Annotated in this window: 99 protein-coding genes and 1 tRNA gene (2 of these 100 cut by a window edge); 36 read left to right on the forward strand and 64 right to left on the reverse strand. The window is 68.2% G+C overall.

What is annotated here, in order from left to right:
* The 3 genes from ACP699_RS04920 to manA all read right to left on the reverse strand — a co-directional run.
* Positions 1-295, reverse strand: partial view of a glycosyltransferase gene (locus ACP699_RS04920; protein WP_426169650.1) — the start only. It extends 2,720 nt beyond the left edge of the window; 295 of the gene's 3,015 nt are visible here — the first part of the coding sequence; the start codon lies at positions 293-295; its stop codon lies off the left edge, out of view.
* A gap of 103 nt (positions 296-398) precedes the next feature.
* Complete coding sequence (locus ACP699_RS04925) at positions 399-719, reverse strand: WhiB family transcriptional regulator (RefSeq protein ID WP_081603945.1); 321 nt, start codon at positions 717-719, stop codon at positions 399-401.
* Between the two features lie 164 nt (positions 720-883).
* Positions 884-2,014 carry a mannose-6-phosphate isomerase, class I gene (gene manA / locus ACP699_RS04930; protein WP_426169654.1) on the reverse strand — a complete coding sequence of 377 codons (1,131 nt, stop codon included), beginning with the start codon at positions 2,012-2,014 and terminating at the stop codon, positions 884-886.
* A gap of 68 nt (positions 2,015-2,082) precedes the next feature.
* Here manA and ACP699_RS04935 point away from each other — a divergent pair, with 68 nt between their 5' ends.
* From ACP699_RS04935 to ACP699_RS04950, 4 genes are all read left to right on the forward strand, one after another.
* On the forward strand, positions 2,083-3,498 hold the full coding sequence (locus ACP699_RS04935; protein ID WP_288968151.1) for an O-antigen ligase family protein: 1,416 nt from the start codon (positions 2,083-2,085) through the stop codon (positions 3,496-3,498).
* Positions 3,495-4,793, forward strand: a complete 1,299-nt coding sequence (locus ACP699_RS04940) for an O-antigen ligase family protein (RefSeq protein ID WP_426169658.1) — start codon at positions 3,495-3,497, stop codon at positions 4,791-4,793. The genes ACP699_RS04935 and ACP699_RS04940 overlap by 4 nt, the downstream gene beginning before the upstream one ends.
* Positions 4,794-4,974: 181 nt before the next feature.
* On the forward strand, positions 4,975-5,940 hold the full coding sequence (locus tag ACP699_RS04945; RefSeq protein ID WP_055869102.1) for a glycosyltransferase family 2 protein: 966 nt from the start codon (positions 4,975-4,977) through the stop codon (positions 5,938-5,940).
* Positions 5,940-6,515, forward strand: a complete 576-nt coding sequence (locus tag ACP699_RS04950) for a hypothetical protein (RefSeq protein ID WP_426169661.1) — start codon at positions 5,940-5,942, stop codon at positions 6,513-6,515. Before ACP699_RS04945 ends, ACP699_RS04950 begins: the two co-directional genes overlap by 1 nt.
* Positions 6,516-6,542: 27 nt before the next feature.
* Here ACP699_RS04950 and ACP699_RS04955 read toward each other — a convergent pair whose 3' ends face one another.
* The 6 genes from ACP699_RS04955 to ACP699_RS04980 form a co-directional block, all read right to left on the reverse strand.
* On the reverse strand, positions 6,543-7,277 hold the full coding sequence (locus ACP699_RS04955; RefSeq protein WP_017831125.1) for an ABC transporter ATP-binding protein: 735 nt from the start codon (positions 7,275-7,277) through the stop codon (positions 6,543-6,545).
* Positions 7,277-8,095, reverse strand: a complete 819-nt coding sequence (locus ACP699_RS04960; RefSeq protein WP_055869104.1) for an ABC transporter permease — start codon at positions 8,093-8,095, stop codon at positions 7,277-7,279. Before ACP699_RS04960 ends, ACP699_RS04955 begins: the two co-directional genes overlap by 1 nt.
* A gap of 10 nt (positions 8,096-8,105) precedes the next feature.
* Positions 8,106-9,242 (reverse strand): UDP-galactopyranose mutase, encoded by a 1,137-nt coding sequence (gene glf, locus ACP699_RS04965; RefSeq protein WP_127482581.1) that lies wholly within the window; start codon positions 9,240-9,242, stop codon positions 8,106-8,108.
* Positions 9,242-9,595 carry a DUF2304 domain-containing protein gene (locus ACP699_RS04970; RefSeq protein WP_055869106.1) on the reverse strand — a complete coding sequence of 118 codons (354 nt, stop codon included), beginning with the start codon at positions 9,593-9,595 and terminating at the stop codon, positions 9,242-9,244. Before ACP699_RS04970 ends, glf begins: the two co-directional genes overlap by 1 nt.
* Positions 9,596-9,602: 7 nt before the next feature.
* Entirely contained in the window at positions 9,603-10,286 is a 684-nt protein-coding gene (locus tag ACP699_RS04975) for a glycosyltransferase family 2 protein (RefSeq protein ID WP_017831129.1), read from the reverse strand.
* 66 nt (positions 10,287-10,352) lie between these two features.
* Positions 10,353-11,444, reverse strand: a complete 1,092-nt coding sequence (locus ACP699_RS04980; RefSeq protein WP_288968156.1) for a glycosyltransferase family 4 protein — start codon at positions 11,442-11,444, stop codon at positions 10,353-10,355.
* Positions 11,445-11,565: 121 nt separating this feature from the next.
* On the opposite strand from ACP699_RS04980, the gene ACP699_RS04985 reads away from it, so the two are divergent.
* Genes ACP699_RS04985 through ACP699_RS04995 form a run of 3 tightly spaced genes read left to right on the forward strand, consistent with a single transcriptional unit; the run spans position 11,566 to position 15,409 of the window.
* Entirely contained in the window at positions 11,566-12,675 is a 1,110-nt protein-coding gene (locus ACP699_RS04985) for a glycosyltransferase (RefSeq protein WP_055873027.1), read from the forward strand.
* Positions 12,672-13,895, forward strand: a complete 1,224-nt coding sequence (locus ACP699_RS04990; protein WP_426169670.1) for a lipopolysaccharide biosynthesis protein — start codon at positions 12,672-12,674, stop codon at positions 13,893-13,895. Before ACP699_RS04985 ends, ACP699_RS04990 begins: the two co-directional genes overlap by 4 nt.
* The gene (locus ACP699_RS04995) at positions 13,892-15,409 is read left to right on the forward strand and encodes a DUF2142 domain-containing protein (protein ID WP_288968161.1); all 1,518 of its coding nucleotides are present in this window, start codon (positions 13,892-13,894) and stop codon (positions 15,407-15,409) included. The genes ACP699_RS04990 and ACP699_RS04995 overlap by 4 nt, the downstream gene beginning before the upstream one ends.
* Positions 15,410-15,434: 25 nt before the next feature.
* On the opposite strand, the gene ACP699_RS05000 is transcribed toward ACP699_RS04995, so the two are convergent.
* A complete protein-coding gene (locus tag ACP699_RS05000; RefSeq protein WP_426169674.1) occupies positions 15,435-17,243 on the reverse strand; it encodes a glycosyltransferase in 1,809 nt (602 codons plus the stop codon).
* Positions 17,240-18,136 (reverse strand): glycosyltransferase family 2 protein, encoded by an 897-nt coding sequence (locus ACP699_RS05005; protein WP_235562536.1) that lies wholly within the window; start codon positions 18,134-18,136, stop codon positions 17,240-17,242. The genes ACP699_RS05000 and ACP699_RS05005 overlap by 4 nt, the downstream gene beginning before the upstream one ends.
* Before the next feature lie 92 nt (positions 18,137-18,228).
* On the opposite strand from ACP699_RS05005, the gene ACP699_RS05010 reads away from it, so the two are divergent.
* Together ACP699_RS05010 and galE are read left to right on the forward strand one after the other, a co-directional pair.
* Positions 18,229-20,358, forward strand: a complete 2,130-nt coding sequence (locus ACP699_RS05010) for a glycosyltransferase family protein (RefSeq protein WP_426169678.1) — start codon at positions 18,229-18,231, stop codon at positions 20,356-20,358.
* 71 nt (positions 20,359-20,429) lie between these two features.
* Complete coding sequence (galE, locus tag ACP699_RS05015; protein WP_055869113.1) at positions 20,430-21,446, forward strand: UDP-glucose 4-epimerase GalE; 1,017 nt, start codon at positions 20,430-20,432, stop codon at positions 21,444-21,446.
* A 1-nt stretch (position 21,447) separates the two neighbouring features.
* Here the strand turns inward: galE and ACP699_RS05020 are convergent, their stop codons facing one another.
* From ACP699_RS05020 to rfbA, 5 genes are all read right to left on the reverse strand, one after another.
* Positions 21,448-22,659, reverse strand: coding sequence for an ABC transporter ATP-binding protein (locus tag ACP699_RS05020; RefSeq protein WP_017831138.1), 1,212 nt, complete (start codon positions 22,657-22,659; stop codon positions 21,448-21,450).
* Positions 22,659-23,564, reverse strand: coding sequence for an ABC transporter permease (locus ACP699_RS05025; protein WP_235562537.1), 906 nt, complete (start codon positions 23,562-23,564; stop codon positions 22,659-22,661). The genes ACP699_RS05020 and ACP699_RS05025 overlap by 1 nt, the downstream gene beginning before the upstream one ends.
* A gap of 52 nt (positions 23,565-23,616) precedes the next feature.
* Positions 23,617-25,539, reverse strand: coding sequence for a rhamnan synthesis F family protein (locus tag ACP699_RS05030; RefSeq protein ID WP_426169683.1), 1,923 nt, complete (start codon positions 25,537-25,539; stop codon positions 23,617-23,619).
* The gene (locus ACP699_RS05035) at positions 25,536-27,479 is read right to left on the reverse strand and encodes a rhamnan synthesis F family protein (RefSeq protein ID WP_426169686.1); all 1,944 of its coding nucleotides are present in this window, start codon (positions 27,477-27,479) and stop codon (positions 25,536-25,538) included. Before ACP699_RS05035 ends, ACP699_RS05030 begins: the two co-directional genes overlap by 4 nt.
* A gap of 88 nt (positions 27,480-27,567) precedes the next feature.
* Positions 27,568-28,440 (reverse strand): glucose-1-phosphate thymidylyltransferase RfbA, encoded by an 873-nt coding sequence (rfbA, locus tag ACP699_RS05040; RefSeq protein ID WP_055864306.1) that lies wholly within the window; start codon positions 28,438-28,440, stop codon positions 27,568-27,570.
* Positions 28,441-28,519: 79 nt separating this feature from the next.
* On the opposite strand from rfbA, the gene rfbB reads away from it, so the two are divergent.
* On the forward strand, positions 28,520-29,518 hold the full coding sequence (rfbB, locus tag ACP699_RS05045) for a dTDP-glucose 4,6-dehydratase (protein WP_055864309.1): 999 nt from the start codon (positions 28,520-28,522) through the stop codon (positions 29,516-29,518).
* A complete protein-coding gene (locus tag ACP699_RS05050; RefSeq protein ID WP_288969814.1) occupies positions 29,518-30,927 on the forward strand; it encodes a bifunctional dTDP-4-dehydrorhamnose 3,5-epimerase family protein/NAD(P)-dependent oxidoreductase in 1,410 nt (469 codons plus the stop codon). Before rfbB ends, ACP699_RS05050 begins: the two co-directional genes overlap by 1 nt.
* 60 nt (positions 30,928-30,987) lie before the next feature.
* On the opposite strand, the gene ACP699_RS05055 is transcribed toward ACP699_RS05050, so the two are convergent.
* Both ACP699_RS05055 and ACP699_RS05060 read right to left on the reverse strand, forming a co-directional pair.
* A complete protein-coding gene (locus ACP699_RS05055; RefSeq protein ID WP_055864312.1) occupies positions 30,988-33,804 on the reverse strand; it encodes a hypothetical protein in 2,817 nt (938 codons plus the stop codon).
* Between the two features lie 134 nt (positions 33,805-33,938).
* On the reverse strand, positions 33,939-35,012 hold the full coding sequence (locus ACP699_RS05060; RefSeq protein WP_055873218.1) for a glycosyltransferase: 1,074 nt from the start codon (positions 35,010-35,012) through the stop codon (positions 33,939-33,941).
* Between the two features lie 122 nt (positions 35,013-35,134).
* Here ACP699_RS05060 and ACP699_RS05065 point away from each other — a divergent pair, with 122 nt between their 5' ends.
* Both ACP699_RS05065 and ACP699_RS05070 read left to right on the forward strand, forming a co-directional pair.
* Complete coding sequence (locus ACP699_RS05065; protein WP_426169694.1) at positions 35,135-36,898, forward strand: DUF4012 domain-containing protein; 1,764 nt, start codon at positions 35,135-35,137, stop codon at positions 36,896-36,898.
* 144 nt (positions 36,899-37,042) lie between these two features.
* Positions 37,043-37,627, forward strand: a complete 585-nt coding sequence (locus ACP699_RS05070; RefSeq protein ID WP_426169697.1) for a hypothetical protein — start codon at positions 37,043-37,045, stop codon at positions 37,625-37,627.
* Positions 37,628-37,837: 210 nt separating this feature from the next.
* Here ACP699_RS05070 and ACP699_RS05075 read toward each other — a convergent pair whose 3' ends face one another.
* From ACP699_RS05075 to ACP699_RS05100, 6 genes are all read right to left on the reverse strand, one after another.
* Positions 37,838-39,208: an LCP family protein gene (locus tag ACP699_RS05075; RefSeq protein ID WP_426169700.1), complete on the reverse strand. Its 1,371-nt coding sequence runs from the start codon at positions 39,206-39,208 to the stop codon at positions 37,838-37,840.
* A gap of 80 nt (positions 39,209-39,288) precedes the next feature.
* Positions 39,289-39,756 carry a 5-(carboxyamino)imidazole ribonucleotide mutase gene (purE, locus tag ACP699_RS05080; protein ID WP_055866727.1) on the reverse strand — a complete coding sequence of 156 codons (468 nt, stop codon included), beginning with the start codon at positions 39,754-39,756 and terminating at the stop codon, positions 39,289-39,291.
* A gap of 140 nt (positions 39,757-39,896) precedes the next feature.
* Positions 39,897-41,021, reverse strand: coding sequence for a 5-(carboxyamino)imidazole ribonucleotide synthase (locus ACP699_RS05085; protein WP_426169703.1), 1,125 nt, complete (start codon positions 41,019-41,021; stop codon positions 39,897-39,899).
* Positions 41,022-41,133: 112 nt separating this feature from the next.
* A complete protein-coding gene (locus ACP699_RS05090; protein WP_127483427.1) occupies positions 41,134-41,637 on the reverse strand; it encodes a PH domain-containing protein in 504 nt (167 codons plus the stop codon).
* An 86-nt stretch (positions 41,638-41,723) separates the two neighbouring features.
* The gene (locus ACP699_RS05095; protein WP_426169706.1) at positions 41,724-42,494 is read right to left on the reverse strand and encodes a biotin--[acetyl-CoA-carboxylase] ligase; all 771 of its coding nucleotides are present in this window, start codon (positions 42,492-42,494) and stop codon (positions 41,724-41,726) included.
* 2 nt (positions 42,495-42,496) lie between these two features.
* Positions 42,497-43,780 carry a CDP-glycerol glycerophosphotransferase family protein gene (locus tag ACP699_RS05100; RefSeq protein WP_055873235.1) on the reverse strand — a complete coding sequence of 428 codons (1,284 nt, stop codon included), beginning with the start codon at positions 43,778-43,780 and terminating at the stop codon, positions 42,497-42,499.
* A 119-nt stretch (positions 43,781-43,899) separates the two neighbouring features.
* On the opposite strand from ACP699_RS05100, the gene ACP699_RS05105 reads away from it, so the two are divergent.
* Complete coding sequence (locus tag ACP699_RS05105; RefSeq protein ID WP_426169710.1) at positions 43,900-44,973, forward strand: glycosyltransferase family 2 protein; 1,074 nt, start codon at positions 43,900-43,902, stop codon at positions 44,971-44,973.
* 15 nt (positions 44,974-44,988) lie between these two features.
* Here the strand turns inward: ACP699_RS05105 and ACP699_RS05110 are convergent, their stop codons facing one another.
* From ACP699_RS05110 to ACP699_RS05120, 3 genes are read right to left on the reverse strand one after another with little or no spacing between them, the layout of a single operon-like run.
* Positions 44,989-46,425, reverse strand: a complete 1,437-nt coding sequence (locus ACP699_RS05110) for a CDP-glycerol glycerophosphotransferase family protein (RefSeq protein WP_426169713.1) — start codon at positions 46,423-46,425, stop codon at positions 44,989-44,991.
* Entirely contained in the window at positions 46,422-47,675 is a 1,254-nt protein-coding gene (locus tag ACP699_RS05115; RefSeq protein WP_055864340.1) for a CDP-glycerol glycerophosphotransferase family protein, read from the reverse strand. Before ACP699_RS05115 ends, ACP699_RS05110 begins: the two co-directional genes overlap by 4 nt.
* A 48-nt stretch (positions 47,676-47,723) precedes the next feature.
* Positions 47,724-49,358 carry a S1C family serine protease gene (locus tag ACP699_RS05120; RefSeq protein ID WP_426169717.1) on the reverse strand — a complete coding sequence of 545 codons (1,635 nt, stop codon included), beginning with the start codon at positions 49,356-49,358 and terminating at the stop codon, positions 47,724-47,726.
* A gap of 98 nt (positions 49,359-49,456) precedes the next feature.
* Here ACP699_RS05120 and ACP699_RS05125 point away from each other — a divergent pair, with 98 nt between their 5' ends.
* Positions 49,457-50,659 (forward strand): aminotransferase class I/II-fold pyridoxal phosphate-dependent enzyme, encoded by a 1,203-nt coding sequence (locus ACP699_RS05125; protein ID WP_426169720.1) that lies wholly within the window; start codon positions 49,457-49,459, stop codon positions 50,657-50,659.
* 37 nt (positions 50,660-50,696) lie between these two features.
* On the opposite strand, the gene ACP699_RS05130 is transcribed toward ACP699_RS05125, so the two are convergent.
* The gene (locus tag ACP699_RS05130) at positions 50,697-51,527 is read right to left on the reverse strand and encodes a carbon-nitrogen hydrolase family protein (protein WP_270409625.1); all 831 of its coding nucleotides are present in this window, start codon (positions 51,525-51,527) and stop codon (positions 50,697-50,699) included.
* A 95-nt stretch (positions 51,528-51,622) separates the two neighbouring features.
* Between ACP699_RS05130 and ACP699_RS05135 the strand changes: the two genes are divergently transcribed.
* Positions 51,623-51,696 (forward strand) — tRNA-Met (locus ACP699_RS05135).
* A 352-nt stretch (positions 51,697-52,048) separates the two neighbouring features.
* Here ACP699_RS05135 and ACP699_RS05140 read toward each other — a convergent pair.
* The 4 genes from ACP699_RS05140 to ACP699_RS05155 form a co-directional block, all read right to left on the reverse strand.
* Positions 52,049-52,915, reverse strand: coding sequence for a virginiamycin B lyase family protein (locus ACP699_RS05140; protein WP_127482602.1), 867 nt, complete (start codon positions 52,913-52,915; stop codon positions 52,049-52,051).
* Positions 52,912-53,337: an ArsR/SmtB family transcription factor gene (locus ACP699_RS05145; protein WP_426169725.1), complete on the reverse strand. Its 426-nt coding sequence runs from the start codon at positions 53,335-53,337 to the stop codon at positions 52,912-52,914. Before ACP699_RS05145 ends, ACP699_RS05140 begins: the two co-directional genes overlap by 4 nt.
* A gap of 99 nt (positions 53,338-53,436) precedes the next feature.
* Entirely contained in the window at positions 53,437-54,282 is an 846-nt protein-coding gene (locus ACP699_RS05150) for an alpha/beta fold hydrolase (RefSeq protein ID WP_127482603.1), read from the reverse strand.
* 33 nt (positions 54,283-54,315) lie between these two features.
* Positions 54,316-54,795, reverse strand: a complete 480-nt coding sequence (locus ACP699_RS05155; RefSeq protein WP_127482604.1) for a hypothetical protein — start codon at positions 54,793-54,795, stop codon at positions 54,316-54,318.
* 208 nt (positions 54,796-55,003) lie between these two features.
* On the opposite strand from ACP699_RS05155, the gene ACP699_RS05160 reads away from it, so the two are divergent.
* Genes ACP699_RS05160 through ACP699_RS05170 form a run of 3 tightly spaced genes read left to right on the forward strand, consistent with a single transcriptional unit; the run spans position 55,004 to position 57,342 of the window.
* Positions 55,004-55,678 (forward strand): DUF998 domain-containing protein, encoded by a 675-nt coding sequence (locus tag ACP699_RS05160; RefSeq protein ID WP_241244555.1) that lies wholly within the window; start codon positions 55,004-55,006, stop codon positions 55,676-55,678.
* 33 nt (positions 55,679-55,711) lie between these two features.
* The gene (locus ACP699_RS05165; protein ID WP_127482605.1) at positions 55,712-56,080 is read left to right on the forward strand and encodes a YciI family protein; all 369 of its coding nucleotides are present in this window, start codon (positions 55,712-55,714) and stop codon (positions 56,078-56,080) included.
* Positions 56,077-57,342: an RNA polymerase sigma factor gene (locus ACP699_RS05170; RefSeq protein WP_127482606.1), complete on the forward strand. Its 1,266-nt coding sequence runs from the start codon at positions 56,077-56,079 to the stop codon at positions 57,340-57,342. Before ACP699_RS05165 ends, ACP699_RS05170 begins: the two co-directional genes overlap by 4 nt.
* Positions 57,343-57,460: 118 nt before the next feature.
* Here the strand turns inward: ACP699_RS05170 and ACP699_RS05175 are convergent, their stop codons facing one another.
* Both ACP699_RS05175 and ACP699_RS05180 read right to left on the reverse strand, forming a co-directional pair.
* A complete protein-coding gene (locus ACP699_RS05175; RefSeq protein WP_055873250.1) occupies positions 57,461-60,373 on the reverse strand; it encodes a UPF0182 family protein in 2,913 nt (970 codons plus the stop codon).
* Positions 60,374-60,448: 75 nt separating this feature from the next.
* Complete coding sequence (locus ACP699_RS05180) at positions 60,449-61,540, reverse strand: YlbL family protein (RefSeq protein ID WP_082531355.1); 1,092 nt, start codon at positions 61,538-61,540, stop codon at positions 60,449-60,451.
* Positions 61,541-61,658: 118 nt separating this feature from the next.
* On the opposite strand from ACP699_RS05180, the gene ACP699_RS05185 reads away from it, so the two are divergent.
* A complete protein-coding gene (locus ACP699_RS05185; RefSeq protein ID WP_426169734.1) occupies positions 61,659-63,068 on the forward strand; it encodes a zinc-dependent metalloprotease in 1,410 nt (469 codons plus the stop codon).
* Positions 63,069-63,907: 839 nt separating this feature from the next.
* Here the strand turns inward: ACP699_RS05185 and ACP699_RS05190 are convergent.
* Both ACP699_RS05190 and nudC read right to left on the reverse strand, forming a co-directional pair.
* Complete coding sequence (locus ACP699_RS05190) at positions 63,908-65,629, reverse strand: ATP-dependent helicase (RefSeq protein WP_055873256.1); 1,722 nt, start codon at positions 65,627-65,629, stop codon at positions 63,908-63,910.
* Positions 65,626-66,507 carry an NAD(+) diphosphatase gene (gene nudC / locus ACP699_RS05195; RefSeq protein WP_151486113.1) on the reverse strand — a complete coding sequence of 294 codons (882 nt, stop codon included), beginning with the start codon at positions 66,505-66,507 and terminating at the stop codon, positions 65,626-65,628. The genes ACP699_RS05190 and nudC overlap by 4 nt, the downstream gene beginning before the upstream one ends.
* 64 nt (positions 66,508-66,571) lie before the next feature.
* Between nudC and ACP699_RS05200 the strand changes: the two genes are divergently transcribed.
* Complete coding sequence (locus tag ACP699_RS05200; protein ID WP_426169739.1) at positions 66,572-67,933, forward strand: hypothetical protein; 1,362 nt, start codon at positions 66,572-66,574, stop codon at positions 67,931-67,933.
* Here ACP699_RS05200 and ACP699_RS05205 read toward each other — a convergent pair.
* Entirely contained in the window at positions 67,879-71,400 is a 3,522-nt protein-coding gene (locus ACP699_RS05205; RefSeq protein ID WP_426171529.1) for an ATP-dependent DNA helicase, read from the reverse strand. The genes ACP699_RS05200 and ACP699_RS05205 overlap by 55 nt on opposite strands.
* Positions 71,397-74,615 carry an ATP-dependent helicase gene (locus tag ACP699_RS05210; protein ID WP_426169742.1) on the reverse strand — a complete coding sequence of 1,073 codons (3,219 nt, stop codon included), beginning with the start codon at positions 74,613-74,615 and terminating at the stop codon, positions 71,397-71,399. Before ACP699_RS05210 ends, ACP699_RS05205 begins: the two co-directional genes overlap by 4 nt.
* A gap of 171 nt (positions 74,616-74,786) precedes the next feature.
* On the opposite strand from ACP699_RS05210, the gene ACP699_RS05215 reads away from it, so the two are divergent.
* Together ACP699_RS05215 and ACP699_RS05220 are read left to right on the forward strand one after the other, a co-directional pair.
* Entirely contained in the window at positions 74,787-75,011 is a 225-nt protein-coding gene (locus ACP699_RS05215; protein WP_017828623.1) for a DUF3107 domain-containing protein, read from the forward strand.
* 7 nt (positions 75,012-75,018) lie between these two features.
* Positions 75,019-75,306, forward strand: a complete 288-nt coding sequence (locus ACP699_RS05220) for a hypothetical protein (RefSeq protein ID WP_426169746.1) — start codon at positions 75,019-75,021, stop codon at positions 75,304-75,306.
* 51 nt (positions 75,307-75,357) lie between these two features.
* Here ACP699_RS05220 and ACP699_RS05225 read toward each other — a convergent pair whose 3' ends face one another.
* The gene (locus tag ACP699_RS05225) at positions 75,358-76,071 is read right to left on the reverse strand and encodes a ferritin-like fold-containing protein (protein WP_017828625.1); all 714 of its coding nucleotides are present in this window, start codon (positions 76,069-76,071) and stop codon (positions 75,358-75,360) included.
* 196 nt (positions 76,072-76,267) lie between these two features.
* Here ACP699_RS05225 and ACP699_RS05230 point away from each other — a divergent pair, with 196 nt between their 5' ends.
* Positions 76,268-77,788: a DEAD/DEAH box helicase gene (locus ACP699_RS05230; RefSeq protein WP_055873273.1), complete on the forward strand. Its 1,521-nt coding sequence runs from the start codon at positions 76,268-76,270 to the stop codon at positions 77,786-77,788.
* Between the two features lie 81 nt (positions 77,789-77,869).
* Here ACP699_RS05230 and ACP699_RS05235 read toward each other — a convergent pair whose 3' ends face one another.
* Positions 77,870-78,742: a PHP domain-containing protein gene (locus tag ACP699_RS05235; protein WP_151486111.1), complete on the reverse strand. Its 873-nt coding sequence runs from the start codon at positions 78,740-78,742 to the stop codon at positions 77,870-77,872.
* Between the two features lie 100 nt (positions 78,743-78,842).
* On the opposite strand from ACP699_RS05235, the gene ACP699_RS05240 reads away from it, so the two are divergent.
* From ACP699_RS05240 to ACP699_RS05250, 3 genes are read left to right on the forward strand one after another with little or no spacing between them, the layout of a single operon-like run.
* Positions 78,843-79,865 (forward strand): endonuclease/exonuclease/phosphatase family protein, encoded by a 1,023-nt coding sequence (locus tag ACP699_RS05240; RefSeq protein WP_055864385.1) that lies wholly within the window; start codon positions 78,843-78,845, stop codon positions 79,863-79,865.
* Between the two features lie 36 nt (positions 79,866-79,901).
* Positions 79,902-81,323 (forward strand): aminopeptidase P family protein, encoded by a 1,422-nt coding sequence (locus ACP699_RS05245; RefSeq protein WP_055864388.1) that lies wholly within the window; start codon positions 79,902-79,904, stop codon positions 81,321-81,323.
* A gap of 40 nt (positions 81,324-81,363) precedes the next feature.
* Positions 81,364-82,272, forward strand: coding sequence for a phosphotransferase (locus ACP699_RS05250; protein ID WP_288969354.1), 909 nt, complete (start codon positions 81,364-81,366; stop codon positions 82,270-82,272).
* A gap of 19 nt (positions 82,273-82,291) precedes the next feature.
* Here the strand turns inward: ACP699_RS05250 and ACP699_RS05255 are convergent, their stop codons facing one another.
* Positions 82,292-82,942, reverse strand: a complete 651-nt coding sequence (locus tag ACP699_RS05255) for an alpha/beta hydrolase family protein (RefSeq protein ID WP_400647564.1) — start codon at positions 82,940-82,942, stop codon at positions 82,292-82,294.
* A 25-nt stretch (positions 82,943-82,967) separates the two neighbouring features.
* Positions 82,968-83,693, reverse strand: coding sequence for a general stress protein (locus ACP699_RS05260; RefSeq protein WP_055873282.1), 726 nt, complete (start codon positions 83,691-83,693; stop codon positions 82,968-82,970).
* A gap of 85 nt (positions 83,694-83,778) precedes the next feature.
* On the opposite strand from ACP699_RS05260, the gene ACP699_RS05265 reads away from it, so the two are divergent.
* From ACP699_RS05265 to ACP699_RS05280, 4 genes are read left to right on the forward strand one after another with little or no spacing between them, the layout of a single operon-like run.
* Positions 83,779-85,044 (forward strand): magnesium transporter MgtE N-terminal domain-containing protein, encoded by a 1,266-nt coding sequence (locus tag ACP699_RS05265; RefSeq protein WP_017828633.1) that lies wholly within the window; start codon positions 83,779-83,781, stop codon positions 85,042-85,044.
* Positions 85,044-85,556 (forward strand): DUF1003 domain-containing protein, encoded by a 513-nt coding sequence (locus ACP699_RS05270; protein ID WP_055864400.1) that lies wholly within the window; start codon positions 85,044-85,046, stop codon positions 85,554-85,556. Before ACP699_RS05265 ends, ACP699_RS05270 begins: the two co-directional genes overlap by 1 nt.
* A complete protein-coding gene (locus ACP699_RS05275; RefSeq protein WP_314476851.1) occupies positions 85,553-86,674 on the forward strand; it encodes an Mrp/NBP35 family ATP-binding protein in 1,122 nt (373 codons plus the stop codon). Before ACP699_RS05270 ends, ACP699_RS05275 begins: the two co-directional genes overlap by 4 nt.
* Positions 86,675-86,694: 20 nt before the next feature.
* Complete coding sequence (locus tag ACP699_RS05280) at positions 86,695-87,189, forward strand: YcxB family protein (RefSeq protein WP_426169757.1); 495 nt, start codon at positions 86,695-86,697, stop codon at positions 87,187-87,189.
* On the opposite strand, the gene ACP699_RS05285 is transcribed toward ACP699_RS05280, so the two are convergent.
* The gene (locus tag ACP699_RS05285; RefSeq protein WP_127482617.1) at positions 87,186-87,824 is read right to left on the reverse strand and encodes a hypothetical protein; all 639 of its coding nucleotides are present in this window, start codon (positions 87,822-87,824) and stop codon (positions 87,186-87,188) included. The genes ACP699_RS05280 and ACP699_RS05285 overlap by 4 nt on opposite strands.
* On the reverse strand, positions 87,821-88,210 hold the full coding sequence (locus ACP699_RS05290) for a twin-arginine translocase TatA/TatE family subunit (RefSeq protein ID WP_055864411.1): 390 nt from the start codon (positions 88,208-88,210) through the stop codon (positions 87,821-87,823). Before ACP699_RS05290 ends, ACP699_RS05285 begins: the two co-directional genes overlap by 4 nt.
* Positions 88,211-88,300: 90 nt before the next feature.
* Between ACP699_RS05290 and ACP699_RS05295 the strand changes: the two genes are divergently transcribed.
* On the forward strand, positions 88,301-88,939 hold the full coding sequence (locus tag ACP699_RS05295) for an O-methyltransferase (RefSeq protein WP_055873296.1): 639 nt from the start codon (positions 88,301-88,303) through the stop codon (positions 88,937-88,939).
* A gap of 103 nt (positions 88,940-89,042) precedes the next feature.
* On the opposite strand, the gene ACP699_RS05300 is transcribed toward ACP699_RS05295, so the two are convergent.
* The 3 genes from ACP699_RS05300 to dapE form a co-directional block, all read right to left on the reverse strand.
* The gene (locus tag ACP699_RS05300) at positions 89,043-89,216 is read right to left on the reverse strand and encodes a DUF3117 domain-containing protein (protein ID WP_017203323.1); all 174 of its coding nucleotides are present in this window, start codon (positions 89,214-89,216) and stop codon (positions 89,043-89,045) included.
* 94 nt (positions 89,217-89,310) lie between these two features.
* Positions 89,311-90,528 (reverse strand): hypothetical protein, encoded by a 1,218-nt coding sequence (locus ACP699_RS05305; RefSeq protein ID WP_426169764.1) that lies wholly within the window; start codon positions 90,526-90,528, stop codon positions 89,311-89,313.
* Positions 90,510-91,583, reverse strand: a complete 1,074-nt coding sequence (dapE, locus tag ACP699_RS05310; RefSeq protein WP_055873311.1) for a succinyl-diaminopimelate desuccinylase — start codon at positions 91,581-91,583, stop codon at positions 90,510-90,512. The genes ACP699_RS05305 and dapE overlap by 19 nt, the downstream gene beginning before the upstream one ends.
* Before the next feature lie 65 nt (positions 91,584-91,648).
* On the opposite strand from dapE, the gene dapD reads away from it, so the two are divergent.
* Positions 91,649-92,602, forward strand: coding sequence for a 2,3,4,5-tetrahydropyridine-2,6-dicarboxylate N-succinyltransferase (gene dapD, locus ACP699_RS05315; protein WP_426169767.1), 954 nt, complete (start codon positions 91,649-91,651; stop codon positions 92,600-92,602).
* A gap of 295 nt (positions 92,603-92,897) precedes the next feature.
* Positions 92,898-94,277 (forward strand): DEAD/DEAH box helicase, encoded by a 1,380-nt coding sequence (locus ACP699_RS05320; RefSeq protein ID WP_127482621.1) that lies wholly within the window; start codon positions 92,898-92,900, stop codon positions 94,275-94,277.
* Positions 94,278-94,445: 168 nt separating this feature from the next.
* Here ACP699_RS05320 and ACP699_RS05325 read toward each other — a convergent pair whose 3' ends face one another.
* From ACP699_RS05325 to ACP699_RS05350, 6 genes are all read right to left on the reverse strand, one after another.
* Entirely contained in the window at positions 94,446-95,735 is a 1,290-nt protein-coding gene (locus ACP699_RS05325; protein WP_055866746.1) for a citrate synthase, read from the reverse strand.
* Between the two features lie 191 nt (positions 95,736-95,926).
* Positions 95,927-97,051 (reverse strand): succinyldiaminopimelate transaminase, encoded by a 1,125-nt coding sequence (dapC, locus tag ACP699_RS05330; RefSeq protein WP_055864434.1) that lies wholly within the window; start codon positions 97,049-97,051, stop codon positions 95,927-95,929.
* A gap of 9 nt (positions 97,052-97,060) precedes the next feature.
* Positions 97,061-97,381 carry a ferredoxin gene (fdxA, locus tag ACP699_RS05335; RefSeq protein WP_055873321.1) on the reverse strand — a complete coding sequence of 107 codons (321 nt, stop codon included), beginning with the start codon at positions 97,379-97,381 and terminating at the stop codon, positions 97,061-97,063.
* A gap of 9 nt (positions 97,382-97,390) precedes the next feature.
* On the reverse strand, positions 97,391-97,801 hold the full coding sequence (locus tag ACP699_RS05340; RefSeq protein ID WP_055873324.1) for a hypothetical protein: 411 nt from the start codon (positions 97,799-97,801) through the stop codon (positions 97,391-97,393).
* A gap of 52 nt (positions 97,802-97,853) precedes the next feature.
* Positions 97,854-98,168 (reverse strand): AzlD domain-containing protein, encoded by a 315-nt coding sequence (locus ACP699_RS05345; RefSeq protein ID WP_055864439.1) that lies wholly within the window; start codon positions 98,166-98,168, stop codon positions 97,854-97,856.
* Positions 98,165-98,884 (reverse strand): AzlC family ABC transporter permease, encoded by a 720-nt coding sequence (locus tag ACP699_RS05350; protein WP_426169775.1) that lies wholly within the window; start codon positions 98,882-98,884, stop codon positions 98,165-98,167. The genes ACP699_RS05345 and ACP699_RS05350 overlap by 4 nt, the downstream gene beginning before the upstream one ends.
* A gap of 104 nt (positions 98,885-98,988) precedes the next feature.
* Here ACP699_RS05350 and ACP699_RS05355 point away from each other — a divergent pair, with 104 nt between their 5' ends.
* Positions 98,989-99,537 carry a helix-turn-helix domain-containing protein gene (locus ACP699_RS05355; RefSeq protein ID WP_288969773.1) on the forward strand — a complete coding sequence of 183 codons (549 nt, stop codon included), beginning with the start codon at positions 98,989-98,991 and terminating at the stop codon, positions 99,535-99,537.
* Positions 99,538-99,540: 3 nt separating this feature from the next.
* Here the strand turns inward: ACP699_RS05355 and ACP699_RS05360 are convergent, their stop codons facing one another.
* The 4 genes from ACP699_RS05360 to typA form a co-directional block, all read right to left on the reverse strand.
* Positions 99,541-101,166 carry an MFS transporter gene (locus ACP699_RS05360; RefSeq protein ID WP_055864448.1) on the reverse strand — a complete coding sequence of 542 codons (1,626 nt, stop codon included), beginning with the start codon at positions 101,164-101,166 and terminating at the stop codon, positions 99,541-99,543.
* Complete coding sequence (gene glsA, locus ACP699_RS05365) at positions 101,163-102,209, reverse strand: glutaminase A (protein WP_055873336.1); 1,047 nt, start codon at positions 102,207-102,209, stop codon at positions 101,163-101,165. Before glsA ends, ACP699_RS05360 begins: the two co-directional genes overlap by 4 nt.
* A 99-nt stretch (positions 102,210-102,308) precedes the next feature.
* On the reverse strand, positions 102,309-103,205 hold the full coding sequence (locus ACP699_RS05370; RefSeq protein ID WP_426169781.1) for a phospholipase: 897 nt from the start codon (positions 103,203-103,205) through the stop codon (positions 102,309-102,311).
* A gap of 195 nt (positions 103,206-103,400) precedes the next feature.
* Positions 103,401-105,314: a translational GTPase TypA gene (gene typA, locus ACP699_RS05375; protein WP_053095568.1), complete on the reverse strand. Its 1,914-nt coding sequence runs from the start codon at positions 105,312-105,314 to the stop codon at positions 103,401-103,403.
* Positions 105,315-105,416: 102 nt separating this feature from the next.
* Here typA and ACP699_RS05380 point away from each other — a divergent pair, with 102 nt between their 5' ends.
* Positions 105,417-106,223, forward strand: coding sequence for a CPBP family intramembrane glutamic endopeptidase (locus ACP699_RS05380; RefSeq protein WP_055873342.1), 807 nt, complete (start codon positions 105,417-105,419; stop codon positions 106,221-106,223).
* Between the two features lie 5 nt (positions 106,224-106,228).
* Here the strand turns inward: ACP699_RS05380 and ACP699_RS05385 are convergent, their stop codons facing one another.
* The 7 genes from ACP699_RS05385 to gcvH all read right to left on the reverse strand — a co-directional run.
* Entirely contained in the window at positions 106,229-106,816 is a 588-nt protein-coding gene (locus ACP699_RS05385) for a PH domain-containing protein (RefSeq protein WP_426169786.1), read from the reverse strand.
* A gap of 2 nt (positions 106,817-106,818) precedes the next feature.
* A complete protein-coding gene (locus tag ACP699_RS05390; protein WP_017828658.1) occupies positions 106,819-108,492 on the reverse strand; it encodes a dipeptide ABC transporter ATP-binding protein in 1,674 nt (557 codons plus the stop codon).
* The gene (locus ACP699_RS05395; protein WP_017828659.1) at positions 108,489-109,430 is read right to left on the reverse strand and encodes an ABC transporter permease; all 942 of its coding nucleotides are present in this window, start codon (positions 109,428-109,430) and stop codon (positions 108,489-108,491) included. The genes ACP699_RS05390 and ACP699_RS05395 overlap by 4 nt, the downstream gene beginning before the upstream one ends.
* Positions 109,423-110,349: an ABC transporter permease gene (locus ACP699_RS05400; RefSeq protein WP_055864468.1), complete on the reverse strand. Its 927-nt coding sequence runs from the start codon at positions 110,347-110,349 to the stop codon at positions 109,423-109,425. Before ACP699_RS05400 ends, ACP699_RS05395 begins: the two co-directional genes overlap by 8 nt.
* 104 nt (positions 110,350-110,453) lie before the next feature.
* On the reverse strand, positions 110,454-112,085 hold the full coding sequence (locus tag ACP699_RS05405) for a peptide ABC transporter substrate-binding protein (RefSeq protein WP_017828661.1): 1,632 nt from the start codon (positions 112,083-112,085) through the stop codon (positions 110,454-110,456).
* A 219-nt stretch (positions 112,086-112,304) separates the two neighbouring features.
* Positions 112,305-115,238, reverse strand: a complete 2,934-nt coding sequence (gene gcvP / locus ACP699_RS05410) for an aminomethyl-transferring glycine dehydrogenase (RefSeq protein ID WP_426169792.1) — start codon at positions 115,236-115,238, stop codon at positions 112,305-112,307.
* On the reverse strand, positions 115,216-115,343 hold the end of the coding sequence (gcvH, locus tag ACP699_RS05415; RefSeq protein ID WP_017828663.1) for a glycine cleavage system protein GcvH. Its footprint extends 250 nt past the window's final position; 128 of the gene's 378 nt are visible here — the last part of the coding sequence; its start codon lies off the right edge, out of view; the stop codon is at positions 115,216-115,218. The genes gcvP and gcvH overlap by 23 nt, the downstream gene beginning before the upstream one ends.

A 115,343-nucleotide genomic window follows, 5' to 3' on the forward strand; every position in this document is an offset into this window, starting at 1 on the left:
GATGCGGCGCCGTGTCCTGCGCGAGCAGCCAGATCGCCGATCCTTCGGCGACACGCGGTCGCGCCAGTTCCACGGCTTCCGCGAAGGACGTGGTGGCGCGCGCCTCGATGATCCCCTCGACGGTGCTCGCCACTGCCTCGCTCTCGCGCACGGACGACGCATCGCCGCAGACGACGAGGGTCACAGCGGTTGCGGGCGTGGTCTGTGCGCGGAGGGCTTCGAGAGTGCGGAGGAGTTGCGCTCGGGAAGAGGATCCAGTGCGCGCGACGATGATGGCGTGAACTCGGGCTGGCATGACGTCGTCAGCCTATGCGCGCGACGGTCGACGTCGGCGTACCCGACGCGGCGCGCCCGCGAAGCCATGAGGCCTCATCGTCCGCGGTTCGGCAGCGGGCGATTCAGCTCGCGCGGCGCTTGAGCTTGCGGCGCTCGCGCTCGGAGAGTCCACCCCAGATGCCGAATCGCTCATCGTTGTTGAGAGCGTATTCGAGGCACTCGCCGCGGACGTCGCACGATGTGCAGATCCGCTTGGCGTCTCGGGTGGATCCGCCCTTCTCGGGGAAGAACGCCTCGGGGTCCGTCTGCGAGCAGAGCGCATCGCTCTGCCAGGCGAGGGCGTTGTCGTCGTCGGCGGCGTCGGTGCGCCGCACCCCGGGAACGCCGAGGTTGATCGGATCGACGAACCAGTTCTCCGGTACGTCTGAACGGTAACCCGTCATCTCGATCTCCAACCCTGTCTCCGCCCCCCGGCGGGCCGTGCGCATGACTAATTACACCCGTGTCATTCGCTCCGGTCAAGTCGCGGATGGTAAACCCTCAAGCAACTCTTTAAGGTTCTTGGGCCGTCATCGGCGTGTCGGAATCCGGAGCGTCGGCGTGCGGGTCAGCGCCCGGGGCCCGCGATGAACACCTCTCCGACGCCGGAGACGGTGAGGGACCCCTCCGCGGAATCGGCGAACGCGACGGTGCCGACCTGGAGCGCGACCTCGTTCCCCGTGTTCGAGGCCACAGCGACCTCGCCGGCGGTCGCGAGCACCATGGTCGGTCCCGAGATCTCGAGCCCGATCGGCGCGCCGTCGAGGACGACCCGCTCGAGAGCGAAGTCGGGCACGGGAACGGGATAGGACGTGATCGGCCCCTCACCCTCCCCTCGCAGCACGGGCACCTCGCCGGGCGTGGTGTCGAGGATCGAGAGGAGTTCGGGGACGTCGATACGTTTGGGGGTGAGGCCGCCGCGCAGAACGTTGTCGCTCGCGGCCATGATCTCCACGCCGAGGCCGGAGAGGTACGCGTGCAGCAGACCGGCGCGCAGGAAGACTCCCTCCCCTCGCTTCAGCACGACGTGGTTCATCAGAAGCGCCACGACGACGCCCGGGTCGCCCGGATAGGTCCGCGCCACACCCGCGATCGCGCGGAGCGTGGTGCCCCAGTCCCCCGCGTCGGCGCGCGTCGAGGCCGCGACGATCGCGGCGATGATCTCCTCCACCTCGGTGCGCGCCTCGCCGCCGAGCACCCACGCGATCACGTCGCGCAGCGCATCGCCCTCGGCGCTCAGGCGTGCCCGCAGCTCCCGGACGCCGTCGCTGTCGTCGAGCGCCTCCAGCAGGGAGAGCGTGTCGGAGACCGGTCGCAGCCCGCTCAGCGACTCGAACCGCTCGCTGAGCGCGACGAGGAGCTCCGGCTTGTGGTTGTCGTCCCGATAGTTGCGCCGCGGGTCGTCCGAGGCGAGGGCGCTCTCCTTGGCCCAGCCGTCGCGAGCCTGCTCGATCGTCGGGTGCACCTGGATCGAGAGCGGGCGCCCCGCCGCGAGCAGCTTGAGCAGGTACGGGAGCGTGCCCCCTGTGACCTGATCGAGCGTGCCGCCGTCGGCCACATCGGCGGGGTCGCCGGGGTGGTCTCCGAACCAGACCTCGGCCTCCGGTGCGCCGGTCGGCGTGCGGCCTTCGAGGTCGGCGAGAAGCGAGTCCGATCCCCAGGCGTAGTCGCGGGGCGTGTTCGTGAGGCTCAGCAGCATGCCACCAGCGTAGAGCCGCGCTGCGGCGTTCAGCGACGCTCGGAGCACGGCGCGGTAGCCTGAACGCGATGGCCCAGTACACGAAGCATCCGGTGTCTGCCCCACCCACCGCGCCGGAGCGCGAGTCGACGGGGCATCTGCTGCTGCGCGGCTATGCGATCCTCGTCCTCTTCGTCACGTTCGCCCACTCGGCCGTGTACAACCTGCTCGGACGGGACGGCGCCGCGATCACGCTCGCCGTCTTCACCCTCGCGACCCTCGCCATCGGCGTCCCGATGCTCGCCCGGAACCGTCCGCAGCCGTTCCGCTGGCGCCGCCTGCCCTGGACCGCGCTCGGATACACGACCCTGGCCCTCGTCTCCGTCGCCTGGTCGCAGTGGCGCGGGCCGACGATCATCACCTGGGTGCTGCTCGCGGCCGTCACCGTGAACGGGCTCTTCCTCGCTCACGTGCTCACCTGGCATGAGATCGTCCGGGCCCTGTCCTCGGCGTTCAAGTGGATCCTGGGCCTCTCGCTGGCGATCGAGCTCTGGGTCTCGCTGGTGCTGCACGGCCCGCTGCTTCCGAACTTCCTCACGCTGCCGGACGGCAAGATCGACCCGCAGTGGTACTGGGTGCGCGACAACCTGTTCGACGGCGGGCGGATCCAGGGCATCGTGGGCAACGCCAACCTCCTGGCGATCATCTCGCTCTTCGCGCTCATCACGTTCGGTGTCCTGTTCGCGGCGCGGGCCCGGTGGCGCACCACCCTCGCCCTGTGGATGCTGCTCGCGGCCTACTTCCTCCTGCGCACGGCATCAGCCACCGCTCTGGTGTGCGCAGCCGCGGTCGCGCTGGTCCTCGTCGTCGCACTGGCGATGCGGCGTGCGCGCACGCCCGGCGCCCGCACCCGGATCTACGTGGTCGCCATCGGCGGCACGGCGATCGCAGGGCTGGGAGCCTGGCTGCTTCGGGAGCCGCTGCTGGGTCTTCTCGGCCGGAGTGCGGATCTCACCGGCCGCTCCGACAAGATCTGGACGAAGGTGCTGCAGCGCGCGGGCGAGCACCCGGTCTTCGGCAACGGGTTCTCGAGTCCCTGGATCCCCGAAGACCCGGCCTTCGACGAGTGGATCACCGACCACGGCATCACCGTCTTCCATGCCCACAACATGTGGCTGGACGTGCTCCTCCAGCTCGGCGTCGTCGGTGTCATCCTGATGGCCGTCGCGTACGGCACGCTGCTGTGGCGCTCCTGGTTCTTCGCCGTCGACCGACCCCGCTGGGACCTCGACGGCGAGCGCCCCTTCTCCCCGCTCACCCTCCTGCCCAACCTGTTCACGGTGGTGCTGCTCGTGCAGGGCTTCTCCGAGTCGACGCCGATCATGCTGTGGGGCTGGCTGCTCCTGGTGCTGCTGTCATTCAAGCTCAAGTCGGTGCCGCTGGTAGGGGTCGGCGAACGCGACCTCCTGTTCGAACGCGGCGCTCGGCAGCGGCGGGTGCCGTGACGCCGGTGCGCCCGTTCGTCCGCCTGCTCGGATCGGTGGAGCTGGCCCGTGCGTTCACGCTCGCGGCGCTGACGGCGGTGTTCGGGTCGTACGCGATCCGGCAGATGACATCGGCCGTCACACTGGGGACGATCATCGCCGTGCTGTGCGTGCTGGGCGCGTCGATCCTCTGGGTACGCCGGGAGGAGCTCTCGCTGCTGCGCATCGCGCCGTCCTCTCTGCTGGCGTTCCTCGCATGGGCACTCGTGAGCGTCTTCTGGACGACCGACAAATCCGACACGCTCTTCGGCTGGATGTCGCTGTTCGGCTACGCGTTCCTGGCCATCACGATCGGACACGTCCGCGACACCCTCCAGACCGTCCGGGCGATCGGAGACACTCTCCGCGTGCTGCTGGCCGCCTCCCTCGCCGTGGAGATCCTCTCCGGCGTCCTGCTCGACCTGCCGTTCACATTCCTCGGCATCCAGGGCGATCTCGCGGCGGGGGGCCCGATCCAGGGCCTGTTCGGCAGCCGCAACATGCTCGGTTTCATCGCGGTCATCGCGCTGATCACGTTCGTCATCGAGTGGCGCACGCAGTCGGTGAACGCACCGCTCGCCGTGGTCTCGATCGGGCTGGCCGGGTTCCTGGCGTTGCTCTCCTCCTCGCCGACGGTCCTGGTCCTCGCCTGCGCCGTCGGCGTCGTCACCGTGGCGCTCACGATCGTCCGCCACGCCCCACCGGAGCGACGAGCGATCGTGCAGTGGATGCTCGCCGCGGTCGTGGCGCTCGCTCTCGCCGCGGCCTTCGCACTGCGCCACCAGATCATCGCCCTGCTCGACGCGGGGTCCGACTTCTCCCTGCGCGGCTCGCTCTGGAACACGATCCTCGACTTCGTCGCGGTCAAGCCGATCCAGGGCTGGGGCTGGTTCGGCGACTGGGCCCGCGGCGAGTACCCGTTCACTTACATCAACTTCCAGCTCGACGACCGCCATCAGAGTGCGCTGAACGCCTTCTTCGATGTGCTCCTGCAGCTCGGTGCGGCCGGCCTGGTGGTCTTCCTTCTCCTGGGCGGTGTCGCCCTGATCCGCTCCTGGCTCGTCGCGAGCACGCGCCGTTCGGTGGTCTACGCCTGGACCCCGATCATCATCGTCACGCTCGCGGTCGACTCGATGTTCGAGAGCTTCACCCTGGTGGGTGCGGGATGGTTCATGCTGGTGCTGTGCGCCCTGCGCGCCGGACAATCGCGGTCCTGGCGCGAGAACATCGATGCGGCGCACACGGGCGCGATCCCGACGCTGCGGCCTCAGAAGTAGCCGACGAGCCCGGTCTTGCCGGGTGGCGGTCGTCGCGCCGAGGTGAGCCTCTCCGCGGATACGAAGGTGGCGGACGGTAGGCTACTCACTGCTCGTCATGTCCCGCATCGTCCCCGACGGTGGCCCGAGGCGCCGCAGCCCTCACACCCCTGAACTGCCCACCGATCTTCGAGGAGAAGGTATGACCGCGGCGCCCGCTGCATTCGATCCGAAAGCGGCGACGATCGTCGTCGTCACCTTCAACAGATCGCATCTGCTCACCGGACTCCTCACCAGCATCACGGCGATGGACCCGAAGCCCGGACGCGTCGTGATCATCGACAACGCCTCCTCCGACGACACGACCGACGTCGTCGAGTCGTTCCGCGACAGCATCGGCACCGAGATCGTCTACCGGCGCCTGGAGACGAACACGGGTGGCTCCGGCGGGTTCAGCGAGGGCATGCGCACCGCCTACGAGCTCGGCTCCGAATGGATCTGGATGATGGACGACGACGTCGAGGTGCTCCCCGACGGACTCGCGAAGATGGGCAAGTGGGCCCCGCGCTTCAAGAGCATCCAGGGCCGGCGCTACGACTACGACGGCAGCGAGTTCTACTGGCAGTACCGCATCGCGGAGCGCATGGGTATTCCGATCCCGTTCGCCCCGTCCGGCTTCGACGACTCCGGATACAAGGAGATGAACAGCGGCTGCTTCGAGGGCATGTTCATCCACCGCTCGATCGTGAAGCAGATCGGCCTGCCTGACCACCGCTTCTTCATCTACTGGGATGACCAGATGTACGGCTGGCTCGCCTCGCGCAAGACGACGGCCGTCATCGTCGACGAGTTCGTGCTGCGACGCACGCGCGAGATCAAGCAGTGGGACATGGGCATCCGCCACATGAATGCCTCCAGCAACGCCTACCGCTTCTACATCATGCGCAACCGCGCCTACATCAAGCACTACTACCGCGTGCATGACAACTACAACCCCGTGCTCTTCGGCCTCGGCACCGCGATGACGTTCGCGAAGGAGCTCATCCGGCTGCTCTTCGTCGAGCGCACGGTGCGGGGCACGAGCAACCTGTTCCGCGGGCTCAAGGAAGGCGGCCGGATCAGCCGAGACCGCTCCTGGCAGCCCATGGCCCCGCTGGAAGACGCATGATGAGCGAGCCGACTCCCGAGCTCCGTTGGGCGCCCATCGAGCCGAAGCCGAAGAACACGGGCCGGGTGTGGCTGATCATCGGGATCGTCGTCGCCGCGTTGGCGATCGTCGGCGCCCTGCTGTTCTTCCTGCTGCCCCGGGGCGAGGAACCCGCACCCGGCGCGAGCGGCTCCCCCAGCCCGACCGGAACGACGGCCCCTTCCGCCTCCCCCTCACCCACGGAGACGCGCACGCCGCAGACCACGCCGCCTGCACCGGTCGACCCGACCTTCGACGTGTTCCGCGAGCAGGTGGGCGGCTGGCTGACGGATGCTCCCCGCGGCCTCGGCATCATCGCCGGGGCGACCGGAGATGATGCGCTGGCCGTCATGGACTCCCTGGAGCAGGACGCACGCCGCCTGTCCGACGCGCAGCCGCCCTCGTCGATCGCGCAGCAGTGGCGCGACGGTGTCGACGCCTATTCGAAGCGCCTCGCCGAACTGCACGCTGCCATCACCGATGGCTCCGACACCGCGGCTTCCATCGATGCCGCTCGCGCTGCCGTCACAGACCTGCAGACTCTCGTGGGGCTCTGACCCCGAGCCCTCGCCTTCCGGCCGCGGCTACGAGTTGTAGTCGGCGTTGTATCTGTCGAGGACCTCGGCGATCGGTGCGTCGAGAACCAGCGCCCCCTTGTCGAGGTAGAGCCCCCGCGTGCAGAACCGACGGAGATCGCGCTCGTTGTGACTCACGAAGAACAGCGTGCGGCCCTCGGCGAGCAGTTCGTCGATGCGCGTGTAGCACTTCTCGCGGAACGCCTTGTCCCCCACCGCCAGCACCTCGTCGACGAGGAGGATCGGTTCGTCGAGCTGAGAGACGACCGCGAAGGCGAGTCGGACCTTCATCCCGTTGGAGAGGTGCTTGTACGGGGTGTCCTCGAATCCCGCGAGTTCAGCGAACTCGATGATGCCGTCGTAGCGGCGCGTGACCTCGTCGCGGGACATCCCGTGCAGGCCGGAGGTCAGACGGACGTTCTCGCGCACCGTGAGATCTCCGACGAAGCCTCCGGTGATCTCGATGAGGGGCGCGACTCCGCCGTTGACGGCGACGGTGCCCTCATCGGGCAGGAGCACCTTGGCGACGAGCCGGAGAAGTGTCGACTTCCCCTGACCGTTGCGCCCGACGACGCCGATGGACTCGCCCGGCTCCACCGAGAACGAGACGTCACGCAGTGCCCAGAACTCACCCGGACGAGAACGACGAGACGCTCCGGCGAAGAGATCCTTGAAGCTGCGGCTCCCGCGCCGGTTCCGACGGAAGTGGACGCCGAGACCCTGGACTTCGATGGCCGAGCGCATCACAGCTCCTTCAACACGGGGCGTTCCAGGCTCCGGAAGGTCCAGATGCCGAGTCCGAGGATCAGCAGGCTCATGATGACGCTGATCGTCAGCGTGAACGGATTCCACTGATCGGGGAAGAAGGGCATGCGGTAGAGCATCATGATTCCCGCGAGGGGGTTGAACGCCCCGAGGGTCTGGAAGATGCCGGGGAGGTCGGTGACGTTGTAGATGATGGGCGTCGCGTAGAACATCGCGCGCAGGATCAGCGCCGTCGTGCGCTCGAGGTCGACGAAGAGGACGCAGAGCGGGGCGACGAGCAGTCCGAGCCCGACCAGGAGCACCGTCTGCAGCAGCATCGCCACCGGCATCCACAGCACTCCCCAGCCGACGTGCACGGTCCGGCCGGGATCGAGCTCGACGAAGAGGTTCACCACGATGAACAGCACCAGGACGGGCAGCGAGAACAGATACTCGATGCCCTTGCTGAGCACGATGCGGTTCACCCAGATCGAGCGCGGGATCGCGGTCGACCTCACCAACCGGGCGTCCTTCTTGAAGGCGCGGGTGAAGTCCGACACCGAGGCGTTGAACCACACCCAGGGCAGCAGCGCGCTGATCAGGAAGATGATGTACGGCTCTTCGCCGACATCGCGGTTGAACACCTGCGTGAACACGAACCAGTAGATCGCGCTCATGACGAGCGGATCGAGCACCGACCAGAGATAGCCGAGGATGCTGGTCGAGTAGCGGACCTTCAGGTCTCGGGCCGACAGCAGCCACAGCGAATGCAGATATCGCCGGGGCGTCCCGGGCGCCCCGACAGCAGCGTGACTCACGATGTCGAGTCTACGAGAGACTGTTGTTCCACATCGACAGCGCCGAGCCGATGGCCATGTGCATGTCGAGGTACTGGTAGGTGCCCAGACGCCCGCCGAAGTGGACGTCCCGCTCCCCCTTGGCCAGTTCCCGATACGCAAGGAGGCCCCCGCGGTCAGCCGGAGTGTTCACCGGGTAGTAAGGCTCGTCGTCCCGCTCGGCGAAACGCGAGAACTCCCGCATGATCACCGTTCGATCGGCGTCGTAGACATCCTTGCGCTCGGGGTGGAAGTGCTTGAACTCGTGGATGCGCGTGTACGGCACATCCATGTCGGGGTAGTTCATCACGCTCGTACCCTGGAAGTCGCCGATGTCGAGGACCTCCTGCTCGAAGTCCAGCGTCCGCCAGCTGAGCGCGCCCTCCGCGTAGTCGAAGTAGCGGTCGACGGGGCCCGTGTACACAAGGGGAACCTGCCCGACCGTCGCGTTCTTGTTGAGGGGCTGCGTCTCATCGAAGAAGTCCACATCGAGCTGCACGTCGATGTTCGGGTGATCCGCCATCCGCTCCAGCCACGCCGTGTAGCCGTCGGTGGGAAGACCCTCCCACGTGTCGTTGAAGTAGCGGTTGTCGTAGGTGTACCGCACGGGCAGACGGCTGATGATGTCGCCGGAGAGCTTCTGCGGATCGGTCTGCCACTGCTTCGCGGTGTAGTCGCGGAAGAAGGCCTCGAACAGCGGGCGTCCGACGAGGGCGATGCCCTTCTCCTCGAAGTTGGCAGCGGTCTTCGCGTCGAACTCCCCCGCCTGCTCCCGCACCAGCGCGCGGGCCTGGTCAGGGGTGTACGCGGACTGGAAGAACTGGTTGATCGTGCCGAGGTTCACCGGCATCGGGAACACGGTGCCCTTGTGCGTGGTGTACACACGGTGCACGTAGTTCGTGAACGACGTGAAGCGGTTGACGTACTCCCACACCGTCGGGTTCGACGTGTGGAAGAGGTGGGCACCGTAGCGGTGCACCTCGATACCGGTCTGCGACTCGCGCTCACTGTAAGCGTTGCCGCCGATGTGGGGACGACGGTCGATGACGGTCACCTTGCGTCCGGCGTTCGCGGCGCGCTCTGCGATCGTCAGACCGAAGAACCCTGATCCTACGACGAGGAGATCCATCACTCTCCCTGCTTCGGGAACTCGGGGTTTCGCACCGCGATCTCACGAGCGAGTTGAGTGATCTGCTCATCCTGAGCGCGACGCTTGCGCACGATCGACAGCGAGTTCGCGACGAAGACGATCAGGAACGCGTACAGCAGGAGATCGGTGCCGCGACCGACGCCGACCGTCCGGGCGAGGTCATCGATCACCCCGGGGAACATCACCGCGTAGATGCCGGCGGCGAGCAGCAACACCAAGGTGACGGTGCGGATCGCCTGGGTGCGGGCCGATCCGCCCGGCCTGAGGAGGATGAGCCCGAAGACGAGGAAGGCGCCGATGAGGACGGCCTTGATGATGATCTGATCAGACATGACCGTCCTACTTGATGAAGAGTTCGCTGAGGATGTTCACCGAGTTCCACAGCGACTGCCCCTTCGCACGCGAGTACTCGGTGTAGACGATGTGCACGGGCTGCTCCGCATACCGGAGCTTGAGCGAGCCGATCTGCGCGACGATCTCGCTGGCGTGCGCCATGCGGTTCTGGCGGATGTTCAGGGCGAGTGCGGCCCGGCGATTGAACGCCCGAAGACCGTTGTGGGCGTCGGTCAGGCGCACTCCGGTCGACAGCCGCTCGAACAGGACAGCCGTTCGCAGGACCAGCTTCTTCAGCGCACTCGCATTCGTGCGCCCGTCGAGGAACCTCGACCCCACGATGATGTCGAGCGGCTCCGTGCGCAACCGCTCGACCATGTCGAGCGCGTCGGCGACCTGATGCTGCCCGTCGGAGTCGAAGGTCACGAAGTACTCGGCTCCGGGCTGCTCGCGCGCGAACGCGATTCCGGTCTGAAGCGCAGCTCCCTGACCGAGATTGATGGGGTGGCGCAGCACGATGGCGCCTCCCGCGAGAGCCTCTGCGACCGAGTCGTCCTTGCTGCCGTCGTCGACGCACACGATGTGGGGGAAAGTCCTCCGCGCCTCAGCGATCACGTCGCGGACGACGGTCGCCTCGTTGTACAGGGGAATGACGAGCCACGTGTCGCTGTTGGGAGCTGAGTTGATCATCTGCGTTCTCGATGGGAGTCAGGAAAAGCCAATCTTACCCGGTCGGCTCGAAGCTCCCTGTGCTCTTCAGCGCTTCACACCCTCGACGATCCGCTCGTACTCTTCCGCGCGATCCTTCCAGTACCAGCCGTCGAGCGCAGTGACGGGCCATTCCTGCGCAAGCATCTCCGACACCGCCGAGGCGAGTGCCTCCGGGTCGTGCTGCTGCACGATGACCACAGGATGACCCTGCTCACGGAGCACACCGGCACCCGGAACCTCGTACGTGACGATGCTCCCGCGCTCGGCGAGGGCTTCCAGGAGTGTCGTCTGGAATCCCTCGGCGAGAACCGTCGGATTCACCAGCACCGCGCCGGCGAGGGTCGAGCGCACGGCGGACGCGGGAACCCGACCGCGCATCTCCACGACCTCGGCGAGTCCGTGCCGATCGATGCGACTGCGGATCGATGCCCGCTCGGGGCCGTCGCCGAGCATCGTCGCGGCGACGTCGATCCCGCGGCGACGCAGGGCGGCGACGGTATCGACGAAGTCCTCGGCACCCTTGCCAGGTACGAGACGACCCACGAAGACGACGTGGCTCTTGTCGCCGTGCCGTCTGCCGTCGGTCGATGCCGGTTCGATCGCGTTGTAGAAGACCCGCGCGCGTCGTCCCGACAGCCGCTGCACGAAACCGACGACGCTCTCGGAGACACCGACGACCTCGTCGGCGCGGCGAAGCACGAATCGTCCGATCGTCCGATCGACCAGCCGGCTCGCCAGCGTGATCACCGGCGACGACGACACGACGTGACCGCTGCCGTGCTCGGTGTGCACGACCGGGACGCTCGCCCTGCTCGCTGCGCGGAGACCGATCCACGTCATCGGGAAGAACCGCGTGTGCACCGACACCACGTCGACGCGCTCCTCGGCCAGCAGCCGCCGCAGGCGACGAGTCGTGCCCAGCGGCGGGAACCCGAGCACGTCGCCCACGCGGAACCGCTCTGGCAGACGGATCACCCGCACGCCTTCTTCGATGTGCGTGCCCACGGGGCCACCGCCCACCGTGATGACGACGGCCGTATGCCCCGCGCTCTGCAACGCGACGACGAGACTGTGGACGTGCGTCTCGACCCCTCCGACGCGCGGTGGGAAGTTGTTGACGGCGAAGGCGAATCTCACCTCAGCAATCTTATGCACCCCCGGCGGAGCCCTCCGCCCGATCAGGGTTCACGCGGGCAGCGTGGATAGTATCGATCTGTTCGCCGTGTGATCGCCCACGGCTCGAGAAGGAAGCGGACACATGCGCGTTCTGTTCGTCGTCACGGACGCCGACATCGGCGGTGCCGAGCGTCTGCTCGCCACTCTCGCGAGGTCGTGGGACGAGGGCGACGTGCTCCGCCTCGTCGTCGTCATGGGGCCCGGCACGCTCAGCACCGAGCTGGAGGATGCATTCGAGAGCGTGCACTATCTCGGCTACTCGGGGTCGTCCCGGAACATCATCGGCATGGTCCGCTCGCTCGAGCGCGAGATCGTCGACTTCGGTCCCGATGTGATCACCTCGCACCTGTTCCATGCCGACCTCCTCACCGCTCTCGCCCGGAGCAGCGCGGTGAAGACGACGACCATGCACACCCAGCGCCTCACCAAGGCCGACCACCCCCTCACCCGCGCGATCGCCCGAGCGGTCGGGATCCTCTCGTTCCGGTTCGATGGCGTGATCCCTTCCGGCGACAGCGCCAGCATGCAGGATTTCATCCGGCAGCTGGGGATGCGCAAGGTCCTCCCTCCGATCCTGAACGGCGCCGATGTCCCCGACGCGGCATCGTTCGACCCGTCCAGCAGGACGTTCCTCTCCCTCGCACGCAACCACCCGGTGAAGGGGCATGACGTCCTGTTCGCCGCCTTCGCCCGCATCGCGGATCAGGCTCCACAGTGGAGCCTGCGCGCCTACGGTCCCGGTGTCGACGACGACGACGAACGGATGCGCAGCCTCGTGGCCGATGCGGGAGCGGAGCAGCTCCTCGCGGAGGGCCGGATCCAGCTGGCCGGGCCCACCGCCCGTCCCGCGGAGGTGCTCCAGCACGGCGCCGCCCTCGTGATCTCCAGCAAGTACGGCGAGAGCTCGCCGCTGGTCGGTGCTGAGGCCTCCGGCGCCGGGGTTCCCGTGATTTCGACCGACGTCGGCAGCTGTGCCCACTTCGTCGACGACGACCGCCTGCTGGTGAAGCCCGATGATGTCGACGATCTCGCCCGGGCGCTCGAGTGCTACACCCGCCTCTCGGACGACGAACGTCAGAGCCTCTCCGTCCTCGCGCGCACACGCGCAGAAGCACGATACGACCCCGCTGCGGTCGCGCGCAGGTATCGGGAGGCCTTCGTCGGCCTGCTCGCTGACGCCGGGAAGCCGTGAAACAGCACTCCGTCGCCGGACAGCTGATCCTGTCGACCTATGGGATGGGCATCCAGGGCGTCGCGCGACTCTTCTACACCTTGGTGATCGGTCGCACCCTCAGCCCTGAAGCGCTCAGCGACACCACGGCGATCCTCTCGCTCGCCGTGTACCTCGCCCTGGTCTGGCCTGCGGGAGCGGCGATCGCCGCCACCCGCTACCTCGCGAACCCCGAGACGGCGGCCGACAGCATCCGTGCGCTTCGCACGTCGTTCTGGGTGTCGACGATCCCCCTCTCGCTGATCGCGATCCCGATCGCCTGGTGGATGACCGGCGACCTTCCCATCGGACTCGCGAGCGCCGTGCTGGTCTTCAGCTACAACGCCTACGTCTTCTCCCGCGGAGTGCTCACCGGCGAGAACCGCCTGCTGCGCGCGGCGGTTCTGGACACGGTGTCGTCGCTGCTCGCCATCACGGTCCTCCTGCTCGTCCTCACCGCGCATTCGAGCTGGGTGCTGCTCCTGCCGCTGTCGGCGGGCTACCTGCTGTTCGCGCTGTTCGCACGAAGCCGCACGGTCGCTGCGCCCGGCCCGTCGAGTCTTCAGCGCGAGACGCTCGCCTTCACGCGCGAGGCCACGTTCGGAGCGCTGGTGATGGGTGGCATGCTGCCGGCGACCATGATCTTCGTGCGCGCATTCGACACCCCGACGGCAGCCGGGATGTTCGCGGCGGCTCTGACCCTGGCGACCCCCGCGAACATCGTCGCGCAGGCGGTGAGCCAGGTGCTCCTCCCCCACTTCGCGCGACTGCGCGCGGACCCGAGCGCGATGCGCGCCTCCCATCGGCGGCTGTTCGCCCTGACGGCCGCCGGCTTCGGCCTCATCTTCGGCGCTCTGATCGTCTTCGCCCCCTGGATTCTCGATCTGTTCTACGGAACGAGGTACGCCGACGGCGTGCCGGCGATGCAGGTGCTTCTCGGCATCGTGCTGCTGCTCTCGCTGACGTCGGCGCCTTCCGCTCTCCTCCTCGCCTCCGGACGCGAGCGTCTCGCCGCCCGGATCTGGATGTTCGCCTTCGTCATCGGCACCGCCACGATGCTCCTGCTCGCCCCCGTCTGGGGGCAGTGGGGAGCGCTCGTCGGCTACGCTCTCGGAGGCGGCGGCGGTTCCATCGTCATCATTCTGTGCGCGTTCCTCGCGCCGACCACGTCTACTCACGTTCGAAGGGACATCACCACATGACGAGGCCTGCCAGACGGATCATCGGCACGATCGCGGCCGCCCTGATGCTCATGACATCCCTGAGCATGTGGGCCCTGGCCTCACCGGTCGGGGCGGGACCCGATGACGACTTCCACCTCGCCAGCATCTGGTGCGGCAACGGAGCGCGCGAAGACCTCTGCGGTCCCGGCGACGACGACCGCTCGAGGGAGATCCCCGACAAGATCGCGGAGTCCGCGTGCTACGCGTTCCACCCGGAGCAGGACGCGTCCTGTCAGGGCAGCGACTACCTGGACGAGGGCTACGAGCTCGGCGAGTCCACGCGCGTGAACACCGGAAACCAGTATCCGTCCGGGTTCTATTTCGTGTCGTCGTTCCTGGCGAGTGACAACGTGGCCGTCTCCACGATCCTGATCCGGCTTCTCCACTCCGCGATCTTCACGGCGATGATGATCGCGACGTGGCTCTTCCTGCCTCGGGCGCTGCGCCTGACACTCGTGGCGAGCATCGCCCTCACCTTCGTCCCGCTCGGCGTCTTCCTCATCGCCTCGGTCAATCCGAGCAGCTGGGCGCTGCTCTCCACCGCCGTGCTGTTCCCCGCTCTGCTGGGCTTCTTCGCGACCACGGGACGCCAACGCATCGCGCTCGGCGTGATCTCCGCGGTGGCCGCTCTCCTCGGTCTCAGCGCCCGCGGCGACGCTGCCGCGTACACGATCGTCGCCGTCGCAGCGGCAGCGGTGCTCGCGTTCCGCCCGACGAAGCGCTTCGCGCTCACTGCGCTCCTCCCCCTCCTTCTCGTCGTTCTCGCAGCCGTCGCCTTCCTCACCGCGGGCCAGACCGGTCTCGCGCTCGGTGGGGCCGCCGAACCGGTTCCGGGCGGACCGTCGAAGCTGACCCTGCTGGGCATGAACCTGCTGTCGCTGCCGGCGCTCTGGGCCGGGATCTTCGGCCTCAACTGGGGCCTGGGGTGGCTGGACACCACGCTGCATGCCGTCGTCTGGGGGGCGACGATGTTCGCCTTCTCTGGCGCGCTCTTCGCCGCTTTGCGCTGGCAGGGCTGGCGCAAGCTCCTCGCCCTGGCCGGCACGGGTGCGGCTGCCGTCGTCGTTCCGGTCTACATCCTCGTCTCCATGCGCACCACGGTCGGCTACGAGGTTCAGCCGCGATACGTCCTCCCCCTCATCACCCTCTTCCTGGCCACCGCCATCGCTCCGGCGATCCACTCGGGATTGCGTGGCTCCGCGGAGGAGAGCGCTGCGCGTGCGGCACTGCGGTTCTCGCCCGTCCAGATCTGGGTCATGGCCGTGCTTCTCGGCGCTGCACAGAGCGTGGCACTGTACGACAACCTCCGCCGCTACACCGGCCCGGGCACGCTCAGCCCCTCCGGAGACGTCGCCTGGTGGTGGGCCGCAGGTCCCACACCTCTGGTCGTCTGGCTTCTGGGCTCCGCAGCATTCGCGGGCCTCATGGCGCTCCTCGCGGTCATCGGCTCGCGATACATGCGATCGCTCGACGCACAGCCCGCTGCCGTCTGAGACGTCTGCGGCCTGGGAGCGCCCCCTACTCGCTGTAGGCGCGCTCCCAGGCCGCAGGCCTCGCGAGCTCCGGCGCCGCTCGACGATAGCGGCGTGCGAGTGCGGGCCAGGCGACCAGAAGTCGAAGGCGAAGCCATCCCGACCTCACCAGAAGTCGTGCGGCGGTGCGGCGGTCCCGCTGGAGGAGGAACACGCCATCTCCCGCGGCGCTCTCCAGGGCGACACGGTCGAGCATGCCGATGCTCCACCACTTCCCGTCCGTCCTGCGCACACGAGTCGGCGGGGCCGTTTCGTCGACCGATCCGAGCTGTGCGAGAAGAACACGCACGAGCCGGACGATGCGTCCTCGCAGCCCGTCGGGAGCGGCGGGCCGATGCGCCTTGTCCGGTATCTCGGCAGAGTCGCCGAACGCGGTGATCGTCTGGCCGCGCGAGGCCAGCAGCCGCTGCATGTCGCTCCGACGAGTGCCCAGCGTCGCCCACAGGTGCGCCGGTCCGTCGAGGACGTCTCGGAGCGCGACGGATCTGACGTCGGCTGAGCCGTATTGCTGGCAGAGCACGTGGTTCACGTCCTGCGCCCATGAGCTCACGAGGAGCCGGAGAGGATTCGAGGAGTGCAGGAGAGCGGTCACGACACGATTGCGCAGCTGATGGTAGGCCTGCCAGTCGAGGCCGTCGTCCTTCGCCGTCCAGGGCATGTGCCACAGCGCGGCCCCGGGAAGAGTGAGGGTACGGTGTCCTGCTGCGCTCGCGCGGAGACCGTACTCCGCGTCATCCCATTTGATGAAGTACGGGAGCGAGACACCGATCTCCCGGATGACCGCCGCGGGGATGAGACACATCCACCATCCGTTGAAGTCGACATCCTTCGGGCGGAGGAATCCGGCCGTCTTCACGATCGGGTGCTCACGCAGATCTGCCGCGACGAGATCCGGCTCTGTGGCGTGCCACCACATCGAACGCCGATCGACGACCTCGCCCATCGAGTGCAGGACGGTCGGCTCGCGCAGGCTGAGCATCTGGGCGCCGATCAACGGCGTCGCCCTGGCGACGGAGGCGAGGGCGCACATCTTCCGCACCGACTCGGTCTCCAGCATGACGTCGTCATCGAGCAACAGCACATGGGTCGCCTCGGTTCCGAGCGCCTCGATCATCCCTCGGCTGAAGCCGCCCGATCCTCCGAGGTTGGCCTGTTCGATCAGCTTCACATCGACAGCTGCCCGCTCCAGGACGGGGGCGATGGCCTCGCGGATGCGGGTACTCCCCTGGTCGACGACGACCACCCGCTCGATGAGATCCGGCAGCCCGTCAGAGGAGAGGGCGTCGACCAGGCGGACGCAGTCGTCGACGCGGTTCATCGTCGTGATCGCGATCGAGGGACGGACTTCCCGTCGCTCCGACGCCTCGATGACCCATTCTCCGTCGCGGACGACGGTCTCCGTCGAGGCCGAGACGACCAACCAGACCCAGGCGTACTCACGACCGGCGTTCGGCACTTCGATCAGGAGCTGCGACGTCGAGGCATCGACCGCGTGGAGTTCGACGTGCGTCCCGTCGGCGTGCGCGCCCCGGAGCACCACGCGACACTCTCCCTCGACGTCCAGGCGCAGGAGGAGCCGCGTCATCGTGGAATGGGTTCGCCAGAATCCGGACGGGAAGGCGTTGAAGTACGTATCGAACGACGCGTCCGCACCAGCTGCGATACGCAGCGCGCGGCGATCGATCACGTCCGCCGCACCGTTCACGTAGAGGGGCATCGCATCCGCGCGGTCGACATGCGGCAGGACGATCCGCTGCGCCGTGATCTGCTCGGCGATGCCGGCTGCTGTCGTCATGAGGTGAACCGGCGTCGCCACGCGCGCAGCGCCGTGTTGATCCGTCGCGAGATCGGACGCCTCTCATCCAGCTGTCGCGCGACCTCGTCCTGGATGTAGCGCGAGAGGTAGAGCATGATCCCGTCGCCGTGCTTCTGCGCGAACTCGCGCAGAGCCTCGTCTCGGATGAGCTTGTCGTAGTACTCGTGCTCCGAGGCGAGCACGAACATGCTGTTGCCCAGCGCGCCGGTCGAAGCGCGGCGCTGCATCCAGTAGGCCTTCGGCTCGCCGTCGATGAACCCGATGGAGTGGTAGCGCAGCACCCGGAGGTTGAACTCCCAGTCCTCGGCGGCGTGGACGTCTTCTCGGTAGAGCCCGACCTCGTCGTGCACCGCACGCCGATACACGTAGGCGATCGGGACGAAGCGGTTGACCTGGAGCATGTCGGCGTAGGTGATCTGCGCCAGGTCTGCCCAGAACGGTGCCCGTGACGTCTCGACGAAGGTCGTCCCCTCGACGCGCTCGTAGACGATCTCGGTTCTGGAGACGACACCTATATCCGATGGATGCGAATCGAGCCATTCGACGGAGCCGGCGAGGAACTCGGGATGCCAGAGGTCGTCATCGTCGTGGAGCACGACGAACTCGCAGCTCAGCGCTCGCACACCGACATTCGCAGACGCCGATCGTCCGAGCGACTCGGTGTGGTGGATGACCTCGACCTTGCGTCTGACCCCTTCGGGCAACGCGTCGATGACCGCATCGACGGGGCCTCGGGGGCCCCCGTCGTTGACGACCACAGCGGCCCACGACGGGAAGCTCTGCGCCGCGACGTCGTGGAGTGCCCTCGCGAGGAGGATCGGGCGGTCCTTGGTGCGGATGACGATGCCGACGCGGACAGTCGAATCAGGCACGAGATCTCCTGTCGAGCTGCGGGATGGCCGGTTCATCGAACCTATCATCCCGGACGGCGGAGGCCGCGGGGAACCTCACCAAATAGACTCTGATGGTGTTCGCAGCTCTGAGGCGTATCTGGCGGGTTTCGCGGGGGATCCCGGGTGTGCGCGGGGTCCTCGCCGCCGTCGACCGCGTCTGGTGGGCTCGCACCATTCGTCGCGCAGAGCTCGTCGACCTCGATCACGTGCAGCTGCAGGTCGGCCGGCGGCTCCGCGCGAACGCAGCCATCAGGGCTTACGTCCGCGGGCGTCACCGGGACGGCCTGTCGCTCAATCCCCTCTTCTTCGACGGCAGAGTCGGATCGCAGCTCCCCGACGCCGGCCGGGTGCCCGCGCTGTACGCGTATCTGATCAACGATCAGGCCAAGATCCACACCAGCGAGACGTGGGATGCCCCCGCCTACGCCGCTGCCCATCCCGACGCGCTGCGCGCACCCGGAGGGCCCGTCGGCGCGGCGTGGCGCTCATCGCTGGACGGCGGACGACTGGACATCGGCATCGGCTCGTCCACGGTCGCCGTGACGCGTGCCGAACTCCTTCACGCAGAGCGGTTGCCTCCGGTTCCGCACGACGCGCTGGGGCCGGTGACTCGGCCGCGTCTGCTCATCTGGCGCTTCGGCCCCGGTGACGACGACGGGACGGCGTTGCGCACCGCCCTCACAGTCTCGTCCGTCTCGGACTCCGCGCTCTGGCTCGTCGTCGATGAGAAGACCCCTGCAGCGCTGCGCCTCGCCTGCGCCCAGGTGCCGCTCTGGCAGGGGAACGCGGTCGTCGTCGACAGTGCTCCCGATGTGAATCCCACGGATACCACCGTGCCAGCCGGCACGCTGCTCCTGGTGCGGGACGCTGATTCCGAGATCTCCGCTGAAGACGCGCTCACCCTGCTCGAGAGCGCGACTCGTGCGCCCGCTGCGCCGCTGTGGCTGCGTATGGACGGGACGATCGCTTCGGCAGGTGTCGTCGTGCGTGATGGCGAAGGGCGTCATCTCCTCGCCGGCCACCCGGCACAAGACGTGAGCGGGCTCGGAGACCACCTGGACTCCGCTGTCCTCGACAGCCCTGTCCGCGCCTTCCGCGTGGGGTCGACGGAGGGCCCGCGGACGCTGCTGGGCGTCGCCGTCCGCTCCGCCGCCGTGCCCGCGGCGATGAGCCTGCCCTCCGGTGACACTCGGATGGACGCGCTCAGCGTGGGGCGCGGTCTGCAGGTCGACGACGCACGCTGGCCCCTCATGAAGCGCACGGCCGTGGAGACCGCGACGCTTCCCGACGGCTCGATCGTGCCGCGGCTGCGCTGGTCGGTGAAGACAGCGGCTCCCGCCGGACCCACCGGGGAGGCCTGGGGCGACACGCACTTCGCCCGCGGCCTCGCAGCGGCCCTGGAACGCCTGGGCCAGTATGCGGCGGTCGATGCCCGACCGGCCGCCCAGCGCTCCTCCGATGTGCTCGACGATGTGAGTGTCGTCCTTCGAGGACCCCATCCGCTCCGGCCGTCGCGCAGCCGTGTGAATCTGCTGTGGATCATCAGTCATCCCGACGAGATCCACGCGGAGGAGCTCTCCGCCTTCGATCGATGCTTCGCCGCGTCGACGGCGTGGGCGGCGGCCGCGACGACCCGGTTCTCCACCCCCGTCACCCCCCTGCTGCAGTGCACGGACCCGCACCGGTTCACCCCGCAGGGCCTGACACGTTCGCGCGATCTCGTCTTCGTCGGGACGGCGCGCGGGATCGCGCGACCCTCCGTCGTGGAGCCGCTGCGCGTCGGAGCACCTGTCCGTGTGTACGGGCCGGACTGGCGGGGCTACATCCCCGCCGGAGCGATCGCCGGCACCCACGTGCCGAATGATCGGCTCCCCGCGGTGTACGAGGCCGCCGGTGCGGTTCTCAACGACCACTGGCCCGCGATGCAGCGCAACGGCTTCGTATCCAACCGCCTCTACGATGTCGTCGCTTCCGGAGGCCGCGCCATCAGCGACGGCGTGGCAGGCATCTCCGAGATCTTCGGACCGGCCGTGCGGACGTACCGTGACATTCCCGAGCTCCACGAGCTCACCCTCTCTGACCTCGATGCCCTCTTCCCCTCGGACGACGAGCTCGCAGCGATCGCGCGACGCATTCGGGAAGAGGACTCGTTCGACGCCCGTGCCAGACATCTGCTCGACGCGGCACAGGAACTCCTCTGACCCCCGCAGCCTCACCGGGCTCGCGGCGAACGCCCGCTACCATCGAAGAACAGTCGACCGAAGGAGAAACATTGCGCGTGCTCGTCACCGGTGGAGCCGGGTACATCGGATCCCACACTCTGGTCGCCCTGCTGGAGCGAGGCCACGAGGTCTTCGTCATCGACAGTTTCGCGAACAGTTCGCCGCGGGCTCTCGAGCGGGTCGAACAGATCACCGGCCGCGCGCCCGCGTACTTCGACCTCGACCTGCGAGACGATGCCGGGGTCGATGAGGTGTTCTCGTCGGTCTCCCCCGATGCGGTGATCCACTTCGCGGGTCTGAAGGCCGTCGGCGAGAGCGTCGCCGAGCCGCTGCGCTACTACGCCCACAACCTCGACAGCACGTTCTCGCTCTTGCGGGCGATGTCGACGCACGGTGTGCGGCGACTCGTGTTCTCCTCCTCGGCCACCGTCTACGGAGACACGAGAGACTCGCCCTACGAAGAGGACGGCGGCCCGCTTGACGCCACCAACCCGTACGGGCAGACCAAGGTCATGCTCGAGCGGATCCTCACCGACGTCGCCCAGGCGGATCCCTCGTGGAGCATCGCGCTCCTTCGCTACTTCAACCCGATCGGCGCGCACGAGAGCGGACTCATCGGAGAAGACCCGAACGGCATCCCGAACAACCTCGCTCCCTACATCTCGCAGGTCGCTGTGGGCCGGCTTCCGCATGTGAACGTCTTCGGTGCGGACTACCAGACGGCGGACGGAACCGGAGAGCGCGACTACATCCACGTGGTCGACCTCGCAGAGGGCCACGTCGCCGCCCTCGAGAAGCTCAACGGAAGCCAGGGCGTCCGCGCGTGGAACCTCGGCACGGGACGCGCGACCTCCGTGCTCGCACTGATCAAGGCTTTCGAGGCGGCCACGGGAACCGAGATCCCCTACCGGATCGCCGACCGTCGGGAAGGCGACCTCGCGCAGGCGTGGGCGGACACCCGTCGCGCCGCCGAGGAGCTGGGGTGGACCGCGTCACGAGACGTCGAGACCATGGCGGTCGACGCCTGGCGGTGGCAGTCTCGCAACCCTCGCGGCTACGCCGACTGAGTCAGGGCCGCGCCTCTTCCGCGCCCGCCCCGGCACCCGCGACGGTCACGCGGGCGGCGGAGGAACCCATGGTGTCTTCCGCGCCCTCCACGTTGAGCATCACGGCCTGCATGAGCGCGTGCGTGCTGACCTCGCTGACGCCGGCGACGTTGGCGTTGACGAAGTACTGACCGTGCCCGAGCTGGAGGCTCTCGATCCGCAGGTCGACGAAGGTGGTGCCGTCGAGGGGGGCGAGGCGCTGCTGAAGGATGTCGGTGTTGGATGCGATCACCATGTGCCCGAACGGGGTGTCGATGCTGAAACCGACCTCCCACCTGTCGAACAGGTGCTCGGAGGCGACGTGGATCCGGATCGTCACGGCGTCGCCGGAGACGATCGTGTTCCCCACGACGCCATCCCGGTCGAGCAGCTCGACCTTCGTGACGCTGATCGGCTGCGCGTCGGAGGCGCTGGTGGAGTCGCGGCGACGCTGATCGAGCGACTCACGCAGGACACGGATCGCCTCGTTCGTGTCGCCGTCGTGGATCACGGCGCCGTCACGCAGCACGATGCCGCGGTCGCACAGCTCCGCCACCTGCTGCGCCGAGTGGCTGACCAGGATGATCGTGCGGCCTTCGGCACGGAACTGGGTGATGCGATCCATGCACTTTCGCTGGAAGGTCTCGTCGCCGACAGCGAGCACCTCGTCGACGAGGAGGATGTCGGGGTCGGTGTGCACGGCGACCGCGAACGCGAGACGCACGTACATCCCGGAGGAGTAGAACTTCACGGCGGTGTCGATGAAGGACCCGATGCCGCTGAACTCGACGATGTCGTCGAACTGCCGATCCGTCTCCGCCTTCGACAGGCCCAGGATGGAGGCGTTGAGGTAGACGTTCTCGCGACCGCTCAGGTCGGGGTGGAATCCGGCCCCGAGTTCCAGCAGCGCAGCCATGCGTCCGCGCGTCTGCACTGTTCCGGTCGTCGGGGAGATGATGCCGCCGATGAGCTTGAGCAGGGTCGACTTGCCGGAGCCGTTCGCCCCGAGCAGACCGACCGTGGTGCCCGCCTGGATGCGCAGGCTCACGTCGTCGACGGCGACGAAGTCCTCGCGGAGATCCCTGCCGAGGCGTCCGAAGTGGACGATCCGGTCCTTGAGGCTGTTGTCCTTGCGGACGGTGAAGTGCTTGCTGACCTCATCGAGACGAACGATGTCCGGTCCTGTGATCGACATCAAAGCTCCTGTGCGAAGTTGCCCTGGACGCGGACGAAGAATCGGTGCGCGAGCCAGAGAAGGACGATACCGACCAGGGTCGCGATCAGCATGCGCAATCCGAGCTCGGGCGGGTAGTCGGCGCTGCCACCGGCGCCCCAGAACGCCCGGTGGAAGCCGAGCACGCCGATGGTCAGAGGATTCGCGGCGTAGATCTCGATGACCCACTCTGGCAGCGAGAACCGCACGAGGACGTCCTTGACCATCGACCACGAGTAGACGATCGGCGAAGCCCACATCGCGAGCATGAGGACGACCTCGGTGAGGTACTGCACGTCGCGGAGGTAGACGTTCATGGCGGCGAGCAGGAGCCCCAGGGCCAAGCCGTACACCACGACCAGCAGCAGCGACGGGAAGAACCAGAGCATCTGCACCGGCGCCGGGAGCGCACCGAAGGCGATCGCGGCGACGAGGAGAACGGCGAGCTGCACCGCTCCCATGAAGGCGGCGGCTCCGACGCTCGCGAGGGGGAAGACCTCACGAGGGAGATAGATCTTCTTCACCAGCGCGGCGTTGTTGATGATGGACCCGGTCGATCCGGCGATCATGTCGTTGAAGAAGACGTAGAGCGTCAACCCCGAGAACAGATAGATCGCGAAGTCCGGGATACCCTCGGCAGCGCGGAGGAACTGCCCCAGCACGATGTAGTACATGAGGAACTGGATGAGCGGCTTGATCATCGTCCAGAGGAACCCGAGGAAGCTGTCGCGGTAGCGCGCCTGAAGATCGCGCCGGATGAGGAGCGCCAGCAGTTCACGGCGACCGAAGATCTCCCTGAGCTTCCCACCGCGCACTCGAAGTCCCCGAGCGTCGATGGTGGAGAACGACTCCTTCTCGAGCCGAGCAAACCTATCGATCGTTTCCAAGATCCTCACTCACTTCTGGGATTGCCGCTACGGCCACGCGAACCTCGCACCGTCATCGGCCGAGAATGCGTCGTATCGCTGCTCGAGGCCGTCGCACAGCACGAGCGACCTTACCCGCCAGGGTGTCTGAGGCCATGATCTCGCGCACCCGCGCACCGGTTCCGGGAAAATTGACGCGCATGTACATTCTTGCAAAGTCCGAGCGCGAGCCCGTACCCACGAAGCCCGCGAGTCTGATCAGCTCGATCTGCTCGTATGCGTATCCCGGCGTCGTGACAGACATCTCGTCGAGTTTGAACTCGAGCGAGGAATGGCTGATCGACATGTACTCGGTGGTCGAGACGGTTCGCACGTGGTACCCGAGCTCCCCGGCCGCATACGCCGGGATGCGCTCCAGGATGTGTGCGAGCCCCCCATCCTTGTAGGCCTCCGCACCGCCGAACTGCTCGTACGTCCACGGATGCGAGATCAAAAGCCGCAGCGCCTGGGGACGAGCGACGTACATCGATCCGAACGGAGCGAGCGGGGAGATATCGTCCAGGGGCACGAAGATCCCCAGCTGCTCGGCGATGTCCGCGGCGCCCTCCTTGTTGACCGACCAGCCGCGCCCGAGGGTGGGGTAGCCGATGTGGATCATGGGCGGGAAGACCATCCCGAGGCCGGGCTCCTTCTGGAACAGCGACACCAGATTGGCGGTGTAGCCCTGGCTGTTCAGCAGGTTGTCGAACTGCTGCTCCTTGAAGTGCCGTCCGACGTTGAAGCCGTCCTGCGGCGTCTTCTTCGAGTGGATCTTGACGACCAGGTCATAGTCGTCACCGAGCAGGACATCGCGGCATTCGATGAGGAATGCGCTCTGGTCGCGCCCGTCGTTCGAGGAGACCACGCGGATGTCGACGGCACCCCTCCGGTGGCCACGGCGGGTGAGGGTCTCCGCGATCGCACTGGCGCGTTCAGGGTCGGGAGTCGTGACGACCAGGTCGTAGGCCCCCGGGAGAGTGTCGGCGCGATCGAGCATCTCATCGGTCATCTCCACATAGAAGATGTGCGCGATGACCACCGTGCGCAGCGGTGCCTCCGGATCGTAGCCGCGGTCGTAGTCCGGCAGCACCTCCAGCATGGCGGCATCGGTGTTGAGGTCCTTCGGGGGGATCGTGCGGGCCGCGTTCTCCCAGAAGAGCTCCATCGGATAGCCGTACTGGGCCGCCTTCTCCAGGGTCCATCGGCCGACGACCGCATGGCGATCGAGATACGGCGGCCACTGCATGAAGGGGCGGCGCTTCATCACCGGGCATCCTGCGTCCAGCAGGGCCTCCGCCCGGTAGAGCGAGGGATTCTTGGTACCGATCTCGGCAGCGGGATAGGCGACGTCGTGGGTGAAGCCGAGCTGCGCGAAATGATCCGTGAAGATCGTCTCGTGCTTGAGCACCGCATCGAAATACGACGGCATCTCCGGCAACTCACGCCAATACCGCGCCCACTCCTCCGACAAGAACATCTCACGACGAACCGCGATCCAGAACGACTGCAGATGATACGGAAGAACACCCTTACCCGTGAACGGATTCGGATCCTCCCGCGCATGATCGGTCATCCCCCAGAAGTGCGTCGCACGCTCCCCCATCCGATCGAACACCGGAGCATACGGACGCACCGGCCCGAACCACGTGTCATTCGTCAGCAGCACCTCATCGAACTCCGACAGCCGCGACCCCACATGATCCAGAGCATCCTTATGCGCCCAGATATCGAAACCGACGTTCTCCCGAACCAGGATCTCGTCCGACACCGCCTCCAGCTTGCCGCGACCCTCATCCGACAGAGAACCGTTCACGACCACCAGCACATGAGCCGCATGCTCACGCAAACCCGCCAACGCGTACGGAACGTAATCGTCCACACCACCACGCCGGTCGAACACCACATACACGACGAGCCGACGACCACCCACCGGAAAAACACCCGGCACCCGACTCATCGCCGACCTCCCTTGAGAAGCCCCGCGCCGGATCGCAGCACCTGGCGGAGCCCGCCGACGCTGACGCGAGCGACGCGCATGAGCGGAGCGAGCACGGGCCGCATCCGCTCCATCACCTCGGGATGGTTGAGATTCATGTGCATCCGGATCATCGCGACAGCGCCGCCCTTGCCCATCCATCCGGATCGCTGCAGGAACTGGATCTGGTCGATCGGGTATCCAGGGGTCGTCGATGCGAGCTGATCCAGCTTGTACTCCATCGAGACGTGGCTGATCCCCGCATGCTCCAGGCTCAGAACGGTTCGTGTGTGGTAGCCGGCCTCCCCCGCACCGTAAGTGACCAGACGCTCGAGCACGCGCGCCATGTCCGCCTTCCGATGGGTGGCCGGTTTGCCGAAGTCCTCGACCTTCCAGTCGGCCTGGAGAAGAGGAGCCAACGCCTGCGGACGGCAGATCCACATGCCGCCGAGGGGTGCCAGCGGAGAGACGCCGTCGAACGGCACCTGGATTCCGAGACGCTTCGCGACCTCGGTCGCCCTGGGCAGGTAGTGCGCCCACCCCTTGCCGGGCGTGGCGTATCCGATGTGGATCATCGGTGGCATGACGATGCCCAGACCCGGCTCGCGCTGGAAGAGCGCGAGCACATTCGCGAAGTACCCGGCCGTGCCGAGGAGGTTCTCGGTCTGGTACCGATGGAAGTAGCGCACCACATTCGCGGAGCGTGTCTTCGGTCGCCTCGCGTGCACCTTGACCACGAGATCGAAGTCGTCGCTGAGGAGTACGTCGCGCATGCCGACCAGGAGCGCACTCATGTCACGTCCGCGTCGCGGAACCACGCGGACGACGGCGGAGAGCCGATCGGCAGAAGGATTCTGGTCGAGGATGTCCTCGATCACGCGCGCGCTGTCCTCGTCGTTGGTCGTGACGAACAGGGACGAGGGCTGCCCGATCTCTGCGATCGCGCCCAGCAGATCCGGAGCCAGCGACGCGTCCGGAATGTGAGCGATCACGGCGATTCGAAACGGCCTCGTCGCGTCGAAGGAGACGTCCTCCGGCGGAAGGACCTCGAGCATTCCCGCATCCGCGTTGAGAATCTTCGGAGCGACGTTGCGCGCGAGGTTCTGCCAGAGGATGGGCATCGGGTACCCGTACTTCTCCACCTCGGCGAGCACGCGCCGACCGATGACGGCATGACGGTCGAGATAGGGCGGGTAGTGGAAGAACTGGCGACGCTTCAGGAGCGGGGCTTCGTCGTGCAGCAGGAGATCGGCGTTGAACAGCGCCGGGTGGTCGGTCGGATACGCGGCTGACGGGTAGGCGACGTCGTGGGTGAAGCCGAGCTGCGCGAAATGATCCGTGAAGATCGTCTCGTGCTTGAGCACCGCATCGAAATACGACGGCATCTCCGGCAACTCACGCCAATACCGCGCCCACTCCTCCGACAAGAACATCTCACGACGAACCGCGATCCAGAACGACTGCAGATGATACGGAAGAACACCCTTACCCGTGAACGGATTCGGATCCTCCCGCGCATGATCGGTCATCCCCCAGAAGTGCGTCGCACGCTCCCCCATCCGATCCAACACCGGAGCATACGGACGCACCGGCCCGAACCACGTGTCATTCGTCAGCAGAACCTCATCGAACTCCGACAGCCGCGACCCCACATGATCCAGAGCATCCTTATGCGCCCAGATATCGAAACCGACGTTCTCCCGAACCAGGATCTCGTCCGACACCGCCTCCAGCTTGCCGCGACCCTCCTCCGACAGAGAACCGTTCACGACCACCAGCACATGAGCCGCATGCTCACGCAAACCCGCCAACGCGTACGGAACATAATCGTCCACACCACCACGCCGGTCGAACACCACATACACGACGAGCCGACGACCACCCACCGGAAAAACACCCGGCACCCGACTCACGACTGTCATGCTCCTGTGGGCCCCCGGATCCGGTGATGATCATCGACAGGCCCGTCCCGTCGACGCGTCGCGGGCCGTCGACCATCCTAGCCCGGGGTCAGACGCGACCCTGGGCGAGTGCCTTGAGCAGATAAGCCCCGTACCCGCTCTTCACGAGCGGCTCGGCACGCTCGCGCAGTTCGTCGTCGGTCAGGAAGCCCATTCGCCAGGCGACCTCCTCAGGGCACCCGATCGACAGGCCCTGGCGCTTCTCCACCGTGCGGATGAAGTCCGTCGCCTCCGCGAGCGAGTCGAAGGTCCCGGTGTCGAGCCAGGCCGTGCCGCGCGTGAGCACCTGCACCTTGAGCTTGCCGCGGTCCAGGTACTCGCGATTGACGTCGGTGATCTCCAGCTCGCCGCGGGGTGAAGGCTTCAGTGCCTTGGCGATCTCGATCACATCGTTGTCGTAGAAGTAGAGGCCAGGAACCGCGTAGTTGCTCTTGGGCTGCGCGGGCTTCTCCTCGAGCGAGACCACTCGGCCCGCGTCGTCGAACTCCACCACGCCATACGCCGTCGCGTCGTCGACCCAGTATCCGAAGACGACGCCGCCGTCGAGCTCGGTGTACTGCCGCAGCTGCGTGCCCATCCCCTGCCCGTAGAAGATGTTGTCGCCGAGAACCAGGGCCGCGGAATCCGAGCCGATGTGCTCTTCTCCCAGGACGAAGGCCTGCGCGAGTCCGTCGGGCGAGGGCTGGGTCTTGTAGGTGATGGACACCCCGAACTTCGAGCCGTCGCCCAGCAGACGCTGGAAGGACTCCGCGTCGTGTGGCGTCGTGATCATCAGGATGTCGCGGATTCCCGCGAGGATCAGTGTCGACAGCGGGTAGTAGATCATCGGCTTGTCGTAGACCGGGACCAACTGCTTCGAGACGCCGAGAGTGATCGGGTGCAGCCGGGAGCCTGTTCCTCCGGCGAGAATAATGCCACGCATGGTGAACAGTCTCCCTGATCGGCCCCACCTGAACAAACGCCCCGAGTCTCACAGGAGGGCTCCCGCTACGCTGGGGGGCATGCAGAGACTGCTCGTCACCGGCGGCGCCGGCTTCATCGGTTCCAATTTCGTGCACCACGTCATCGAGAACACCGATGCCCATGTCACCGTGCTCGACAAGCTCACCTACGCGGGCAACAAGGCCTCTCTCGAGGGCCTCCCCAGCGACCGCCTGCGCTTCGTCGAAGGCGACATCGCCGACGCCGAACTCGTCGACGGCCTGTTCGCCGACGTCGACTCGGTCGTGCACTACGCCGCCGAATCGCACAACGACAACTCCCTGCACGATCCCCGCCCCTTCCTCGACACCAACATCATCGGCACCTACACGCTGCTCGAGGCAGCCCGCCGTCACGATCGTCGCTTCCACCACATCTCGACCGACGAGGTCTACGGAGACCTCGAGCTCGACGACCCCGAGCGGTTCACCGAGCAGACGCCCTACAACCCCTCGTCTCCTTATTCCTCCACCAAGGCCGGCAGCGATCTGCTGGTGCGCGCCTGGGTGCGTTCGTTCGGCGTGCGGGCGACGATCTCGAACTGCTCGAACAACTACGGTCCGTATCAGCACGTGGAGAAGTTCATCCCGCGCCAGATCACGAACGTCATCCGCGGCATCCGGCCCAAGCTGTACGGTGCAGGGCTGAACGTCCGCGACTGGATCCACGCGGACGACCACTCGTCTGCGGTGCTCACCATCCTCGACAAGGGGGAGATCGGCGAGACCTACCTGATCGGTGCCGACGGCGAGAAGGACAACAAGTCCGTCGTCGAACTGATCCTCACTGAGATGGGTCAGCCGGCGGACGCCTACGATCACGTCACGGATCGCGCCGGTCACGATCTGCGGTACGCGATCGATTCCACGAAGCTGCGCACCGAGCTGGGCTGGACCCCGGCCTTCGGCGACTTCGAGTCCGGACTCGCCTCCACCATCGCTTGGTATCGCGACAACGAGGCCTGGTGGGCCTCGTCCAAGGATGCCACCGAGTCGTTCTACGCCTCCAAGGGACAGTGATGACGGAGTTCGGCAAGGCACTCGCGGTCACCGAGACCGCGATACCCGGACTGCTCCTCGCGGATCTGCCGGTTCACGGCGACTCCCGCGGCTGGTTCAAGGAGAACTGGCAGCGCGAGAAGATGGTCGCGGCGGGTCTGCCCGACTTCGGACCGGTGCAGAACAACATCTCCTTCAACGACGCGATCGGTACGACGCGCGGCATCCATGCCGAGCCCTGGGACAAGTGGGTCTCCGTGGCGACCGGCCGCATCTTCGGCGCATGGGTCGACCTTCGCGAGGGCCCTTCGTTCGGAACGGTGTTCACGGCGGAGATCGACCCCTCACAGGCGATCTTCGTACCCCGCGGCGTCGGCAATGCGTACCAGACGCTCGAGCCCGACACCGCCTACGTCTACCTGGTGAACGATCACTGGTCGGCCGATGCGGAGTACTCGTTCCTGAACCTGGCCGACGAGACGGCTGCCATCCAGTGGCCGATCCCGTTGTCCGAGGTCGAGATCTCCGCCAAGGACCACGCACACCCGCGTCTCGCGGATGTCACGCCGATCCCCGCCAAGAAGACGCTCATCGTCGGCGCCGGCGGTCAGCTGGGCCACGCGCTGCGCGCGCACTTCGGCGAAGCCGCCGAATACGAGTACGTGGGACGGGACGAGCTCGACCTCTCGGACGGGTCCTTCCCCTCGGCCCGCCGTTGGCGCGACTACGCGACCATCATCAACGCCGCCGCCTACACCGCGGTCGACAAGGCGGAGACCGCCGAGGGAAGAGCAGACGCCTGGGCCGCGAACGTCACCGGCGTCGCGGCTCTGGCGAAGATCGCCGTCGACAACGGCATCACGCTCGTGCACGTCTCGAGCGACTACGTGTTCGACGGCACCAAGGTCGGCGAGTACACCGAGACCGACTCCGTCCGCCCTCTCGGCGTGTACGGCCAGACCAAAGCTGCAGGCGACGCTCTCGTCTCCACCGTCCCGCGCCACTACATCATCCGCACATCCTGGGTGATCGGCGAAGGGAACAACTTCGTGCGGACCATGGCCTCGCTCGCCGAGCGCGGCATCGACCCTCGCGTCGTGGACGATCAGGTGGGACGACTGACGTTCACCACCGATCTCGCCGCCGCGATCGCGCACCTGATCGACGGCGATGCCGAGCCCGGCATCTACAACCTCAGCAGCACGGGAGAGCCGCAGTCCTGGGCCGACATCGCCCGCGAGGTGTTCTCGGCGGTCGGACATGACCGCTCGCGCGTCACCGGCGTCACGACCGAGGAGTACTTCGGTTCCGCCGATGCCCCGGTCGCACCCCGGCCGCGCAACAGCGTGCTCGATCTGTCGAAGATCATCGCAACGGGTTTCACGCCGCTCGACGGCGCCGCGCACCTGCGCGACTACCTTCGTCGCTGACGGACAACAGAAGAGGGCCTGGGAGATATCCCAGGCCCTCTTCTTCTGTCCCCTCGAAGGTCAGGGCACGACGACGTTCTTGCAGCCCAGGAGCGTGTGCCCGCCTGCGCCGTTGTTGATCGCGTAGACGCAGACCCCGTGGTTGCCCGGCGACATCGGCACCGTCTGGTAGAAACCGTGCTTGAGGCCCGTACCGGGGTAGGCGGCCAGGACATCCGGGCGATCGAGGGCTGCGGTGTACGCGGAACCCACTCCGTCCACGTAGATGTGCACGGCGATCGGATCCGTCGTGTCCGGATCGATGGCCCATCCGGCGACGATCGCGCCGCCGGCCGTCGCCTGCAGTGCCTCGTAGTTTCCGAACGGAGCCCGTCCGCGATCCTGCACGGGCGCCGTGATCGTGACGCTCTTGCAACCGAGAAGGGTGTGGCCGCCCGGCCCGGTGTTGATGGCGTAGGCACAGACGCCGGTGGTGCCGTTGGGGACGGTGAACGACTCCGAGAATCCGTGCGCGTCGCCGTATCCCGGGTTGGCTCCGCCGACGTCGGCGCGGGCCTTGTCGGCCGAGTACTCGCGTCCGACTCCCGCGACGTACAGATGCACCTTGATCGACGACGCGGTGTCAGGATCGATCGCCCATCCGCTGGCCGTGACGGTGTTGCCGCTGACCTGAAGGGCTTCGAACGAGCCGATGGGCATCCGCCCTCGCTCCTGAATCCCCGAGGTCACGTTGACCTCCTTGCAGCCGAGCAACGTGTGCGCTCCCGGACCAGTGTTGATCCCATAGGCGCAGACGGTCGACTTGCCTGCGGGAAGCGGCACCGACTCCTCGAAACCGTGGTTCGTGCCGTAGCCGGGGTAGAGCGTGCCGACGTCGGCGCGGTTCTTGTCGGCGGTGAACTCTCGTCCGATCGATCCGACGTACAGGTGCACCTTGATCGGCGAACGGGTGTCGGGATCGACCGTCCACCCCTTGGCCACGGCCGTCGTGCCCGAGACGACGACGGAGTCGAGTGCGCCGACCGGCATCCTCCCCTGCTCGGGGATCTGCGTGTTCACGGTGACCTTCTTGCAGCCGAGCTCCGTGTTCCCGCCCGCTCCGTTGTTGATGCCGTACGCACACACGGTCGCCGACTCACCCGAGACCTTGAGCGTCTCTTCGAAGCCGTGTCCATCCCCATAGCCCGGGTTCGCCGCGCCCACGTCAGGGCGCGACTTGTTCGCGAGGAACTCCCGCCCGACTCCCGCTTCGTAGAGGTGGACGCGTGCGGGTGCCGCCGTGTCAGGATCCAGGACCCAGCCGGTCGCGGTCACGGTCCCGGGCGCGGTGGATGTGAGCGACTCGAACGCACCGATCGGCGCCCGCCCGCGATCCTCGATCACGGTGCCGGGGTGCGTGTTCTGCGAGCAGCCCAACTCGGAGTTCGCTCCGGGGCCGACGTTGATGGCGTAGGCGCAGATCGTGTGCACTCCCGCACCGGCGGGGATCGTCGCCTTGAAGCCGTGCTTCGTTCCGTGGGGACGGTACGCGGCCGGCAGATCCGTACGCTCCACATTCGCGGTGAAGGAGCGTCCGACCCCGCCGATGTAGAGATGGACCTCGATGGGCGACGCCGTATCGGGATCGACAGCCCACCCCGTCACCTCGAAACCGTCCTTCACGGGCTTGATGCTCTCGACCGCGCCCGCGGGAGGGCCGCTCAAGCTCGCCAAGCGCTTGCAGCCCAGGAGCACGTTGGCGCCGGGTCCCGCGTTCATGGCGTACACGCACACCGTCGAGTCGCCGGAACCTGCTGCCGGGACGCGGGCGGAGAACCCGTGTTTGTTCCCGGCCCCCGGGTAGACGGCGCCCACATCGGGACGATCCTCGTCCGCGGTGAAGGCACGTCCGACGTCGCCCACGTAGACATGGACCGAGAGCGATGCGCTCGTGTTGGGGTCGATCGCCCACCCCGACACGGCGAACTCACCCGGACGGGCTTCGATCATCTCGATATTGCCGAAGGGGTTGTTCGCGCCGCCCTGTGTGGAGCCGAACCAGTCGGTGAAGTAGTTGTAGAAGTTGCGGTTGCCGTACGCGGAGCAGCCGTCACCCTCGCCGTAGCCCGCGCGCATCGCCGCTGCATTGGGCTGGTACGGCGTGTAGTAGTAGAGGGCCGACGTCGCCTTGTTGGCGATGTAGACGGGCGAGCTGCCGCAGTTCGCGTTCGGGTTGTAGAGGATGTTCCAGGTCCGACCCGGTGCGTACCACTGGAACCACTTGCCTTCCATGTAGATCTGCATCTGGCGCGCGGCGCCGTAGATCTGATGGAAGAAGCCGATGTAGTTCGGGTCGCAAGGCGCGGTGTCAGGGCACCCCTGCCCCAGCGCGATGTTGTATCGCCACGCGCTCGGCCAGGTGTGGGTGATCAGCCCCTGCTCCTTCTGGAGCATCACGATCAGCACCTGAGGATTGATGTTGCAGGACTGCGCGACACGGTAGATGATCCGCGCCGCGGACTCGTTGGCCGCGCCGGTGTAGCCGTCGCAGTAGGCGTCGGCGGGGCGGGTCACCGACGTGATGCGGAAGTCCTTGATGCAGACGTAACCGCTCTGACAGCTCGACACCTTGCTGTTGAAGAAGGCCTGGATCTGCGCCTCGGACATCGTGCCCGCGTTCGTGAAGACCGCATCGCTGATGATATTGCCCGCCTCGAAACCTGCAAGCGTGGACTTCACCATCCCGGCCGAGACCGGGTCGACGGCTGCTTTCGCGATGCTCGCGCTGCTCGAGCCGCTCGCGGAGACGGACGCGGTGGCGGCAGTGGCGGGGACCACCGTTCCGATGACAAGGGCGGAGACAGCGAGGAAACAGGTGAGGAGTCGGGGGAACCTCATGTTGTTTCGCGAGCGTGGGGCACGTCGAGACATGTGACCAGTGTGACGGAAGTTGCGTGATGATGCCACTGTTACACGCTTTGCGCCACAACTTTTCGGCGTGTCGCCCGTATGCGCAGGTTGCTCTCAGCGAATCACAGGTCTGCGTGCAGGCCCCAGAGGCGTTCCGCAGAGCTCGCCCAGGAGAAGGCTCGCGACCGGTCGCAGGCGAGCACGCGGAGTCTGTCCGCCGCTCCACCGGTCGCCTCGGCGACCGCGTCGGCGATCGCCTCGGCGGGGACCAGCATGCCCCCGTCGGCGATGACGTCCCGATGCGACCCGCTGGAGACCGCCACGACGGGCACGCCGAGCACCATGGCCTCCACCGCGCGCCACGGCCAGCCTGCCACCGCGTCCGTCGCGACATAGGCGGATGCGCCGTCTAGTACCGCTGCACGATCCTCGACGCTCAGTGCCCCCCGCACATGCGTGCGCCTCTCCGGCAGTCCTGCCGCCGCAGCGGCGTCGGCGTGACGAGGCTCCGCCCCTTCGGGCGCGTCGATGACCACCGCGTCGAGGCCGGCGGCCACCGCACCCCGGAAGCCGTCGGACAGACTCGAGACGGACCCGGTGAGAACCACGTACTCGTCGGGCAGCGAGAGAGCGCGGCGACGCTCGGACGCGTCACCGGGAGCACGGAATCCCTGAGGCGGTGCACCGGCGATCACACGGAGACGGTCGCCGATCTTCGCGAGCTCGGACAGACGCTCCGCGACGGCGTGCGAGGGCACCACGACCGCGTCGGCATGCCTGACGGCGCGTCGGAGCATGCCGCGCTGCCAGGCGACGCTGCCTTTGGAGAGCGTCTCCGGCGCTTCCCATGCGCGCAGATCCCACACCGTGACCGTGGTCTGGTCGTTGTCGTGCACGCGATCGTGGCGCACGAGCGGGGCCATGAGCGTCGGCGAATGGATCAGTCCCCCGCCGACACCGGGGACGATCCCGAGCTGCCAGGCGGCAGCGATTTCTCGGCGCCCCATGCCGAGGGTGCGGACGTCCCCGATTCCCGCCACGGGCACGGTCGCGCCCGACGGGACGATGGCATCGACCGCGCACCCGGAGGGCGCCGTCGCGACCAGTCCTGCCGCGAGTCCCACCGCGGCGTCCGCATGATCGGCATCGACGACGCTCACGAGCTGATCCAGAACAACACGCAGCCGAGCACCCATGCCCACAGGCTATCTTCGCCGTGCCGCTCCCCCACGGAACGCGCCGACCGCGCCGCCCGAATGTCAGCGTTCGCACAGTTTTCCCCCACCACCACTGCAGCGGTTCGTGCTTGAATGCTCGGGTGAGCGATGGTCGACTTCCCGTCCGGCGCCGATGGATCGGGTGGACCGTCGGCGTTCTGCTCTCCCTTCTCCTGATCGCCATCGGCTGGGTCTGCATCCGTGGGATCGGCGCGGTGAACGACCTCCAGCAGGTGGCGAAAGGCGCCTCTCAGCTGAAGTCTTCGATCGCGGCCGGAGACCTCGAGGGAGCCAAGCCGCTCGCGAAGAGCATCGCGCACAACGCGGAGTCCGCTCGCAGCCTGACGTCCGACCCCGTGTGGCACGCGTTCGGCGCCCTGCCATGGATCGGACCGAACTTCAGCGCGGTGAGCGAGATCGCCGAGATCGCCGACGACGTGTCGGCCGACGCGCTCACGCCCCTCCTCGACGTGGCGGCGGACTTCGATCTGGCGAGCCTGGGCTTCGCCGGCGGGGCGATCGATCTGGCGCCGTTCGCAGAGATCGCCGGCCCGCTCGGCACGGCCGACACCGCGCTCAGCACCGCGCAGCTGCACGCACGACGCATCGACGCCGACGCCACGCTCCCGCCGCTCGCCGACGCCATCCGCACCATGCGCTCATCCGTCACCGAGGCCGCGACGGTCGTGGGTTCGCTCCATGGCGCGGCCGTGCTGCTGCCCACCATGCTCGGCGGCGAGGGACCGCGCAACTACGTACTCGCGATGCAGAACAACGCTGAGCTGCGCTCGTCGGGCGGCATCATCGGATCCATCGCCCTGTTGCACGCCGAGGGGGGCAGGATCACCCTCCAGAGCCAGGCGTCGACGCGGGACTTCCCTCCGCTCGACACCGCGCTGCCCCTCAGCGACTCGACGATCGCGCTCTTCGAGGACCGTCCCGGCCGCTATCTGCAGAACATCACGAGCATCCCCGACTTCAGCGAGGCAGGAGCTGCCATCGCCGCCCGCTGGGAGGGTCGATTCGGTGGGACCGTCGACGGCGTCATCGCCGTGGACGCCGTCGTCGCGAAGCATCTGATCGCGGCGACCGGAGACCTCACGTTCGGCCCGTTCACGGCGACGCCCGAGAACGTCACCGACATCCTGCTCTCAGAGATCTACGCCGCGGTTCCCGATCCCGCCGTGCAGGACGAGATCTTCGCGCAGGCCGCAGGAGCGCTCTTCGGCGCCGCGCTGTCCGGAGGAGACCCGCGCGCACTGATCGGAGCACTGGCGACGTCGGCGGAGGAGGGCCGCATCCGGATCTGGAGCGCCCATGACGACGAAGAGGCCGTGCTCGTCGGCTCTGCACTGGGGGGCACGATTCCCACCGACAGCGTCGATGCGACCTACGTGGGGGTGCTGATGAACGACACCACCGGCGGCAAGATGGACTTCTACACCCGCGCATCCATCTCGACATCGGTCGGGAGCTGCCAGGGGACCCCGACCACGCAGGTGCGGGTGACATGGACCAACACGGCCCCCGCCGACGCCGCCACCTCGTTGCCGCCCTACGTCACGGCGGACGGCTTCTACGGCGTGCCCGCAGGCACGGTGCGCACGCTGATCGCCGTGTACGGCCCCGAGGGGGCGACGCCGTCGCGCATCGACCGGGACGGCGCAGAAGAGGGCGTGCAGACGGCGATGATCGGCGACCGCTCGGCTGTGCAGCACGAGGTCTCCCTCGCGCCGGGCGAATCGACGACGATCACGGTCGAGTTCCAGGGCACCGGTGCGGGAGAGCGACTCACGGATGTGCGGCACACCCCGCTGATCCACACCCCCGACACGACACGGGAGCCCCTCCGATGCGCCTCGTGACATTCCCGGCTCGATAGGGTACTGTCGACTCACTGGGGAATATCTGGCGTCTGCCATCCTGCCGTGGGGGCAGGAAGACGCCACGCAGTTGGATGCAGGGGTGTGTCCAAAAGCGATTCCGCGTGAAATTTCTGGGGAGAAATCATGCTGAAGAAACTGGCTGTCATCAGCCTTGCCGCTGGCGCGCTCGTACTCGTCGCGCCCACTGTGGCCACCGCTGCGCCGACTGCGCCGGCCGCGTCGTCCGACTCGTATCCGACGCCTCCCGGCGCCAAGGTCGGCGACCCGATCATCGACATCTGCGAAGTCTCGACGATCGTGTTCGGTCCGGGGTATTTCCTGGCGTCCGAGAACGTGAACGTGTCGGTGTCCGGCTACAACGCCGGCAAGGCCGCCGTCTCCGGCAACATCGCCGGCGCCGACGGAAGCCTGACCCTCACGTTCCGTCCGCCGTCCGACGGTGAGGGATCCTACGCCGTCGCCTTCAACGGCTCGCGTTCGTACACCGCCACGATCACGGTTTCGCACGGCCACGATGCGGCCACCAGCTGCGACCACGATCCCGGGGTTGCGACCGCGGGATCGGAGCTGCCGCTCACCGGTGGCGGTATCGAGCTGGCTCTCACCGGCGGAAGCGTGTCGCCCTGGGTCCTCGGCGGCGGAGCAGCAGCTCTGGTCGCCGGTGGAGCCCTCGTCGCGGTGGGAGCATCGCGCCGCAAGCGCGCCTAGGTCCGGCTGCCGCCTCGTGCGGTGGTCGACTGGACGACGGTGATCCCTCCCCCTCCGATCACCGTCGTCTGGTGCATCCGGTGGAATCCACCGGAAGCCCACGGTCGTTCTCCTTCGGGAGACGGCCGTGGGCTTTGTCGTTCATGGCGTCGGCACAGAGGGGCGCGCATGGGGTGCCGAGCGGGGAGCTCGACCCTCAGGCGGCCGTGATCACGGCTCGGGCGTCGGCGTCTCCGTCGGCGGATGCAGCTTCTGCTGGATCAAGTCGTGGATGAAGGCGTAGTCGGGCTGGTGCTCGTCCACGCCGGCGTCGGGGGTGAGCTCGATCGACGTGACCGGCTGCTCCTTCGCCTTGAGCATCAGGTCGAAGAACTCCGGCAGTTTGTCCGACGGGAGATCCGTGCTGATCAGGGCCGTCCCGGCCGCTGCCACCTCGTTGAATCGGGTGAGGACGGTCTGCGGCGTGAACTGGGCGAGGATGGCAGCCTGCAGCTCCCGCTGACGCTTCATCCGGTCCCAGTCACTGGTCGTGTAGCGCGAACGGGCGTACCACTGCGCCGTGTCGCCGTCCATGCGCTGCGTTCCCGGTTCGATCCAGCCGATAGCCCACTCGTTCACGTCGGTGCCCGTCCACCCCTCGGGCGGACCGCCCTTGGGCAGCCGCTCCGTGACGTCGATCTCGACACCACCCAGTGCATCGACGAGCTCAGCGAAGCCGTGCATGTCGACGAACACGTAGTACGGGATCTCGATCCCGAGTACGCCTTCGGCCGCATCCTTCGTCGCCTCGATACCCGGTTCCGACCCGTTGGCCACGGCGTCGGGGTAGAGACCGGCGCCGGCGTCTTCCCGGCAGACCTCGGCGGCGTTGCGCACGTGGTTCATCCATCCGTTCCAGCCGCAGGTAGAGGAGCCGTGGCCCTCGAACCCCTCCGGATACAGCTCCTGCATCGGGCTGCCGTCGCTGAACGGCGCATTGGGGAGCTCTCGGGGGATGCCGGTGATCGTCACGGCACCGGTGTCGGCGTTCACCGAGACCACCGAGATGCTGTCGAACCTCATGGAGTCGCGGCCGTCGCCGCTGTCGGCTCCGAGGAGGAGGATGTTGTAGTAGCCGTCGCTGGGCTGCACACTGGGACCGCTCTGTCCGAAGATCGAGCCGATGGTGTTGCGCACCGATCCGACGGCGGTGGCTGCGTATCCCGCCCCGCCGCCGACGAGTCCCAGCAGCACCAGCGCCACGACGGGGATGGCGAGTCGGGAGACTCCTGGCACCTTCACAAGGCGCACCAGGCGCAGAGTGTCGAACGTGAGCACCACCCAGAGCACGACGTATCCCACCAGCAGCACCTGAACGATCGTCAGCACGGCGGCCGAGAAGAAACCGCCGCCGATCGTGAGCCACAGCAGGACAGGGCGTGCGAAGAGCGCGAGTCCGAGAGCGACGATCGCGAGTACCCAGGAGACCAGTGTGGCGCCGAGCCCGAAACGGCCGAGGCGGCGGTTGCCGGCAAGGACCTGGGCGGAACCCGGCACCAGGAGGTTCACGGCGACCAGCCACCACCCGCGTTTGGTCATCATCCCCGAATCGGCGGAGTCCGGGTGCCGCAGCGGCCGGGTCTCGATCAGCGGGCGCCGTGTTGCGCGCGGAGGCGCAAGAGTCACAGGGAGGCCTTCAGCCGTTCGTTCTTCTCCTCGACCTGCGCCTCGAGATCGCGCGCGTACTCCTCGACGCGGTCAGCGAGAGCGGCGTCGGCCGTTCCGAGGATCCGTGCGGCGAGCAGACCCGCATTGCGAGCGCCGCCGATGGAGACCGTCGCGACCGGGATGCCGGCGGGCATCTGCACGATGGACAGCAGGGAGTCCATGCCGTCGAGATACGCGAGAGGCACAGGGACACCCACCACGGGGAGCGGAGTCATCGAGGCGAGCATTCCCGGAAGGTGGGCTGCTCCCCCGGCGCCGGCGATGATGACGCGGATGCCGCGCGAGCGCGCTTCTCGCGCATACGACATGAGCTTGTCCGGGGTGCGGTGTGCGGATACCACCTCGACCTCGTGCGGGATGCCGAAGTCCGTGAGCGCCTGGGACGCGTCGCTCATCACACGCCAGTCGGAGTCGGATCCCATCACGACGCCGACCAGAGGCTCGGCGGAAGAGTGCAGTGGCTCGGTCACCAGATCAGGGTACGGTCTGCCGCTGTGAGATTCCCCGAACGGCACGCCTCTTGCCCCGCATGTGTCGGCGAAGAGGCGATGCGGGCTGCGGATCAGTCGAAGTGTGCGGCGACGGCCCTGGCGACGTAGACCGCGTCGTCGAGGTCGTCGTCGGCGACATTCACATGTCCGACCTTGCGGCCCGGTCTCGGCGCCTTCCCGTAGGTGTGGATCTTCGCCTGCGGGTGCTCGGCCATCGCCGCGCCGAAACGCTCGTCGAGCGTCCCCTCGACGGGTCCGCCGAGGATGTTGACCATCACGGACCACGCGGCTCGCGGCGCGGTGCTCCCGAGAGGAAGATCGGCGACGGCACGCAGGTGCTGTTCGAACTGGCCGGTGACGGCGCCGTCCTGGCTCCAGTGCCCGCTGTTGTGCGGCCGCATGGCGAGCTCGTTCACGAGGATGCGCTCGTCGTCGGTCTCGAACAGCTCGACCGCGAGCATCCCGGTCACGCCGAGCCCTTCGGCGATGGTGCGGCCGATCGCCTCCGCGACCTCGGTCAGGCGCTCGGCGGCGGCGGGGGCCGGAGCGATGACCTCGGCGCACACGCCGTCACGCTGAACGGTCTCCACCACGGGATAGGCGACAATCTCACCGCCCGCTCGACGGGCGACCTGCTGCGCGAGCTCGCGCACGAACGGGACGAGCTCCTCGACGAGAAGCGCCTCCCCCTCGGCGAGCGCTTCCAGCCAGTCCTGCGCATCCCGTGCTGCACGGACCACGCGCACGCCCTTGCCGTCGTAGCCTCCGCGCGGAGTCTTCACCACTCCTGCTCCTGCGTGCTCGTCGAGGAACGCCTGCAACTCGGTCGTGGTGCGCACAGCCGCCCAGTCGGGCTGGGGCACTCCGAGTTCCGCGAGACGCGCGCGCATCACGAGCTTGTCCTGCGCGTACTGGAGGGCGTCCGGCCCCGGGTGCACGACGACGCCGTCTGCGACGAGCTGACAGAGAACGTCCTGCGGCACGTGCTCGTGGTCGAAGGTCACGACATCGACGTCGGCCGCGAAGGCGCGCACGGTCTCCAGATCCCGGTAGTCGCCGACCGCGGTGGCCGCGAGTCCGGCGGACATCCCTTCACCCTCGGCGAGCACTCGCAGTTCGAGCCCGAGTTCGACCGCCGGAGCGATCATCATCCGGGCCAGCTGTCCTCCGCCGATCACGCCAACACGCAGCGCCATGTGCCGCCTCCATTCGTCTGCCCCCATTCTCCCGCACCGATGCGGGCGTGCACGACAGATTGCGGATCGGCGGCACGGATCACCGCGCTCGGCCGTGCGAATGCCGCCGAATTCAGTCGCCGACGGCCTGCGCGTCGCGGTGCGCGAGAATCTGCCCGACCTCGATCTGGTCGGCGAGGGTCTCATGCACGAGGGTCACGTTCGGGACGTTCGCCAACCGCAGCGGCGTGTCGACGCCGTTCGACAGCGTGATCGTGCCCGAGCCCCACATCCGCTGCAGCGGACCGCGGCGAACGGCGATGGTGTAGCCCCGGGCATGGGACATCTCGTGACGCCGACGGGAACCGATCCCCTGGCGGGCGATGACCCTCCTGGTCGTGACGGTGGTGCTCCGCGAGTACCAGATGACGAACGGCAGCACGACGGCCAGCAGCACCAGAGCCCCGGCGGCGGTGAGGAGCATCCAGTCCTCGATACCCTCCGGCAGATTGCCGAAGAAGTACCCCGTCGCCCCGAAAGTCGCGATGAGCACGAGTGCCGACCAGAACAGGCGACGTGCGTGGCTCCGGAAGCGCGCGATCAGCAGCTCCTCCGAAGGCGTACCGGGCGGCGGCATCAGGGGCCTCCCGCCGAGCGTCACAGGCTGGGTCACCCCACCATTGTGCCCGTGATCTGCGACAAAGCCGTCTGTGCGGCGGCGTGTCAGGTTCCGGCCGGTCGCACGTGCACGACGTCGCCGGCGGAGATCGGGTACTCGCGACCATCCGATTCGACCAGAAGACGGCCCTCCGCATCGATCGCCGTGGCCACCCCGTCGAGGGAGCGGCCGGCCGGCAGAGACACGCTGACCCTCAGCCCGAGCGTCGCGCAGCGGGCGGACACGACACCGTGCAGGCCGCTCACGACGGCGTCTCCAGAGGCGGTCAGCGCCGACAGGTGCCCGTCGAGCTTCTCGAGGTAGGCGGACAGCAACCGGTCCTCGTCCACGACGACGCCGAGGGATGCGAACGACGTCGCCGTCGGCACAGGGAGCTGCTCGATCGTCATGGCCGTGTTGACGCCCGCCCCGACGATCACCGCCGTCGTCGTCGCCTCCGCGAGGATGCCGCAGATCTTCCGCCCGTCGACGAGAACATCATTCGGCCACTTCACGGCGACGTCATGTCCGACGAGCTGCTCGGCGATCGCCTCCGTCATCGCCGCACCAGCGGCGAGCGGGATCCATCCCCGCGCGGCCGGATCGGCCGGAATCGTGCGCAGCAGCACCGAGATCGCGAGAGCGGAATCCGCCGGCGCGACCCACGTGCGATCGAGGCGACCACGTCCGGCCGTCTGGTTGCGCGTGACCAGGGTCGCCAGGTGCGGCCAGCCCTCGGCGTCAGCCGCTTTCGCCCGCAGGTCGGCATTCGTCGAACCGGTGTCCGCCACCAGCTCGAGGCGAGGCACGATCGCCCTCGCGAGCGGGAAGTCCATCCTCAGGCGTCCTCGTCGTCTGTTTCTTCGTCGTCGTCGTCCTCGTCTTCGCGGACGGTTCCGACCTCATGCGCCTGCCAACGCTCCCACTCCTGCATGAGGCGCTCGACCGCGGCATGGAACTTCGCGGTCGCCACCCCCTGCGTGGTGTCGCCGAAGTAGTGCTGGACCCACATCCGCAGCCGGGCGATCGCAGCCTCATCGGCTCGGACCCGATCGACCTCGGCGACGATGTCGACCGCAGCCTCCGCGGTCAGCCATTCGCAATCCGACAGGTAGCCCTGCGTGTCGATCGATGCCTGCTCGTCCGTCGGACGCGTGATCATCAGCGGCTTTCCGGCGGCGAGCCGGTCGTAGACCATGGCGGAGATGTCGACGATGGCGACGTCGGCCGCGGTGAGCTGCCAGCCCAACTCCGGAGCCGCGTCGTAGACATGGTGAGCGGTCGCGTCCGCGGCATTCGCCGCTTCGATCGCGGCCACGATCCGTCGATGCGCGGCGCCGTACGCCTCATCGACCACGCCACTGCGGGGATGGGGGCGGTAGATCACACGGTGGGCACCGGTCGCCAGCAGCCGGCTCACGAGCTCCTCGCCGTGCGAAGCGATCGAACCGTAGTGGGCGCTGGGACGGTCGCCTTCCCAGGTCGGCGCATAGAGCACGACGGTCCGCTCATCGGGCGTGTACGGAAGCGTTCCGGAGTAGTGATCGGCCTGCGGGCGCCCGATCTCGATCGTGCGGTGGTTCACGTCGTAATCCCACAGCGTGCGCGAGAGACGATCCCGAGCGGCCTGTCCGGCGACGAAGGCGTAGTCGTAGGCCTTGTACTGGTTCGTCGTCATGTACATCTTGTCGGACTCGCCGTGATTGATGAACACATGCCAGCGCCGCCCGTACCGGAACATCTGGAAGTTCCTGGTGTTCTGGTTGACGTACAGCACGATGCGGATGTCCTGGGTGGCGATGAACCGCTCCAGATCGCGCACCTTCGGGACGAACACCACCGGAGGGGCGTCTTCTTCGAGGAGCTTCTCGGTCCCGGTGGCCTGCCGGGAGAGCACGACGACGGGCCAGCGCTTCGCGAGCTCGGCGAGCGGGCGGTACCACTGACGCATCTGGTACATGTTCACGGCACCGTCGGCGAAGTAGACCGCGACCTTGAAGTAGTCGGTCGGGAACGGCTCGCGCTCGGCGAGCCGGCGTCGCACGCGCTGCACCGCGGTGCGAGACGCGAGCGCCCGCTTCAGCAGACGGTATGCCTTCTTCGCGTCAGACAGTGCACCCATCCCTCCAGAATAGTTCGTCCGCGTCCGATCCTCCCGCCGCAGCCCGTCCCGCGGACTGCGGACGCCCTGCCGCGCCCTCGATCAGGGAACGTGCGTGGACACCGTGCCATGATCATCATGTGCGCGCCGACGAATTCTCCGCTCCCCTGCCCGGGGTGTCCTTCGTGATGCCGGTGCTCAACGAACGCGCGTACCTCGAACACGCGATCGCCTCGGTGCTCGCTCAGGATGTCGATGCCCCCACCGAGCTCGTGCTCGCGCTGGGCCCGTCGACGGATGGCACGACCGAGCTCGCCCGACGACTCGCGGCGACGGACGACCGCATCCGGCTGGTGGACAACCCTGCGGCGCACATCCCGGTGGGACTGAACGCCGCGATCCGGGCAAGCCGCTACGGCACGATCGTGCGCGTCGACGCGCACTCCGAACTCTCCCCCGGTTACGCCGCCCTGGCGTTGCAGACTCTGGAGCGCACCGGATCGGCGAACGTCGGCGGCGTGATGCACGCCGAGGGGCGCACGCCCTTCCAGAAGGCGGTCGCTCGTCTGTACAACTCCCCTGTCGGGCTCGGCGGAGGCGCCTATCACGGGAGTTCGCAGGAGGGCGAGGCGGAGTCGGCGTACCTCGGCGTGATGCGGCGCGACGTCCTCGATGAGGTCGGGCTGTTCGACGAGTCGATCCGACGTGGGGAGGACTGGGAGCTCAACCTACGGATCCGACAGGCCGGCCACAAGGTGTGGTTCGACCCCGATCTGTCGGTCACCTACTGGCCGCGGGAGAGCTGGCTGCGACTGGCTCGGCAGTTCCGCGCGACGGGCGCCTGGCGCGGTGAGCTCGTGCGTCGGTTCGGTCGCCGCAACGGGATCCGCTATTTCGCCCCGCCCGCGCTCGTGGTGGTCGTGGCCCTCGCCGTCGTCATCGGCGTCCTGCAGCTGACGGGCGTGCTCAGCGGAGTGGCGTCTCTGATCGCATCGATCCTCGTCTACGTGCCGCTCGCGCTGTATCTGCTACTCGTGATCGGCGTGGCGCTCGCGCCCGGCGGAGGGAGCGTGCGCCAGCGGGCGTGGACGCTCCTGGTGCTGCCGACGATGCACATCTCCTGGGGCCTGGGCTTCCTGGGTGGTGTGCTGCGCGGTGCCCGCGACACCGTCGACGCCTCGCGCCTCGGCACCCGGAACACACCTCTCCCCTGACGCGGCCGCGCGGACTCAGGGCGTGACGAACCCCAGATCGAGGATGCGGTCGACCACACGCTGCGCGGCATGACCATCGTCGCGGGAGTTGAACTGCTTCCGCCAGGCCGCATAGCGATCCGCGTACGCGTCCACGTGGCCCGCGTCGTCCAGAGCGGCCGCGAGCTCCTCCTGAGTGCGCACGAGCGGACCGGGTGCGCGCTCCGCGAGGTCGAAGTAGAACCCGCGCAGCTGTCCGCGATAGTGATCGATGTCGGGCACCAGGAAGTACATCGGCTTTCCGGTGACGCTGAAGTCGAACATCACCGAGGAGTAGTCGGTGATCAGGGCGTCTGCCGCCAGAAGCAGCCGTGCCGTCTCGGGGTACCCGGTCACATCGATGACCCGTGCACCCGCGCGATCGCGTCCCTGTTCCAGAGTGCGGGAGTGACCGCGCACGAGGACCACGGCGTTCGCCTGGTGCGCCAGAAGCTCCGCATCGACGAAGTCGACCATCTCGGCACGGTCATCGCGCCAGGTCGGTGCGTACAGGAGCACGCGCTCCTCGGGCCCGATCCCCAACGCCGCGCGGACCTCGGCAGGGTCGCCGTTGGTGAGCGCATCGTTGCGGGGGTATCCCTCCACCCAGATCGGCCGCCCGAGGAAGGCGTACGCCTTGCGCAGGATGCGCTCGGAATAGGTGTTCTGGGCCAACAGGACGTCCCAGCGCCGGGATTCCTTCACGACCGCGGCCATCCGTCGCGGATCGAAGCCGGGACGGTGCAGGGCGAGCCGCTTGAGCGGTGTGCCGTGCCAGGTCTGGAGCACCTTCTGCCCCGGCTTGCGGGCGAATCGTCGACGCAGCCAGTCGTTGACCACCAGCAGCCGTGCGGCTCCGCGGGCGTGCCACCACTGGGGGCTGCCCTCGACGACGGCGATCGCCCCCTCCGGCACCTCGACCGAGAGGTCGACGACGCTCCAGTAGCGTCGCACCTCGGGTGCGCGCGCTGCGAGCTCGCGATCGATGGCCCGCGGGTTGCATCCGACGCTTCGTCCGTAGAAGCTCTCGAAGAACACGGCGTTCTCTGTGCCGCCCGCCTGAGCGACGTACCGTTCCTCGAGGGTCGAGCGCCCCTCAGCGGTCTCGTACACCGGATCCACCGGCGCGGCGATGCGGACGGTACCGGCATTCAACGCTATCCGAACCCCGGTGAGCACGGTAGGAGCGAGTCGCACATCATCGAGATCGACGTCGGCGATCCGCAGCTCGTACGTCCCCGTCGGCAGGGGAAGCGAAGGGCCGCCCCAACGGGAGGCCTGCAACGGGAACGTCGCCTTCCAGGTCTTGCCGCCCCCGGTGACACGAGCCTCGACGTGCGCTCGTGGTCCGACCAGGTCGGCCGTTTCCGGTCGCTGACCGGTCCCTTCGATGATCAGGGCCTCCGCCGCGTCATCGATGCGGGCCGTTGTCATGCTGCTCCCTTCGGCGCGGGAATCCCCCGCGCGCGGATGACCTGGTACACGCGCTCGGTGTTGCGCCCGTCCCGATATGCGTGCATCTCCGCGCTGAGCGTAGCGGAACGCTCGGACGCCGCGTCGTGGGCGGCGGTGTCTTCGAGGAGCGCTTCGAGCTGTGCCAGGAGCTCCGCCCAGTCGGTGGCCGCGTCGGGGCCTGCGACGTCGTCGTACCGGCCGTAGAAGCCACGAGTGCGGGCGTACTCCTCAGCATCCGGAGCCAGGAACAGCACGGGCATGCGCAGCAGACCGACGTCGTATGCGAGCGAGGAGTAGTCGGTGACGAGCACGTCGAACGCGGCGAGCGCCGGCGTCACGTCGGGAAGCATCGCAGCGCCGAGCGCGTGCACCCTGCGGCTCGGAAGCGGGGGCGCATATCCGCCCTCTCCCAGGGGATGAGAGCGCACGAACAGGACGGCGTCGTGCTCTTCGAGGACCCGGACGATGCGGATCCACTCCTCAGCGGTGGGAACGGCGGGGTCGGGAGCCCCATCACGCCAGGTCGGCGCGTAGAGGATGGTGCGCGCGGTATCGGGAACCTCCCCCACGACGCTGCGAAGCAGAGCGGATGCCGCGGACCTCACGTGTTCCGCCGATCCTGCCGAGAGCACGTCGACGCGAGGTTCCCCTGTGACCACCACACGGTCATCACCCAGGCCGAACGCGGACTCCAAGCGCCCCCGTGCGCGGTGCGAAGCGGCCGGGAGCACGCGGATGCGCTGGGCTGCGGCACGGTAGAGGATACCGACCGCGCGACGCAACAGCGCCGCCGCGGGAACATTCGGAACCTGGGTCGTCGCCGGAGAATCCAGCCCGATCCGCTTCAGCGGGATCCCGTGCCAGAGCTGGACCACGAAAGCGCCGCCGTTCGCGTAGCGGTTCACGTCGCCGAGTCCGTGGGTGACCACGAGCACCCCCGCCCGAGCGGTCGTCCACCATCCGCGCAGTCCGCTCTTGCGCACGGTGCGGATACCGAGGGCGGCAGCGTCCCGATCCTCGCGCTCCGACGCCGTGAGCCAGACGGTGTCGTGGCCCGCCTCCGACGCGTAGCGCTGGAGTGCGAGAGCGCCGTCGCCCACTCCGGCACCGCAGCCGAAGACCCAGCGCCGGCCGCGCGGAAGGAGGAGGGTGCCGATGCGTCCGACGGCATACAACGGGATCCGGAGGAGCTTGGCCGCATTGCCGGTGCCGAAAGAGAAGGACGCCACTCCGCGAGCCTATCGCGGAGGTGGCGTCCTTCCCTGTGTGTGGTGGGGTCAGCCGGCGAGTTCGCCGAGCGTCACCTCGATGTCGTACTCCTTGCCGCCGCGCACGTAGGTGACCTTGGCATCGCTGCCGGCCGCCGCCGCGCGCACCTGCGCGGTGAGATCGCTCGCGCTGGTGATCGGGACGCCGTTGAACCTGGTGACGATGTCGCCCTCCTGGATACCCGCAGCTGCGGCGACGCCGCCGTCGGTCGCCTTGGCGATGTACGCCCCGGAGACGGTAGCGCCCTGCACGCTCGAGGCATCCTGGACGGACGCGCCGAGCAGGCCGTGCGTCGCCGCACCGTCGGCGATGATCTCGTCCGACACCCGCTTGGCGATGTTCGACGGGATGGCGAACCCGATACCGATCGACCCCGACTCTTCGGAGCTTCCCGAACTCGCGATGGCCACGTTGATGCCGATCAGCTCGCCCTTGCTGTTCACGAGCGCGCCGCCGGAGTTGCCGTGGTTGATCGCGGCGTCCGTCTGGATCACGGCGATCGAGATGGAGTCCGAGGTCTGCGGCGTGCCGCTTCCGGGGATGTCGAACTGGAACGGCCCCTGGCCCTGACCCTGATCCGGCGTCTGCTGCTGGTCCGGGGCGTCCTCGGAGGAGGAGTCGGGCAGGGCGGACGAGGCGATCTGGATGCTGCGGTTCAACGCACTCACGATGCCGGTGGTGACGGAGTTCGCGAGCCCGAGAGGAGCGCCGAGCGCCACAGCGGTGTCGCCGACGTTGAGCTTCGAGGAATCGGCGAAGTCCATCGGGGTCAGCCCCTTGGCGTCCTTCAGCTTGATCACGGCGAGGTCGTAGATCGGGTCTGTCCCGACCACGGTCGCCTCGAAGATGCGCCCGTCCGACGTGGTCACGCGGATCGTCGGATCGGCGACCGCGCCGCCGAGGGTCACGACGTGCGTGTTGGTGAGCACGTAACCGTCATCGCTGATGATGACACCGGATCCGCTGCCTCCCTGATCGGCGCCCGCCACCTCGATGGTGACGACGGACGGGAGTGCGGCCGTCGCGACCGCTGTGGTCTCGTTGACCGATCCGGGGTTGTTCACCGTCACCGTCTGCGGACCGGAGGCCGTGCCGGAGGACGGGCGGTCCTGGAGGCCGTTCAGCAGCGCACCGCCACCGAACCCGGCGACGCCGCCGACCAGAGCGGCCGCGACGATGAAGGCGGCGAACTTCGCGCCCCCACGAGGCTTCTGCTCCTTGGTCTTCGCGCCATCGCCCTGCGTGCCGTACGCGGCGCCGCCGTCGAGCGGCTGCGTGGGCTGGGTGTAGGACGCCGCGGTGGGGATGCCGAAGGCGGCTCCCTGCGCGGTGGCTGCGCCCGGCGCGCCGGCGGCAGGTGCTGCGTAGCCGTGATGGACCGGAGCGATCACGGGCGCGGCCGGGGCCTGCGAGGTGAACGTCGACGGCATCTGATGCCCCTGCATAGGGGCGGCAGCGGCCGGCGCGTTGGGCGCCGGGGCGGCAGCGGCCGGCGCGTTGGGCGCCGGGGCGGCAGCGGCCGGCGCGGTCGTGTCAGCGGCGGCATCCGTCACCGGCTGAGCGGCGATCTGTGCGGCCTCGGTGGACGGCGTGGCGTCGTTCGACGCGGATGCCGACTGGTCCTGGGGGTTGTCTTCGTTCATGGTGTGTGCTCCTTCGACGACCATTTCAGAATGACGCCTGTATCTGTGCGTTCCTTATGCCGAAGATGAGTTTCAGCTATGGCCTTAGCCTGTTCTTCATGAGTGTCATTCCCGGCGCATGGCGTCGTACCGCAGCGGGGGCAGGTCTGCTCGCTGCCGACGGAACCGTCGCGCCCACCATCTTCGCAGAGATGTCGGCAGCGGCGGCTCGAACCGGGGCGATCAATCTCGGCCAGGGCTTCCCCGACGAGGACGGTCCCGCAGAGGTGCTGGAGGCGGCGCGAGCCGCCATCGCGAGCGGAGCCAATCAGTACCCGCCCGGTCGCGGCACACCGGATCTCCTCGATGCCATCAGCGAGCATCAGCGGCGCTTCTACGGGCTCCGTGTCGATCCTTCCAGCGAGGTGATCGTGACGGCCGGAGCGACGGAGGCCCTGACCGCGACCCTGCTGGCGCTGATCGACGGCCCCGAAGACGAGGTCGTCGTGTTCGAGCCCTACTACGACTCCTATGCCGCCGCCGTGGCCCTCGCGGGGGCACGGCTGCGCACGGTTCCGCTGCGCGCGCCGGACTTCCAACCCGACCTCGAGCGGCTCGCCGCGACGGTGAGCGATCGCACCAGGATCATCCTGGTCAACGACCCGCACAATCCCACGGGAGCGATCTTCGGGCGTGAGGTGCTCGAAGAGGTGGTGCGCCTGGCGGAGAAGCACGATGCGATCATCGTCACCGACGAGGTGTACGAGCATCTGGCGTTCCATGCCGCGCACACCCCGATCGCCACGCTCCCCGGAGCATCCGCGCGCACGCTGACGATCTCGTCCGCCGGGAAGACCTTCTCCACGACGGGGTGGAAGATCGGGTGGGTGCATGGACCGGCCGCGCTCATCACGGCCGTGCTCACCGTGAAGCAGTACCTCACCTACGTCAACGGCTCGCCATTTCAGCCGGCTGTCGCCGTGGGGCTGCGGATGGACGACGCGTACTTCACGGACGCGGCCGCCGTGCTCGCCCACAAGCACGGGATCCTCGGCGAAGGGCTGAGGGCGGCCGGATTCACCGTGCACGCGCCTCAGGGCGGCTACTTCACCGTCGCGGATGCGACGGCGCTGGGCGGACAGGACGCCGCGGCGTTCTGCCGGGCCCTGCCGGAGCGCGTGGGCGTCGTGGCGATCCCGCTCACAGCCTTCGTCTCCGAGGAGCACAGGAGCGAATACGCGGGCCTGGTGCGCTTCGCCGCCTGCAAGCGCGTCGAGGTCCTCGAAGAGGCGGCGACGCGCCTCGCCCGCTTCTCCGCGTGACCGCACCTGCTGTGCCTGCCCCGGGCCCGGTTCGCGCCTAGGCTTCGGGGGCCACGACCTCACGAGGAGTGACGGAGTACCGCCGCACGCGCAGCGACGGGTTCGTGATCCGCACGCGCTCGATCGTCTCCCTCTCGACCACCGCGACGGCGATCCCGGGAGCGGTTCCCACTCCGGCGAGTACGACGCCCTGGGGATCGACGATCTGCGAGTGTCCCACCCCGATCGGGGTCGGATGGTCTGCCGCGACCACGTAGACGGTGTTCTCGATCGCACGAGCGGCGAGCAGCGTCGTCCAGTGGTGTTCCTTGAGCGGCCCCCTGACCCACTCGGCCGGCACGACCAGGGCATCGGCCTGCGCATCGACCAGGGAACGGGCCACTTCAGGGAAGCGGAGGTCATAACAGGTCATGAGCCCGAAACGCAGGCCCCCCAGCTCGAAAGTCGCGGCCTCCCCCACCTCACCCGGCTCCACCCAGTCGGACTCGGTCTGGCCGAACGCGTCGTACAGGTGCTGCTTGCGGTACACGGCGAGGACGCGGTCACCCCGCACGGCCACCACGGTGTTGCGCACTCGATGCCCGTCGGTCGCCCGTTCGGCCAGACCCGCGACGATCACGACGGCGTACTCGGCGGCCAGTGCCCTCAGGGTCTCGACGAACTCCCCGTCGAGGTCCTCCGCATTGGCAGCCAGGCTCTCGTCCATGGGGTCGACGAAGTAACTCGAGTACTCAGGGAACACGATCAGCTTCGCCCCCCGCCCGGCGGCGTCGGCCGTCAGCGCAGCGATCCGCTCCCGGTTCTCGGCTCGGGAGGCGGTCGGCGCGAACTGGCACACGGCGACGGGGACGGCTGCGGTCTCGGACATGTCTCCATCCTCTCGCATCGACACGCCCGGGACGACGCCCGGAGGCCCCCAGGATTCGCCCGCCTTCGGAATCCGTGATAAGTTACTTCTTGTGCCGCGGGGTGGAGCAGTTCGGTAGCTCGCCGGGCTCATAACCCGGAGGTCGCAGGTTCAAATCCTGTCCCCGCAACAAGAAAGGCCCCGAGATCATCACGATCTCGGGGCCTTGTCCTTTTTGGGCCGAGTCCTATTCGACAGATTCAGTCGACAGTCATGCCACAACTCGCGGCCGAGCACTTTCCGGGCGTGCAGCACGGAATGGATCTCTGCCACCTCGACCGGCACGAAGAGAATCTGATGCCGACTCAACCTATGGGTGGCCGCAGTGCTGTCCGGATAGACCTGATCGACGAGACGATCTGCAGACGCCTTGTCTGGTGCATACGTGTGGAGTTGTTCCTGTTCTGGCGGTGTTCTGCGATTGCTCCACGATGTCGCGGGCAAACGAACGCCAAACAGCGCGACGCCTGTCGAACCGTCGTCTAGAGCTTGATGCCGGCGACGACCCCGCTTTCGAATGCGACCCACACGACGCCGTCACCGTCGAGAGCCAGGCCGTGCGGTTCTTCTCCGATGCCCGAGAGATCGTATTCGGAGACCTCGCCCTCCGCCGTGATTCTGCCCAGTCTGTTCGCGCCCCATTCTGTGAACCAGCAGCCGGTGTCGTCGGCGATCACCGCGTGCGGCCGGCTGTCAGGCGCGAAGTCGAAGTCGCGGACCTGAAGATCGCTGTCGACCCGAAGTACGCTTCCTCGAGCGATATCGGCGGACCAGATATGCTCCCCTGCTGCCGCGATGCCGACTGGGGCAGCGCCATCTGGCAGCATGAGGAGTTCGGTATCGCCTGCGGCGTCCCGTCGCGCGAGTGCCCCACGCTGGTTGAGTGAGACCCAGACAGAACCGTCCCGGTGGGAGGTGGCCATTGCCGGGTATGCGCCATCCAAGGGGACGGCGACCTCGCTGCGGAGTCCCTCTCGGCTGACCTCGGCGAGCTTGTTGTCCTGCATGAGCGTGACCAACGCATAGGGACCGACAGCCGCGATTCCGTAGGGCCCGCCCGGCACGTCGATGAAGTTCAACCGATCATCGCTCGTGATGATGGCGATCCGATCTGCGCCGGTGACCGCGCACCACGTCGCTTCGGCGGTCACGATGAGCTGACCTGGCCGCTCGCCGATGGCAAACCGGCGCTCACGCCCGTCCGGAGTCCGCCGCACGAGCTCCCCGGTGTTCACGAGAGTGATCCACATCTCTCCGCCCGCCCCGAAGGCGACAGCGTATGGACCGGCCGCGCCGTAGTCGAACACCGCAACGCTGTGTGCAGCGATGGGTTCAGTACCGTCGGTCACGTCTTCCTCCGCCTTTCGTCGTCGATGGCCGTGAGCTCTGCGGGCGTTCCGGTCATGATCGTCGCCGCGTGCTCTGTAGCCGTGATCTGAGCCCGGCGAGTCGGGTCGCTACCACTACAGACCATAGCGGTGCGTGCTGGAGCGGCACTCAAGTCGTCGTCCGAGCGCTCATGGCCAAGGTATTCGTAGGCGCGGAGCAGTTGTGACGCTCGCTGGATCACCGCCAGGTCTGCGTTCACGACCCGTTCCCGCCCGCGCGCACGTTTGATGATGAGGCCAGCGCGTTCGAGCACCGCGACGTGCTTCTGCACGGCCGCGAAGCTCATGTCGTAGCGCAGCGCGAGCTCACTGACGGACTGCTCTTCGCGCAGCGCGCAGACGAGGATGTCTCGCCGGGTGGCGTCCCCCAGCGCCCGAAACACACGGTCCGCCTCTCTGTGGGGGTGTCCATCTGAGATCAAGTCGCACCTCCCGTCTTCTGTGTTGACACGATTCGGCTCATCGAACCAGCGGGGGCGACCTCATGGATGTGTGGCGTTGAGAAACGACAGGACCGATGGAATCAGCGCGGACGGTCTCATCATCGGCGTCGCGTGATGTGCGCCATCGACCGTCGCGTAGCTGGCTCCGGTCAACGATGACAGCTCACGGGTTCCGCTTTGCATGAACGGTTCGCTCTTGCTTCCGACGAGCACGAGACAGTGCACCCGCAGGCCTTTCCACCTGTCGGTGGCAAGGGGTACTCCGTCCTGCAGCCCCGTGCAGAGGCGCGTGTCGTATACCGTCGTCTGGGCCATCGCGACCATGGTTCGCCATGGACCGACCATCAATCGCATCGCCGCGATCATGAGGGGGGACGCACCGAGAGCGACGCGGTTGAACTCGCGAACCGCATCAGACGCACGCCCGTCTCTGATGAGTCCCTCAAGGCGATCGGCGAGGTCTCGAGGAACAGGTGCGCGTCGATCGTCCGCGATCACGGGGGGCTCGTAGGCGATGACTCCTGTGACCTTCTCCGGTAGCGCTGCAGCCGCGTCCAACGCGAGGACCGCTCCGGATGATGCACCGAACAGGACGGCCCTACCTCCGTGTGCATCGATGAGCGCCTCGATGTCCTCGATCTCGCGAGCGACACTCCAGGCGCCGTTGTCTCCGCTGTTCCCGCGGCCGCGCCGATCATAGTTCACGACGGTGTGGGTGACGGCGAGAAGAGCACCCAGACGACGGTTGTCCCGAAGGTCGGACAACGCCTGCGCCACGAGGATGACAGTCTCTCCCTGCCCGCTGCGTTCAAACGAGATCTCCGTGCCGTCCGCGGACGTGACCTGGTGCAGCGAGGGATCGGGAGAGGCATTGTTGTTCGGCATTGTTGCTCCGTCCGTTTCGAGAGGTCGACTGTCTCAGCGGCGAGTCATCGTGGACGCGTATCCGCCGTCACCGGGGTATACCCAGGCGCCATCGAGCACGCGATCGCCGTCGCTGAAGGTGCCGGCGAAGTAGGCCGGGCTTCCCTGGGCTCCCGCCCAGATGGTGAGCGTGTCCCCCTCCAGTTCGTAGACGTAGTCGAGGGTGTTGCCCATCGAGTCATAGAACCGGGAAACGATGTCTGTGCCAGCGGGTTCTCCGAAAGGACGCAGCTGACCGATGACTTCGATGCCGGTGATGGCCTGGCCGAACTGCTCGAGCTCGACGTGCTGGAGCAGGAAGAATCGTCCAGTCATCCATTCGTACCGGACGACGCCCTCAGCGCCCCCCGACACTGTCCATTCGCCGACCAGTCGGTCAAGCGCCGTGACCGCGCTGCTGGGCGCGGGCTGCTCACCGACTCCGTAGGCGTCGATCTGCTCGGCCGTGATGTTCTCCAGCGGGTTCTCGTTCATCAGATGTCCTTTCGCCGGCGGCCCGGCGGGCAGCCTTTGCAGATACCTCGGAGCCGAACGGCACCGATTGACATCTGTGCGGAAGATCGTGGGAGACGATTCGCCTGCGGACGGTCGGACGAAGGCAGCGGGAGCCGGATGTCAAGGTTCGCCATCTGGCTCCGAGGTATCTGTGCAACGACCTTTCAATCGACACGAGGAGCACACCGTGACCGTCAACCACTCCGCACCACGCACCACGCACAGCGAGGGCCGAGCTCTGCCTCGTTCGACGCGGTCCCTTCTGCTCGCCGGCGCGTTCGCCGGGCCGCTGTTCTATCTGTCTGCCATCGTGCAGATGCTGACACGCCCGGGATTCGACCTTCGCATCCATCCACTCAGCCAACTGTCCACCGGCGATCTGGGCTGGATCCAGATCCTCACCTTCGTCCTGGTCGGGCTCGGACTGAGCTGCCTCTCGATCGGCCACCGGCGAGTCGCAACCAGCGGCCCCGGCCGCGCCGCCATTCCCGTCCTCGTGGCGATCAGTGGATTGGGCTTCATCGCCGCCGGTGTCTTCCCGCAGGACCCGGCGAACGGGTTCCCCCTCGGAGTTGCCGACGGCCCGGTCGCCGAGCCCACGTGGCACGCTCTCGTTCACATGGCGGCGGCGATCGTCGCGTTCACCGCGCTGGCTGTGGCAGCCATCATCGCCCTCGTGCGCGCAATCCGCGAGCGTCGGGTGGCCGCCGTCGTCGGCGATGGCATCGTCGCGATCGCACTCCTCGCCCCTGTCATCCCCGACATCGCCAGCATCCAAGTGGCGATCACCGGGCTCTTCGCCTTCGGCTGGTGCACCATGACGGCCATCTCCTTGCTGAAGTCGCCGACCGTACCTCGCTAGCCTGGACTCCCGCCTACCCAAGGAGACGAGATCGTGAAGTTCCTCATCCTCGGTTACACGCCGAGCAGCAGCTGGGACGCCTCAACCGCGGATGCCCCCACCGAAGATGCCCTTGCCGCGTTCGCCGCATATCAGGAATTCGAAGCGGAACTGCGTGCCAGCGGGGAGTTCGTCAGCACAGAAGGACTAGGGCACCCCGCGGTGTCGACGACCGTACGCAAGACCGACGGGACCATCGTCATGACCGATGGTCCATTCGTGGAGCTCAAAGAAGTCCTCGCGTCGTTCGCCGTCATCGACGTGTCCGGATTGGAGCGAGCGAAGGACATCGTCGCACGGATGGTTGAGATGCTCGGCGAGCCGATGGAAATCCGTCCCATCATGGGAGACGACTTCGCGTGACCGCCCGGACCCAGGCGATCGAGGATCTGCTGCGCACCGAGGCGCCGCAGGTTCTCGGAGCATTGGTACGTCGCTTCGGCCACTTCGACATTGCCGAAGAAGCCGTACAGGACGCTCTCCTGACGGCGAGCCAGCAATGGCATCCGGATGCGCTCCCCGAACACCCGAGATCCTGGCTGATTCGCATCGCCTACCGCCGGATGATCGATACCCTCCGCGCCGAGTCCGCAGACCGTCGCCGCGAAGAAGAATACGTGGCTTCCCAGCCGAACCCTCCTCTCTCGCACTCACCCCTGACCGACCACGACGACAGCCTGAACCTCCTGCTGCTGTGCTGTCACCCCGCCCTTTCCTCCGCGTCCCGCATCGCCCTCACGCTGCGTGCGGTGGGCGGGTTGACGACTGCAGAGATCGCGCACGCCTACGGAGTAACCGAACAGACCATGGCCGTGCGGATCAGCCGCGCAAAGCAGCAGATCCGAAAGAGCGGTGCCCGATTCGATTTGACAGTGGACGACGACTTCTCGAGCCGCCTGTCCGCGGTGATGCGTGTTCTGTATCTGATCTTCAATGAGGGATACACGGTGACCACCGGTTCAGCGCTGACCCGAACCGACCTGACCGGCGAGGCCGTCCGCCTCACCCGGCTCCTCCATACCCTCGTTCCCGAAGACCCCGAGCCGGCAGGCCTTCTCGCGCTCATGCTGCTGATCGATTCACGCCGCGCGACGCGCACCACGGCGAACGGTGATCTCATTCCGTTGGCCGACCAGGACCGAACGCAGTGGGACCACGCAATGATCCGAGAAGGAACGGAACTGATCCAGACCGCATGGGCTCACGGGAACGTGGGAACGTACCGTCTGCAGGCCGCCATCGCCGCCGTTCATGCATCCGCTCCTGGCGCCGAGGAGACCGACTGGAAACAGATCGCCGCGCTCTACCTGGCGCTCGAACAAGTCGAGCCCAGCGGACTCGTCATGCTCGCACGAGTCGTCGCCGTTGCCCACGCCTTCGGCCCTGCTCGCGCCAACGCCCTGCTCGAGCAACTGGATCGTGACCACCGGCTTCTCCAGCATCCCCTGACCCGGCATCGCGCACACGCGATCCGTGCACACCTCCGCGAAGCGGAAGGAGATACCGCCGCGGCGAGAGAAGACTTCCTCGCGGCCGCGGATCTGACGAAGAACGAGCCGGAGTCTCGCTACTTGTCCCGAAAGGCGGACGGCGAATTCTGCATCAGCTCTGATTCAAGCAGGTAGCTCGGAAGAAGCCTCCACCCCCAGAGGGCCTTTCGCTTTGCCCGGACGATGCCGGGCGTCACCACGATACGAGAATGGGCGCCCCCTCGGGGGCGCCCATTCCATACGGTGCTGCGGATCAGTTGCCCGCTGCGGAGTCCAGCTCGATCAGCTTCTGAACCGCCGCCGTAAGGCGCTCGTCGGCCTCGGCGAACTTCGCGAGGTCTCCGGCCTTCAGCGCGGCCTCACGGTCGAGCAGCGCGGTCTGAGCGGCAGCCAGGGCCTCAGCCTCGGCTCCCGTCGGCTGCGTGGGCTCGGTCGTCGGCACCTCGCCGGTGTCGGGCACCTCGGCGTTCGGATCCGGTTCGACCGTGTCGTCACCACCGGTGGCACCGGAGTCACCGCCGAAGAGGGTGTCGAGCGCCTCGGTCAGGGTGTTCTCGAAGGCGACGCGATCACCGAAGGCGACCAGCACCTTCTGCAGACGCGGCAGCTGCGTTCCCTCGGACGACTGCACGTAGACGGGCTGCACGTAGAGCAGACCGCCACCGACGGGCAGCGTCAGCAGGTTGCCGTAGATGACCTCGGACTCCCCCTGCTGGAGCAGGTTGAGCTGAGGCACGACCGAAGTGTCCGAGTTGTAGGTGTTCTGCACCTGACCGGGACCGGGGACCGTGGTGTCGGTGTCGATCTCGAGCATGCGCAGCTGGCCGTAGCCCTCCGCCTTCACGCCCTTCTCCGAGCCGGCATCCGAATCCACCGCGAGGTAGCCCATCAGCACATCGCGGCTGCCGCCCGCTCCCTGCGAGTTCGGGATGAACGTCGAGAACATCGAGAACCGGGGAGAGTCCTGACCCGGCATCTGCATGGTCAGGTAGTACGGCGGCTGCAGCATCGATTCGCTGCGGGGGTCGTTGGGCGTCTGCCAGCGGTTGTCCTGCTGCGCGAACGATCCGGCCTTGTCGACGTGATACACGCCGAGGATGTCGCGCTGCACCTTGAACAGGTCGGTCGGGTAGCGCACATGGCTCATGAGCTCCCCCGACATCTCGCTGATCGGCTTCACCGTCGACGGGTAGACCTTCTGCCAGCTCTTGAGCACCGGGTCCTCGTCGTCCCACGCGTACAGCTTCACCGAACCGTCATAGGCATCGACCGTCGCCTTGACGGAGTTGCGGATGTAGTTGATGTCGTCGATCGCGAGGGTCGGCGAGGGGATGTTGGAGTCGGCGATGGCGTCGGACAGGCTCACGCTCGTCGAGTACGGGTAGGTCTGGCTCGTCGTGTAGCCGTCGACGATCCAGACGATGCGGCCGTCCACCACACTCGGGTAGGGGTCGCTGTCGAGCTCGAGGTACGGTGCCACCTTCTGCACGCGCGTCTTGGGGTCGCGGTCGTACAGGATCTGCGAGTCCTCGTTCACGAGGTTCGAGAACAGGATCTGCTCCGACTGGAACTTCAGCGCGTAGAGGAGCTTGGTGAACGTGTCGCCGACCTTCGGGCCGCCGTCGCCGTCGAACGTGGTCTTCGTCTCGCTCGAGCCGTCCTTGCCGCGCGGGTAGTCGATCTCCGCGGGCTCCGAGCCCTCGGGAGCGCCGACGATCGAGTACTCGGGCGAGTTCTCACCGAAGTAGACGCGCGGCTCGAAGTTCTCCCGATCGGACAGGAATCCCGAAGTGGGGATACCGCGCTCGAGGAACACCGGCTCGCCGTCGGTGGTGCGCTGGTTGCCCGCGGCGGCGACGAGGCCGTAGCCGTGGGTGTACACCGCGACGCGGTTGTTCCAGTTGTCACCGTCGCCCAGGCCCGACATGTCGAGGTCGCGCACCGACACCACGGTGTCCTGCATCTTCCCGTCGATCTCGTACCGGTCGACGTCCATCGTCTTCTGGAACTGGTAGTACCCGCGGTACTGCTCGAGCTGACGCACCGTCGGCGGGATGACCTTCGGGTCCATGATGCGGGTGGAGGCGGTGGTCTCCGCATCCGCGCGCAGCTGACCCGCCTCGGCGTCGGTCTTGGCGGCGAAGGGCGTGGTCTCGAGGTCTGCGACCCCGTACGCCTCCTTCGTGCCGTCGATGTTCCGCTGGTAGTACTCGGCCTGGTAGGCGTTCTGGTTCGGCTTCACCTGGAAGGTGGTGACCACCCATGGGTATCCGACGCCGACGACGAGCGAGGCCACGATGAGCAGCGCGGTCGCGGCCAGCGGGAAGCGCCAGCGGCCGATGACGGCCGTGACGAAGAAGAGGATCGCCACGACAGCGGCGATGATCGCGAGGATGGCGAGACCGGGGATCGTCGCGTTCACGCCCGTGTACGCCGCACCCGTGATGCGATCGTCGGGCTCGACGAGCGTCTTGTACTGGTCGAGCCAGAGGCTCGCCGCCTGCACGAGCAGGTAGAGACCGGCGATGACCGCGAGCTGGATGCGCGCGGGCTTCGAGATGCGCAGCTCACCCTGACCGATGCGCACCGAGCCGTACAGGTACGACACGAGGGCGGTGACCAGGAGCGAGAGCAGGAGCACGGCGGAGACGAACGCGAGCAGGATCGTGTAGAACGGCATCGCGAACATGTAGAAACCGGTGTCGATGCCGAACTGCGGGTCGACGTCCGAGGTGGCCACACCGTTGATCCAGAGCCAGACCGTCTTCCACTGCCCCGCGGCCGCGAAGCCGGCGAACAGTCCGAAGAAGATGGGCATGCCCCACATCGCCAGGCGACGCAGCGGCTCGATGACCTCCTGGTACCGGTCCAGCTGCGAGCTGAGCCGCACGTAGACCGGACGCAGCCGGTAGGCGAGCTGGATGACGACGAACAGCGGAACGGCCATCCCGAGGAAGCCCACCACGAACATCACCGCCGTGGCGATCCACTGCGTCGTGAGGACGCCGGTGAAGCCCACCTGGTCGAACCAGAGGAATTCGGTGTAGAGGGAGGCGAACACGAAGAACACCGCGATCAAGGCGGCGATGATCACCAGGGAGATGCCGAGAATGCGTCGTGAGGTTCGAGGCGTGGCCGGATTCGGAGCTGAAGGCGAGGAGGTCACCCCACCATCCTAGGCATCGCTCACTGTGCGCAGGCTGTCATCCCGATCACAGCGCGGTCACGGTGACGTCTGCGCTCAGCTGCCTGCGAGGTCGCAGGTCGGGAGCGCAGAGACGTCGCCGTCGTCCGCGATGACCTCGAGGGCGGCGAGCGACTCCTCGAGCGTCGCCGTGCGGATGACCTGGAGTCCGTCCGGCACATGTCCGACGACTTCGTCGCAGTTCGCCGCGGGAGCCAGGAAGTAGTCGGCTCCTGCGTCTCGCGCGCCGTAGAGCTTCTGACGGATACCGCCGATCGGACCGACCGTGCCCGCCGCGTCGATGGTTCCGGTGCCGGCGATGTCCTTCCCGCCGTTGAGCTCCCCTTCGGTCAGCGTGTCGATGATCCCGAGCGCGAACATCATCCCGGCGCTGGGGCCGCCGACGTTGTCGAGCTGGATCGTGACGTCGATCTCGAAGTCGTAGTCGGTGCGCAGCGTGATGCCGATGAGCCATGCGGTCGCGTCGCCCTCGGTGTGCTTCTCCGGGGTGACCTCCACGGTCTGCTCGGCGCCGCCGCGCAGCACGGTGAGCTGCACCGGCGCTCCTGCCGCGGCCTGGATCGCCTCCCGCAGCTGCGTGGCCGAGGAGACCGGAGTTCCGTCGATCGCGGTGATGACGTCATCGGCTTCGAGGATGCCGTCGGCCGGGGAATCCGCCACGGCCTCGACCACGACGACCTCGGCGCCGGTGTCGTATCCGAGCTCGTTCAACGCGGCCGCTGTCGCCTCGTGCTGGGAGTCGACCATCAGCGTGGCGTTGCGCTCGTCGCGCTGCTCGCTCGTCACCCCCTGGGGGAACACCGAGTCGAGGGGGACGACCGCCTTGGACGAGTCCATCCACGCCAGGGCGAGCTCGAACCAGCTGGGTGTGCGCTCGCGGTTGCCCACGACCTGCACCGTCGTGAGGTCCAGAGTCCCCGCGGTCTCGAACGTCTCGGCGCCCTCGACGCTGATCAGCGGCACCTGCTCGCCGTCAGCACCCTTCGCGGTGCCGAGGGTGTCGTACACCGGCCCCGGTCGCTGGATCACGTAGGGCGACGGAAGGAACGTCAGCACGACCAGCGCGAGGAGCGCGACGATCAGCGCCCAGACTCCGAGTCCGAGCTTCCCAGACCGCGTTCGATCCACTGCATTCCTCCGTCGTTCGCGAGCGGCGTACACCGATCTGCCCGCATCGGGTTCGCGCGCAGAAACCTGTGACTAGCGTAGATGCCACGGCAACAGAAGTGCTGAGAGGGCGAGCGACATGGCAGACAACGACCCGACACCCGAGGACTTCCAGGAGTTCCTGCGGAAGATGCTCTCGAACCAGAGCGGCGGCGACATCGATCCCGAGGCGCTGCGGGGCGCGTTCGAGGGGATGGACGGCTTCACACTCGACCCCGCGATGATGCAGACGATCATGTCGCAGCTGCAGGGCGCCTTCGGCGGCGACCCCTGGGAGAACGCGCTGCGTCAGGCTCTTTTCATCGCCAACCGCGACGGACAGGGCGTGACCGACGGATCGCGCACCTCGCTCGCCGATTCCTTCGCGCTCGCGAACCTGTGGCTCGGTGAGGCGACGACCATCTCGGAGCTCTCCGAGACCCCGACCGCGATGACCAGGGGCGAGTGGGTGGAGAAGACCCTTCCGGTGTGGAAGGAGATCGCCGATCCCGTGTCGACGAGCATCGCTGACGCGCTGACCTCGGCGTTGGACACCCAGGTGCCCGAAGAGATGCGCGGCGTGGTTCAGGGCGCAGGCCGGCTGATGCGGGGCCTGGGCGGCTCGGTGTTCGCCGCGCAATTCGGACAGGTGCTCGGCAACCTCTCTCTCGAAGTCGTCTCCGGCGGTGACGTCGGCATCCCGGTGCTGCCCGCAGGCACCGCGGCGATCATCCCGCAGAACCTCACGGCCTTCGGCGAAGGCCTCGAGATCCCCGAAGACCAGATCGCGCTCTACCTCGCCGCCCGCGAGCTCGCCTACGCGCGTCTGTACCGGCACGCGAAGTGGCTGCACCTGCACGTCATGGCGCAGATCACCGACTTCGCTCGCGGAGTCACGGTCGACGTGGACGCGCTCGAAGACGTCGCCAGCCGCCTCGATCCCTCGAACCCCGAAGAACTGCGCGCGGCGATCGAGGGCGGTGCGCTCCTTCCCGTGCAGAGCGACGCCCAGCGCGAGGCGCTCACCCGCCTCGAGAACCTCATCGCCACGATCGACGGCTGGGTCGACGTCGTGACCGCCCAGGCGACCTCTCGTCTTCCCGATGGCGCACGCATCGCGGAAGCCGCCCGGCGCCGGCGCGCGGTCGGCGGACCCGCCGAGGACGCTCTCGGTGCCCTCGTGGGCCTCAAGCTCCGTCCACGGCGCATGCGCGAGGCCTCGGCCATGTGGCAGACGGTGACGGATGCCGTCGGCATCAGCGGGCGAGACTCCCTGTGGGACTACCCGGACCTCATGCCGACCGCCGAGGACATCGACGACCCGAGTGCGCTCGTCGCTCGCCTGCAGGCTGCCGAGCGCGGCGAGCAGCCGGCCGCTGACGAGTTCGACGAGGCCCTCGCCCGCCTGCTCGACGGGGACGACTTCTCGGAGGACGCACCCGCCGAGGACTCGACGAACGATGCGGACGAAGACGGCGACGCCGCCCCGGAGGGCGACAGGCCGGTCTGAGCGCGAAGGTGCGGGCGGGCCGCGGATTCCGCGGACGCCCGCACCGCTCCTGCCCCGTTCGACGAGCACGGAGAAGTTGTCCACGGATGCCCGGTTCCGGCCCCGCACCGACCGCATCCTCACCACAATCGGAGAGATGCCGCTGACTCCTCCGCTCCTCACGCGTCTGCACCCGAGCTCGCCTCTGCTCTGGCGCGACGCGCACACGCTCCAGCTCGGCGACGAAGCCGGACTGCGCATCGCTGCTGACGATGCATGGGTCGAGCCGCTGCTCAGCAGACTGCGCTCCGGTTTCCGGCGCGGGGCGTTCGACGTGATCGCACACGCGGCTGGCGCGCCGCGGGAGGCGGCGCGCACGCTCCTCGCCCGCCTCGATCCGCTGTTGCTCGACGACGCCGCCCCGCCACGATCCGCCTGGGTCGAGAGCATCGGGATCGCCGACGGGCGCAGCGAGTACCGCATGCGCGAGGCGCTCGCCGACGAAGGCATCGCCCTCGTCGAGGTCGGCCGTCGGCCCGGCGTGGGCGTCGTGCTCGTCAACGGCGCTGCCGCCGCGCTGCAGTTCGCCCGGTTCCTGCGCGAGGACATCCCGCACCTGCCGGTATCTTTCGAACCCGGCCGCGTGACCGTCGGGCCGCTGGTGGTACCCGGCGCGTCGGCCTGCCTCGCCTGTCGCGACGCCCACGCGCGAGACCTCGACCCGGCCTGGCCCCTGCTACACGCGCAGATGATCGGCCGCGACCCCGGCCCGATCCGCGCGGCGCAGGTCGCCGAGGCCGGGCGGTTGGCGGCCCTGCTCCTCGCAGACGACGAGACCGCCGACGGGCGCCTGGTGCGCGTCAGCGCGGACGGCTCGCTCGAGTGGCGTTCGGTGTCGTTTCACGAAGAATGCCGGTGCCGCGCCCCGTGGTCCCCATCTCAGCGAGGAACCGAGACGGGGAACGCTCACCCCGCCCCGCTGATCTCGACCACGACAGCGCCAGCGTTCGCGCGGCGCGCGTGACCCCCACGTAGGCCAGCCGTCGCTCTTCGTCGACCGCCTCGAACGTCGTCGCATACGAGATGGGCAGCGATCCCTCCGCCCATCCGGCCAGATACACGTGCGGCCACTCCAGGCCCTTGGCCGCGTGCAGGGTAGAGAGCGTGACGGTGCGCATCGTCGGTTCGTGCTGGTCCTTGGCCCGCGCCATCAGCGCGTCGCTGAAGCTGCGCAGGTTCGCATCCGCTCCTGCCTCCTCAGCGAGCCTCAGGATGGCGCGACGCGCCTCCCATCCGCTGCGCTGCGCTCCCCCTGCGGCCGGCGGCTCGTCGGTGAGTCCGAGCTCGCGCAGCACGCGCTGCACCCCGGGCAGGAATCCCTGCTCGCTGGGGGCGACAGCGGCGGCCCGCAGGGCGAGGATCGCCTGACGGACCTCCGGCATGGCGAAGAATCGTGTCCCGCCCAGAACGGATGTCGCGATGCCCTCGGCGGCGAGCGCCTGCTGCAGCACCGCGGACTGCGCGTGAGCGCGATAGAGCACGGCGATCTCCGACGGCGAGGCCCCCGCCTCGATGCGCGCGGAGATCGACGCGGCGATCCCCGCGGCTTCCTCCCCCTCCGTCTCGTATGCGGTGACGGTCGGCGCATCCGCGGTGAACTGCTCCCGTGCCGGTACGAGCTCCAGCGCTCCGGGCCGGCCGTGCATCAGAGCGTTGGCTGCGGTGAGGATCGGCGGCTGCGAGCGGTAGTTCGTCTCCAGACGCACCACGGTGGCGTCCGGGTGACGGCGCTCGAACTCGAGCAGGAAACGCTGCTCCGCGCCGGCGAACGAGTAGATGGTCTGGCTGGCGTCGCCGACCACGCAGATGTCGTGCCGGTCTCCGAGCCACAGCTCCAGCAGGCGGTTCTGCAACGGGGAGACGTCTTGGAACTCGTCGACCGTGAAGTGCCGGTACTGCTCGTGGACGGATGCGGCGACGCGCGGCTCCGCCTCCAGCATGCCCGCACAGGCGAGGAGCACGTCTTCGAAGTCGAGCTGGCGACGATCGTCCTTCAACGCCTCGTACCCGCGCATCAGCTCGATCAGCTGCCCCGCGTCGACCCCGCTGATCGGACGGCCGAGCGCTGCGTACTGGTCGATCGACAGCATCGACACCTTGCGCCACTCGATCTCGGAAGCGATGTCACGGAGCGTCGCGGTGCTGGGACGGAGGCGGATCGCGTCGGCCGCCTGCCCCAGCATCCGCACCTTGTTGTCGATGATGGATGGCGCGGGCGATCCGGCCAGCGTGGGCCAGAAGAAGTTCAGCTGCGCGAGCGCGGTCGCATGGAACGTGCGGGCGGCGACGCCTTCGACACCGAGCGCCCGCAGGCGACCGCGGAGCTCTCCCGCCGCTTTCGCGGTGAAGGTGACCGCCATGACGCGCGAGGGCGAGTATGCGCCGGTGTCGACGCCGTGTGCGATGCGATGCGTGATCACCCGGGTCTTTCCGGTTCCGGCTCCGGCGAGCACGACGACGGGACCACGCAACACGGATGCCGCTGCCCGCTGCCGCTCGTCGAGGGCATCGAGTGCGCTCACGCGCGATCCTCGTACCAGTCGACGATCAGCGCACGGGCGATCGACGCCGGCCCCGGAAGCCCCACCGGGCCGTGTCCGGCGAGCGCGGTGCCGATCTCGGCACGCGTGAACCAGCGCACCTCGATGATCTCCTCGCCGTCGGCGCGCGCCGCGGACTCGTCGTCGACAACGGCACGGAAGCCGACCATGAGCGATCGGGGGAACGGCCAGGCCTGCGAGGAGACGTACCGCAGGGCGGAAAGACGCACCCCCGATTCCTCCTCGATCTCGCGATACGCGGTCGACTCGAGCGATTCCCCCGCCTCGGTGAAACCCGCGAAGCAGGAGAACATGCGCCCGCCCCAGTTGGCATTGGCGCCGAGCAGGAGCCGCTCGCCGTCTCTGCTCTCGACGGCGACGATCACGGCTGGATCCGTGCGCGGGAAGTGCTGGCGTGCGCACACGAGGCAGCGCCGCGACCATCCGCCCTGCTGCAGCTGGGTCGCCCCACCGCAGGTCGGACAGAACGGCGCGTCCCGAAGCCATCCGGCGAGGGCGATGGCGCCGATCAGGAGCTCGGACTCCTGCCCGTCGATGCGACCGCCGAGATCACGCAGGCCGAGCCAGATCTCGTCCGGGGCGGTGTCGAGCGCGTCGCTCTCCGGCGGTGCGGCGGCGAGGAGCAGCACGGTGCCGTCGGCATCGCGTCCGAGAAGAGCCCAGCTCGCCTCGACGACCTCGTCAGGGGTCACGCGCAGCAGCGCGGAATCCACGACCCTGACCCGGCCCTCGCGCACGACGATCACACGGGTCGCCGGGTCGTTTCGCAGACGATCGAGCACGTCCGGCTCCTCGCGGAGTTCGGCTGCACGATCGAGGGATGGGCGCGGAATGGTCATCGACTCCCTCTCTCACGGGCGTGGCGGAGGCGGGACCGCCCCTGAGCCGACCTACCCTGGGGGCATGGGACGCTCTCCTTTCACTCTAGCCGCGGCAGTGACCGCCGCACTGCCCGGGGCGGAGGTCACGGGTGCGCGCAGTCTGAGCGCGGATGGCGAGGGGCGATTCGACTCCGCCGTCGCCTCGCTGGCCGACGGTCGCGAGCTCGCGATACGCGTCGCGGACGACGACGAGACGGCGCGTGAACTCGCCGCCGAGGCGATCGCGCTCCGTGCGCTCACCGACGGTGCCCGTGCCATGCTGCCGTTCCGCGTGCCCGCCTACATCGGCGAGACGCGCATCGGCGACGGACGCGCACTCGTGACCGAGCTTCTGCCCGGCTTTCAGATCGAGGCCCCCTTGGTACCGCCGGGACGCGGAGCCGCGCAGTCGATGGGCGCATCGATCGCCGCCGTGCACGGCTTGCCCACCTCGGTCGTCCGCGGGGCGGGACTCGCCACGCGCACCGCGGAGGAGAGCCGCGCCGAGCTGGAGCGTCTGGTCGACACCGCCGCCGCCACCGGCCGGGTTCCTGCACGTCTCACCGTGCGCTGGCGCGACGCCGTCGCCGACGACTCCCTGTGGCGCTTCGAATCCACCGTGGTTCTCGGGAGTGTGCAGTCGACCTCGTTCCTGTTCGAGGACGACCCGGAGCTCGGCCCCGAGGTCGTCGGCCTCCTCGGCTGGCACGGGCTCTCGGTCGGAGACCCCGCGCTCGACCTCTCCTGGCTCTCGGCAGCACCCGACGCCGCCGCCGACGTGCACGCCGCCTATGCCGGTGCGATCGACCGTGCACCCGATGCCGGCCTCGAGGTGCGCGCTCGCCTGCTCGCCGAGCTCGAGTTCGCCCGCTGGCTGGTGCACGGCGACTCCATGCACCGACCGGACATCGTCGACGACGCCGCCGCGCTGCTCGACGCTCTCGCCGAAGGCCTGCGCACAGACGATCTCAGCATCATCGACGCCCGCACCGCCGGCGTCGACTCCGCGCTGGATGCGCTCGACCGTGTGCCGAGGGGCGCTGTCACAGAGGTGGACACCTCCATGCACACGGATGCCTACAATCCCGAAGAGCTGTGGATCGAGGTTCCGGAGGAGTCCGACTCGGCGCAGACCGACACGGAATCGGTGGAGCCGCTGCGAACGGTCGGCACGGATCGGGATCACGATGACAGCGCCCACCGCACCGAGATGCTGAACGTCGAGACGGAAGACCTCTCCGAGGCGCGGAGCATCTTCGCAGGAACCCACAGCGCCGATGTCGGCGAGGCGACGCGTCCCGCCGCGACGAACGCGGCGGCCGCGTACGACGAAGACGACTCGGACGAGGCTCAGCGCGCGGCGCGTGCGGCGCTCCAGCGCTGGAAGAGCTCCTCCTCCGAGTAGACCCGGTCGCCGCGGATGATCAGGTCGTCCGCGACGTAGTACAGCGCGACATCGATCTCGTCCAGGGGCACGTCGAAGCGTCGGTGGTATGCGAGACGGTAGAGCGCGAGCTGCAGCATCCGCTCCTCGCGCTCGGCCGCCGTCCGCGGAGCCTTGCCGGTCTTCCAGTCCACGATCTCGATGCGATCGCCGCGGTCTGCTCGCCGGTAGACGGCGTCGAGCTTGCAGATGACGATGTGGGACTCCCCCGCATCCGGCCCGGAGAGACCGGCGCCGAGGGCGAAGTCGATCTCGATCTCGACGGCGATCGGCTGCAGCCCGCCCCACTCGCTGCGCTCGAACGTCGCCTGCAGAACCGCGAGATCGGCGGCGTCGGCAGGTGCACTCGGCCCTTCGGCCGCCCCGGGGTCTCCGTACGCGGGCTGTGGCGGGGCCTCGTCCTCGTCGAGCTCCCAGAGCGCCTCGTCCACACGGCTGCCGACGCCCACGAGCTCGGACCGCTGCTCCACCCAGGCGTGGAAGAGCGTGCCGAGACGGGTCTGCCGGTACGGCCGCTCCGGCATGGGCCTGACGATGGAGGACAGCGTGCCGGAGAAGTCGGTGACGTAGTCCTTGAACCGCGATGCCGGCACGCGCGTGGGCGCTTCGGCATCGGTGCCGCGCTGCCGGGCCGCACGCTCGGCCAACAGGCGGGCCAGCTCCACGGACGGTTCCGCCGTTCCGGCTCGGGCGGCATCCTCGACGGCCGCGGCTGCGGCGGAGACGACTCCTCGTCGAGCCCCCAGTGGGTCGAGCGGCCAGCGCAGGGTGGCACCGGGGCCGTCATAGGGGTTGTCGTCGGGGTCGACCGCTTCGATGGGATCGAGACCCTGCACATCGATGGCCTCGACGAGATAGGGGCTCGGCGTGCGCGGTGACTTCTGTCCTGCCCAGTGCGCACCGCTGAGGAGCAGATCGGTGCGCGCACGCGTGACCCCGACGTAGGCGAGACGCCGCTCCTCCTGCTGCTGATATGCCCTGTAGGCATCCTTGAAGCGTTTGATCGCGCCGCCCTGCGGGTTCGCCTTCGTCGCACCGCCGGACAGCGATGCCTGCGCGAGTCTCTGCCTCTTGACGGGGTCTTTCTCGTCGCCCATCGCCTCGACCGGATCCCACTCGAATCGGGGAAGCGCGTCTCTGTCGCCGCGGAGAGCGAACGGGACGACCCCGAATCCGAACCAGCCGGAGGTGTCGGAGACGCGGCTGGGGAGTTCGTCGACCACCAGCCGCACCACGGCGACGGCATCCCACTCCAGCCCCTTCGACCCGTGAATCGTCAGCAGCTGCACGACACCGGCCTCGGGCGGCTCCGGCCGCGGCATCAGCTCGTCGGTGCTCTCGGCCTTGTCGAGCCAGGCCAGCAGGCTGCCGATGCTTCCCCGATCGTCCGCGGCCAAGAAGGCGCGGACCTCGTCTGCGAAGGCACGCAGTTGCGTCGCGGCGATGCGGGCGGGCCCTCTGGTCTCGTTGGCGGCCAGCTCGATGTCGAGGCGCAGCTCGAGTTCGATCAGGCGGATCAGCTCGGGGATCGGCTGCGAGGATGCGCGGCGGAGGCGCTCCAGCATCTCTCCCGCCGCGCGCACCCGAGCCCTGCCGTCGGGGGTGATCGCCTCGAGGAGCCGGTAGTCGTCGCGCACCGCCCGCACCACGTCGACCGCGTCGATGATCGACACCGCCTCATCGGCACCGCGCGAGGAGCGCAGCCGCACGCGCACCTCCTCGGGCAGCGGCGCCATCGCGGGATCGCGCTCCGACAGCGTGCGGCCGAGGTAGTAGAGCGCGGCCATGTCGGCCACTCCGACTCCGAAACGCGGTCCGGTGAGAAGGCGGATGAGCGCCGACCCCGCGGTGGGGTCGTGCACGACCCGGAGTGTGGAGACGACATCGACCACCTCCGGCGTCGCCAACAGTCCGCCGAGACCGAGGATGCGGTGCGGGATGCCCCGCGCCGCGAGCGCCGCGGCGAAGGTCTGCATGTGCCGCTTCGACCGGAACAGGATCGCTCCGGTGTGCGCCTTACCGCCCTGTGCCTCGCCGGCGTTGCGGGCTTCGTGTGCGGCCCGGCGCTCGGCGAACCACTCCGCGACGACCGACGCCTCCTCATCGACCGTGAACGGGAACTCCACCGTCACGGTGCCCTCTCCCGCGCCCGGACGCGGTTCCAGCGGCGGCACGTCGAGCCCCGGGCGCTGGAGCGGTTCGAGCACGCGGTTGGCGATCCCGAGGATGCCGCGGTCGTTGCGCCAGCTCGTCATGAGGCTGTAGGTCTGCGCCGCACCGGTGCGGGAGAACGTGCCGGAGAAGGCGTAGAGGTTGTCGGCACTGGCTCCCCGCCACCCGTAGATCGACTGGTGCGGGTCGCCGACGGCCATCACCGCGGTGTCGCGGAAGAGTTCCGCGAGGAACCGGGTCTGGATGACCGATGTGTCCTGATACTCGTCGAGCAGCACCACCCGGTGCTGCTCGCGGAGCTCGTCGCGGACGTCGGGAGCGGACTCGACGATGTCGTAGGCACCGCCCACCTGGTCGGCGAAGTCGAGCACGCCGCGGCGCTGCTTCTCGGCGATGTAGTCGCGCACGAGGCGCGACAGCGTCGGCAGACTGAGGAGGTTCACCGCCGCCTTCTCGACATCGCCGTTGCCGCGATACGGCTCGAAGGCGAGGGCCTGATCCCGCGCGATGCGCTCAGCGAGATCGAGGTCGACACGGTGGTCGAGGGCGTCACCGGCGAGCCTCTGCACGGCATCGATGACCGTGCCGAGCGCGAACTCGATGTTCTCCAGCTCGGGGAGGTCGCTGCGCAGCACGACTTCCCGTGCCAGCATCCAGGAGGCGGCCTGACTGAGCATCGCCACGTCGGGATCCCGTCCAATGCGCGCTGCGTGTTCGCGCACGATCCCGTCGGCGAAGGCGTTGTACGTCGAGACACGGGGCCGGATCATCAGCTCTTCCGCGGCACGCGGGGTCGCCGGATCCCACCCGGTTCCCCGGTGCGCGGCGATCTCATCGAGCACGTGTGCGCGCACCAGCTCGCGCTGACGGCCGGGTGCAGCCTCCTCGACCCTGCGCAGTGATCCGTCGGCCACGATCTCCGCCAGATGCGGGAGCAGGCCGCGGCGACCGTACTCGTCGATGACCGCGAGACGATGACCGATCCGCTCCGCGAGCTCGCCTGCGGCCTTGCGCGTGAAAGTGAGACCGAGGATCTCGTCGCGGCGCACGTGCCCGTTGGCGACGAGCCACACCACACGTCCTGACATCGTCTCGGTCTTGCCGCTGCCCGCACCCGCGACCACGAGAGCAGGCTCAGGCGGCGCCTCGATCACGCGTTGCTGGGCCGGCGTCGGCGATGGCTGCCCCAGTGCGGCGGCGATGTCGGTGGCCGAGATCCCCTCGCCACCCTGCTCCGCCCGGTTCCACCCCGTCACGAGCTCACCGCCGGCACCGTGTGGATACGGCACGGATGCACCCGACGCTGTGTGTCGGCGCAGTGCGACTCGACCTGAGCGGTGAAGCTCGACGCCGACATGCCGCGGGCCGCATCCGCGACGCGCAGCAGGAAGGCCGAGCGCGACTCGTCGTCCAACGTGTGCTGATGGGCGATGCGGTAGTCGCTCTTGGCAAGGGTCTTGGAGACGATCACGAGCCGTGCTCCCGCCAGCGACGACGGCGGCGCCCCCTCGACCAGCCCCTGCTGCACGGCGACCTGATAGGCGGCCAACTGCGCATGCGCGAGAACGCCCGAGTCGGATTCGGGATCGTTCTTGCCCGTCTTCAGATCCACCACGACCGTCGGCCCGTCCGGACCTCCCGACATCCGCTCCCAGCCGCGACCTCGCGCGGCGGGGTGCTCGCCCGCACCAGGCGGGTAGGCCTCCACCCGGTCGATGTAGCCGTGGATGATCGCTTGATTCGCCCGGTCCTCCCCCACCTCGTGGACGGTGGGAACGGCGTCGTCGGCCGACTCCGCCACGTCGACGGCGAAGCGGAACTCGACCTCGCTGCCGATCACCCGCCCACCCTCGCGGCGCACATCACCCAGGTAGGTGTGCAGCCGATCCACGAGCAGGTCGGCGCGACGGCGCTCCTTGCGCCCGATCCACTCGGTCTCGAAATCGAGCTCCGGCCAGTGCTCGGCCACGATCGCGCGCATCTTCTCGAGATCTCCCTCGGGAACCCGCTCCATCGCCTCGTGCACGATCGTCCCGATGCCGGCCGTGGGCGGCATCACCGTGTCACCGCCGAGAGCCGAGACCACCCAGTTGAGACCGCATTCCTCATACGACTCCATCTTCGAGGGTGAGACCCGCGCCCCCGTGACGGCGAGATCGCGCAGCGGCGCCGCGGTCGAGGGAGGGGTCATCCCGTACCAGTCCGCCGGATCCGCCCCCGGCACGCCCTCACGCGCGAGAACGGCGAGCTGCGCCGCGGCGGCCCGCCGCACCGGCTCGGCTGACACCGTGGTGAGGGTGCGCCGGTGGCGGGCGACGAGTCCGCGCAATGTGAGCGGGTGCTCCGCCGACGCGTGCCGCTCCGGAGGTTCAGGGGCGGGCAGGAAGCCGAAGAACGGGCTGGGTGTCAGGTCGTCGTCGTCCACCGCCGTGATCAGGAGACGGTCGCGCGCACGCGACACGGCGCGCACGAACAGCCGGAGCTCGTCGTGCAGCGCCGCACGTCGACGATCCAGGGCTCCCGGAGGCTCGATGAGGGTCCCCGTGCGCGCAGCCTGGATCGCGTCGGGCAGGCGCCAGGTCTGCAGCAGACCGCCGCGCAGACGCACGTTCGGCCAGATGCCGTCCTGCACACCGGCGACCACGACCGCGTCGAACTCCGTACCCAGAGCGGTGGCGGGGGTCAGCAGCGTGACCTTCCCCGGCCGGTCGGGTGTCGACAGCGAATCCTCGGGGACCTCGCTGTCGAGGATGTCCCGCACGAAGACCTCGGGCTTCTCGTTCGGTGTGCGCTCGACGAAGCGCTTCGCCGCATCGAACAGGGAGACCAGCGCATCGAGGGAACGGGCCGTCTCCGCCCCCGTCGGCAGCAACGAGATCTCACGCCAGGCGATCTGCAGACGCCTGCCGTCGACGGCCCTGGCCTGATCCCACACCCGCCAGAGCAGGTCATGGATCGTCTCTCCCGCCGCCGCGCCACGGGCCAGCGCTTCGATCACCAGCGCGAAACGCTCGGCCGTGCGCGACTCCGGGGCGTCGATGAGGGTGAGGTCCGCCGGGTTCGCCATGGCCCGCCGCAGCAGCTCGCGCGCCGGCGTCGATCCCCCCTGTTCGAGTTCGACGTGGCGGAGTCGGGCACGCAGCCGGCGCAGGCCGATCGCGTCCATCCCTCCGAACGGGGTGCGCAGCGCCTCCTCGATGGCTTCCGACGTGCGCTCCTGGACCGGGGTGAGCGCCAGGCGCACGATACCCACGATGTCGCGCACGATGCCCTCGCTGCCGAGCGGGCGTTGCACACCGGCCGCACGCGTCGGGATCTCCCTGGCGGCGAGTTCGGTCTCCAGCGTCGTCACCTGCCGCGTGTCGTGGGCGATGACCGCCATGCGATCCCACCGGATGCCGTCGGAGAGGTGCCACTCGCGCATCACTCCGGCTATGCGATCGAGTTCTTCGTAGGGAGACGGGGCCACGAACGTCGACACCCCGGCCTCGACCTCTTCGGCCGTCACGGGCACGGGGGCGCGCCGATGCTCGACCCGGCCCGACACACCGATCGCCTGGGTCACCGTGCGGGTGAGGGCGGTGAGCGCCGGACGCTGGCGGTGCGGCCCGTCGAGCACGTGCACCTCTCCCAGAACCCCGGCGAGCTGTGCGAACAGCTCGGGGCTTGCTCCGCGGAACGAGCCGGAGGAGATGTCGGGATCACCGAAGGCCAGCACGGCGATCCCCCGGCTGCGCAGGGCCTTCACGACGGCGATCCCCCCACGCGTGAGCTCCTGCGCGTCGTCGATGAGCACCACGCGCAGAGGCGCGAGCGGGCCGAGGGCGGCCGTCTCGGCCGTGTGCAGGATGGTGCTCGCCTCGCTCAGCAGGTCGGCGGCATCACGGTGGGCCGACCGGAGCGCGTCGAGCACCGCGCGGTACTCCACGAGGAACTCCGCCGTCGCCGCCCACACCTCGTTGCCCGATGCTCGCAGCTCCGCGGCGTCGACACCGATCTCCGTGCACTCGGCGAGGAATGCGCGCAGCTCCGAGCGGAACCCCTTCGATGCCCGCACCGAAGGGCTCAGTGCATCCGGCCACGCGATACGCCCGTCTTCCGCATCGCCGCTGAGCAGCTCGGCGATGATCCGGTCCTGGTCGGCACCCGTCAGCAGCGCCGGCGGCTCCGCTCCCTCTCTCACCATCGCTCCACGCACCAGCTGGAAGGCGAAAGAGCCGAGCGAGCGGGCCAGTGGTCCGGGCGTCGCCTGGCCGATGCGCACGCCGATCCGGTCGCGCAGAGCGGTCGCCGCCTGACGGTTCGGCGTGAGCGCGAGCACCTGCTCCGGGCGGAGCGCCTCGGCGTCGAGCAGGTGCACGATCCGGTCGATCAGGGTGCGCGTCTTACCGGTTCCCGGGGCGCCGATGATGACTCCCGATGCCGTCGGCTCCGCGGCGATCACAGCGCGCTGAGCAGTATCCGGTGTCATGCCTCCACGCTATCCGGACGCGCGGACATCGCCGTCCGCACCCGCCACGCTCACTCGCGTGACCGCGGCCCGTCCGCCTGTGCGCTCACGGCGAAACCGGGCGCCACCGCCGATCCCGCCCCGTGCTCGCGGGGTAGAGTTGGCGCAGTCCCCGAACTTCAAGGAGCACGCGTGGAAATCCGCATCGGCATCATCAACACCGGCCGTGAACTGAGCTTCGACACCGGCGCAAGCGCGGAAGAAGTCCGCACCCAGGTCGCCGCGGCGCTCGAGCAGAGCGCATCGCACGTGAGCTTCGCCGATGTGAAGGGCAACTCCTACATCGTCCCGACCGCGAACCTCGCCTACATCGAACTGGGCACCGAGGAATCGCGCCGCGTCGGCTTCGTCGCCTGACCCGACGATGTACATCCTCCTCGCACTCATCGGCGCGTGCGCTCTGGGAATCGCCGCGCACTTCCTGATCGGTGACCGTGAGCTGCGCGGCGTCGCACTGACTCCGTCGATCGCGACCGCCGTCTCGGCGATCACGTACACGGCCCTGCAGTGGGCGGGCCTCGGCGAGGACAGCATCTGGCTGTGGCTCGCGAGCGTGCTGGGAGCGCCCATCGTCGCGGCGCTGGCGACCGTGGCCCTCACCAGGCTCCGCAAGCGCTCCGACGCTCAGAACCGGGCAGCGCTCGGCATCTGACCCGCCGGGCTCCGCCTGCGAACGGACGAGGCGGCTCGAGCGAATCGTCGGCTAGGACGCGAGTCCCATCGCGTCCATGCGCCGCGCGTGCGCGCCCATGAGCTCGGTGTACACGGGCTCGATGCGCTCCTCGTCGACGTCGAGGCGCTCCGGTCGCAGCGCGGAGCGGCACACGAGGATCGTGTCGCCGACCAGACGGCGGGCCCACATCGACAGGAGCGATCGCCACTCCTCGTCGCTCTCGATGGTCTCCTGGACGATGGCGACGATCTCGTGCCGAGCGTCGTCCTCACGGAGGATCTCCGCCACGCGGCGCCCGGTGTCCCCGTAGCTGGAGGCCAGCGCGAGGTAGAAGTCGTCGAGCATCCCGGCGGTGATGTACACCGCCAGCAGCGTCTCCCTGGGCCGCGCGCCGATGGTCTTGCGGCGGAAGGCGTCGAGGTTCTCCCGGAACGGGAGCATCAGCTGCGTCGGGTCGTCCCCGCGCTCGGCGATGAGGTCGACGATTCCTCGGTGCTTGGTCAGAGCGGCTCCGGCGGCGCGCGAGAGCGACTCCTTCTCGGAGAGCTCGGGCGTGGCCCGGATGAGGCGCGTCAGCGTCTCGAAGTAGCCCAGCTGCAGATAGGCGGCCTGACCGAGGAAGCGGTTGAGCTCGGGGGCGAGTTCGGCGAAGTCGATGCGCGTCGCATCCCCCTGATCGCCTCTGCTGCGCAGGGCCAGAGTGCGTCGCGGCGCGTCGTCGCGCTGCCAGAACCACTTAACCACGAGGTTGTCCTCCCGAGTCCACCACGTCGTTCACAATACTCGTGCCGGACCCACCTTCCTGGCCGATACCACCCCTCGGGTAGGCTGGGCGTGTCCCCGCCGTCGGAGCGGGGCCCCGCGCCTGTGGCACAAGAGACGGCGTGGATCCGTTAACGTGGCGATCCCACAGGGTCGCCGGACAGGCAATCTGAATAAAGTGACAACTTTCGCCGATCTCGGCATCGACCAGGACATCGTCGACGCACTCGCCGCCAAGGGCATCGTCGACGCGTTCCCCATCCAGGAGCAGACCATCCCCCTCGGCCTTCCCGGCCAGGACATCATCGGTCAGGCCAAGACGGGAACCGGCAAGACCTTCGGCTTCGGCATCCCCGTCGTCCAGCGCCTCGGCAAGGACCCGGAGCACGGGGTCAAGGCGCTCATCGTCGTCCCCACGCGCGAGCTCGCAGTGCAGGTGTACGAAGACATCGACCTGCTCACCAGCAACCGCTCGACCAGCGTCGTGGCGATCTACGGCGGCAAGGCCTACGAGGGGCAGATCGACCAGCTCAAGGCGGGCGCGCAGATCGTCGTCGGCACGCCGGGGCGACTGATCGACCTCGCGGGCCAGCGCCTGCTCGACCTCTCGAACGCGACCGAGGTCGTGCTGGACGAGGCCGACAAGATGCTCGACCTCGGCTTCCTCGCCGACATCGAGAAGATCTTCCAGAAGGTTCCGGCCGTCCGCCACACGCAGCTGTTCTCTGCGACCATGCCCGGCCCGATCGTGGCCCTCGCACGTCGCTTCATGACGAACCCGATCCACATCCGCGCGAGCGACCCCGACGAGGGTCTCACGCAGGCCAACATCAAGCACCTCGTGTACCGCGCGCACTCGATGGACAAGGACGAGGTCATCGCCCGCATCCTGCAGGCCGAGGGTCGCGGCAAGACCGTCATCTTCACGCGCACCAAGCGCGCGGCGCAGCGCCTCGTCGACGAGCTGGGCGACCGCGGCTTCAACGTCGGCGGTGTGCACGGCGACATGGGCCAGGACCAGCGTGAGCGTTCGATGGCCGCTTTCAAGGCGGGCAAGCGCGATGTCCTCGTGGCCACCGATGTGGCCGCCCGAGGCATCGACGTCGACGATGTGACGCACGTCATCAACCACACGATCCCCGACGAGGACAAGACCTACCTGCACCGCGCCGGCCGCACGGGCCGCGCGGGCAAGACCGGCATCGCCGTCACCTTCGTCGACTGGGAGGACCTGCACAAGTGGGCCCTGATCAACCGGGCGCTCGAGTTCGGCCAGCCGGAGCCCATCGAGACCTACTCGTCGAGCCCGCACCTGTACGAGGACCTCAACATCCCCCAGGGCACCAAGGGCCGACTGGTGTCGGCACCCAAGACCGAGTCCGTCAAGACCGAGCGCACCCGTCGCCCGGAGCGCGCGGCCGATGCTGCTGCCGAGGGCACCGACGAGAGCGGCACGCGCCGTCGCCGCCGCCGTCGCAACAGCACGACCCCGGTCGGATCGACGTTCACCGAGGGTGCAGCGGAGCCCGCATCGGGCGAGGGACATTCCGCGCCGTCAGCCGACCGCGGTGCCGAGGGCGCAGGAACGCATGACGGCGCCGGCAAGGAGCACCACGACGGCAAGCCGGCCCCGGCACGTCGTCGCCGCCGTCGCCGCGGCGGTTCCGGCGCAGGCGCAGCTCCCGTCACCGGAGCCTGAGCTTCGACCGAAAGGGCGCATGCGTCCGGTTCACACCGGCGTATGCGCCCTTTCCCGTGCGCGCGCGGCGCGGCGCGAGGTTCAGGGAACGCGCGGGGCGATGCCGGTGCCGCGCGCCAGGAGCCTGGCGACCATCTCATCGGCTGTGGTGTTCTCGCCGGGACGGTTCGGCTTGCCAGTGCCGTGATAGTCGCTGGAGCCGGTGACGATGAGGTCGTGCTTCGCGGCGATCTCGCGCAGCATCCTCTTCCCCGACTCCGTGTTCTCGCGATGCTCGATCTCGAACCCGCCGAGGCCGGCGTCGATGAGCCGCTCGATGAACGGCACCGGCATCATGCGGTCGCGGCCCGCCGTCACGGGGTGGGCGATGATCGCCACTCCCCCGGCCTCGGTGATCAAGCGCACCGCGGTGATCGGATCGGGCGCATAGTGCGGCTCGTAGTACCCCTCCCGCGGATGCAGGATGCCGTCGAACGCCTCCGTCCGATCCCGCACGATCCCCCGTGCCACGAGGGCGTCGGCGATGTGAGGGCGCCCGACCGTCGCGTCGAGCGTCGTCTGCGCGACCACATCGTCCCAGTGCAGGTCGTAGTCGCGCCCGATGTTGCGCACGATGCGCTCGGCACGACCGATCCGGTCCCCCCTGATGCGATCCGTCTCGGCGCGCAGCGCCTCGTCCTGCGGATCGAAGAGATAGCCGAGCACGTGCACGCTGCGCCATTCGTGCTTCGCGGAGAGCTCCATCCCCGGGATGAACGTCATCCCGAGGGCGACGGCGGCATCTCCCGCCTCGGCCCATCCGGTGGAACGGTCATGATCGGTGAGCGCGAGCGTGCGCACCCCGTGCGCGTGCGCTTGCGCGACCACCTCGGCGGGCGACTCCGTGCCATCGGAATGGTTGGAGTGCAGGTGCAGGTCGGCGGGACCGGCGAACCCGTGGGACGAAGTGGCCATCCAATGAGCGTACCGAGCGTCGCCCGGTGCAGGCGCCGAGGCGCACGGAGGCGGATGTCGAGGCAGGGACTTCACAGGCGGCGCTCCTAGGCTGGAGGGGATGTTTCGTCTCCTGGGGATCCTGTTCACCGTGCTGCTCGCGATCGCGACGGCGATCGTCGTGTGGCCGCAGTTCTTCCGTCTCGAGCAGACCTACCCGTTCGCACAGCTCGTGTCGGCGCGCGGCCTCGTGCTCGGCGGATTCCTCGTGGTCGCGGTCCTCGCGCTCCTGCTGCTGTTCGCCCGCCCGCTGCGTGGATTCGCCGCCTCCGTGCTGATCGTCGCCCTGCTCGGTGCCGGCGCGACGGCGGCCATCGGCGCCACCCGCGGCTTCGGCGGCTCCGACCTCCCGGAGAAGACCGAGGGCAGCATCAGGGTGCTCACCTGGAACACAGCGGGTGAAGCCGTACCCGCCGAGGTGATCGCGCAGCGGATCCTCGATCAGGGTGCCGATATCGTCGCCCTCCCGGAGACCACCGAGGCCGTCGGCGAGCGCATCGCGATCATGCTGCGGGAGCAGGGGCATCCGATGTGGGTGCACCACGTGCAGTTCCGCCCCGATGTGCAGGACGGTCCGCAGTCATGGCAGACCACCGTGTTGGTCGCCCCCGACCTCGGGGAGTACTCCGTGATCGAGTCGGCGAAGGACGGCACGAGCAACACCGGCTCGGTGCCCAGCGTCGTGCTGATGCCGATCGATGGCTCCGGCCCCACCATCGTCGCCGTGCACGCGGTGGCCCCGCGCATGGAGGAGATGCAGCAGTGGCGCAGCGACCTCCAGTGGATCGCCGACCAGTGCCCCCAGGGCGACTTCATCCTGGCCGGCGACTTCAACGCGACGATCGACCACATGGCCCCGCTCGGCGTGGAAGGCGGCGACATCGGCTACTGCCGCGATGTCGCTTCCCGCACCGGCAACGGGCTCACCGGCACCTGGCCGAGCTCTCTGCCCGCGCTGGCGGGCGCGCCGATCGATCATGTGATGGCATCGCAGAACTGGTCTCCGACGGGATCCGTCGTGCTCGATGATGCCGGGGGGAGCGACCACCGCGCCCTGGTCGTGCAGCTGGAGCCCGCCGGCTGATTCCCGCGCCAGCCTGCCAGGTGACAGACTGGAGGGATGAGCACTGGAGAGCGCGACACGATCGCAGAGCCCACCGTCGAAGCGTCTGTCGAGAACGGCACCACCAACCGCAAGCAGCCCTTCCCCCAGGGCTTCCTCGACACCATCTCAACCGGTTGGGCCGAGCGTCCCGAGACGCTCCCCTCGCCGCGCGCACAGGCGCCGTACGCGGCGGTGCGGCGCGCAGCCGTCTCCGCGGCCTTCCCCGGCAAGCGTCTCGTGATCCCCGCCGGCTCGCTCAAGCAGCGCAGCAACGACACCGACTACGTCTTCCGCGCGCACTCGGCCTTCGCGCACCTCACCGGTTGGGCATCGGATGCCGAGCCCGATTCGGTGCTCGTCTTCGCCCCCACCGAGGGTGGTCACGACATCACGCTCTTCTTCCGTGAGCGCGCCGACCGCACGACGACGGAGTTCTACGCCGACGCCACGGTCGGAGAGTTCTGGATCGGTCCGCGCCCGTCCCTCGCCGGTGTCGCCGCCGACCTCGAGATCGCGACCGCGCACCTGGACCAGTTCGAAGCCGTCGAGGGCGAGCTCGTGCTCGACGAAGACGAGACCCTCACACGATTCGTGTCGGAGCTGCGCCTCGTCAAGGACGAGTTCGAGATCGCCGAGATGCGCCGTGCCGTCGAGATCACCGCGAAGGGCTTCGACGACATCATCCGCGAGCTTCCCGCGGCTACGGCGCATGCACGGGGCGAGCGTGTCGTCGAGGGCGTCTTCCACCGCCGTGCGCGTGAAGACGGCAACGGCGAGGGGTACGACACGATCGCCGCCTCCGGCCCGCACGCCTGCTACCTGCACTGGACGCGCAACGACGGCACCGTGGTCCCCGGCGATCTGATCCTGGTGGATGCGGGCGTCGAGGCCGACAGCCTGTACACCGCCGACATCACCCGCACGCTGCCCGTCTCCGGAACGTTCACCGAGGTGCAGCGACGGGTCTACGAGACCGTGCGCGAGGCCGCAGACGCCGCGTTCGCCGCCGCCCGGGTCGGAGTGCGCTTCCGCGACGTGCACGGCGCAGCCATGAAGGTCATCGCCGAGCGCACGGCCGAGTGGGGTCTGCTGCCCGTCACCGCCGAAGAGGCCCTGGACGCCGACAAGGGCGGCCAGCACCGTCGGTACATGGTGCACGGCACCTCGCACCACCTCGGCATCGATGTGCACGACTGCGCGCAGGCCCGTCGCGAGATGTACTACGACGGCATCCTCGCACCGGGCATGGTCTTCACGATCGAGCCCGGACTGTACTTCCAGATCGACGACCTCACGGTGCCGGCCGAACTCCGCGGCATCGGCGTGCGCATCGAGGACGACATCGTGATGACCGAAGACGGCCCCGTGAACCTCTCGGCCGGCATCCCCCGCACCGCCGACGAGGTCGAGGCCTGGATCGCGCGACTGCAGAGCTGACGCCTATGCGCAAACAGGGGCGGGCTCGGCCGTTCTGACGATGCACGAGGCTGCGCACACGGTCGACCTCGCGCTCGCGCGCGAGCTGATCGCCGCGTCGTTCCCCGAACACGGCGATGCGGTGCTCCGCCCTGTCGCCACCATCGGGACGGTGAACACGATCGTCCGTGTCGGGAAGGATCTGGTCGCCCGCTTCCCTCTCCTCCCCGTCGCACGGGCGGAGGCGGAGGCGGAGGCCGCGTCGATGACCGCGCTCGCGGTGAGCAGCCCCTTCCCGGCACCGCTGCCTCGCGGCGTGGCCGACGGCAGCGCAGCCTTCCCCTCGGCCTGGTCGCTGCAGACCTGGCTCACCGGCGAGACCGCCGGCTCCACCGCGCAAGCGGCATCCGCGTCGCTGGCGGAGGACCTGGTGACGCTGATCCGGGGGCTGCGGGCGACCGAGGTCGAGGATCGGGTCTTCGACGGCCGTGGCCGCGGAGGTACTCTCACCGACCATGACGAATGGGTGGCCGAGTGCCTCCACAGGAGCGGGCATCTTCTCGACACCGACCGCGCCACCCGACTCTGGACGGCGCTGCGTTCCCTGCCATCGGACGGCCCGGACGTGATGAGTCATCGTGACCTCACGCCGTTCAATCTTCTGGTCCGTGAAGCCGACGGCGTCACCCGACTGGTGGGGGTTCTCGACGGCGGCGGCTTCGGGCCCGCCGATCGGGCGCTCGACCTGGTCAGCGCCTGGCATCTGTTCGACGCTCCCGCCCGCGCTGTGCTGCGCGACGGAGTGGGGGTGAGCGACACCGAGTGGCTGCGAGGCGCGGCGTGGGCCTTCCAGCAGGCGATCGGGCTCGGCTGGTACTACGAGCAGTCGAATCCCCCGATGAGCACGCTGGGGCTCACGACGCTGCGGCGCCTGCTCGACGACCAGGAGCTGGCGACGCTGGATCGGTGACGTCGGCGCGGTGACGTGCTCAGCGATCGATGAACTCGGCGACGATCGGCGCGAGCGACGCCCCAATCTCTGCCGCGGGGCGCTTGTGCCCCTTGACCTCGAAGGTGTGGCCGGCACCCTCGACCCAGACCACGCGCGCATCCTGGCAGCTCGCGACGGCCTCCTCGAACTGGGCGATCGGCTGGATGAACGGATCGTTCGTCCCCTCGACGAACAGCTGCGGCACCGTGATGCCCGGCAGATGCTCGATGCGCGGCTTCTCCGGCCGCCCCGGCGGATGCAGCGGATAGCCGAGGTAGGCGAGCCCGTCGACGAGCATGCCCTCGGCGACCGCCATCGACGCCATGCGTCCCCCATACGACTTCCCGGTCGCCCACAGGGTCGCTGAGGGGGCGGACTCTCGTGCGAAGGCTGCGACGGCGTTCCAGGTGGCGATCGCGTGCGCGGCAGGTCCCGGCATCCGTCGTCCCTGCTCCACGTACGGGAAGTTGAAACGCAGGGTCGAGAAGCCGCTCGCACCGAGCGCGTCGACGTAGCCCGTGAGGAACGGGTGGTCCTTGCCGGTACCCGCGCCGTGCGCGACGATCACCGTCGCCCCGTTGTCACCGGGGGTCCAGTCTGCGGAGACGACAGTGGGACCGTTCGAGAGTTCGACCGGGATCTGGACCATCAGACGGAGAGTGCGCAGATCGCCGTCATGCCCGCTCGCCCTGGATGCCGTCCGCATCGGGGGCGGCATCGGGCTCGACCGGCGTCACCGTCGACGCAGCGGCAGTCCCGGCTTCCGGCGTCGCACCGGATTCCGGTTCGGCGACGGGCTCGGCCACCGGGTCGGCGGGACGCGGCGGAATGACGGGCTCTTCGGGAGAGGGAGAGGGAGCGGTCGCACCGGGCGTGATCCGCTCACCGTAACGCGGCGGCTCATCGAGGTTGACCGGGGGGCGCACCGGGGCGACCTTGTTGGCGCCGAGCACCTGGCGGGCCTTGCCCAGCGATGTGGACAGGACCGTGACCTCGTAGTGGTCGGCCGCGAACTGCGTGACGCTCGCGAAGTCACGGCGACGACGGACGATCGCGTACGTGACGAGGCTCAGGAGCATGCCGACCGCGACGCCGATGAGGACGAAGCCCAGGAAGAGCTGGATCGGAACCTCGGGGTTGCCCAGCACGAGGATGGCGGCGAGGAACAGGCCGATCAGCACGCCGTTGATCGCTCCGGAGCGCGCGGCGGCCGCGTAGCCGAGCTTGCCGGTCACACGCTCCACGGTGCGCACGCTCTGTCCGACGATGGCGATGTCGCGTGCGGGCACCTCCCCGGCGATCAGCTTCGAGACCGTCTTCTGCGCGCTCTCGTAGTCGCGCATCGACGCGACGATCTCGCCGGTGTCTGTGCCGCTCGCGGGCCGGTTCAGCATGCTCATCCGGCTATTCTTCCACGCGCACCGTCGGACGGCCCGAGGCGCGACCATCCCGCCGCAGACCTGAGCCGCCGACTACTCTGGAGAAGTGAGCACACAACGGGTTTTCGCCGCGCGCCTCGCCGGGTGCGCCGTCTTCGATCCCGTCGGCGACCGGCTCGGCAAGGTCCGGGATGTCGTCGTCGTGTACCGAAGTACCGCGGCGCCCCGCGTCATCGGTCTGGTCGTGGAGATCCCGGGACGCCGACAGGTGTTCCTCTCCATCGGACGCGTCACCTCGATCCGCGCCGGCCAGGTCATCAGCACGGGTCTGATCAACGTGCGACGGTTCTCTCCGCGCGCCGGCGAGGTGCGGGTGCTCGCCGAGATGCTCGGGCGACGCGTGAGCTTCGTCGACGGCAGCGGCACCGCGGTGATCGAAGACATCGCGATCGAGCCGAACCGCCTCGGCGAATGGGCGATCAGCCAGCTGTTCCTCCGCCGCCCGAAGACCAGCGCCTCCCCGTTCGCGAAGGGACCGACGACCTTCGCGGGGTGGAGCGAGGTCACCGAGCAGCGCGCGCCCGGCGAGTCGCAGTCGGCCGAGCAGCTCGTCGCCTCGTACTCCGAGCTGCACGCCGCCGACCTCGCCAACACGCTCCTCGACCTTCCACAGCAGCGCATGATCGAGGTCGCCGAGGAGCTGTCGGACGACCGCCTCGCCGACGCCCTCGAGGAGATGCCCGAAGACGAGCAGGTACACATCCTCGACCGGCTGGGCGACGAGCGCGCGGCCGACATCCTCGACCAGATGGAACCGGACGATGCGGCCGATCTTCTGGCCCAGCTGGCCCCGGACCGTCTGGAGCAGCTCCTCGAGCTCATGGAGCCGGAGGAGGCCGAGGACGTCAGGATGCTGCTGCGGTACGGACCCGACACCGCCGGCGGTCTGATGACCCCCGAGCCGATCATCCTGTCGGCCGATGCCACCGTCGCCGAAGCGCTGGCCCTGATCCGCCGCCATGAGCTGCACCCCGCACTGGCCGCCGCGGTGTTCGTGACGCTCCCGCCGTTCGAGACACCCACCGGGCGCCTGCTCGGGCTCGTGCACTTCCAGCGGATGCTGCGCTACCCGCCGCACGAGCGGCTCGGCGCGATCCTCGACGACAGCCTCGAGCCCGTACCCGTCACGGCATCCGCCGCCGAGGTGGCGCGACTGCTGGCGAGCTACGACCTCGTCTCGCTCCCGGTGATCGATGCGGCGCACCGCCTCGTCGGAGCGATCAGCATCGACGACGTGCTGGACTACCTGCTCCCGGACGACTGGCGCTCGCACGACAGCGACGACAGCTCCCCCGCGAAGGAGATGCGCTGATGGCCCGGTCCCCGCGCCTCGACGCACCGGGCCGCACCACCACCCGCCCCAGGGCGACCTCTCGCGACCGCTTCGGGCGCTTCACCGAGTGGGTCGCTCGTGCGATGGGTACGCCGGCCTTCCTGCTGATTCTCAGCCTCTTCTGCGTGGTATGGATCCTCTGGAACACGTTGATGCCCGACGAGCTGCGCTTCGACGACGCCGCCCTCGGATTCACGGCGTTGACTCTCATGCTCTCCCTGCAGGCCTCGTACGCCGCACCGCTCATCCTGCTCGCGCAGAACCGCCAGGACGACCGCGACCGGGTGCAGATCGAGCAGGACCGGCAGCGTGCCGAGCGCAACCTCGCCGACACCGAGTACCTCGCCCGAGAGATCGTCGCGCTGCGGATGTCGCTCGAAGAGCGCAACTCGCAGGCCGTCACCCGCGACGTGCTCAGGCAGGAGCTCAAGGCACTTCTCGCCGAGCTCGAAGACGCGCCGGACAAGACCCGACCCGGCACCGCCTCATGACGGCGGCCGAGCGCGTCCGATCGGCCGTCGCCGCCGTGACGGATCCGGAGCTGCGCCGACCCATCGGCGAACTCGACATGGTCCGCGAGATCTCCGTCGACGGCGACCGCGCCCGCGTCGGCATCGTGCTGACGATCGTCGGGTGCCCCGCGGCGGCCAGGATCGAAGCCGACGTGCGCGGTGCGGCCGCATCCGTTCCCGGCATCGCCGAGGTCGAGGTCGAGGTCGGCGTGATGACGCCGGCCGAGCGCAAGGCGCTCACCGAGAAGCTCCGCGCGGGCAGACCCGCACGACACATGCCGTTCGGCCCCGACTCGCTCACCCGTGTGATCCTCGTCTCCAGCGGCAAGGGCGGCGTCGGCAAGTCGACGGTCACGGCCAACCTCGCCGTCGCCCTCGCCGATCAGGGACTGTCCGTCGGCCTCGTCGATGCGGATGTGCACGGGTTCTCGATCCCCGGGCTCCTCGGCATCCCGGCGGGTACCCAGCCGACCCGCATCGACGACCTGATGCTCCCCCCGGTCGCGCATGGCGTGAAGACGATCTCGATCGGGATGTTCCTCCGCGACGGCGAGTCCGTGGTGGCGTGGCGCGGACCGATGCTGCACCGCACGGTGTCGCAATTTCTCACCGACGTCTTCTTCGGGGATCTCGATGTGCTCCTGATCGACATGCCGCCGGGAACGGGCGACATCGCGATCTCGATCGGCCAGCTCCTCCCCCATGCGGAGGTGCTCGTCGTGACCACCCCGCAGACCGCCGCGGCCGAGGTCGCCATCCGCAGCGGTCTCGTCGCGCGTCAGACCGGTCAGCGCGTGATCGGAGTGATCGAGAACATGGCGGCGTACACGCTCCCCGACGGCACCCTGATCGACCTGTTCGGCTCCGGCGGGGGCGCGGCCGTCGCCGAGGCGCTCTCCGAGCCGGGAGCGACGGTCCCGCTGCTCGCCTCGATCCCCCTCAGCCCCGCTCTGCGTCAGGGCGGAGACGCGGGAGAGCCGATCGTCGGCGGCGGGACGACCGATGCCGCGGCCTCGACGATCCGCGACCTCGCGGCCACCCTCGCCCGGCAGGGCAGGGGCCTCTCCGGTCGATCGCTGCCGATGTCGATCGGCTGAGCGCGTGGGAGGATGAACGAGTGTCCCCACGCTCCCTGACCGTCGACGAGAGCCTGCTGCGACGGATGGCGCGCGACGCCGCGATCTATTCGCTGACCCGCCCGTCCGCCCTCGTGATGTGGTTCGCCCTCGCCGGTGCGCTGGCGCTCAGCATCCTCAATCTCAGCGCCCCCGTGTCACCGGGGGAAGAAGCCCCGTTCGCCGCGGGCTGGATGCCTGTGATCATCGCCGGGCTCGCAGGCTTCGCCGTCCTCATGTCCATCTCGGGCGCCCGAACGGCCGTGCGGATCGCGATGCCGGTGGAGCAGGTGGTGTGGGTGGCCCTCGAAGACGACAGGCTGCAGGTGGGCAGCGGTCGCCGTCGATCCGACATCGACTACCGCACGTTCCAGAAGATGCACGTGGGCAAGGACGCCGTGCTGCTGAAGCTGCGTGACGCCTCGGTCGCCACCGCGATCCCCCGCGCCCTGCTCACGGACGACGACATCGCGACGCTCCGCTCCAAGATCTCCTAGCTCTCCCAGACCTCAGGCGACGACCTCCGAGGCTCAGGGCCGTCAGCGCGACGACGCCGGACGACCAGGCGACGGATCAGGATGACGCCGGGGACGAGCACGACGATCAGCGGGCAGGCCACCGCGCCGAAGGCCAGGAGCGAACCGACGGCGAAGTCGCTGCCTCCGTTGCGACCGAGACCGACGGACCCGCGTCCGAAGGTGTCACCGGCGACCAGGAATTCACCGTCGTAGGTGTCCAGCGCGTCGACGCAGGTCACGGTGTGGATGCCGGCCTCGACCGAGGTGAACTGCGCGCTCTGCGCGAAGCCCAGCCGGGGCGTCATCCACCACAGCGTGTCGTCCCAGGTGAGCGACGGCGCGCCCGACAACGTCAGTCCGACGCCATCCGGGCCGACCACCGCGCACTCCATCGTGCCCAGCGCCGCCGAGATCCCGTTGCCCCAGATGCCACCCCGCTCACCGGAATCGAGCCCCACCTCCGCGGAGCGCCCGAGCGGTGACGGAGCCGCGTCATCGACGGAGGCCGCGACCGGCAGCACCCAGAGGGTCCAGATCAGGACCGACACGCACGCGCACAGCGCGGCGAGCCAGAAGGCCACGGCGTCGCGATCGGCGAGCCGCCCTCGGGTCACGTGGCTTCAGGGTCGAAAGGCGGGCGATTGGTCGCGCTGAACTCCTGCGGAGCCACACGCGTGGGGGCGACGGTTCCGGCGATCGGCTCCGCGATGGTCTCGCGCGCCTGCATGGGAGTCGCGGGCTGAGGTTCCTCCATCAGCGCGTCGCGGATGATCCGACGGGGGTCGTACTGACGCGGGTCGAGCTTGCGCCAGTCGACGTCGTCGATCTCGGGCCCCATCTCCTCGCGCACCCTCGTCTTGGTCGCGCGCAGGTACTCGCCGGCCTTGCGAACCATGCGGGAGAAGCTCTCCGCCGCCCGCGGCAGACGTTCGGGGCCGATGATCAGGACCGCGATGAGGCCGATCAGCAGCAGCTTCTCGAAAGTGAGCCCGAACGTCATCTCTACAGGCTACCGCCGCGCCTGCGGTCCCCGCACTCGCCGACCGAATACGCTGGAGAGGTTCACCGGGCAGGCAGGGAGAAACAGGCCATGAGCGAGTATGACGCGAACGCGCGTTTTCTGCGCGAGTCCATCGTGGAACCCGACGCCATCACCCGCGCCCGCGCACATGCGGTCGAGCTGGGAGCGATGCCGATCAGCGCGGCCGTCGGCTCGCAGATCGCCGTGCTCGCCGCGGCGACCGGCGCCCGTTCCATCGTCGAGATCGGCACCGGAGCCGGCGTCTCCGGACTCTGGCTGCTGCGTGGAGCCCCGCAGGCCGTGCTCACCTCGATCGACAACGAGCCGGAGCATCTCGCCGCGGCACGGCAGGCCTTCGCCGATGCGAAGATCCCGTCCACACGAGCCCGTTTCATCACTGGGCGAGCGATCGATGTGCTCCCCCGCATGAACGAGAACTCCTACGACATCGTGCTGGTGGACGCCGACCCCGAGCACGTCATCGAATACGTCGAGCACGGTCTGCGTCTCGCACGCACCGGGGGGCTCGTCCTCGTGCCCCGTGTGCTCGCAGGCGGCCGCGTCGCCGACCCCGTGCAGCGCGACGAGATCACCTCCGCCTACCGGTCCCTCGTGCAGGAGACGCAGGAGTCCTCGGCCGTCCTGGCCACGCTCTCCCCCGCCGGCGAAGGACTGCTGCAGCTGATCAGCCTCGCAGAGCGCGACTGACGCACGAACCTCGCGGGGCACAGGCACCGTTCGCAGACGAAAAGGGCGGTGGATCCGAGGATCCACCGCCCTTTTCGGATCCGCTCGAGCGGACCCAGGTCGATCAGGCCGGTGCCACGACGGCGGCAAGCACGTCGTGAAGCTCCTTGGCCTCGGCGTCGTTCACAGAGACGACCAGGCGGCCGCCGCCTTCGAGCGGAACGCGCACGATGATGAGTCGTCCTTCTTTCACGGCTTCCATAGGCCCGTCTCCGGTCCTCGGCTTCATCGCTGCCATCGTGGCTCCCTTTCCTCCGGTGGTATGGGATGAGTTTATCGGGTGTCACCGGGACCTGGAGGTCACGGAGCAACAATTGGCTCGAGCTTCACGATCACGGCACCTGCCAGAACGTGCTCCCGAGCGCATATACGTGGTAGATCCAGAACCATTGTCCGACCAGACATGCGGCCAGCACCCCGATGCGCCAGAGGCGTGATCGAGACACGGCGACCGCACCCCAGAGAGGGCTGAGGGGCAGGAGCAGACGGAAAGTGCTCGACTGCGGGAAGAAGACGGCGAGCAGATACAGCAGGTAACTCGCACTCCACAGCCGAAGATCCGCGCCGAGAGCCCGAACCTGCGGGGAGAACAGGAGCGCTGCAGACGCGCCGATGACCAGCACGGCGAGTACGAGGGGTCCCCACCACTGCGGCATCCCCCAGAGCGCGAACCAGAACTGCGACGCCTGGACCCACCCCTCGAACGGGATGAACCCCTCGACACCGCCGGTGATCCAATGCTGACGCCACGCGAGTTCGGTCGCGAGATACGCACCGGGGTCTCCCGTGACGATTCCCGCGATCGCCTGCCAGGCGAAGCCGGACGCGGTCGCGAGGGCGCCGAGAGCGAGGATGTGCGCGATCTCGCGTCCTGGGAGCGGATCCTGTGCGCGCCGGATCCAGCGCAGGACACCGTGCAGGCCCAGATAGAGGGCGAAGGCGAGGATCCCCGGGCGGGTGAAGGCCATCACCGGGATGAGGATGTACAACCAGACGTACCTGCGCCGGATCGTCGCATCGAGGGCCAGGAACAGCAGCAGAAGGAACAGGGTCTCGGCATAGCCGACCTGGAACATCGCCGCGATCGGCCCGGCGGCGAAGAACACCACGGCCCACATCGCCGCCGAGTTCCCGAGACGCTCGCGAAGCAGACGATGAAGCGCGAGACAGGCCAGGTACCCCGCCACGAGTGACAGCAGGAGAGCCCCGGCTCCCCAGGACCCGAGCACGAACCCGATGCCCTTGGCCGCATATGCGAACACCGGCATGAATGCCCAGGCGTTCTCGACCACGTCGCCCGTGTCCGAGAGCGGCAGCTCGCTCGGATATCCGTTCTCGGCGACCAGCCAGTACCACTGCGCATCCCAGCCGAGGATGAAGTCGATGAGCCCGGCCCCCGCGCCGAAACGCGAGGACGAGGTCGACAGCGAAGCGGCGATGAGCAGGAACGCCGTCGTGACGACCCGTGCACCGAGGTAGATGACGGCCACACGCAGCGCGACCGGCGTCATCGCCCAGCGGCGTGTGATGCTCAGCGCGACGTGAGCCATGCGCGAAGGCCCCGCTCCACGGCGTCGATCTGCGCGAGGGGAACGCGCTCCTCATCGTGGTGGGCGAGATGCGGGTCGCCGGGGCCGTAGTTCACGGCGGGGATCCCGAGCGCGGAGAAGCGTGCGACGTCGGTCCAGCCGTACTTCGGCCGGGGCTCTGCGCCGACGGCGGCCACGAACTGCTTCGCGATCTCGGCGTCGAGGCCGGGACGCGCGCCCTCGGCGGCATCCGTGATCTCGATGTCGAAGCCCGCGAGGACGCCACGCAGATGGGCCTCGGCGTCGGCCGCCGACTTGCTCGGCGCGAACCGGTAGTTGACCTCGACCTCGCACGCGTCCGGGATCACGTTGCCCGCGACTCCACCCGCGATGCGCACCGCGCTCAAGCTCTCGCGGTACAGCAGCCCCTCGACCAGCACCTCCTTGGCGCGGTACTCCGCCAGCCGGGTGAGGATGGGCGCGGCGCGGTGGATCGCGTTCTCACCGATCCAGGCGCGTGCGCTGTGGGCGCGCACGCCGCTCGTGCGCACGAGCGCGCGGAGAGTGCCGTTGCACCCGCCCTCGACCTCACCGTTGGACGGTTCCCCCAGGATCGCGAAGTCGGCCTCGAAGAGATCGGGGCGCACGGCGGCGAGCAGTCCGAGGCCGTTCTTCGAAGCCTCGATCTCCTCGTTGTCGTACCACATCCACGTGATGTCGATCGCGGGGTCGGTCAGTTCGGCCGCGAGCTTCAGCTGCACGGCGGTGCCCGCCTTCATGTCGACGGTGCCGCGCCCCCAGAGATAGGGCACCCCGTCGATCTCGATGTCGCGGGTCGGCAGGTTCGCGTTGATCGGCACGGTGTCGATGTGACCGGCGATCGCGACGCGCTGTGCCCGGCCGCGGTCGGTGCGGGCGACGATCGTGTTCCCGTGACGGAAGACGTCGAGGTGCTCCAACGGCGTCACCGCTGCCTCGATCGCATCGGCCAAGCTCTTCTCCTCACCGGAGACGCTCGGGATATCGCATATCGCACGGGTGAGGTCGACGGAGGACGCGGTCAGATCGAGCACCATGGGTCAAGACTACTTACCCCGTCACGAGTGACGTCGCCATCCCTCGGGGGCGATAGCGTGGAGGGATGAGCGACGCACGCACTGTATGGGGTATCGGACTCACCACGATCGCCGGGGACGGCACCGTCCTCGATGCGTGGTACCCCGAGGTGCGGACAGGCGCCTCCACCTCCGACGAGGTCACCGTCGCCATCGCCGCACTCGAGCCCCTCGCCGGGCCCGACGAACGGCGGAACGTCACGCTCGAGGTCGTGCAGCTGGAGATCGACCTCGACGCCGCCCCGGCGTCGACCGCGGACGCCTACCTGCGTCTGCACGCACTCTCCCATCTGGTGGTGCGTCCCAACGAGCTGAACCTGGACGGCATCTTCGGGCACCTTCCGAACGTGGCCTGGACCAACGCCGGCCCCGTCCTTCCCGCGGATGCCGCTCGCCTGCGCCCGTACCTCCAGCGCGCCGGCATCCAGGTGCAGGGGCTCGACAAGTTCCCCCGCCTGACCGACTACGTGCAGCCTTCTGGCGTCCGCATCGCCGACGCCTCCCGTGTGCGTCTGGGCGCGTACCTCTCCCCCGGCACGACCGTCATGCACGAGGGATTCGTCAACTTCAACGCCGGCACGCTGGGCGCGTCGATGGTCGAAGGACGCATCTCGCAGGGCGTTGTGGTCGGCGACGGCAGCGACATCGGCGGAGGCTCGTCGATCATGGGCACCCTCTCCGGCGGCGGAACGCACCGCGTGTCGATCGGAGCCCGCACGCTGCTCGGCGCGAACGCCGGCATCGGCATCTCGCTCGGTGACGACTGCGTCGTCGAGGCCGGGCTGTATGTCACGGCCGGCACCAAGATCGTCCTCGTCGACGGGCCCGTGACCGCCGATGGCGCACGCAAGAGCGTGAAGGGGGCCGAGCTCTCCGGTCACGATGGGGTGCTCTTCCGCCGGAACTCGCTCAGCGGTGCAGTGGAGGCCGCGCGTCGCGCCGGTGTGGGAGTGACGCTGAACGAGGCGCTGCACGCCTGAGAACGCCACCCAGGGGACGCCTGCCCCGCTCCTGCAGGCGGCCGACGACCCGCGCGGAAGTCGACATGCGGCCGACGGCATGCACGCACTGGTAGACTGACGGAGTTGCGTGTACCGCCGGTCTCGTAACATCGTCGTCGTCACGGGGTCTCCGAGGACCGAAGCGAGCGGAACCGCTCCCACCACCAGCATCAGCTGGCCTTTCGAACGGCGAACCGATGCGCAATTCCTGCGCCGTCGCCCACCTCACCCCTTTATCTCGCGCCCTTCATTCGGGCGCTGACGGAGTTTCTGCATGTCTACTTTCCTTGAACTCGGCGTTCCCGCCGAGCTCGCCGCCGTTCTCGCCGATTCCGGCAAGACCGAGGCGTTCGCCATCCAGCGCGACACCCTTCCCGATTCCCTCGCCGGACGCGACCTCCTGGGTCGCGGACGCACGGGCAGCGGCAAGACCATCGCCTTCGCCCTGCCGCTCGTCGCGCGCCTCGCCGCTTCCGGCGGACAGCGCCGTGCCGGCCTTCCGCGCGGACTCGTCCTCGCCCCCACGCGTGAGCTCGCGACGCAGATCGCCGCGACCATCGCACCTCTCGCCGAGGCCGCGGGCCTGCGTGTCACGACCGTCTTCGGCGGCGTCAGCCAGCGTCCGCAGGAGCAGGCGCTGCGCGGCGGCGTCGACATCGTCGTGGCCTGCCCCGGTCGACTCGAAGACCTCATGAAGCAGCAGGTGGTTCGCCTGAGCGCGATCGAGGTCACCGTGCTCGATGAGGCCGATCACATGGCCGACCTCGGCTTCCTGCCCGGCGTCACCCGCATCCTCACCGCGACCCCGGCCGGTGGACAGCGTCTGCTGTTCAGCGCGACCCTGGACCGCGGCATCGACACCCTCGCCCGCCGCTTCCTCTCGAACGCGGTCAGCCACGAGGTCGACGAGGAGAGCGTGCCCGTCGGCGAGATGACCCACCGTGTGCTGGTCGTCGACTCCACCGACAACAAGACCGCCCTCGTGCGCGAGCTCGCCTCGGGCACCGGTCGCCGCATCCTCTTCACCCGCACCAAGCACCAGGCGAAGAAGCTCGCGAAGCAGCTCACCGCCGCGGGGATCCCCGCCGTCGACCTGCACGGCAACCTGTCGCAGAATGCGCGCGAGCGCAACCTCGGCGCCTTCTCCGCCGCTCCCGAAGACGGCGGAGTGCGCGTGCTCGTGGCGACCGACGTCGCGGCGCGCGGCGTGCACGTCGACAACGTCGACCTCGTCGTCCACGTCGACCCGCCCGTCGAGCACAAGGCGTACCTGCACCGTTCCGGCCGCACCGCGCGTGCCGGCGCCGCGGGCACCGTCGTGACCGTCGTGCTCCCCGAGCAGCGCCGCGACGTCAAGGATCTCCTGCGCAAGGCCGCCATCTCGGCTCCGCTCGAAGACGTCACCACAGCGGCCGTCACCGCGCTGGTGCCCGAGCGCGCAGCGCATGTGCGCCCGGCCCCCGTGCAGGCTCCGCAGCAGCAGCGCCAGTCCTCCAAGCAGCGCCCCGCAGGCGGCGAGAAGAGCGGAGCGGCCAACCCGCCGTCGCGTCGCCGTCGTCGTCCCCGCGCCGGTGCTTCCGGCACGGGCGCAGGTGGTGGCTACTCCACGCAGAGCGGCTCCCGTCAGGGCGGCCGCAGCTCGCAGGGTCGCTGAACACTCGAGCCGCTGACTTCAGCTCAGCATGGCGCCCTCTCCGCTCGTCGGAGGGGGCGCCGTGCCGTTTCCCCGCGACGAATGCCGGGAATCCGAATCCATCGCGTCGCTGCAAGACGACGAAAGCGCCCCCTCCGTCGTGCGGAAGGGGCGCTTTCTCGTCTGGACTCAGCGCGTCGGGAAGGAACGCTCGGGCGCTCCTGTGTACAGCTGCTGCGGGCGACCGATCTTGGTCTGCGGGTCGAGCTGCAGCTCACGCCACTGCGCGAGCCAGCCCGGCAGACGGCCGATCGCGAACAGCACCGTGAACATGCGCGTCGGGAAGCCCATGGCCTTGTAGATGACACCGGTGTAGAAGTCGACGTTCGGGTAGAGGCGACGCTCGCGGAAGTAGTCGTCGGCCAGCGCGAGCTCCTCGAGCTCCTTCGCGAGGTCGAGCAGAGGGTCGGTGACGCCCAGGGAGGAGAGCACCTCGTCGGCGGCCTCCTTGACGAGCTTGGCGCGAGGGTCGTAGTTCTTGTAGACCCGGTGGCCGAAGCCCATCAGCTTCACGCCCTCTTCCTTGTTCTTCACGCGCTCGACGAAGCGAGCGACGCTCTGACCGGAGTCGCGGATCTGACCGAGCATCGTCAGCACGGCCTCGTTGGCACCACCGTGGAGCGGGCCGGAGAGAGCCTGGATGCCGGCGGAGACCGACGCGAACTGGTTCGCGCCGGTGGAGCCCACCAGGCGGACCGTGGACGTGGAGGCGTTCTGCTCGTGGTCCTCGTGCAGGATGAGGAGCAGCTCGAGAGCCTTCGACATCACCGGGTTGACCTCGTACTCCTCGCTGTGCACACCGAAGTTCAGCTTCAGGAAGTTGTCGACGAAGCTCAGCGAGTTGTCCGGGTAGAGGAACGCCTGGCCGACGCTCTTCTTGTGCGCGTAGGCCGCGATCACGGGGAGCTTGGCGAGCATGCGCACCATGTTCAGCTCGACGTGCTCCGGGTTGTGCGGGTCTGTCTGCCCCTCGTAGTAGGTCGAGAGGGCGGCGACGGCCGAAGACAGCACCGACATGGGGTGCGCCGTGTGCGGCAGGGCCGAGAAGAAGCGCTTGAGGTCTTCGTGCAGCAGCGTGTGACGACGGATCTTCTCGTCGAACTCCGCGAGCTCGGAGGCGGACGGCAGCTCGCCGTAGATCAGGAGCCAGGCGACCTCGAGGTAGCTGGTGGAGCCCGCGAGCTGCTCGATCGGATAGCCGCGATACCGCAGGATGCCCTTGTCACCGTCGATGAAGGTGATCTCGGACTTCGTGGAGGCCGTGTTCACGAAACCGTAGTCCAGGCCGGTGTATCCGGTCTGTCGGGTCAGCGTCGAGAAATCGATGCTGTCGTGCCCTGCCGTGCCGCGCAGCACCGGGAATTCGGCGGTCGTGTCGCCGATCGTCAGCTTCGCCGTCTGGTCTGCCGCTGCACTCACGCGGACCTCCTCGTTGTGTCCGCCCCCGCTCGTCGCGGTGATGTCGAACAAGATCTTGATCAAGCCTGAACTGGCGATCTCACGGCGCTCAAGCGCCAGGTCGGGTCACGACCGAATCGCCTTTACAGCCTAGTAGTCACACAGGCCTACTGTGACATCCGCCAAACAGAAGCACCCTCCGAGGAGGGAACCTACATATCGGTTGCCATATCGGTTGTGGAGAGTCGACGCGCGGCCTCGCGGACGTGCGCGGTCGGCGCGGTGAGTGCGAGCCGGACATGCTGGGCGGAGTCGGCTCCGTAGAAGGGACCAGGGCCTGCGAGGATGCCGAGATCAGCGAGTCGCGCCATCGACTCCCAGGCGTCGCGACCCTCGGTCGCCCAGAGGTACAGCCCCGCCTCGGAACCCTCGATGCGGAAGCCCGCCGCCTCCAGCGCAGGACGAAGGGCATCGCGACGCGCGCGGTAGAGCTCCTTCTGCACGGCGACGTGCTCATCGTCTCCGAGAGCGACCGCCATCGCGTGCTGCACCGGTGCGGGCGGCATCAGCCCGAGGTGCTTGCGTGCCGTGAGCAGCTCTCCCACGATGCGCGCACAGCCGGCCACGAACGCCGCACGGTATCCGGCGAGGTTGGACTGCTTGCTCAGGGAGTAGACGCTGAGCAGATTCGCACGGCTTCCGCCGGTCACCCGCGGGTCGAGGATCGAGGGGATCGGCTCGGTCGCCCACTCGCCGTCCCACCCCAGCTCGGCATAGCACTCATCGCTCGCCAGGACGGCTCCGAGCTCGCGGGCGCGGCTCACGGCTGCGGCCAGCTCGTCCACGGTCCAGGTGCGGCCGTCCGGGTTGCCCGGGGTGTTGATCCAGATGAGCTTGGTGCCCTCGGGCCAGTCCTGCGGGTCATCGGCGGGCAGGGGCGTGGCCCCCACGACGCGCGCGCCGACCTCGTAGGTCGGATATGCCACGCGCGGGTGCACGACGATGTCGCCGGCCCCCAGACCGAGCAGAGTGGGCAGCAGCGCGACGAGCTCTTTCGAGCCGATCGTCGGGAGCACGTTGTCGACGCGGAGGTCGGGCACTCCCCTGCGTCGGGCGTACCAGTCCACGATGGCCTCGCGCAGCGTCGGCGTGCCGACCGTCTGCGGGTAGGCGTGGGCGTCCGTCGCCTCGGCCAGCGCACGCCGGATGATCTCGGGGGTCGGGTCGACAGGAGAGCCGACCGACAGATCGATGAGCCCGTCCTGGTGCCTCTCGGCACGCTCACGGAACGGGACGACGGCGTCCCACGGGTAGTCGGCGAGGTCGCGGACGCTCACGAAGCGCGCCTACTCGCCCTGCGGCGGCAGAGCGGCGATGATCGGGTGGTCGAACGAGTAGACGCCGACCTTGGCGGCGCCGCCCGGGGACCCGATCTCGTCGAAGAACTCGACGTTGGCCTTGTAGTAGTCCTGCCACTCGTCGGGCAGATCGTCTTCGTAGTAGATGGCCTCGACGGGGCACACCGGCTCGCAGGCACCACAGTCGACGCACTCGTCGGGATGGATGTACAAGGAGCGTTCACCCTCGTAGATGCAGTCAACGGGGCACTCGTCGATGCAGGCGCGATCCTTGACATCGACGCACGGGAGGGCGATCACATACGTCACCCCCTCAGTCTACGACTCGCGAGCCTCGGGTTCTTGCGCGGCGGGTGCCTCCGTGCGCACGGGAAGACGTCGCACCGAGGGCCAGGCGATCACGAGCAGCACGATTCCGGCCACCAGGTAGGTCCAGATCTGCCCCGCGAACGACGCGGGCACGACGACGGAGCCTCCGGGACCCTCGCCCGAGATCAGCACCAGCATGCCGATCATCCCCAGCCCCGCTGCCACGGCGGCACCGCGGTCGTGCGTGAGCGCGCGCACGGCGATCAGGATGGCCGCGCAGGCGATCGCGGCGACGATCATGCCGACCGGGATCGGACCCCACATCACGCTGTGGCTGATCGTGCCGGCGATGCCGTAGACACCGCCCACCAGGGCGGCAGCGATCCACGACAACACTCTCGACATCCAGCTCACGCGCACCTGTCGATCCTACCGAGGAGGCCCGCACGATCCCGATCAGAACCTGGCAGGGTCAGGCCGCGACTCCGAACAGACGAAGGAGGGCGGCCACCACCGCAGCCGCCACCACGACCACGAGGAAGGACTGCCGCAGCCACAGCAGCCCGCCCGCGACCAGCAGAGCGGGCACGCGCGCATCCACGGTGATCGCCTGCCCGTCCCCCAGGGTCTGCACGGCCACGAGAGCCGCCAAGAGCGCCACCGTCAGAAGATCAGAGATGCGGGCCGTGCGCGGCGCCTCGAGCACCCGGGGCGGTACCAGGTAGCCGGCAGCCTTGAGGGCGAGGCATATCACCGCCGCGAGGAGGATGGCGCTCCAGAGAGTCATGACGTAGCCTCCGATCCCGCGTCGGTCGACTCGACCGATGCGGCAGGCCGCCCCATCCAGTTGAACCAGCCGACGGCGATCGCGACGACCGCGGCGACGAGCACCGGAAGTCCGGGCATCAGCATCGGGGTGAAGGCCGCGGCGACCACAGCCGCGGCGATGCCGACCACGACGGCCTGACGCTGGCGGAGTCTCGGCCACAGCAGAGCGAGGAATGCCGCGGCCGCCGCCGCATCCAGCCCCCAGGCCTTGGGGTCGCCGAGCACGTCGCCCACGAGCGCCCCGACGAGGGTGGTGATGTTCCAGCCGACGAAGATGCCGATCCCCGTCACCCAGAATCCGACCTGCCGCAGCCGCGGATCGCTCTGCGAGATCGCCACCGCCGTCGACTCGTCGATCGTGAAGTGCGCCGCAGCCGCCTTGCGCACGGGTCCTCCCCCGACGATCGGCGACATCCGCATGCCGTAGGCGACGTTGCGCACCCCGAGAAGCGCCGCCGAGGCGATCGCCGAGGGCAGCGCGGCGACGCCGCCCGCAGTGAAGACGCCGACGAAGGCGAACTGGGATCCTCCGGTGAACATCAGCAGGCTCAGCACACACGTCTGCCAGACGTCGAGACCCGAGGCCACGGCGAGGGCGCCGAAAGAGACGCCGTAGGCACTGGTCGCGAGAACGACGCCGAGCGACTCGCGCCAGACCTCACGCTCGGCGGTCATCACACACCACTCGAACCACTGTTCGCTTCACTGAACACATGATCATAATTCTGAACACCAGCGCACGGATAGTCAAGCGAACGAACGTTTGACATGATGAACACATGGAGGAACTTCGCACACGCATCGCCCGCACCCTGCGTCGGGAGCGAGAGGCGGCGAGTCTGTCGGTGTCCGAGCTCGCTCGACGAGCCGGCATCTCCAAGGCGACGGTGTCCCAGCTCGAGAGCGGAGCAGGCAACCCCAGCGTCGAGACGCTGTGGGCGCTCGGCGTGGCGCTCGGCGTACCCTTCGCCGTGCTGGTCGATCAGCAGGCCAACGCGCCGACCCTCATCCGCGCAGACGACCTCGCGGGCGTTCCGTCCTCCGCAGCCGCGTACAGCGCGACGTTGCTGTCTGCGAGCCCTCCCGGCGCCCGCCGTGACATCTACCTGATCCAGGCCGAGCCGGGCGACGCCCGCCGCTCCGACCCCCATCACCCCGGGACGATCGAGCACGTGGTCCTGATGACGGGACAGGCACGGATCGGCCCGGTCGACGAGCCCGCGCTGCTGGGCCCTGGCGACTACCTCACCTACGCCGGAGATGCTCCGCACATCTTCGAGGCGACCGCGCCCGGCACCAGCGCGGTACTCATCTCCGAGCTGCGCTGAGCGTCACTCCGACCCGGCCGCCGGCGACGGGTCGGGGATCTCGTGCGGCCGATACTGCGGGAGCCGCGAAGCCGGGAGGATCGCCAGCGCGCTGATACCCGCGAGCAGGAGCAGGCCGAGCTTGAGAGTGCCGAGCCGGGACTCCTCGTTCACGGCGACGGCTGCGTCGACCTGTTCCGGCGTCGCGTCCGTGGCCTCGAGCGCGGCACGGAGATCGTCGTTGCTGACGAAGTTGAGGTTGTCCATGTCGACCTGTGCGACGAGTGACGGCGGAAGCTCGGGGTGCTCGACGACAGCGCGACCGATGCTGAGCCCGAGAAGAGAGACCAGCAGCGCCCCTGCGAGCGCGGTGCCGACGGCCGAGGCGAGGTTCTGCGTGGTGCCGCGCAGCGAACCCACGTCTCCGGCGAGTTCGGCGGGGGCCGCCGTCACGAGGACGTTGAACACCAGCGTCACCAGCGCGCCCTGTCCGATGCCGAAGACGATGAGCCCGGCGATCGTCGGGATGGTCTCCCAGTTGTTGTTCACGACGAACGACAGCCACACCAGCGCGACCGTGGTGAGGATGAAGCCGACCACGCCGATCGTCCGCGGCGGGAAGCGCCGGTACAGCCGCACCACGAGCGTGGCCGTGACGAAGACGGTGAGGTTGAACGGCATCATCGCCATCGAGGTGTCGAACGGGGTCCTGCCCTGCACGATCTGGATGTAGAGCGGGATCGTGAAGTTCACGCACGCCTCCAGGGCGACCACGATGAACATGGCATACACGGCGGCCCGCTCACGCGACGAGCCGAGCACGCTCAGATCGATCAGGGGAACCCTCCCCTCCGACATCCGTCTCCGCGTCCACAGGAAGAAGGCCTGCCCGAGTACCAGCCCCACCACGATGAAGACGGGGGCAGGCGAGAGCCCGATGACGTTGAAGGGGGCGTCGGCCGTCGCCGCCACCGCACCCCAGGAGTTCAGGTTGTTGAACCCGAGCGTCAGCAGCACGATCGCCGCGCCGATGAGGAGTGAGGCGACGAGGTCGATGCGGATCGACGCGTCTCCGCGATCGCCGCGCAGGGTGAAGCTCAGTGCGAAGACGACGACGGCGATCCCCAGCACGATGAAGAACATCGGCCGCCAGCCGACCAGCGTCCCCAGGGTGCCGCCGATCAGGAAGGCGCTGACACCCGAGATCGCGCGCGCCGAACCGATGGCGCCGATGGCGGTCGCCTGCTGCTGGCCGCGGTAGTTCTCGGCGATGAGTGCCACGATCGACGGCACGATGATCGCTGCGGCCGCGCCGGCGACGGCCTGTCCGGCGATCGCCCACCACACCGTGGGCGCCAGGATCATCATCACCGAGGAGGCCGCGAACAGCGCGATCACGATCCGGAAGATGAGCACCCAGCCGATCCTCTGACCGAGCTTCGCGCCTGTCATCACGAGCGCGGCCACAGCGAGCCCGTACATGACGATCGTCGTGCTCGCGACCGTGGGCGGGACGCCGAACTCGCTCACCATGCCGCCGAGGGAGATCGGCAGCGCGGCGACGTTGAACGACATCAGCACCTGTGCGAGGAACAGGCTGACCATCGGGAACCACGAGGTCTTGGTCTGCTCCGGCTGCGTCTGGGTCATGACTGCTCCTGCGGTGCGGGTGAGGGTGCGGTCGCGGAGGCTTCACGACGCGCCGGGGCCGAGGCGAAGAGGTTCAGCCCCAGAACACGTGACAGGTACCCGATGGCCATCTGCGAGCGGATGGAGTTCCCGGCCTCGTCCAGTCGCGGCGAGAATCCGGCAACCGCGCCCTTGCCGGGTGCGACAGCGACGATGCCGCCGGCGACACCGGACTTCGCCGGGAGCCCGATCTCGAACAGCCAGTCGCCGGATCGTTCGTACAACCCCGTCGACGCGACGACAGCGAGAGTGTCGCGGCACACCTCTTCCGAGACCACCCGCTCTCCGGTGACCGGATTCACTCCCCCGTCGGCGAGCGTCGCCCCCATCACAGCGAGATCGTGAGCCGTGACGCTCAAGGCGCACTGACGCGTGTAGACGTCGACCACCTCGTCGGGATCGCCCGACAGCCGACCATAGCTGCGCAGCAGACGACCGAGAGCGCGATTGCGGTCGTTCGTCTGCGCTTCCGATGCGTAGACCACCCCGTCGAGACTCAGCGGACGCCCGGCGAAGGCGGAGAGCCCCTCACGAACGCGCTCCCACTGCTCGACCGCGGTGGCGCCGGGCATGAGGGCGGTCGTGGCGATCGCACCGGCGTTGACCATCGGATTCATCGGATGCCCGTCGTTGAGCTCGACCGCCACGACGGAGTTGAAGGCGAGTCCTGTGTTGTTCACGCCGACGATGTCGCGCACGCGCTCATGGCCGTGCTCCTGGATCGCCAGGGCGTAGACGAACATCTTCGAGATCGACTGGATGGAGAAAGGATGCAGAGCGTCGCCGGCATCGTGCAGCCCGCCACCGACCTCGATCACCGCCAGACCGAAGAGCTCCGGATCGACCTCGGCGAGCACGGGGATGTAGTCGGCGACGGTGCCGCCGCGTTCCCCGCGATAGCGGGAGTGCGCGTCGCGCACGATCTCCTCGACGCGATCCCACCCCGGCAGGGAGCCGGTGGAGACCTCCTGCGGCACATCGCGCCACGCTGCCGGGTCGAGCACATCTCCTCCTCGGATCCGTGACGCCCCCAGGTCGTCAGAGTCACCGTAGCGCTCGACGCCCGCCGATGGCTAGAGAATCCTCGGGAGCACGGGCGGGGATCAGTACCAGTTCATGGCCTGCGAATGCGCCCACGCGCCGCACGGAGTGCCGTACACCGACGAGATGTATCCCAGTCCCCAGGCGACCTGAGTGGCGGCGTTCGTCTGCCAGTCGGATCCGGCTGACGCCATCTTGCTGCCGGGAAGCGCCTGCGGGATGCCGGTGGCACCGCTCGGGTTGTACGCCTGGTAGTTCCAGCCGGACTCCTTGTTCCACAGGGAGTCCAGGCAGGAGAACTGATCGCCGCCCCATCCGTAGGTGCTCGACATGATCTGCTGCGCGGAGGCCTTGGCGCCCTCCGGCGTATTCGCTGCGGCCAGCGCGGCCGCCGCCTGCTGCTCCGCGGCGGCCTGAGCTGCCGCCTGCTCCGCCGCGATCCTCGCGGCTTCTTCCTCCGCCTGCTTCTGCTGCGCCGCGGTGAGTGCACTGCGCAGCTCTGCGGTATCGGCGACGACGTCCGCCGTCTCCTCTTCCGCCTTGTCGGCGAGGATGCCCACCAGAAGCACCGGAGTCACGTCGCTGTCATCCAGCTTGTCGATGTCGCTGACGAGGTCGGAGGTGTCGACCGACGTCACGACGCCGACGTCGAGCCCGGAGGCGACGACCTCGGACTCCAGCGTCTCGGCCGCCGCCACAGCGCCCTTCGCCTGCGCCAGGGTCGTCGAGGCGTCTTCCGTGATCTGCGCGAGCGGCTCGGCGCCGGCGAGGGCGGGAGCGGTGACGGCGGACGCGGCGTTCATGGCACCTACGGCGGGGGTGGAGGCGAGGCCGACGCTCAAGGTGATGCCGACGAGGGCGGCCGAGGCGACGCCGAGGATGGTCATCGGGCGGTGCGCGGCGTTTCGGGCCAAGGCTGCCGCGGAGGCGCGCCGAAGCGCACGGGTCTTGTGAAGCATGGGTTCGACTTTCGGGTGGTCGTACGCCCTTGCAGGAGACTCATCGGGAGCTCGTCCCAGGCGCAAGTGAACCACTCTGAACCATGAACCTGAACGAAAACCATCCCTCACCTGGGATTTACATGAGAAGAGGGCCCCATGCGCGCCTTTCGGCGGCACGAGGCCCTCTCACTCGGAGCATCTCCGAGACGGGTCTCAGACGTTCGCGTCCTGGCGCTTCAGGCGGGCCGTCTCACGCGCACGAGTGTTCGCGTCGAGGTTCACCTTGCGGATGCGGACGACCTCGGGGGTCACCTCGACGCACTCGTCGTCGCGGGCGAACTCGAGGCTCTCCTCCAGCGTGAGCTGGCGCGGAGGCGTCATCGACTCGAAGGTGTCAGAGCTCGCCGCACGCATGTTGGTGAGCTTCTTCTCCTTGGTGATGTTGACGTCCATGTCGTCGGCGCGGGAGTTCTCGCCGATGACCATGCCCTCGTAGACCTCCTGCGTGGGCTGCACGAAGAACGACATGCGCTCCTGCAGGGCGATCATGGCGAACGGAGTGACGACACCCTGACGGTCGGCGACGATCGAGCCGTTCTGACGCGTCGTGATGGAACCGGCCCACGGCTCGTAGCCGTGCGAGATCGCGTTCGCGATGCCGGTGCCGCGGGTGGTGGTCAGGAACTCGCTGCGGAAGCCGATCAGGCCGCGCGACGGAACGATGAACTCCATGCGCACCCAGCCGGTGCCGTGGTTGGTCATGTTCTCCATGCGACCCTTGCGGTTCGCGAGCAGCTGGGTGATCGCTCCGAGGTGCTCCTCCGGAGTGTCGATGGTCAGGTGCTCGAACGGCTCGTAGGTCTTGCCGTCGATCTTCTTCGTGACCACCTGCGGCTTGCCGACGGTGAGCTCGAAGCCCTCGCGGCGCATGTTCTCGACGAGGATGGCGAGCGCGAGCTCTCCACGGCCCTGCACCTCCCACGCATCCGGACGCCCGATGTCGACGACCTTGAGCGACACGTTGCCGATGAGCTCCTTGTCGAGACGGTCCTTGACCATGCGAGCGGTGAGCTTGTGGCCCTTGACCTTGCCCATGAGGGGCGAGGTGTTGGTGCCGATGGTCATCGAGATGGCGGGGTCGTCGACCGTGATGGCCGGCAGCGGACGCACGTCTTCGGGGTCGGCGATGGTCTCGCCGATCGTGATGTTCTCGAAGCCGGCGATGGCGACGATGTCGCCGGGGCCGGCGGAATCGGCGGGGTAGCGCTCGAGGGCACGGGTCTTCAGCAGCTCGGTGATGCGCGCGTTCTGGTGGGTGCCGTCGGCGCGGACCCAGGCCACGGTCTGGCCCTTCTTCAGCGTGCCGTTGAAGACGCGCAGCAGTGCGAGACGGCCGAGGAACGGGCTGGAGTCGAGGTTGGTGACCCAGGCCTGCAGCGGGTGCTCGTCGTCGTACGCGGGCGCGGGAACGTGCTCGAGGATCGCCTCGAACAGCGGCTCGAGATCGTCGTTGTCCGGCAGCGATCCGTCGGCGGGACGGTTCTGCGATGCGGCACCGGCACGACCGGAGGCGTAGACGACCGGCACGTCGAGGAGAGCGTCGACATCGAGGTCGGGCACATCGTCGACCAGGTCGGAGGCGAGACCCAGCAGCAGGTCGTGCGCCTCTTCCTCGACCTCCGCGATGCGGGCGTCGGGGCGGTCGGTCTTGTTGACCAGGAGGATGACGGGAAGCTTGGCCTCGAGCGCCTTGCGCAGCACGAAGCGGGTCTGCGGCAGCGGGCCCTCACTCGCGTCGACGAGCAGCACGACACCGTCGACCATGGACAGGCCGCGCTCGACCTCGCCACCGAAGTCGGCGTGACCGGGGGTGTCGATCACGTTGATCGTGATCTCCTTGCCCTGGGCGTGCTTGCCCTTGTACGTGATCGCCGTGTTCTTGGCGAGGATCGTGATGCCCTTCTCACGTTCCAGATCGTTCGAGTCCATGGCGCGCTCGTCGACGTGAGCGTGTTCGCCGAAGGAGCCCGTCTGACGCAGCATGGCGTCGACGAGAGTGGTCTTGCCGTGGTCGACGTGCGCCACGATCGCGACGTTGCGGAGGTCAGAACGGAGGGCGTGCGCCATACAGGTGTCCTAAAAGATGTGGGGTTTCGCCGGGAAGCCGACGTTCCAGGATAACGCAAGCTCAGGGCTTGTTCCTGAAAAGCAGGTCGTAGCATCGAGATCGTGACCCGACCGCAGGCTCCGTGGGACCTCCCCGACCTCTCCCCCGCCCCGTCCCGTGCCCGGCTGTGGGTGGAGATCGCGATCGTCCTGGCCCTCGGCCTCGGCCAGTCCGCCGTGTACGCGATCGTGCAGCTCGCCTACCGCCTCACCGACGAGGTGCCGCTCGCCGAGCAGGTGGCGAAGCTCAATCCCTCGCGAAGCGACAGGGAGGTCTTCGACCTCATCTACCAGGTGCTCGCGATCGGCTTCTCGCTCGTGCCCGTGGTGCTGGTGTGCTTCCTGCTGTGGCAGTCCCGACGCCCGCACCTGGCGCGACTCGGGCTCGACGGCACGGGGGTCGCGAAGGATGCAGGTCGCGGCGTCCTCCTCGTCCTGGCGATCGGCATCCCCGGCCTCGGCCTCTACCTCGCCGGCCGGGCTCTCGGGCTCACGGTCGCGATCGACCCCGCCGGGATCGACGCCTACTGGTGGACCGTGCCGGTGCTGCTGCTGGCCGCGGCGCGGGCATCGCTGCAGGAGGAGTTCGTCCTGCTCGGATACCTCTTCACGCGGCTCCGGCAGCTCGGCTGGAGTCCGTGGACGATCATCGTCTCCACGTCGGTCCTGCGGGCCAGCTACCACCTCTACCAGGGGTATCCGGCGTTCATCGGCAACCTCGCGATGGGCCTGCTCTTCGGATGGCTGTATCAGCGGTCGGGCCGGCTGATGCCGTTCCTCGTGGCGCACTTCGTCATCGACGCCGCCGCGTTCGTGGGGTACCCGTGGGCGGCGGCCACCTGGCCCGAGCTGTTCGGGTTGCCCGGCTGATCAGCTCAGGGTGAGGCGGTGCCGGCGACGATGATCGCCCCGATCGCCCCGATCGCCCCGATCGCCCAGAGCACGATCACGGCGAGTGCGATGAGCGCGGGGGCGTCCCAGGTGCGACGGATCGACGTGGGCACGGGAGGCGCCGCCTCCCAGAGATCGCGGATTTCCGTGAGGGCGCGGAGGCCGGCGGGAGCCTTGGGTTCGGCGGCGTCACCCCGTGCGGGGCGCGGTGGCCTGGCACGGGCGGGGCCGCCGTAGCAGGTGAGGTCTCGTCCATCGTCGAGCGAGAACTGGAGCTGCCAGCGAAGGTCGATGTCGCGCACGTTGTTCCAGCCGAAGCTGGTACGGCGCAGCATGTTCTGCACGACGACGCCCTCGGGGTCCACCCGAACCGAGGAGACGTAGCTGAGCTCGTAGACGACCCACAGAGCCAGCAGCACCCACGGGGCGATGAGCAGCATCTGCACCCAGCTCCCTCGCACGACGGTGTCGCCGAGAAGGAACAACGCGAGCAACGTGCTCGGGATCAGGATGACCAGTCCCGAGGACGCGCGATACGTTCGCGCGCCCTCGGGATGCTGTGGTTCTGTCACCGTCAGCGACCGCCGAGAGGGATCGACGCCCCGGGGATCGCCTTGAGCAGACGGTCGGTGTACTCCTGCTGCGGGTTGGCGAAGATCTCGTCGACAGTGCCCTGCTCGACGATCCTGCCCTTCTCCATGACGCACACGAGGTCGCTCGACACGCGGACGACGGCGAGGTCGTGCGTGATGAACAGATACGTGAGCCCGAGCTCGGACTGGAGTTCGGCGAGCAGCTGCAGCACCTGGTCCTGCACGAGCACATCGAGCGCCGAGACGGCCTCGTCGAGCACGATGATGTCGGGCTTCAGTGCCAGTGCACGCGCGATCGCGACGCGCTGACGCTGTCCGCCCGACAGCTCGTTCGGGTACCGAGTGGCGAGCACGCGCGGCAGCGAGACCTGATCGAGCAGCTCCTCGACGCGTTCGCGCTGCGATGCGCGATCGCCCACGCCGTGGATCTGCAGCGGCTCGGCGATCGTGTTGCCGATGTTGCGCAGCGGATCGAGCGAGCCGTACGGGTCCTGGAAGACCGGCTGCATGCGACGACGCAGGCCGAACGCCTGAGCGCTCGACAGCTTCGACACGTCCCGGCCGTCGATCTCGATGGTGCCGCTGGTGGGCTCCTCGAGCTTCAGCACCATCTTCGCCACCGTGGACTTGCCGGAGCCCGATTCGCCCACGAGAGCGAGCGTCTTTCCTCGGGGGATCTCGAACGACACATCGTCGACCGCTCGGAAGGCCTCGCTGCGGAACCCTCCCTGACGGATCCGATAGTCCTTCGTGAGCCCCGCGACACGCACCGTCGGAGGGATGGCGGCGAGGTCTTCGATCGTCTCGATGCCTCGGTCCTCCACCACTGCCTGGATGCGCTGCGACGCGACGCTGGGCGCCGCAGCGACCAGGCGCTTCGTGTAGGGGTGCTGAGGGTTTTCGAGGATCTGGCGGCTCGGCCCTGCCTCGACGATGTTGCCGCCGTTCATCACGATGATCTTGTTCGCACGCTCGGCCGCGAGGCCCAGGTCGTGCGTGATCAGGAGCATCGAGGTGCCCTTGTCGCGGGTGAGCGAGGCCATGTGGTCGAGGATCACACGCTGCACCGTCACGTCCAGAGCCGAGGTCGGCTCGTCGGCGATGAGCAGCTTGGGGTCTGCCGCGAGCCCGATACCGATCAGCGCACGCTGACGCATGCCGCCTGAGAACTGATGCGGGAACTGATGCAGTCGCTTCTCGGCATCGGCCAGGCCCGCCTGCTGCAGAACCTCGATCGTGCGCGCCTTGGCACTCCCGCGATCCCGGGCGATGCCGTTCGCACGGATCGCCTCCTTGACCTGGAATCCGATGCTCCAGACGGGGTTGAGGTTCGACATCGGGTCCTGCGGCACGAAGCCGATGTCCCGACCGCGCACGGCCTCGATCTCACGGCGGTTCAGTGTCGTGAGCTCTCGCCCGTCGAGGGTGATGGACCCCGCGGTGACCTCTCCGGTTCCGGGAAGCAGGTTCACGATGGCCGTGGCCGTCGTGGACTTGCCTGATCCCGACTCGCCGACGATGGCGACGGTCTCGCCCGGCATGATGTCGAAGCTGACTCCGTGGAGCACTTCGCGCAGCCCCTCCTGGGTGCGGAAGGCGACCGTGAGGTCGCGGACGCTCAGCAGAGGGACCTGTTCGGTGACGCGCTCGCTCATCGGCGTGCCCTCGCCTTCGGGTCGAGGGCGTCTCTGATGAGCTCGCCCAGGGTGACGAATGCCAGCACCGCGAGGGTGAGGGCGATCGACGGATAGATGAGTGCCATCGGCGCCACGCGCAGCGAGGCCTGAGCCTTCGCGATGTCGTTGCCCCACGACATCACGTCGCTGCCGAGCCCCACTCCGAGGAACGACAGCGTGGCTTCAGCGACGATGGCCGCAGCGAGGCCGAGCGTCGAGACGACGAGCAGTGGAGCGATCGCATTCGGTACGACGTGGTTCAACAGGATCTTGAACTTCGACTGCCCGAGCGCCTGCGATGCCATCACGAAGTCGGCTTGGCGGACGCGGAGCACCTCCGCCCGAACGACACGCGCGGTCGAGGCCCAGGCGAACGCCCCGATGGCGAACGCGAGAGTCCACACCGACCGGGCGTCCCGGAACACGGTCATCACGACGACGGCCGCGAGGATGTACGGGATCGCGAAGAAGATGTCACCGATGCGCGACAGCAGTCCGTCGAGCCAGCCGCCGTAGAAACCGGCGAGGGCTCCCATGATCAGGCCGAGCACGGACGAGATCACGGTGGCGATCAGGCCCACAGCCAGCGACGTCTGCGATCCCCACACGATGCGGGCGTAGATGTCGCACCCCTGGAACGTGAATCCGAGGGGGTGCCCCTCGGTCGGCCCGCCGTTGCTGTTGGAGAGCTGGCAGCCTTCGTTGGGGGGTGTGGAGGTGAACAGCGTCGGCCACAATGCCATCACGAGGAAGAACAGCGCGAGCGCGATCGAGAACCAGAACAGGGGGCGACGGCGCAGGTCGAACCAGGCGTCCCTCCACAGGTTGCTGGGCTTGTCCGAGATACGGACGGCGTCGACGGAGATCGACTCGGTCTCAACCGGGGCGACGTAGTGCTGAGGTGTGGAATCAGGCATAGCGGATCCTCGGGTCGAGCAGACCGTAGAGCAGGTCGATGAGAAGGTTCACCAGCACGTACAGGATGACGAAAACCGTCACGAAAGAGACCACAGTGGGGCCTTCGCCGCGCTGGATCGCCTGGAACAGCGTGTTACCGACACCCGGGACGTTGAAGATTCCCTCGGTGACGGTGGCGCCGACGAGCAGCACGCCGAAGTTCGTGGCGGAGTTGGTGATGACGGGGATCAGCGAGTTGCGCAGCACGTGTACGGGAAGCACCCGGTTACGGGAGAGACCCTTGCTGTACGCGGTGCGCACCCAGTCCTGGTTCAGAGTCTCGATGACGGAGCTGCGCATCAGACGCATACTCACGGCATAGAGGCTGAACCCGAGGACGATCGCCGGGAGCCACAGCCCGCCCCAGTCGTTGTCCGCGCCCACGGTGGGCTTGAACCATCCGAGCTGGATCGCGAGGAAGTACTGCGCGAGGAACGCGACCACGAAGATGGGGATCGCGATCGCGACGAGGGCGACGACGAGGGACACGTTGTCGAACAGCTTGCCCTTGCGCAGCGCCGAGATGGTTCCGATGATGATCGCCAGCGTGAACTCGATCGCGATCGCCATGACGGCGAGGCGCCCTGTGACGGGGAGGGTGGCGGCGAGGACCGCCGAAACCGGGCGACCGGAGTAGGTCGTGCCCAGGTCACCCTGGAGGACACCGGTGATGTAGTACCAGTACTGGACGATGAACGGATCGTTCAGGTGGTACTGCTCGCGCAGCTGCTCGAGGACAGCGGGGTTCGGGGTCTTGTCCCCGAACAGGGCGAGGATCGGATCGCCAGGCATGGCGAACACGAGGAAATAGATGAGCAGGGTGGCTCCGAAGAAGACCGGGATCACCTGCAGAAGACGTCTCAGAATGTAACCGAGCATCCGCTTGTCCCTTCTTAGAGGGGTGAGAGAAGCGAGGCGAACACAAGCCTGTGAGGCGGTGACGAAGAATCGTCACCGCCTCACAGGTGAAGTGCCGTCGGGCTTTACTCGCCGGCCTTCGTGATCTCGTAGTACAGCGGAACCGAGTTCCAGCCGAACGTCACGTTGTCGACGTTCTCGCTGAAGCCACCGGTCACGTTCGAGTACCACAGCGGGATCGCGGGCAGGTCCTGGAACAGAACCTCCTGCGCCTTCGTGAAGTCCTCGATCTGCGCGTCGGCGTCGGGGTTGCTGATGCCAGCCTTGATCAGGTCGTCGAACTCGGGGTTCGAGTAGTCACCGTCGTTGGAACCGGCGCCGGTCGCGTAGAGCGGTCCGAGGAAGTTGTACAGACCCGGGTAGTCGGCCTGCCATCCCGAACGTGCGGCGGTGGTGATGGTGCGGTCGTTGACCTTGGACCGGAGGTCCTGGAAGGTCGGGTACGGGTCGCCCGATGCGTCGATGCCCAGGGTGTTCTTGATGCTGTTGCTCACAGCGTCGACCCATGCGTCGTGTCCGCCGTCGGCGTTGTACGCGATCTTGAACGTGCCCTCCCACGGGGCGATGGCGTCGGCCTCGGCCCACAGCTCCTTCGCCTTCTCGGGGTCGTAGTCGAGGACCTCGCTGCCGGGGACCGAGTCGGACCAGCCGGCGATGACCGGCGACGTGAAGTCCTTCGCCGGGGTGCGCGAGCCCGAGAAGATGGTCTCGGTGATCTCGTCACGGTTGATCGCCATCGACAGCGCCTGACGACGCAGCTTGCCCTCTTCGCCGCTGAAGTGCGGCAGGAACTGGCCGATGGTGAACGACTGGAACACAGCGGAGGGCTGGTTCACGGCGCGGTCGCCGAGCTCGTCGGTGAAGACAGCCAGCGAGTTCGTCGGGATCGCGTCGATGACGTCGACCTCGTTCGACAGCAGGTCGGCGTACGCCGCTTCCTGCGTCGCGTAGAACTTGATGGTGAGGCCGCCGTTGGCCGCCTTGCGTCCGCCGTCGTAGTCGTCGTTGCGGACGAGCTCGATCTGGACGTCGTGCTGCCACGCGTCTTCGTCGGCGATCTTGTACGGGCCGTTGCCGATCGGGTTCTGACCGAAGGCATCCATGTCTTCGAATGCGACATCGGGCAGCGGGTAGAACGCCGAGTAGCCGAGACGCAGCGCGAAGTCGGAGGCCGGCTTGTTGAGCGCGATCGTGAAGGTGTAGTCGTCGACCTGCTTCAGGCCGGTGAGCTCGGAGTCCTCGTCGTAGCTGAAGCCCTCGATGTCCTCGAAGAAGTAGCTGGAGAGGTGGCCGTTCGAGAGCTTCGCGCCCTCGTTCCACGCCTTGATGAAGTTGTCGGCCGTGACCTCTTCACCGTCGGTGAAGGTCAGGCCTTCCTTGATCTTGATCGTGAGGTTCTGGGGGTCCTCGGTGGTGATCTCCTCAGCCACGTCGTTGACCGGCTTGCCCTCGGCGTCGTAGTAGATCAGCCCTGCGAAGATCTCGTCGAGGATCTTTCCGCCACCCACCTCGTTGGTGTTGGTCGGGATGAGCGGGTTCTCCGGCTCGGATCCGTTGGTCGTGATGATGGCGTCCGCGTTGACGTTTCCGCCGGCGTCGCCGTTCGACTCGTTTCCGCCGCTGGCGCAGCCCGCGAGCGCCAGGGCGCCGATCACGAACAACGCGGTGCCCGCAAGGGCGATCTTGTTGCGCTTCACTTTGTGTCCTCCTGTGGACATTCGGGGTTCTGCGTGCGCATCGTCGAGCACGCAGGGATACCTGAGCGTAACCCGCCGGTTCGCGAACCGTCCTCTTCAGCTAACGAACTGTTACTGAGTGGTGACCATCTGTAACACCGGGGAAACACCGCGAAACAGCAGACGGTGCCGCGCTCCCATACAGAAGCGCGGCACCGTCTGCTCAGATGAGCACGTGGTTCAGGCAAATGCCTCCACCGGCGGGCAGGCGCACACCAGGTTGCGGTCGCCGTACGCCTGATCGATGCGACGCACCGGCGGCCAGTACTTGCCGGCGACCAGGGCGTGCACGGGATAGGCGGCATCCTCTCGCGAGTACGCATGGTTCCACTCCCCCGCGATGAGCGACACCGCGGTGTGCGGCGCGTGCACGAGGGGGTTGTCGTCCGCGGGCCAGCGTCCGGCGGCGACCGCGTCCGCTTCGGCCTTGATCATGACCATCGCCTCGATAAACCGCTCGATCTCGTCGAGGTCCTCCGACTCGGTCGGCTCGACCATGAGGGTTCCCGCGACGGGGAAAGACATTGTCGGCGCGTGGAAGCCGTAGTCGATGAGGCGCTTGGCGACATCGTCGACCGTGATGCCGGTCGCTTCCTTGAGCGGGCGGAGGTCGAGGATGCACTCGTGCGCCACGCGGCCGTTCTCGCCGGTGTAGAGCACCGGGAAGTGGGCGCTGAGGCGCTCCGCGATGTAGTTCGCCGACAGCACGGCCGCAGCGGTGGCCCGACGCAGTCCATCGGCTCCCATCATGCGCACGTAGGCCCAGGAGATCGGCAGGATGCCCGCGGATCCGTACGGAGCCGCGGAGATCACGCCGCCGCCGAACGTGTAGCCGCCGAAGTGCTCGGCGCTCTGTGCGAGCGGGTGCGAGGGGAGGAACGGCGCGAGGTGGGACTTCGCCGCCACCGGTCCGATGCCGGGCCCGCCGCCGCCGTGCGGGATGGCGAAGGTCTTGTGCAGGTTGAGATGCGAGACATCGCCGCCCAGGTCGCCGAAGCGCGCATAGCCCAGCAGCGCGTTGAGGTTCGCGCCGTCGACGTACACCTGTCCGCCCGCGTCGTGCACAGCGGCCGTGATCTCGACGACCTGCTCCTCGTACACGCCGTGCGTGGAGGGGTAGGTGATCATGAGAGCGGAGAGGTCGTCCGCGTGCAGGGTGATCTTCGCGCGCAGGTCGTCGAGGTCGACGTTGCCGAGCTCGTCCGTCGCCACGACGACGACCTTCATCCCCGCGAGCACGGCCGAGGCCGCGTTCGTGCCGTGAGCCGACGACGGGATGAGGCACACCGTGCGGTGCGCGTCGCCGTTCGCGTGGTGATAGCCGCGGATGGCGAGGAGGCCGGCCAGCTCACCCTGCGAACCGGCGTTCGGCTGCAGCGAGACCGCGTCATACCCGGTGACCTCGGCCAGCCAGCCCTCGAGCTGCTCGATGAGCTCGAGGTAGCCCTGCACGTCGGCGGCCGGAGCGAACGGGTGGATACCGGCGAACTCCGGCCAGCTGATGGCTGCCATCTCCGTCGCCGCGTTGAGCTTCATCGTGCACGAGCCCAGGGGGATCATGCCGCGATCGAGCGCGTAGTCGCGGTCGGAGAGGCTCTTCAGATACCGCATCATGGCGGTCTCCGAGCGGTGCGAGTGGAAGACGGGGTGCGTGAGGTACTCATCCTGACGCAGCAGCGCCTCGGGAAGCCGGCCGTGCTCGGAGGCGGCGATGTAGCCGAAGGAGCGCCCTGTACCCGATGCGAAGCAGCCCGCGACCCGGTCGAGGTCGGTGAACGTCGTGGTCTCGTCGACCGAGACGCCGACGGTGTCGGCGTCGACCTCGTGGAGGAGATAGCCCGCGTCGTGCGCGGTGGCGACGATCTCGGAGGCGCGGCCCGGCACGCGGACACGGAGAGTGTCGAAGAACTCCCTGTGCTCGATGTCGAGTTCGAGCTCGATGAGCCAGGTGGCCAGAGCGTCCGCCTTGCGGGCCACGTCCAGGGCGATCGCCCGGAGCCCGTCCGGACCGTGGTAGACCGCGTACATCGACGCCATGACGGCCAGCAGCACCTGCGCGGTGCAGATGTTCGACGTCGCCTTCTCGCGGCGGATGTGCTGCTCACGCGTCTGCAGCGAGAGCCGGTAGGCGGGCTTGCCGTCGGCATCCACCGAGACGCCGACGAGACGGCCGGGCAGCTGACGCTCGAGACCGGAGCGGACCGCCATGTAGCCCGCGTGCGGACCACCGAAGCCCATCGGAACGCCGAAGCGCTGCGTCGTGCCGACCGACACGTCCGCACCGAGGGAACCGGGCGAGGCGATCAGCGTGAGAGCGAGCAGATCGGCGGCCGCGACCGCGAGAGCACCGGAGAGGTGCGCCGCTTCGAAGACGGCCGACGGATCCCACACCCGTCCGGATGCGCCGGGGTACTGGACGAAGACGCCGAACAGCTCGGAGGGCAGCTCCTCGCCCGCAGCGAAGTCGACGGTGACGATGTCGATACCGAGCGCCTCCGCGCGCGTGGCGAGCATCGCCCTGGTCTGCGGGAGCGCGTCCGCGTCGACCGCGAACACCGTCGACGACGACTTCGAGGCGCGCCGGGAGAGCAGCATCGCCTCGACGACCGCCGTCGACTCGTCGAGCATCGAGGCGTTCGCCGTGGTGAGGCCGGTGAGTTCTGCGACCATCGTCTGGAAGTTGATGAGCGCCTCCAGGCGCCCCTGCGAGATCTCCGGCTGGTACGGCGTGTACGCGGTGTACCAGGACGGGTTCTCCAGCACGTTGCGCTGGATCACCTGCGGCGTGATGGTGCCGTAGTAGCCGAGGCCGATCATCGGTCGGTTCACGGTGTTGCGCGAGGCGAGCGCGCGCAGCTCGGCGAGAGCCTCGGTCTCTCTCGCGGCGGACGGGATGCGCGAGGGCGCGTCCGCCGCCTCGGATGACGGGCCCGTGTAGATCGACGCGGGCACGGCCTGGCGCATGAGCGCCTCGACCGGGCTCAGCGTATCGTCCGCTCCGGCGTTGTCGAGACCGAGGGCGGCGAGCATCGTGCGCTGCGCGGCATCCGTGGGTCCGATGTGACGATCGGCGAAAGTGACCACTGGCGAATCAGCCCTCCGTGAGTGCGACATAGGCGTCGCGGTCGAGCAGTCCATCCAGCGCGCCGTCGGCGACGGCGACTTTGAGCAGCCATCCGCCCTCGAACGGCGCCGCGTTGACCAGCGACGGGTCATCGA

This window comes from Microbacterium sp. DWRC1-3, assembly GCF_049896645.1.
GTDB lineage: Bacteria > Actinomycetota > Actinomycetes > Actinomycetales > Microbacteriaceae > Microbacterium > Microbacterium maritypicum.

Bases quoted from the DNA above. Each gene is read 5' to 3' on its own strand.
- ACP699_RS04925 (WP_081603945.1), bottom strand. From the start codon at position 719: ATGACGGGTTACCGTTCAGACGTACCGGAGAACTGGTTCGTCGATCCG.
- manA (WP_426169654.1), bottom strand. From the start codon at position 2,014: ATGCTGCTGAGCCTCACGAACACGCCCCGCGACTACGCCTGGGGATCG.
- ACP699_RS04935 (WP_288968151.1), top strand. From the start codon at position 2,083: ATGGCCCAGTACACGAAGCATCCGGTGTCTGCCCCACCCACCGCGCCG.
- ACP699_RS04945 (WP_055869102.1), top strand. From the start codon at position 4,975: ATGACCGCGGCGCCCGCTGCATTCGATCCGAAAGCGGCGACGATCGTC.
- ACP699_RS04950 (WP_426169661.1), top strand. From the start codon at position 5,940: ATGAGCGAGCCGACTCCCGAGCTCCGTTGGGCGCCCATCGAGCCGAAG.
- ACP699_RS04955 (WP_017831125.1), bottom strand. From the start codon at position 7,277: ATGCGCTCGGCCATCGAAGTCCAGGGTCTCGGCGTCCACTTCCGTCGG.
- glf (WP_127482581.1), bottom strand. From the start codon at position 9,242: ATGGATCTCCTCGTCGTAGGATCAGGGTTCTTCGGTCTGACGATCGCA.
- ACP699_RS04970 (WP_055869106.1), bottom strand. From the start codon at position 9,595: ATGTCTGATCAGATCATCATCAAGGCCGTCCTCATCGGCGCCTTCCTC.
- ACP699_RS04975 (WP_017831129.1), bottom strand. From the start codon at position 10,286: ATGATCAACTCAGCTCCCAACAGCGACACGTGGCTCGTCATTCCCCTG.
- ACP699_RS04985 (WP_055873027.1), top strand. From the start codon at position 11,566: ATGCGCGTTCTGTTCGTCGTCACGGACGCCGACATCGGCGGTGCCGAG.
- ACP699_RS04995 (WP_288968161.1), top strand. From the start codon at position 13,892: ATGACGAGGCCTGCCAGACGGATCATCGGCACGATCGCGGCCGCCCTG.
- ACP699_RS05000 (WP_426169674.1), bottom strand. From the start codon at position 17,243: ATGACGACAGCAGCCGGCATCGCCGAGCAGATCACGGCGCAGCGGATC.
- ACP699_RS05010 (WP_426169678.1), top strand. From the start codon at position 18,229: ATGGTGTTCGCAGCTCTGAGGCGTATCTGGCGGGTTTCGCGGGGGATC.
- ACP699_RS05020 (WP_017831138.1), bottom strand. From the start codon at position 22,659: ATGTCGATCACAGGACCGGACATCGTTCGTCTCGATGAGGTCAGCAAG.
- ACP699_RS05030 (WP_426169683.1), bottom strand. From the start codon at position 25,539: ATGAGTCGGGTGCCGGGTGTTTTTCCGGTGGGTGGTCGTCGGCTCGTC.
- ACP699_RS05035 (WP_426169686.1), bottom strand. From the start codon at position 27,479: ATGACAGTCGTGAGTCGGGTGCCGGGTGTTTTTCCGGTGGGTGGTCGT.
- rfbA (WP_055864306.1), bottom strand. From the start codon at position 28,440: ATGCGTGGCATTATTCTCGCCGGAGGAACAGGCTCCCGGCTGCACCCG.
- rfbB (WP_055864309.1), top strand. From the start codon at position 28,520: ATGCAGAGACTGCTCGTCACCGGCGGCGCCGGCTTCATCGGTTCCAAT.
- ACP699_RS05050 (WP_288969814.1), top strand. From the start codon at position 29,518: ATGACGGAGTTCGGCAAGGCACTCGCGGTCACCGAGACCGCGATACCC.
- ACP699_RS05055 (WP_055864312.1), bottom strand. From the start codon at position 33,804: ATGAGGTTCCCCCGACTCCTCACCTGTTTCCTCGCTGTCTCCGCCCTT.
- ACP699_RS05060 (WP_055873218.1), bottom strand. From the start codon at position 35,012: ATGGGTGCTCGGCTGCGTGTTGTTCTGGATCAGCTCGTGAGCGTCGTC.
- ACP699_RS05070 (WP_426169697.1), top strand. From the start codon at position 37,043: ATGCTGAAGAAACTGGCTGTCATCAGCCTTGCCGCTGGCGCGCTCGTA.
- ACP699_RS05075 (WP_426169700.1), bottom strand. From the start codon at position 39,208: ATGATGACCAAACGCGGGTGGTGGCTGGTCGCCGTGAACCTCCTGGTG.
- purE (WP_055866727.1), bottom strand. From the start codon at position 39,756: ATGGGATCCGACTCCGACTGGCGTGTGATGAGCGACGCGTCCCAGGCG.
- ACP699_RS05085 (WP_426169703.1), bottom strand. From the start codon at position 41,021: ATGGCGCTGCGTGTTGGCGTGATCGGCGGAGGACAGCTGGCCCGGATG.
- ACP699_RS05090 (WP_127483427.1), bottom strand. From the start codon at position 41,637: ATGCCGCCGCCCGGTACGCCTTCGGAGGAGCTGCTGATCGCGCGCTTC.
- ACP699_RS05095 (WP_426169706.1), bottom strand. From the start codon at position 42,494: ATGGACTTCCCGCTCGCGAGGGCGATCGTGCCTCGCCTCGAGCTGGTG.
- ACP699_RS05100 (WP_055873235.1), bottom strand. From the start codon at position 43,780: ATGGGTGCACTGTCTGACGCGAAGAAGGCATACCGTCTGCTGAAGCGG.
- ACP699_RS05110 (WP_426169713.1), bottom strand. From the start codon at position 46,425: ATGACAACGGCCCGCATCGATGACGCGGCGGAGGCCCTGATCATCGAA.
- ACP699_RS05120 (WP_426169717.1), bottom strand. From the start codon at position 49,358: ATGAACGAAGACAACCCCCAGGACCAGTCGGCATCCGCGTCGAACGAC.
- ACP699_RS05125 (WP_426169720.1), top strand. From the start codon at position 49,457: ATGAGTGTCATTCCCGGCGCATGGCGTCGTACCGCAGCGGGGGCAGGT.
- ACP699_RS05130 (WP_270409625.1), bottom strand. From the start codon at position 51,527: ATGTCCGAGACCGCAGCCGTCCCCGTCGCCGTGTGCCAGTTCGCGCCG.
- ACP699_RS05150 (WP_127482603.1), bottom strand. From the start codon at position 54,282: ATGCCGAACAACAATGCCTCTCCCGATCCCTCGCTGCACCAGGTCACG.
- ACP699_RS05155 (WP_127482604.1), bottom strand. From the start codon at position 54,795: ATGAACGAGAACCCGCTGGAGAACATCACGGCCGAGCAGATCGACGCC.
- ACP699_RS05185 (WP_426169734.1), top strand. From the start codon at position 61,659: ATGGCAGACAACGACCCGACACCCGAGGACTTCCAGGAGTTCCTGCGG.
- nudC (WP_151486113.1), bottom strand. From the start codon at position 66,507: ATGACCATTCCGCGCCCATCCCTCGATCGTGCAGCCGAACTCCGCGAG.
- ACP699_RS05200 (WP_426169739.1), top strand. From the start codon at position 66,572: ATGGGACGCTCTCCTTTCACTCTAGCCGCGGCAGTGACCGCCGCACTG.
- ACP699_RS05210 (WP_426169742.1), bottom strand. From the start codon at position 74,615: ATGACACCGGATACTGCTCAGCGCGCTGTGATCGCCGCGGAGCCGACG.
- ACP699_RS05220 (WP_426169746.1), top strand. From the start codon at position 75,019: ATGTACATCCTCCTCGCACTCATCGGCGCGTGCGCTCTGGGAATCGCC.
- ACP699_RS05235 (WP_151486111.1), bottom strand. From the start codon at position 78,742: ATGGCCACTTCGTCCCACGGGTTCGCCGGTCCCGCCGACCTGCACCTG.
- ACP699_RS05240 (WP_055864385.1), top strand. From the start codon at position 78,843: ATGTTTCGTCTCCTGGGGATCCTGTTCACCGTGCTGCTCGCGATCGCG.
- ACP699_RS05245 (WP_055864388.1), top strand. From the start codon at position 79,902: ATGAGCACTGGAGAGCGCGACACGATCGCAGAGCCCACCGTCGAAGCG.
- ACP699_RS05250 (WP_288969354.1), top strand. From the start codon at position 81,364: ATGCACGAGGCTGCGCACACGGTCGACCTCGCGCTCGCGCGCGAGCTG.
- ACP699_RS05255 (WP_400647564.1), bottom strand. From the start codon at position 82,942: ATGGTCCAGATCCCGGTCGAACTCTCGAACGGTCCCACTGTCGTCTCC.
- ACP699_RS05260 (WP_055873282.1), bottom strand. From the start codon at position 83,693: ATGAGCATGCTGAACCGGCCCGCGAGCGGCACAGACACCGGCGAGATC.
- ACP699_RS05270 (WP_055864400.1), top strand. From the start codon at position 85,044: ATGGCCCGGTCCCCGCGCCTCGACGCACCGGGCCGCACCACCACCCGC.
- ACP699_RS05275 (WP_314476851.1), top strand. From the start codon at position 85,553: ATGACGGCGGCCGAGCGCGTCCGATCGGCCGTCGCCGCCGTGACGGAT.
- ACP699_RS05290 (WP_055864411.1), bottom strand. From the start codon at position 88,210: ATGACGTTCGGGCTCACTTTCGAGAAGCTGCTGCTGATCGGCCTCATC.
- ACP699_RS05295 (WP_055873296.1), top strand. From the start codon at position 88,301: ATGAGCGAGTATGACGCGAACGCGCGTTTTCTGCGCGAGTCCATCGTG.
- ACP699_RS05300 (WP_017203323.1), bottom strand. From the start codon at position 89,216: ATGGCAGCGATGAAGCCGAGGACCGGAGACGGGCCTATGGAAGCCGTG.
- ACP699_RS05305 (WP_426169764.1), bottom strand. From the start codon at position 90,528: ATGGCTCACGTCGCGCTGAGCATCACACGCCGCTGGGCGATGACGCCG.
- dapE (WP_055873311.1), bottom strand. From the start codon at position 91,583: ATGGTGCTCGATCTGACCGCGTCCTCCGTCGACCTCACCCGTGCGATA.
- dapD (WP_426169767.1), top strand. From the start codon at position 91,649: ATGAGCGACGCACGCACTGTATGGGGTATCGGACTCACCACGATCGCC.
- ACP699_RS05320 (WP_127482621.1), top strand. From the start codon at position 92,898: ATGTCTACTTTCCTTGAACTCGGCGTTCCCGCCGAGCTCGCCGCCGTT.
- ACP699_RS05345 (WP_055864439.1), bottom strand. From the start codon at position 98,168: ATGACTCTCTGGAGCGCCATCCTCCTCGCGGCGGTGATATGCCTCGCC.
- ACP699_RS05350 (WP_426169775.1), bottom strand. From the start codon at position 98,884: ATGACCGCCGAGCGTGAGGTCTGGCGCGAGTCGCTCGGCGTCGTTCTC.
- ACP699_RS05355 (WP_288969773.1), top strand. From the start codon at position 98,989: ATGGAGGAACTTCGCACACGCATCGCCCGCACCCTGCGTCGGGAGCGA.
- ACP699_RS05360 (WP_055864448.1), bottom strand. From the start codon at position 101,166: ATGACCCAGACGCAGCCGGAGCAGACCAAGACCTCGTGGTTCCCGATG.
- ACP699_RS05370 (WP_426169781.1), bottom strand. From the start codon at position 103,205: ATGCTTCACAAGACCCGTGCGCTTCGGCGCGCCTCCGCGGCAGCCTTG.
- typA (WP_053095568.1), bottom strand. From the start codon at position 105,314: ATGGCGCACGCCCTCCGTTCTGACCTCCGCAACGTCGCGATCGTGGCG.
- ACP699_RS05390 (WP_017828658.1), bottom strand. From the start codon at position 108,492: ATGAGCGAGCGCGTCACCGAACAGGTCCCTCTGCTGAGCGTCCGCGAC.
- ACP699_RS05395 (WP_017828659.1), bottom strand. From the start codon at position 109,430: ATGCCTGATTCCACACCTCAGCACTACGTCGCCCCGGTTGAGACCGAG.
- ACP699_RS05400 (WP_055864468.1), bottom strand. From the start codon at position 110,349: ATGCTCGGTTACATTCTGAGACGTCTTCTGCAGGTGATCCCGGTCTTC.
- gcvP (WP_426169792.1), bottom strand. From the start codon at position 115,238: ATGTCGCACTCACGGAGGGCTGATTCGCCAGTGGTCACTTTCGCCGAT.